107 protein-coding genes (1 of these 107 cut by a window edge) are annotated in these 114523 nt (G+C 59.3%); 54 read left to right on the top strand and 53 right to left on the bottom strand.

What is annotated here, in order from left to right; all coding sequences use genetic code 11:
• A protein-coding gene (locus B3229_RS01410; protein WP_286867935.1) for an esterase crosses the window boundary here: on the top strand, window positions 1–153 show its final stretch. Its footprint begins 1023 nt before the window's first position; only the last 153 of its 1176 coding nucleotides appear in the window; its start codon lies beyond the left edge, outside the window; it ends in the stop codon at window positions 151–153.
• On the opposite strand, the gene B3229_RS01405 is transcribed toward B3229_RS01410, so the two are convergent.
• From B3229_RS01405 to opgC, 5 genes are read right to left on the bottom strand one after another with little or no spacing between them, the layout of a single operon-like run.
• A complete protein-coding gene (locus B3229_RS01405; protein ID WP_286867933.1) occupies window positions 150–587 on the bottom strand; it encodes an ATP-binding protein in 438 nt (145 codons plus the stop codon). The genes B3229_RS01410 and B3229_RS01405 overlap by 4 nt on opposite strands.
• Before the next feature lie 3 nt (window positions 588–590).
• Window positions 591–935: an STAS domain-containing protein gene (locus B3229_RS01400; protein WP_286867932.1), complete on the bottom strand. Its 345-nt coding sequence runs from the start codon at window positions 933–935 to the stop codon at window positions 591–593.
• Complete coding sequence (locus tag B3229_RS01395; RefSeq protein ID WP_048782632.1) at window positions 925–2160, bottom strand: PP2C family protein-serine/threonine phosphatase; 1236 nt, start codon at window positions 2158–2160, stop codon at window positions 925–927. Before B3229_RS01395 ends, B3229_RS01400 begins: the two co-directional genes overlap by 11 nt.
• An 8-nt stretch (window positions 2161–2168) precedes the next feature.
• Window positions 2169–3086, bottom strand: coding sequence for a hypothetical protein (locus B3229_RS01390; RefSeq protein WP_286867930.1), 918 nt, complete (start codon window positions 3084–3086; stop codon window positions 2169–2171).
• Between the two features lie 14 nt (window positions 3087–3100).
• Window positions 3101–4315, bottom strand: a complete 1215-nt coding sequence (opgC, locus tag B3229_RS01385; RefSeq protein WP_033748759.1) for an OpgC domain-containing protein — start codon at window positions 4313–4315, stop codon at window positions 3101–3103.
• 323 nt (window positions 4316–4638) lie between these two features.
• On the opposite strand from opgC, the gene B3229_RS01380 reads away from it, so the two are divergent.
• The 6 genes from B3229_RS01380 to B3229_RS01355 are packed head-to-tail and all read left to right on the top strand — an operon-like array spanning window position 4639 to window position 15650.
• On the top strand, window positions 4639–6459 hold the full coding sequence (locus B3229_RS01380; protein ID WP_286867928.1) for a glycosyltransferase: 1821 nt from the start codon (window positions 4639–4641) through the stop codon (window positions 6457–6459).
• On the top strand, window positions 6456–7814 hold the full coding sequence (locus tag B3229_RS01375) for a DUF3131 domain-containing protein (protein WP_048782636.1): 1359 nt from the start codon (window positions 6456–6458) through the stop codon (window positions 7812–7814). Before B3229_RS01380 ends, B3229_RS01375 begins: the two co-directional genes overlap by 4 nt.
• Window positions 7815–7864: 50 nt before the next feature.
• Window positions 7865–9361 carry a DUF3131 domain-containing protein gene (locus B3229_RS01370; RefSeq protein ID WP_048782776.1) on the top strand — a complete coding sequence of 499 codons (1497 nt, stop codon included), beginning with the start codon at window positions 7865–7867 and terminating at the stop codon, window positions 9359–9361.
• Complete coding sequence (locus B3229_RS01365) at window positions 9346–10749, top strand: DUF3131 domain-containing protein (RefSeq protein WP_286867927.1); 1404 nt, start codon at window positions 9346–9348, stop codon at window positions 10747–10749. The genes B3229_RS01370 and B3229_RS01365 overlap by 16 nt, the downstream gene beginning before the upstream one ends.
• Before the next feature lie 9 nt (window positions 10750–10758).
• Entirely contained in the window at window positions 10759–13455 is a 2697-nt protein-coding gene (locus B3229_RS01360; RefSeq protein WP_286867926.1) for a PAS domain-containing hybrid sensor histidine kinase/response regulator, read from the top strand.
• The gene (locus tag B3229_RS01355; protein WP_286867924.1) at window positions 13452–15650 is read left to right on the top strand and encodes a glycoside hydrolase family 2 protein; all 2199 of its coding nucleotides are present in this window, start codon (window positions 13452–13454) and stop codon (window positions 15648–15650) included. The genes B3229_RS01360 and B3229_RS01355 overlap by 4 nt, the downstream gene beginning before the upstream one ends.
• On the opposite strand, the gene B3229_RS01350 is transcribed toward B3229_RS01355, so the two are convergent.
• Window positions 15623–16558, bottom strand: coding sequence for a LysR substrate-binding domain-containing protein (locus B3229_RS01350; protein WP_286867922.1), 936 nt, complete (start codon window positions 16556–16558; stop codon window positions 15623–15625). The genes B3229_RS01355 and B3229_RS01350 overlap by 28 nt on opposite strands.
• A 98-nt stretch (window positions 16559–16656) precedes the next feature.
• Here B3229_RS01350 and B3229_RS01345 point away from each other — a divergent pair, with 98 nt between their 5' ends.
• Window positions 16657–17424 carry a 2OG-Fe(II) oxygenase family protein gene (locus B3229_RS01345; RefSeq protein WP_286867920.1) on the top strand — a complete coding sequence of 256 codons (768 nt, stop codon included), beginning with the start codon at window positions 16657–16659 and terminating at the stop codon, window positions 17422–17424.
• On the opposite strand, the gene B3229_RS01340 is transcribed toward B3229_RS01345, so the two are convergent.
• Both B3229_RS01340 and B3229_RS01335 read right to left on the bottom strand, forming a co-directional pair.
• Window positions 17409–18497, bottom strand: a complete 1089-nt coding sequence (locus B3229_RS01340; protein ID WP_286867918.1) for a DUF2817 domain-containing protein — start codon at window positions 18495–18497, stop codon at window positions 17409–17411. The two genes, B3229_RS01345 and B3229_RS01340, sit on opposite strands and share 16 nt — an antisense overlap.
• 73 nt (window positions 18498–18570) lie before the next feature.
• The gene (locus tag B3229_RS01335; protein ID WP_048782649.1) at window positions 18571–19341 is read right to left on the bottom strand and encodes a transporter substrate-binding domain-containing protein; all 771 of its coding nucleotides are present in this window, start codon (window positions 19339–19341) and stop codon (window positions 18571–18573) included.
• A 406-nt stretch (window positions 19342–19747) separates the two neighbouring features.
• On the opposite strand from B3229_RS01335, the gene B3229_RS01330 reads away from it, so the two are divergent.
• Window positions 19748–20731 carry a DUF1852 domain-containing protein gene (locus B3229_RS01330; protein ID WP_286867914.1) on the top strand — a complete coding sequence of 328 codons (984 nt, stop codon included), beginning with the start codon at window positions 19748–19750 and terminating at the stop codon, window positions 20729–20731.
• 26 nt (window positions 20732–20757) lie between these two features.
• Entirely contained in the window at window positions 20758–21789 is a 1032-nt protein-coding gene (locus tag B3229_RS01325; protein ID WP_048782653.1) for a methionine synthase, read from the top strand.
• 238 nt (window positions 21790–22027) lie between these two features.
• Here B3229_RS01325 and B3229_RS01320 read toward each other — a convergent pair whose 3' ends face one another.
• Window positions 22028–23161: an MFS transporter gene (locus tag B3229_RS01320; protein WP_410477769.1), complete on the bottom strand. Its 1134-nt coding sequence runs from the start codon at window positions 23159–23161 to the stop codon at window positions 22028–22030.
• Window positions 23162–23362: 201 nt separating this feature from the next.
• Between B3229_RS01320 and B3229_RS01315 the strand changes: the two genes are divergently transcribed.
• Window positions 23363–23836, top strand: coding sequence for a winged helix-turn-helix transcriptional regulator (locus B3229_RS01315; RefSeq protein WP_286867910.1), 474 nt, complete (start codon window positions 23363–23365; stop codon window positions 23834–23836).
• A 20-nt stretch (window positions 23837–23856) separates the two neighbouring features.
• On the opposite strand, the gene B3229_RS01310 is transcribed toward B3229_RS01315, so the two are convergent.
• Window positions 23857–24156, bottom strand: coding sequence for a nitroreductase (locus B3229_RS01310; protein WP_286867908.1), 300 nt, complete (start codon window positions 24154–24156; stop codon window positions 23857–23859).
• A gap of 121 nt (window positions 24157–24277) precedes the next feature.
• On the opposite strand from B3229_RS01310, the gene yajD reads away from it, so the two are divergent.
• Window positions 24278–24625 carry an HNH nuclease YajD gene (gene yajD, locus B3229_RS01305; RefSeq protein WP_033790448.1) on the top strand — a complete coding sequence of 116 codons (348 nt, stop codon included), beginning with the start codon at window positions 24278–24280 and terminating at the stop codon, window positions 24623–24625.
• Window positions 24626–24689: 64 nt separating this feature from the next.
• On the opposite strand, the gene B3229_RS01300 is transcribed toward yajD, so the two are convergent.
• The gene (locus tag B3229_RS01300) at window positions 24690–24980 is read right to left on the bottom strand and encodes a hypothetical protein (protein ID WP_048782694.1); all 291 of its coding nucleotides are present in this window, start codon (window positions 24978–24980) and stop codon (window positions 24690–24692) included.
• 228 nt (window positions 24981–25208) lie between these two features.
• Window positions 25209–26861, bottom strand: a complete 1653-nt coding sequence (locus tag B3229_RS01295) for a methyl-accepting chemotaxis protein (RefSeq protein ID WP_286867904.1) — start codon at window positions 26859–26861, stop codon at window positions 25209–25211.
• A 229-nt stretch (window positions 26862–27090) separates the two neighbouring features.
• Here B3229_RS01295 and B3229_RS01290 point away from each other — a divergent pair, with 229 nt between their 5' ends.
• Window positions 27091–29670, top strand: a complete 2580-nt coding sequence (locus B3229_RS01290; RefSeq protein WP_286867903.1) for a bifunctional diguanylate cyclase/phosphodiesterase — start codon at window positions 27091–27093, stop codon at window positions 29668–29670.
• Between the two features lie 3 nt (window positions 29671–29673).
• Here B3229_RS01290 and B3229_RS01285 read toward each other — a convergent pair whose 3' ends face one another.
• A complete protein-coding gene (locus B3229_RS01285) occupies window positions 29674–31221 on the bottom strand; it encodes a sensor domain-containing diguanylate cyclase (RefSeq protein ID WP_286867902.1) in 1548 nt (515 codons plus the stop codon).
• 460 nt (window positions 31222–31681) lie between these two features.
• On the opposite strand from B3229_RS01285, the gene B3229_RS01280 reads away from it, so the two are divergent.
• Window positions 31682–32305 (top strand): transcriptional regulator, encoded by a 624-nt coding sequence (locus B3229_RS01280; RefSeq protein ID WP_286867901.1) that lies wholly within the window; start codon window positions 31682–31684, stop codon window positions 32303–32305.
• A 95-nt stretch (window positions 32306–32400) separates the two neighbouring features.
• Window positions 32401–33273 (top strand): oxidoreductase, encoded by an 873-nt coding sequence (locus tag B3229_RS01275; RefSeq protein ID WP_286867899.1) that lies wholly within the window; start codon window positions 32401–32403, stop codon window positions 33271–33273.
• A 28-nt stretch (window positions 33274–33301) separates the two neighbouring features.
• Here the strand turns inward: B3229_RS01275 and B3229_RS01270 are convergent, their stop codons facing one another.
• The 4 genes from B3229_RS01270 to B3229_RS01255 all read right to left on the bottom strand — a co-directional run bounded on the left by B3229_RS01270 (window position 33302) and on the right by B3229_RS01255 (window position 36953).
• Window positions 33302–35626 (bottom strand): FdhF/YdeP family oxidoreductase, encoded by a 2325-nt coding sequence (locus B3229_RS01270; protein WP_048782717.1) that lies wholly within the window; start codon window positions 35624–35626, stop codon window positions 33302–33304.
• Between the two features lie 93 nt (window positions 35627–35719).
• Window positions 35720–36244 (bottom strand): DUF4865 family protein, encoded by a 525-nt coding sequence (locus B3229_RS01265; RefSeq protein ID WP_286867897.1) that lies wholly within the window; start codon window positions 36242–36244, stop codon window positions 35720–35722.
• Complete coding sequence (locus B3229_RS01260; RefSeq protein ID WP_286867895.1) at window positions 36241–36630, bottom strand: tautomerase family protein; 390 nt, start codon at window positions 36628–36630, stop codon at window positions 36241–36243. The genes B3229_RS01265 and B3229_RS01260 overlap by 4 nt, the downstream gene beginning before the upstream one ends.
• A complete protein-coding gene (locus B3229_RS01255; RefSeq protein WP_286867893.1) occupies window positions 36621–36953 on the bottom strand; it encodes a carboxymuconolactone decarboxylase family protein in 333 nt (110 codons plus the stop codon). The genes B3229_RS01260 and B3229_RS01255 overlap by 10 nt, the downstream gene beginning before the upstream one ends.
• 103 nt (window positions 36954–37056) lie before the next feature.
• Between B3229_RS01255 and B3229_RS01250 the strand changes: the two genes are divergently transcribed.
• The 3 genes from B3229_RS01250 to B3229_RS01240 all read left to right on the top strand — a co-directional run bounded on the left by B3229_RS01250 (window position 37057) and on the right by B3229_RS01240 (window position 41251).
• Complete coding sequence (locus B3229_RS01250; RefSeq protein ID WP_286867891.1) at window positions 37057–37941, top strand: LysR substrate-binding domain-containing protein; 885 nt, start codon at window positions 37057–37059, stop codon at window positions 37939–37941.
• A gap of 442 nt (window positions 37942–38383) precedes the next feature.
• Window positions 38384–39766, top strand: coding sequence for a diaminobutyrate--2-oxoglutarate transaminase (locus B3229_RS01245; RefSeq protein ID WP_071997408.1), 1383 nt, complete (start codon window positions 38384–38386; stop codon window positions 39764–39766).
• A gap of 18 nt (window positions 39767–39784) precedes the next feature.
• Window positions 39785–41251, top strand: a complete 1467-nt coding sequence (locus B3229_RS01240; protein WP_048782723.1) for a pyridoxal phosphate-dependent decarboxylase family protein — start codon at window positions 39785–39787, stop codon at window positions 41249–41251.
• Between the two features lie 72 nt (window positions 41252–41323).
• On the opposite strand, the gene B3229_RS01235 is transcribed toward B3229_RS01240, so the two are convergent.
• The 7 genes from B3229_RS01235 to B3229_RS01205 all read right to left on the bottom strand — a co-directional run bounded on the left by B3229_RS01235 (window position 41324) and on the right by B3229_RS01205 (window position 51699).
• Window positions 41324–42067: a YoaK family protein gene (locus B3229_RS01235; RefSeq protein WP_048782725.1), complete on the bottom strand. Its 744-nt coding sequence runs from the start codon at window positions 42065–42067 to the stop codon at window positions 41324–41326.
• 223 nt (window positions 42068–42290) lie between these two features.
• Window positions 42291–42971 carry a respiratory nitrate reductase subunit gamma gene (narI, locus tag B3229_RS01230; RefSeq protein ID WP_096074331.1) on the bottom strand — a complete coding sequence of 227 codons (681 nt, stop codon included), beginning with the start codon at window positions 42969–42971 and terminating at the stop codon, window positions 42291–42293.
• Window positions 42968–43657, bottom strand: a complete 690-nt coding sequence (gene narJ / locus B3229_RS01225) for a nitrate reductase molybdenum cofactor assembly chaperone (RefSeq protein WP_286867887.1) — start codon at window positions 43655–43657, stop codon at window positions 42968–42970. Before narJ ends, narI begins: the two co-directional genes overlap by 4 nt.
• Window positions 43657–45192 (bottom strand): nitrate reductase subunit beta, encoded by a 1536-nt coding sequence (gene narH, locus B3229_RS01220; RefSeq protein WP_048782729.1) that lies wholly within the window; start codon window positions 45190–45192, stop codon window positions 43657–43659. The genes narJ and narH overlap by 1 nt, the downstream gene beginning before the upstream one ends.
• Window positions 45189–48923, bottom strand: a complete 3735-nt coding sequence (locus B3229_RS01215) for a nitrate reductase subunit alpha (RefSeq protein ID WP_286867884.1) — start codon at window positions 48921–48923, stop codon at window positions 45189–45191. Before B3229_RS01215 ends, narH begins: the two co-directional genes overlap by 4 nt.
• A 38-nt stretch (window positions 48924–48961) precedes the next feature.
• Complete coding sequence (locus tag B3229_RS01210) at window positions 48962–50335, bottom strand: NarK family nitrate/nitrite MFS transporter (RefSeq protein ID WP_286867882.1); 1374 nt, start codon at window positions 50333–50335, stop codon at window positions 48962–48964.
• Between the two features lie 818 nt (window positions 50336–51153).
• On the bottom strand, window positions 51154–51699 hold the full coding sequence (locus tag B3229_RS01205; protein ID WP_286867880.1) for a TetR/AcrR family transcriptional regulator: 546 nt from the start codon (window positions 51697–51699) through the stop codon (window positions 51154–51156).
• Between the two features lie 120 nt (window positions 51700–51819).
• Between B3229_RS01205 and B3229_RS01200 the strand changes: the two genes are divergently transcribed.
• A complete protein-coding gene (locus tag B3229_RS01200; protein ID WP_286867879.1) occupies window positions 51820–53022 on the top strand; it encodes an MFS transporter in 1203 nt (400 codons plus the stop codon).
• Between the two features lie 31 nt (window positions 53023–53053).
• On the opposite strand, the gene B3229_RS01195 is transcribed toward B3229_RS01200, so the two are convergent.
• Window positions 53054–53377 carry a hypothetical protein gene (locus B3229_RS01195; protein WP_033748700.1) on the bottom strand — a complete coding sequence of 108 codons (324 nt, stop codon included), beginning with the start codon at window positions 53375–53377 and terminating at the stop codon, window positions 53054–53056.
• A 188-nt stretch (window positions 53378–53565) separates the two neighbouring features.
• On the opposite strand from B3229_RS01195, the gene B3229_RS01190 reads away from it, so the two are divergent.
• The gene (locus B3229_RS01190; RefSeq protein WP_286867878.1) at window positions 53566–54261 is read left to right on the top strand and encodes a B3/B4 domain-containing protein; all 696 of its coding nucleotides are present in this window, start codon (window positions 53566–53568) and stop codon (window positions 54259–54261) included.
• 58 nt (window positions 54262–54319) lie between these two features.
• Here B3229_RS01190 and B3229_RS01185 read toward each other — a convergent pair whose 3' ends face one another.
• Window positions 54320–55045, bottom strand: coding sequence for a YoaK family protein (locus tag B3229_RS01185; RefSeq protein ID WP_286867877.1), 726 nt, complete (start codon window positions 55043–55045; stop codon window positions 54320–54322).
• A gap of 293 nt (window positions 55046–55338) precedes the next feature.
• Here B3229_RS01185 and B3229_RS01180 point away from each other — a divergent pair, with 293 nt between their 5' ends.
• Window positions 55339–56331, top strand: a complete 993-nt coding sequence (locus tag B3229_RS01180; RefSeq protein ID WP_286867876.1) for a sugar phosphate isomerase/epimerase family protein — start codon at window positions 55339–55341, stop codon at window positions 56329–56331.
• A 40-nt stretch (window positions 56332–56371) separates the two neighbouring features.
• On the opposite strand, the gene corA is transcribed toward B3229_RS01180, so the two are convergent.
• Window positions 56372–57337 (bottom strand): magnesium/cobalt transporter CorA, encoded by a 966-nt coding sequence (corA, locus tag B3229_RS01175; RefSeq protein ID WP_286867875.1) that lies wholly within the window; start codon window positions 57335–57337, stop codon window positions 56372–56374.
• 126 nt (window positions 57338–57463) lie between these two features.
• Complete coding sequence (locus tag B3229_RS01170; RefSeq protein ID WP_286867874.1) at window positions 57464–58591, bottom strand: acyltransferase family protein; 1128 nt, start codon at window positions 58589–58591, stop codon at window positions 57464–57466.
• 706 nt (window positions 58592–59297) lie between these two features.
• Between B3229_RS01170 and B3229_RS01165 the strand changes: the two genes are divergently transcribed.
• Window positions 59298–59999, top strand: a complete 702-nt coding sequence (locus B3229_RS01165; protein ID WP_286867873.1) for an SGNH/GDSL hydrolase family protein — start codon at window positions 59298–59300, stop codon at window positions 59997–59999.
• Here the strand turns inward: B3229_RS01165 and B3229_RS01160 are convergent.
• From B3229_RS01160 to B3229_RS01130, 7 genes are all read right to left on the bottom strand, one after another.
• Entirely contained in the window at window positions 59996–60673 is a 678-nt protein-coding gene (locus tag B3229_RS01160; RefSeq protein WP_286867871.1) for an SDR family NAD(P)-dependent oxidoreductase, read from the bottom strand. The genes B3229_RS01165 and B3229_RS01160 overlap by 4 nt on opposite strands.
• Window positions 60674–61144 carry a YhcH/YjgK/YiaL family protein gene (locus B3229_RS01155; RefSeq protein WP_286867870.1) on the bottom strand — a complete coding sequence of 157 codons (471 nt, stop codon included), beginning with the start codon at window positions 61142–61144 and terminating at the stop codon, window positions 60674–60676.
• A complete protein-coding gene (locus B3229_RS01150) occupies window positions 61141–62310 on the bottom strand; it encodes a sialidase family protein (protein ID WP_286867868.1) in 1170 nt (389 codons plus the stop codon). Before B3229_RS01150 ends, B3229_RS01155 begins: the two co-directional genes overlap by 4 nt.
• Entirely contained in the window at window positions 62294–63724 is a 1431-nt protein-coding gene (locus tag B3229_RS01145) for a sodium:solute symporter family protein (RefSeq protein WP_286867867.1), read from the bottom strand. The genes B3229_RS01150 and B3229_RS01145 overlap by 17 nt, the downstream gene beginning before the upstream one ends.
• A gap of 409 nt (window positions 63725–64133) precedes the next feature.
• Complete coding sequence (locus B3229_RS01140) at window positions 64134–64535, bottom strand: hypothetical protein (protein WP_286867866.1); 402 nt, start codon at window positions 64533–64535, stop codon at window positions 64134–64136.
• Between the two features lie 159 nt (window positions 64536–64694).
• On the bottom strand, window positions 64695–65714 hold the full coding sequence (locus B3229_RS01135; protein WP_286867865.1) for an ABC transporter substrate-binding protein: 1020 nt from the start codon (window positions 65712–65714) through the stop codon (window positions 64695–64697).
• Window positions 65715–65726: 12 nt separating this feature from the next.
• Window positions 65727–67805 (bottom strand): TonB-dependent receptor, encoded by a 2079-nt coding sequence (locus B3229_RS01130; protein ID WP_286867864.1) that lies wholly within the window; start codon window positions 67803–67805, stop codon window positions 65727–65729.
• A 228-nt stretch (window positions 67806–68033) separates the two neighbouring features.
• On the opposite strand from B3229_RS01130, the gene B3229_RS01125 reads away from it, so the two are divergent.
• Together B3229_RS01125 and B3229_RS01120 are read left to right on the top strand one after the other, a co-directional pair.
• Complete coding sequence (locus B3229_RS01125; protein WP_286867863.1) at window positions 68034–68411, top strand: RidA family protein; 378 nt, start codon at window positions 68034–68036, stop codon at window positions 68409–68411.
• Between the two features lie 376 nt (window positions 68412–68787).
• Entirely contained in the window at window positions 68788–70062 is a 1275-nt protein-coding gene (locus tag B3229_RS01120; protein WP_048782760.1) for a Glu/Leu/Phe/Val family dehydrogenase, read from the top strand.
• A 33-nt stretch (window positions 70063–70095) separates the two neighbouring features.
• Here the strand turns inward: B3229_RS01120 and B3229_RS01115 are convergent, their stop codons facing one another.
• On the bottom strand, window positions 70096–70836 hold the full coding sequence (locus tag B3229_RS01115) for an SDR family oxidoreductase (protein ID WP_286867861.1): 741 nt from the start codon (window positions 70834–70836) through the stop codon (window positions 70096–70098).
• A 517-nt stretch (window positions 70837–71353) separates the two neighbouring features.
• Between B3229_RS01115 and proP the strand changes: the two genes are divergently transcribed.
• Window positions 71354–72814, top strand: coding sequence for a glycine betaine/L-proline transporter ProP (proP, locus tag B3229_RS01110; protein WP_048782768.1), 1461 nt, complete (start codon window positions 71354–71356; stop codon window positions 72812–72814).
• Between the two features lie 162 nt (window positions 72815–72976).
• Entirely contained in the window at window positions 72977–73315 is a 339-nt protein-coding gene (locus B3229_RS01105; RefSeq protein WP_033748667.1) for a cupin domain-containing protein, read from the top strand.
• Between the two features lie 348 nt (window positions 73316–73663).
• On the opposite strand, the gene B3229_RS01100 is transcribed toward B3229_RS01105, so the two are convergent.
• The 4 genes from B3229_RS01100 to B3229_RS21255 all read right to left on the bottom strand — a co-directional run bounded on the left by B3229_RS01100 (window position 73664) and on the right by B3229_RS21255 (window position 75713).
• Entirely contained in the window at window positions 73664–74005 is a 342-nt protein-coding gene (locus B3229_RS01100; RefSeq protein WP_048784434.1) for a YebG family protein, read from the bottom strand.
• Window positions 74006–74110: 105 nt separating this feature from the next.
• Complete coding sequence (locus B3229_RS01095) at window positions 74111–74905, bottom strand: SIR2 family protein (protein ID WP_048784435.1); 795 nt, start codon at window positions 74903–74905, stop codon at window positions 74111–74113.
• Window positions 74902–75462, bottom strand: a complete 561-nt coding sequence (locus B3229_RS01090; RefSeq protein ID WP_286867859.1) for a non-canonical purine NTP pyrophosphatase — start codon at window positions 75460–75462, stop codon at window positions 74902–74904. The genes B3229_RS01095 and B3229_RS01090 overlap by 4 nt, the downstream gene beginning before the upstream one ends.
• Before the next feature lie 77 nt (window positions 75463–75539).
• Window positions 75540–75713: an ECs_2282 family putative zinc-binding protein gene (locus B3229_RS21255; protein ID WP_414692032.1), complete on the bottom strand. Its 174-nt coding sequence runs from the start codon at window positions 75711–75713 to the stop codon at window positions 75540–75542.
• Between the two features lie 237 nt (window positions 75714–75950).
• Here B3229_RS21255 and B3229_RS01085 point away from each other — a divergent pair, with 237 nt between their 5' ends.
• The gene (locus tag B3229_RS01085) at window positions 75951–76271 is read left to right on the top strand and encodes a four-helix bundle copper-binding protein (protein ID WP_286867858.1); all 321 of its coding nucleotides are present in this window, start codon (window positions 75951–75953) and stop codon (window positions 76269–76271) included.
• Between the two features lie 94 nt (window positions 76272–76365).
• Here the strand turns inward: B3229_RS01085 and iraP are convergent, their stop codons facing one another.
• The gene (iraP, locus tag B3229_RS01080; protein ID WP_048784438.1) at window positions 76366–76731 is read right to left on the bottom strand and encodes an anti-adapter protein IraP; all 366 of its coding nucleotides are present in this window, start codon (window positions 76729–76731) and stop codon (window positions 76366–76368) included.
• 447 nt (window positions 76732–77178) lie between these two features.
• On the opposite strand from iraP, the gene B3229_RS01075 reads away from it, so the two are divergent.
• On the top strand, window positions 77179–77511 hold the full coding sequence (locus B3229_RS01075) for a hypothetical protein (protein ID WP_048784439.1): 333 nt from the start codon (window positions 77179–77181) through the stop codon (window positions 77509–77511).
• 79 nt (window positions 77512–77590) lie between these two features.
• Here B3229_RS01075 and B3229_RS01070 read toward each other — a convergent pair whose 3' ends face one another.
• The 8 genes from B3229_RS01070 to B3229_RS01035 all read right to left on the bottom strand — a co-directional run bounded on the left by B3229_RS01070 (window position 77591) and on the right by B3229_RS01035 (window position 85256).
• The gene (locus B3229_RS01070; RefSeq protein ID WP_286868479.1) at window positions 77591–78487 is read right to left on the bottom strand and encodes an ABC transporter substrate-binding protein; all 897 of its coding nucleotides are present in this window, start codon (window positions 78485–78487) and stop codon (window positions 77591–77593) included.
• 10 nt (window positions 78488–78497) lie between these two features.
• Window positions 78498–79292, bottom strand: coding sequence for an amino acid ABC transporter ATP-binding protein (locus B3229_RS01065; RefSeq protein ID WP_286867855.1), 795 nt, complete (start codon window positions 79290–79292; stop codon window positions 78498–78500).
• On the bottom strand, window positions 79276–80205 hold the full coding sequence (locus B3229_RS01060; protein WP_286867853.1) for an amino acid ABC transporter permease: 930 nt from the start codon (window positions 80203–80205) through the stop codon (window positions 79276–79278). Before B3229_RS01060 ends, B3229_RS01065 begins: the two co-directional genes overlap by 17 nt.
• A 9-nt stretch (window positions 80206–80214) precedes the next feature.
• Window positions 80215–80727, bottom strand: a complete 513-nt coding sequence (locus B3229_RS01055; RefSeq protein WP_286867851.1) for a GNAT family N-acetyltransferase — start codon at window positions 80725–80727, stop codon at window positions 80215–80217.
• A 10-nt stretch (window positions 80728–80737) separates the two neighbouring features.
• Complete coding sequence (locus B3229_RS01050) at window positions 80738–81679, bottom strand: ABC transporter substrate-binding protein (RefSeq protein WP_048784444.1); 942 nt, start codon at window positions 81677–81679, stop codon at window positions 80738–80740.
• Between the two features lie 13 nt (window positions 81680–81692).
• On the bottom strand, window positions 81693–83006 hold the full coding sequence (locus tag B3229_RS01045) for an LLM class flavin-dependent oxidoreductase (RefSeq protein ID WP_286867848.1): 1314 nt from the start codon (window positions 83004–83006) through the stop codon (window positions 81693–81695).
• Window positions 83007–83085: 79 nt separating this feature from the next.
• Complete coding sequence (locus tag B3229_RS01040) at window positions 83086–84240, bottom strand: amidohydrolase (RefSeq protein ID WP_286867846.1); 1155 nt, start codon at window positions 84238–84240, stop codon at window positions 83086–83088.
• A 17-nt stretch (window positions 84241–84257) separates the two neighbouring features.
• The gene (locus B3229_RS01035) at window positions 84258–85256 is read right to left on the bottom strand and encodes an MsnO8 family LLM class oxidoreductase (protein WP_286867844.1); all 999 of its coding nucleotides are present in this window, start codon (window positions 85254–85256) and stop codon (window positions 84258–84260) included.
• A 379-nt stretch (window positions 85257–85635) separates the two neighbouring features.
• On the opposite strand from B3229_RS01035, the gene B3229_RS01030 reads away from it, so the two are divergent.
• The 14 genes from B3229_RS01030 to B3229_RS00965 all read left to right on the top strand — a co-directional run bounded on the left by B3229_RS01030 (window position 85636) and on the right by B3229_RS00965 (window position 98473).
• Window positions 85636–85956, top strand: a complete 321-nt coding sequence (locus tag B3229_RS01030) for a type II toxin-antitoxin system RelE/ParE family toxin (RefSeq protein WP_286867843.1) — start codon at window positions 85636–85638, stop codon at window positions 85954–85956.
• Window positions 85946–86227: a helix-turn-helix domain-containing protein gene (locus B3229_RS01025; RefSeq protein WP_048784448.1), complete on the top strand. Its 282-nt coding sequence runs from the start codon at window positions 85946–85948 to the stop codon at window positions 86225–86227. The genes B3229_RS01030 and B3229_RS01025 overlap by 11 nt, the downstream gene beginning before the upstream one ends.
• Before the next feature lie 192 nt (window positions 86228–86419).
• Window positions 86420–88051 carry a TIGR04028 family ABC transporter substrate-binding protein gene (locus B3229_RS01020; RefSeq protein WP_286867841.1) on the top strand — a complete coding sequence of 544 codons (1632 nt, stop codon included), beginning with the start codon at window positions 86420–86422 and terminating at the stop codon, window positions 88049–88051.
• 13 nt (window positions 88052–88064) lie between these two features.
• Window positions 88065–89009, top strand: a complete 945-nt coding sequence (locus tag B3229_RS01015) for an ABC transporter permease (protein WP_286868478.1) — start codon at window positions 88065–88067, stop codon at window positions 89007–89009.
• Entirely contained in the window at window positions 89006–89854 is an 849-nt protein-coding gene (locus B3229_RS01010) for an ABC transporter permease (RefSeq protein ID WP_048784451.1), read from the top strand. Before B3229_RS01015 ends, B3229_RS01010 begins: the two co-directional genes overlap by 4 nt.
• Window positions 89851–91464, top strand: a complete 1614-nt coding sequence (locus B3229_RS01005; protein WP_286867839.1) for a dipeptide ABC transporter ATP-binding protein — start codon at window positions 89851–89853, stop codon at window positions 91462–91464. The genes B3229_RS01010 and B3229_RS01005 overlap by 4 nt, the downstream gene beginning before the upstream one ends.
• Window positions 91461–92471 (top strand): putative FMN-dependent luciferase-like monooxygenase, encoded by a 1011-nt coding sequence (locus B3229_RS01000; protein ID WP_286867838.1) that lies wholly within the window; start codon window positions 91461–91463, stop codon window positions 92469–92471. The genes B3229_RS01005 and B3229_RS01000 overlap by 4 nt, the downstream gene beginning before the upstream one ends.
• Window positions 92468–93580, top strand: a complete 1113-nt coding sequence (locus tag B3229_RS00995; RefSeq protein WP_286867836.1) for an alkylhydroperoxidase domain protein — start codon at window positions 92468–92470, stop codon at window positions 93578–93580. The genes B3229_RS01000 and B3229_RS00995 overlap by 4 nt, the downstream gene beginning before the upstream one ends.
• 2 nt (window positions 93581–93582) lie before the next feature.
• Window positions 93583–94713, top strand: coding sequence for an amidohydrolase (locus B3229_RS00990; RefSeq protein ID WP_286867835.1), 1131 nt, complete (start codon window positions 93583–93585; stop codon window positions 94711–94713).
• Between the two features lie 20 nt (window positions 94714–94733).
• On the top strand, window positions 94734–95582 hold the full coding sequence (locus B3229_RS00985; protein ID WP_048784456.1) for a VOC family protein: 849 nt from the start codon (window positions 94734–94736) through the stop codon (window positions 95580–95582).
• A 330-nt stretch (window positions 95583–95912) separates the two neighbouring features.
• Complete coding sequence (locus B3229_RS00980; protein WP_286867833.1) at window positions 95913–96518, top strand: TetR/AcrR family transcriptional regulator; 606 nt, start codon at window positions 95913–95915, stop codon at window positions 96516–96518.
• A gap of 242 nt (window positions 96519–96760) precedes the next feature.
• The gene (locus tag B3229_RS00975; protein WP_286867832.1) at window positions 96761–97315 is read left to right on the top strand and encodes a hypothetical protein; all 555 of its coding nucleotides are present in this window, start codon (window positions 96761–96763) and stop codon (window positions 97313–97315) included.
• Between the two features lie 169 nt (window positions 97316–97484).
• A complete protein-coding gene (locus B3229_RS00970; RefSeq protein WP_286867830.1) occupies window positions 97485–98078 on the top strand; it encodes a DUF308 domain-containing protein in 594 nt (197 codons plus the stop codon).
• Window positions 98079–98182: 104 nt separating this feature from the next.
• Entirely contained in the window at window positions 98183–98473 is a 291-nt protein-coding gene (locus B3229_RS00965; protein WP_286867829.1) for a chorismate mutase, read from the top strand.
• Between the two features lie 12 nt (window positions 98474–98485).
• Here B3229_RS00965 and B3229_RS00960 read toward each other — a convergent pair whose 3' ends face one another.
• Window positions 98486–99346: a LysR family transcriptional regulator gene (locus B3229_RS00960; RefSeq protein WP_048784459.1), complete on the bottom strand. Its 861-nt coding sequence runs from the start codon at window positions 99344–99346 to the stop codon at window positions 98486–98488.
• 128 nt (window positions 99347–99474) lie between these two features.
• Here B3229_RS00960 and B3229_RS00955 point away from each other — a divergent pair, with 128 nt between their 5' ends.
• Together B3229_RS00955 and B3229_RS00950 are read left to right on the top strand one after the other, a co-directional pair.
• Window positions 99475–100221, top strand: a complete 747-nt coding sequence (locus B3229_RS00955; RefSeq protein ID WP_286867828.1) for an SDR family NAD(P)-dependent oxidoreductase — start codon at window positions 99475–99477, stop codon at window positions 100219–100221.
• 73 nt (window positions 100222–100294) lie between these two features.
• The gene (locus tag B3229_RS00950; RefSeq protein WP_286867827.1) at window positions 100295–101752 is read left to right on the top strand and encodes an MFS transporter; all 1458 of its coding nucleotides are present in this window, start codon (window positions 100295–100297) and stop codon (window positions 101750–101752) included.
• 70 nt (window positions 101753–101822) lie between these two features.
• Here the strand turns inward: B3229_RS00950 and B3229_RS00945 are convergent, their stop codons facing one another.
• On the bottom strand, window positions 101823–102692 hold the full coding sequence (locus tag B3229_RS00945) for a LysR family transcriptional regulator (protein WP_286867826.1): 870 nt from the start codon (window positions 102690–102692) through the stop codon (window positions 101823–101825).
• Between the two features lie 119 nt (window positions 102693–102811).
• Here B3229_RS00945 and B3229_RS00940 point away from each other — a divergent pair, with 119 nt between their 5' ends.
• The 6 genes from B3229_RS00940 (at window position 102812) to B3229_RS00915 (ending at window position 108501) form a co-directional block, all read left to right on the top strand.
• Complete coding sequence (locus B3229_RS00940; RefSeq protein ID WP_286867825.1) at window positions 102812–103489, top strand: nitroreductase; 678 nt, start codon at window positions 102812–102814, stop codon at window positions 103487–103489.
• Between the two features lie 275 nt (window positions 103490–103764).
• Entirely contained in the window at window positions 103765–104322 is a 558-nt protein-coding gene (locus B3229_RS00935) for a histidine phosphatase family protein (protein WP_286867824.1), read from the top strand.
• 217 nt (window positions 104323–104539) lie between these two features.
• Window positions 104540–105118, top strand: coding sequence for a DUF4142 domain-containing protein (locus B3229_RS00930; RefSeq protein ID WP_286867822.1), 579 nt, complete (start codon window positions 104540–104542; stop codon window positions 105116–105118).
• 409 nt (window positions 105119–105527) lie between these two features.
• Window positions 105528–106850 (top strand): glycoside hydrolase family 10 protein, encoded by a 1323-nt coding sequence (locus B3229_RS00925; protein ID WP_286868475.1) that lies wholly within the window; start codon window positions 105528–105530, stop codon window positions 106848–106850.
• Between the two features lie 107 nt (window positions 106851–106957).
• Window positions 106958–107194, top strand: coding sequence for a type II toxin-antitoxin system antitoxin HipB (gene hipB, locus B3229_RS00920; protein WP_033748518.1), 237 nt, complete (start codon window positions 106958–106960; stop codon window positions 107192–107194).
• Window positions 107194–108501 carry a type II toxin-antitoxin system HipA family toxin gene (locus B3229_RS00915; protein WP_286867820.1) on the top strand — a complete coding sequence of 436 codons (1308 nt, stop codon included), beginning with the start codon at window positions 107194–107196 and terminating at the stop codon, window positions 108499–108501. Before hipB ends, B3229_RS00915 begins: the two co-directional genes overlap by 1 nt.
• Window positions 108502–108511: 10 nt before the next feature.
• Here the strand turns inward: B3229_RS00915 and B3229_RS00910 are convergent, their stop codons facing one another.
• Window positions 108512–109288 (bottom strand): ABC transporter ATP-binding protein, encoded by a 777-nt coding sequence (locus B3229_RS00910; RefSeq protein WP_286867818.1) that lies wholly within the window; start codon window positions 109286–109288, stop codon window positions 108512–108514.
• Between the two features lie 191 nt (window positions 109289–109479).
• Between B3229_RS00910 and B3229_RS00905 the strand changes: the two genes are divergently transcribed.
• From B3229_RS00905 to B3229_RS00895, 3 genes are read left to right on the top strand one after another with little or no spacing between them, the layout of a single operon-like run.
• Window positions 109480–110529, top strand: coding sequence for an ABC transporter substrate-binding protein (locus tag B3229_RS00905; protein ID WP_082170580.1), 1050 nt, complete (start codon window positions 109480–109482; stop codon window positions 110527–110529).
• 10 nt (window positions 110530–110539) lie between these two features.
• Complete coding sequence (locus tag B3229_RS00900) at window positions 110540–111544, top strand: ABC transporter permease (protein ID WP_048784468.1); 1005 nt, start codon at window positions 110540–110542, stop codon at window positions 111542–111544.
• Between the two features lie 23 nt (window positions 111545–111567).
• A complete protein-coding gene (locus B3229_RS00895; RefSeq protein ID WP_286867813.1) occupies window positions 111568–112617 on the top strand; it encodes a PLP-dependent cysteine synthase family protein in 1050 nt (349 codons plus the stop codon).
• Window positions 112618–112660: 43 nt separating this feature from the next.
• Here B3229_RS00895 and B3229_RS00890 read toward each other — a convergent pair whose 3' ends face one another.
• Window positions 112661–113719, bottom strand: a complete 1059-nt coding sequence (locus tag B3229_RS00890; protein ID WP_286867812.1) for an ABC transporter substrate-binding protein — start codon at window positions 113717–113719, stop codon at window positions 112661–112663.
• A 204-nt stretch (window positions 113720–113923) separates the two neighbouring features.
• Between B3229_RS00890 and B3229_RS00885 the strand changes: the two genes are divergently transcribed.
• The coding region (locus B3229_RS00885) for an acyl-CoA dehydrogenase family protein (protein ID WP_286867810.1) at window positions 113924–114523 on the top strand (600 nt) is incomplete at its 3' end.

Below are 114523 nucleotides of genomic sequence, written 5' to 3'. Positions count from 1 at the left end.
ACCGGACGCGATATGACCGGACTGAAGGCGCAGCTCGATCAGCGCGGCATTCGCAGCGACTGGCATAGCTACCCTAAACTGGGGCATGAAATGGATGTCTGGCGCCCGGCCTATATTGATTTCGTGCAGAAGCTGTTTAAGACGGAAAACTAAGGCAGCATTTTCACCAGGGTCAGCTGGTTTTCCTTTTCCCCCTGATGGTAGCTGACCCGGTCCACGCCTGAAAATATAAGCTGCATGCCGCGGCCGCCCTCGCTCAGGCTCTCCAGCGTCAGCGGCGCGTTGGGATCAATCACCGGCGGCTGGCGCTTCTCCTCCGGCACCGGCACGCCGCTGTCAAAGAGTTTCACCGTGACCGCGCGGCCGTCGTGGCTAAAATTGACCCTGTAACACGCCGTGGCGTCGTCATGATAGCCGTGACGAATAATATTGCTCGCCGCCTCGCATAAGGCCAGGTCAAGCGGATAGATCCAGCTCTCGTTCACCGGCAGCGAGGCCAGGAACTGACGCAGCGCGACGCCGAGCGTGGTCAGGCTGTTAATGGTCGCGGGCAGCTGTAGCTCTTTTTCCTGGGCGTGTTCAGACATAGGTCAGCCTCCTTCGTTGATCGCGGAAATCGCCTCGCTGCGGTCGGCACAGATGGTAAACACCCGGTCCATGCGCGTCAGCGCAAACATCGCTTTGATATTGGCGTTGAGCGCGCAAAGCACCAGCTGCCCCTTGCCGCTCAGCGACTTCAGCAGCGAGATCAGGGCGCCCAGACAGCTACTGTCGATAAAATCCACGCGCGAAAAGTCGAGGATCAGCGCGGTTTCGCCCTGCTGGATCACCGCCGCCACCGCCTCTTTAAAACGCAGCGCGACAGAGGCGTCGAGACGGCGCACCACCGGCGTGAAGAGTAAAGCCTTGTCGATCTTTTCAGTTTCAAATTTCATGGGTTTCTCCCGTTGAGCCCTGCTGCCGTTCAATCACCAGCAGGGAAATATCATCCGCCGCAGACGCAGCTTCGTCCGTAGCCTTGCCGCGCCACTGATTAAGCGACTGCTCTACCGCCGCCAGCAGCGCCTCGATCGAGTGGTCATGCAGCGAGGCCAGCAAGGCTTCCAGTCGCGCGGCGCCGAACATCTGCTGTTCCGCGTTTTCGCACTCGCTGATGCCGTCGCTGTAGAGGCAGAGTCGTTCGCCCGGCGCGAGGTGAAAGGCGTACTCGTCCCAGTCGAGGTGCTCAAGCAGCCCGACCGGCGGGCCGCCCTCGCCGATTTCGCGCACCGCGCCGCTGTCGCTGACGATAAACGGCGTGGGATGGCCAGCCTGACAGAGCCGCCCTTCGCCGCTATGACGATCGATCACCCCGTACACCAGAGTGAAATAGCTGGTGACCTCGGGATGCTGCGCGCAAAAGCGCTCGTTCAAGATGCGCACTACCTGCGACGGCGGCGTAACGGCCTCGCCGTCGAACAGAAAGGGATCGACCGTGCGCCCGTGCAAAAACTGGCGCGCCACCGCCACCGACATCATCGCCGCCGTTACGCCGTGTCCGGCGACATCGACGCAGTAAAAACCTACGGCTTTGCCATCGAGAGGAAAGAGATGAAAGAGATCGCCGGACACCCAGGCGGAGGGCATAAACAGCCAGTCGGCGAAATAGTCGCCCTGGCGCAGATGGTGCGGCGGCAGAATACTGCGCTGCAGCGTGGCCGCCGCCTGCAAATCCTGCTGGATCTGCGTCAGCGCCTCGCTGAGTCGGCGATTTCTGCTGGCCAGCGTCCCCTCCAGCTGCAGAATGCGCTCGCCCGCGTGCAGCCTCGCCTGCAGCTCGACCTGGTTGACCGGCTTGCGTAAAAAGTCGTCCGCGCCCGCGGCGAAACCGACGCGCAGATCTTCTACGCTGTCGCGCGCGGTGAGCACGATAATGTAGATATAACGATCCTGCAGCTGCTGGCGGATCTCGCGGCACAGCGTCAGGCCATCCATCACCGGCATTTCCCAGTCGCTAATCACCAGGCTGACCGCTTCATGCGCCAGCAGCGTCAGCGCCTGCTCGCCGTTCTCCGCTTCGAAAACCTGATAGCCCCACTGCCGCAGCAGGCCAGCCAGCAGTCGCCGGTAGAGCAGCGCGTCGTCGACGATAAGCACGGATTGAGGCGGTAGCGCGTCCATAAAAAACCTCAGAAAGGAAGAAACCAGATAAGCGAGATCGTGCCCTCGCGAAATTTCGCGTTGGCGCTGCTGCGGCCGGGAAAGCGCGTGCCGCTGTAGTTGCTGTACTGGAGCGAAAATGAGCCGGGCGTATAGCCGGCATAGCCGAAGCTGTAGCTGTAGTCGCCGTTCCACGGCTGCTGCTGTTCAGAGTGCGGAAACCAGAAGGCGGTGGCGCGAATAAAGAAGTGCTGCTTAAAGGTGTAGCCGCAGCCGCCCAGCCCGACCTCTTTATTGGAGCGCAGATCGTTATCTGCCAGCGAATAGTAGCGCGGCACCCAGCTGACGCCGACCTGGCAGGTGAGCGCGTCCCCTTTATTGATGAGCAGATGCTTCTCCAGCGACTTCGGCAGCGAAAATTTATAGGCGAAGGTAAAGGCGCCCTGTTCAAAGTAGGTGCGGCGCGCGTTGCCCGAGGGAAACAGGTGGTTATCGCCATAGTTGCTATAGACCAGGCTGAAGGTATTGGGATGCCAGTCGTCATAGCCGAAGCTGTAGCGAAAATCGGTGGTGTATTTATCGAAATCGGTAATGGGGGCGCGCAGCGTGACGTTAGCGAACCAGAAGCTGTAGGGAGAATATTGCAGGCTGAGGTTCACCAGCTGATTGATCTTCTTTTTTTGCTGCGCTGATTGCTCGCCGTTAGGGATAGTGATCCACTGCTCTTTCAGCCCGCTTGAGAAGCTGAGCGCGCTGGAAAACTTATCTTTATTGCCGGAAAAGAGGCGACCCCAGCGGCTGGTGAAGACCCCCGCCTGAATCGGCTCTTCATGCGCCGAAACCGTTTCGTTGTCGGTTGCAACGGCGCAAGCGGGCGCCGCCGCGCCCGCGGCGAACGCGATAGTCAGCCATCCTGCTCCTCTGGCCGAAAGCCACGGGTAAACCATGCCGCACTCCTCGCTTAATTAGGGATAAAACGCCCGCCAATCTCTTTTTTCGCCATCCACCACAGCAGCCCAAGCGCGGCAAGATGAATCAGCGTGTTGCGTATCCACGCCTGGTGCCAGAGGTCGAAATCCACGAACTGACTGACCGCCATCACCACGAAAACGTGCAGGATAAAGGTATAGAGCGAGTGCTGTCCGAGCGGGATAAGAAACCAGCCGAGGGCGCGCTCGAGGGGGCGCCAGCAGAAGGTCAGCACCAGATAAACCAGCAGCATCAGGCTGAAATCGTTCAGCACGCGACAGGGACCAAGGGCGTTTTTGCTGGCGAGGTGGTAGTAAAACCAGTTGAAATCGGCGGGCGGAATAACGTGCAGCAGCAGGAATGAAGGCATAAAGGGGTTGGTATGGTTCTGCGCGACGAACATCATGACAAGCGCATAAATCACCATAATGCCCATCACGATATAGCCGCCCGGGGTGCGGGCCAGCGACATCAGTTCATCTTTGTACCAGCCGCAGCACATGCCCAACACATAGATAAACTGCCAGGCGAGCAGCGGAAAGGCGAACTCGAACTCCGCCACCGTCAGGCGCGTCGGCCAGAGATGATAGCTGACGTAGCCCGCCAGCGACGCCAGCAGCAGCCACCCTGCGCGTCGTCCCTTCAGCAGCGCCAGAAACAGCGGACTGAGCAGCAGCAGGCAGATATAGAGGCCAAGTATCTGCGTCTGATGCGGCCCGATTTGCAGGTAGAGGATGATATTAAACCAGGTCTCTTTGATTTGCGGCGTAGTGGGAAACAGCGACCAGACGGTGCCGGAGTAGCGGTCGACGAAGTGGGTGACTTCAAAGGTATTGACGTAAGGAATGCGCGACAGCAGCAGCATCAGGCCGATGATAGTCAGGTTGACCAGATAGATTTTCCCGGCCCGCCGCCACAGGGTCCAGCTTACCGTCAGCAGCACCTCTTTTTGCAGCCGCTGGCGGTTGAGCATGCCCAGCATAAAGCCTGACAAAATAACGAAGCCTTCGGCGCCGGTGGTGAGGCCGAACCGCTCCCAGGTAAAAATATTCACCAGCGACAGCAGCTCGGTGTGCGCCACCACCATCATCACCAGCGCGATGCCGCGCAGCATATCGACGCGCAGATCGCGCTTGCCAGGTACCGCATAGCGCCACGCGCGCCAGTCAAGGCTTACCGTTTTAGGCTCAACCGCCACATCCGCCATAAATGATTACCGTAAATGATGTAAGGATGTTTTTTAGTTAAATGAAATAGATCGTTACTCTGTAAGGAGAAGTTTAGCGCTGTTGCTGTTTAAGTCACGCTGAAATGAAAAAATTCTTAATCACCTTGTAAATACCTGTAATTTAATACTATATAAATTGTCAGAGAGCGCATTCCGATTGGTTAGTTAATCTTTAAGCACAGTCGCTCCGCTAAAAACATAAAAAGACCTTAATTATCACCATTTATCAAGCTAATGAATTGACTCTTGCCACCAGGTGAAAAGATAACCAACAGACGCTTCCGCCATTAAAACGAGACGCCATGGATTATTACTTTTCACGCTTTGAACATCGACGTCCGCCCGCCCCGCTCCATACGCCGCTGTGGGTAATGCGGCTCTGGCAGGTGCTGGCCGTAGCCGGCCTGATTCTGGGGGCGAATTACGTCCGCTGGCGCTGGATGGAGTCGCTCAATATGGATGCGCTCTGGTACGCCATTCCGCTGGCGCTGGCGGAAACGCTCGCCTGGGTCGGCACGCTGCTGTTCACCATCAATATCTGGCAGGTCAAGGATCCCGCCTGTCCGCCGCCGCCCGACGAGATTAACCAGTGTCTGCTGGAGCAGGACCGCGCCGACCCGCGCCCGCCGAAGGTCGATCTCTTTATCGCCACCTACTCCGAGGATCCCGAGCTGGTGCGTCTCTCTATTCGGGATGCGCTTAAGCTGACCTATCCCGCACCGCTCGATCTCGCCATCCACGTGCTGGACGACGGTCGGCGGCCTGAGATGCGCGCGGTGTGCGAACAGGAAGGGGTGAATTACATCACGCGTGAAAATAATATCGGCTTTAAGGCGGGCAACATCCGTAACGGCATGGAGCAGACCGACGGCGACTTTCTGGTGATTTGCGACGCGGACACTCGCGTCTTCCCTACGCTGCTGGCTAATACGCTGGGCTATTTTCGCGATCCCGACGTCGCCTGGGTGCAGACGCCACAGTGGTTTTACGATCTGCCGGAGGGCGAACGTTTTGCCGACTGGCTGCGCCGCCGCGCTGGCCTGCCGGGCTATCTGTTAGGCCGCGCCGCAGAGGGGCTGTTCGGGCGGCTGACGGTCGGCAGCGATCCCTTTTTCAACGACCCGCGCATGTTCTACGACGTGATCCTGCGCCGCCGCAACTGGGCGAACGCCGCGTTTTGCTGCGGCGCGGCGTCGGTGCATCGCCGCGAGGCGGTGATGCAGGCGGCCTTGCGCAGCTACGTATTCAGCGTTGAAGAGGAGATTTCGCGGCATACCCGCGACATTCGCGACGACGAGATGCGCGCCACGCTGAGTCTGGCGATGCGCCCGCATGTGATCGCCGATACCGAGCTGACGCCCTACAAATTTCACGTATCGGAAGATATCTACACCTCTATCGTGCTGCACGGCGACAGCGGGCGGCGCTGGCGTTCGGTCATGCATCCTGGTATCGAGTCGAAAATGCTGTCGCCGCAGGACCTGCTCACCTGGATGATCCAGCGCTTTAAATATGCGGCGGGTTCGCTGGATATTCTGTTCCACGACAAGATTTTCAGCCGTCGCCGCTTTAAGCTCAGCCTGGGCCAGACGTTAATGTACGGCACCACCTTCTGGTCCTATCTCGCCTGTATCTGGAACACCGTGTTTCTGATCTCGCCGCTGATCTATCTCTTTACCGGCATTCCGCCCGTGTCGGCCTACTCGACGCCCTTTTACCTGCACTTTCTGCCTTTTTTCATCGTGTCGGAACTGGCGTTTATGTTCGGCACCTGGGGCATATCCGCCTGGGACGGCCGCTCATCCTATCTCGCCTTTTTCTCCGTCAATCTGCGCGCCCTGAGCACCGTGCTGCGCGGCGAGAAGGTGAAGTTTCACGTCACGCCCAAAGAGCGGCAGTCGGGGCGTTTTCTCTATCTGGTGAAGCCGCAGCTGGCGATCGTGGCGCTGACGCTGCTTGGCCTGATCTGGGGCGGCATTCAGGTGGCGCGCGGCAACGTCGACGACCCGTCAGGCTACGTGATTAATATCTTCTGGGGCGCGGTCAATATCGCCGCCATGATGCCTATGATTATGGCGGCGATGTGGACGCCGCCTGCTACGCAGGAGGCGGAAGCGGAATGAGCCTGAAATCGGGCATTTACAGCGCGCGCAGCTATCTCACGATCCTGATCGGCTTTTTAATCGGCTTCGCCATCGTACTGTGGGTCGAGCGGCAGATGCCGACGCGCGTCGAAACCACAGACGGCATCGTGCTGAGCAAGTCGTTCCCGCCCTTGCCTGAGCAGCGCGAACTGACCTTCGATGAGGCGGTCTGGGCGCGTATCGCCTGGCAATATTTCGTCAATAACACCCAGACCAACGGGCTGGTGAACGCCGAGGCGGACAAGCCCTGGCTCAGCCTGTGGAGCACCGGCAGCTACCTGCTCGCGGCTATCGCGGCGAAACAGCTCGCCATCATTCCCGATGCGGAGTTCGACGATCGCATCGGTTCGGCGCTGGAGGCGCTGGGCGCGCTGCCGCTGAAGCCAGATGGTTTGCCCGCCGCCTTTTACCACGCCGACACGCTGGAGGCGCTGCCGTCGGCAGACGAGAATGCCGGTTCGGCCATCGATATGGGCCGCCTGCTGATGCCGCTGCAGATCCTGCTGTGGCGCTATCCGCAGCATGCGGCGGCGGTTAATCAGCTGCTGTCGCGCTGGCAGCTCGCGGGACTGCTGCAGAGCAGCGGGCCGCAGGGCGCCAGTTTGCCGGTCAACCGTTGGGTCATCCGCACCGACGATCCGCGCGGCAGCTACGGCTATCGCCTTTATGCAGGCAGCGTGCTGCGACTGATTAACGCCTCCGCCGGTCTGGCGGTCAGCCAGCCGCCGGACGGCCTGAAGCTGGTGGAGATCGACGGCCACGCGGTGCCTGACGAGGGCCTGCGCACGCCCTGGGGCAAGCAGCCGTCCCTGATCAGCATGCCCTATCTGCTGACCGGGCTGGAACAGGGTTTCGACGCGCGCAGCGGCGAAATCACCTGGCGCATTATGCAGATTGTCCAGAACCGCACCGGCACCCCGTCCGACGCGGGCGAGATCAACAGCGACTACGCCGAGCAGGCGCCCGATTTCGTCGGCGCGCTGCCGGGCAGCCAGCCGCTGCCCATCCAGAACATCAACGACAGCGCCAGCGAAACGCTCGCCAGCCGCGCCCTTACCTCAACCCGTTCCGCCTTCGCCTGGTATGCGCTGTTCCGCAACCGCTGGAGCGAGGCGCTGCGCAAAGGGATGCTACCGATGATTGAACCCGGCAAGGGCTGGAAAGCGGGCTTCAACGCCGACGGCTCGGTCAACGCCGCTATCGATGCGGATACCAACGCGATGGTGCTGGAGAGCCTCTCCTATATCGCCCACGGCCAGCTTCTTTGCCTGGGTTGTCTCGCCGCCCCTTTACCCGCTAAGCAGCCGCAGCAACAAGGAGTAACAACGAAATGAGATCTTTATGGCTTCGCCGTTCCGGCCTCGCTGCCCTGCTGGCTGCGCTGATGCTGCTGGCGCCTGCGATTCAGGCGGCGGTTAGCCTGCCTGCGTCCGATTACAAGGTGCGTCACGGCGAACTGACCGAACGCGAAATGGCGGTGGCGAAAAACGCCTGGGCCTATTTTGTGGCCAACACGCAGCCCACCACCGGCCTGGTGAACGCGGTTAACAAATATCCCTCCACTACCATGTGGGACAGTGCCTCTTATCTGGCGGCGCTGACGGCGGCGCGCGAGCTTGGCATTATCGATAAAGCGGAGTTCGACCGGCGCCTGCTGCAGTTTATGGCGACGCTGAACAAACTGGTGCTGTTCCAGAACCAGGTGCCCAACAAGGCGTACAACACCATTACCGGCCAGAAAGTGGACTACCTGAACAAACCCGGCGAGATTGGCTTCTCCGCCATTGATATCGGCCGCATGCTGCTCTGGCTGAAAATTATCAAAGAGCGCTATCCGGAGCACGGCAACAGCATCGACAACGTGGTGCTTGGCTGGGATTTCACCCACGTGGTGGATGACTGCGGCACGCTTTACGGCGCCTATCTTGACGGCAAAAAACAGCCGCAGTACGTGCAGGAGGGCCGACTCGGCTATGAGGAGTACGCCGCATCGGGCTACCAGCTGTGGGGCTTTACCACCTGCCAGGCAAGCCGGCCCGAGCCTTACGCGCTGGCGGATATCTACTGCGTACTGGTGCCCTACGACACGCGCGATCCGCGCATGACCAACCAGCATAACTACGTGGTGACCGAATCTTATCTGCTGCACGGCCTTGAGATGGGCTGGGACAACGCCGACGATCGCGATAACGATGCGCGCGACTTTAGCCATCCGTGGATGAAAAACTTCGCCGACCGCGTCTATCAGGCGCAGGAAAACCGCTACATGATCACCGGGACACTCACGGCGCGCTCGGAGCACCAGCTCGATAAATCTCCCTACTTCGTTTACGACACGGTATTTAGCGACGGCTACAACTGGAACACCATTACCGACAAAGGCCAGTACGTGCCCAACGTCGCGGCGGTTTCGCTTAAGGCCGCGCTCGGCATGTGGGTGCTGTGGGATTCGCCCTATACCGACCGCCTGTTCGACAGCATAGAAAATGCCGACGAACAAGGTAAGGGCTATTACGAAGGTCTGTATGAAAACGGCGACGGGCCGATTAAAGAGTTCACCGCCAATAACAACGGCATCATGATGGAGGCGCTGCTGTTCAAGAAAGAAGGCAAGCTGCTGCGCTTTAACAGCAACGATCCGCGTAAGGCCAGCTATGCGCCCTCTATGTGGGAGAAACGGCTGGTCGATATCTTCGAACCCAACAACACGCCGCGTAATCGCCCGTTCCTTAACGTCACGCCAGGCATAAAAAACTGGTGCGAGCAGAGCGGCACCGCCGTGCGCAGCGCCCCGTCGTGTCAGGCCTGCAAATGCGCGCGCTGTGACAGTCAGGCGCCCGTTAAGTTACCGCCGGTGGCGACGACATGCCTAAAACAGTAATTCGTCTCCTTCTCGCGCTGCTGCTGGCGATCGCGCTGGTTACTGGCCTGCTCACCTGGAATCAGGGGACAGGCTGGCGCTGGCTGGTCAACGGCGGCTGGCACACCACCGCGCGGCTGGGCGCGCTCAACGAGCAGGAGCGCCGCTGGGCAACCATCGCCTGGCGCTACTTCGAGAACAACGCGCAGCCGCAAACCGGGCTGGTGAACGGCAGCGATAAGCGGCCGGTAGTCAGCCTGTGGCAGATGGGCGATACCCTGATCGCCCTCACGGCGGCGCGCCAGCTCGATCTGATCGATGACGAAGCGTTCGATCGCCGCCTGACGCTGATTCTTGGCACCCTGAACCGGCTGCCGCTTACCTCGGCGAACGTGCCGAATCTGCTCTACAGCGCCACCAGCGTAGCAATGGTGGGCTACGGCAATACGCCGCAGGTCATCGGCTGGTCGGCGAAAGATATGGCGCGGCTGATGATGGCGCTGCGTATCGTGGCGGCGTTTCATCCCCAGTACAGCGAATATCTGGAGCGCGTGATTTTACGCTGGGACTTCTGCCGCGTGGTGGATGATAAAGGACAGCTTTATGCCGGGCAGATGCGCGATAACAGGCTGACGCCGCACGCGGAAGGCCGACTTGGCGACAGCGAATACAGCGCGGCAGGCTTCGGTCTCTGGGGCTTCGCCAACGACCAGTCGCTGCGCCCGCCGTCGCAGCATGTGATTATCGACGGGCTGGCGCTCGATATCGACGCGCGCGATCCGCGCACCACCTGGACACCCGCCGCGATTACCACCACGCCTTATGTGCTGAGCGGCATGGAGTATGCCTGGACGCTGCCCGGCGCCGATCGCGATATCGTGACGCTGCAGCGCCAGCGCGCCAGCAATGTCTATCGCGTGCAGGAGATGCGCTGGCAGCAGAAAAATATCCTGACCGCCCGCAGCGATTTCAATATCTCCGCGCCGCCCTGGCACGTTAACGACACCATTTTCGCCAACGGCTACGCCTGGAACACGCTGGCTGACGACGGCAAATGGGTGCCGCGTCTGGCGCAGGTGTCGACCCGCGCCGTTTTCGGGCTCTGGGCGCTGTGGCAAACGCCCTTTACCGACGCGCTGATGGCGATGACCCAGCGGCAGAACGATCCGCAGCGCGGCTGGTTCGAAGGCCGCGTCGAGGCGACCGGCGACTACAACCGCGCCATTACGCTCACCACCAACGCCATGGTGCTGGAGGCGCTGCTGTTTAAAGCCAATATGGGCGCGCTACTGCGCGACAGCGAACCTGGCGAGCAGAGCTATTTTCGTCGGCAGCTGGAGGATCCCTTCACCACGCCGAACCGCTGTTTTCCTGTTAACTACGCCGCCCAGCGCGGCAACGCCAGTTAAGGAGGCGTGATGCCTGAAAGCCAGCTTCCTAAAGCGCTCGATTCGCTGCGCGCGGCGGTACTGATGTATGACGACCAGGAGCGCCTGATCGCCTTCAACAATCAGGTGGTGCGCTTCTATCCCGGCATAGAAGCGCGTATTCGCCTGGGCATCACGCTGACGCAGCTGGCGGAGGATTTTATCGCCTCCGCCTATATGACGGAAAATCAGCAGAGCCGGCAGGCGATGATTGAGAATCTGGTCAGCCGCTGCCGCCTGGATAACCACAGCGAAATGCGCCGCATCGGCAACCGGCAGGTCTTTGTGCAGCACAACCGCACGCCGGAAGGCGGCATCGTCAGCCTGCATATCGATATCACGGGTTTCGAACCCATCAGCGAATCGCGCAACCAGCTGCATGCCGACTTCGTGCTGGCGGCGGAATCCACCCAGATCGGCATCTGGGACTGGCAGCAGCAAAAAGATCTGCTGCAGGTCAACGACGCGCTGCTCAATATGCTGGGCTACCCGCGCGAGACCTGGCACTACAGCGCCAGTTTTCTTGATACGCTGCTGCATCCCGACGACCGCGAGCCGCTGCAACAGCTCTTCTCCAGCGCCAGCAACCAGCAGCTGCCGGTGTTCGAAAGCGAGATTCGTCTGTTACACCGTAACGGAAACTACCGCTGGATGCTGCTTTCCGGCCAGGTGGCGAGCGTCACCGTCAGCGGCGAAACCGCGCGCGTTATCGGCACGCTACAGGACATCACCAAACGCAAAGAGGCGGAGCAGCTTTCGCTGCAGGCGCTGGCCGCCGCGCGGGCCGCGAACGAGGCGAAGAGTATTTTTCTTGCCAATATGAGCCACGAAATCCGCACGCCGATGAACGGCATTCTCGGCATGACCCAGCTCTGCCTGGATACTCAGCTCACCGCCGAGCAGCGCGAGTATATGACGCTGGTCTACCACTCGGCCCATACGCTGCTGCGCGTCATCAACGATATTCTCGACTACTCCAAGATCGAGGCGGGCAAGATTGAACTGGACGAAGAGGAGTTCCAGCTGCGCGGCTTTCTGCATGCGCTGATGCGGCCGCTGATGCCCACCGCCTCGGAAAAGAACGTCGAGCTGCTGGTCAACGTCGCGCCTGACGTGCCCGATCTGCTGACGGCGGACAGCGTGCGGCTGCGGCAGGTGCTGACCAACCTGGCCAGCAATGCGCTGAAGTTCACCCCTTCCGGCGAGGTCGAGCTCTCCGTGCGACGCGACGAGCAGACTAACAGGCTGCGCTTCCAGGTGCGCGACACCGGCATCGGCATACCCGCTGACAAGCAGCAGCTGATTTTTGAATCCTTCAGCCAGGCGGATACCTCAACGACGCGCAAATATGGCGGCACCGGACTGGGTCTGACCATTTCGGCGCGGCTGGTGGAGATCCTGGGCGGCGAGCTGAGCGTGCAGAGCGAACCGGGTAAAGGCAGCGTGTTCAGCTTTACCCTGCCCGCGCCGCACCAGCCCGTCAGCGACGCCCTGAAAACCTCGCCGCGCTTCGGCAGCGTGCCGGTGCTGGTGGTGGACGATAACGCCACCAACCGCCATATCATGAGCGATATGCTGCGCAATATGGGTCTGCTGCCGAGCCTGGCGGCCAGCGCCGACGAAGCGCTGGCGATTCTACAGGCGCATCCTGGCTTCTCGCTGATCCTGCTGGATGCGCAGATGCCGGATAAAGACGGCATGACGCTGGCGCAGGAGATCAAAGCGACGCCTGCGCTGGCCGACAGCCAGATCATTATGCTCAGTTCGATGAGCCGCGTGATGGACGCCGATCAGCTCGCCCGCATCGGCGTGAACTACTTTCTCGGCAAGCCTGTGGATCAGCGCGAGCTGTATGACGTCATCAGACAGGCGCTGGCGCTGCAGCCGACCAGCGCCGTCGCGCCCCTGCCGCCGCTGCGCGAACTTGCCGCCAGCGCGGAGCGGCCGCTGCGCATTCTGCTGGCTGAGGATAACCTGGTGAACCAGAAGCTGGCCGCGCACTTCCTGACGCGGCTCGGCCATCAGTTCGCCATTGTCGGCAACGGCCTCGAAGCGCTGGAGCAGCTGGATAAGGCGAACTGGGATCTGATCCTGATGGATTTGCAGATGCCTGAACTGGATGGCGAGCAGGCGACGCGCCTGATCCGCGAGCGCGAAGCGAGCCGTCCCGGGCGGGCGCACCAGCGCATTATCGCTATGACCGCGCACGCCATGAAGGGCGATAAAGAATTTTGCCTGCAGCACGGCTTCGACGGCTATCTGTCGAAGCCGGTCAGCCTGGAATCGCTGAACGACGAGATCCTGCGCGTGGTCACGCTGCCGACGCCCGCGCAGCCCGCCGCGCCCGCGCCGCCGCCCGATCGACAGACACTGGCGACGCGGCTTGGTCTGGACGACGCGCTGCTGAGCGAGCTGCTGGCGCTGTTCGCCGCCGGACTGCCGGAGATGATCGCCCAGCTGAAAAGCGCGCTCTGCGAGCAGGATATGACGCGTATACGCCGCCTGGCGCACAAGCTGCGCGGTGAAGCCTCGACCTTTGGCTTCGACGCCTTTACGCGCTATTTACAGGCGCTGGAGGAGTCGGCGCGCGACGAGGCGCAGCTGGAGAGCGCCGCACTAACGACCGAACTCGAGCAGCAATCGGATGCGCTCTTTACTCAACTTCGCCACCTGCAGGAGAAGCTATGATGCGTTATGCCCTGGCGCTGAGCGTCTTGATTTGCGCGCCGCTGTTCGCCGCGCCGCTTCCGCCGCCGGAGAGCTGGTCGCTGGCGGGAGAGTGGCGCGCCCATGACGGCAACGACGCCGATTTTGTCGGCTGGCGCGGCAGCGATCGGACATGGCGCAAGCTGCGCGTGCCGGCAAACTGGTACAGCGCCGGCTGGGATCATCAGGGCGCGCTCTGGTATCGCACCGAATTTTCCCTGCGCAAGCCGGACGCCGATCGGCTGGCGACGCTGGAGTTTGACGGCGTAGACTACTTTGCCGACGTCTGGCTCAACGGCAAGAAACTGGCGCGGCATGAAGGCTATTTTCAGCGCTTCGCCGTCGATATTACCGACAGCCTGACGCGCTATAACCGGCTGGCGGTGCGCGTCGACAGCCCGTTCGAAGATCCGCAAAAGAACTGGCCGCTGCGCAAAAACCTGATGAAAGGCATCCTGAATCAGCACGACTCCCGGCCCGGGGGCGCCTGGTCGCCGCAGGGGCAGGACGCCAACTCCGGCGGTATCTGGTCGCCGGTGAGATTACGCCTCAGCCGCAGTGTGGCGATCGATAACGTCATTCTCAGACCCGACTGGTCGCAGGGGCTGACGCAGCCGCGCCTGCGGGTCGAGTTCGTCTATCGCGCCCCGGCGGCGAAAGCGGCGACGCTGGATCTCACCGCGCGGCCCGATAATTTCAGCGGCGAGACCTATCGCCTCTCGCAGGCCGTGGCGCTGCAGCCGAGCGGCGACGCGACGCAGCGCATCGCCGTCACGCTGCCGATGCCGAAAGCGCAGCTCTGGTGGCCGAAAGGCTACGGCAAGCCCGCGCTCTATCAGGTCGAGGTGAAACTGCGCGACGACCAGGGCGTTCTCGACCAGCGCAGCAGCCGCACCGGACTTCGTCAGGTTGTCGAGCAGGCGCAAAATCAGGGCTGGCTGGTTAACGGCCAGCGGCTGTTTATTCGCGGCACCAACTACACCGGGTCACCCTGGCTCGGCACCATGAACAAGGCGCGCTACGCGCGCGATTTCAATATGGTGGAGCGGATGAACGCCAACGCCATCCGCGTGCATGGTCATGTGGCCAGCCGCGCGCTCTATCAGGCGGCGGACGAACGCGGGCTGATGATCTGGCAGGATGTGCCGCTGCAGTGGGGCTATAACGATACGGCTGCCTTCGCCGACAACGCGGTCAGGCAGACGCAGGAGATGGTAGAGCAGTTCGGCAACTCGCCTGCGGTGGTGGTCTGGGGTGGACAAAACGAACCGCCGTTCAACTCGCCGTGGATGGGCAAGCGCTTTCCCGACTGGCATAAGGATCTTAACCGCAACCTGACGCAACGCGTCGCCGATACGCTGGCGCAGGACACCAGCCGCATTGTGCATCCCTTCTCCGCCGTTGAAGAGCACTACTGGGCAGGCTGGTATTTTGGCTCGCTGGCGAATCTGCTGGAGCCGGCGAAAACCGCCACTATCACCGAGTTCGGCGCCCAGGCGCTGCCTCGGCTCGCCACGCTGCGCACCTTTATTCCGCGCAGCGAGCTCTGGCCTGCCACTACCCAGCCGGGCGATCCGAAGTGGGTGCGCTGGAAGTATCATAATTTTCAGCCTATCCAGACTTTTCAGAACGCGAAAATTTCCCGCGGAGACACTATTCAGAGCTTTATCGCCAATACCCAGCGCTATCAGGCGCAGCTGGTCGCTATCGCTGCGGAAAGCTACCGGCGTCAGCGTTTTCAGCCGGTCACCGCGCTGTTTCAGTTTATGTTTGTAGAAACCTGGCCCTCCGCAAACTGGGGCGTTGTCGACTATTTGCGCCAGCCGAAAGCGGGCTACTTCGCGATGCAGCGCGCCTATCAGCCGCTGCTGCCGTCGATAGAGCCCAACAGGCTCGACTGGAAAGCGGGCCAGCCGGGACAAATCAACCTGTGGACCATCAACGATCTGCCGGTCGCTTACCACGGCAGCCAGCTGGAGTGGCGCATCGTCCAGGGCGACAGCGTGCTGGCGCAGGGCAAGCAGCCGGTCGATATTGCCGCCGACAGCGGTAAAAAAGTGGTTGAGCTGCCGGTGACACCGTCACGACCGGGAACGCTGCGCGTCACGACGCGCATTGTTGATAGAGACAATAAAACCCTGGCGCGCAATCAGATGGCGTTCGGGGTGACGCCGTAAACCGCAGGTTCTGCCGCGAGCTGGGCGAGCCAGGCTATCACGGCTTCGCTGCCCGGCTGGCTGCGCGAGCGCTGCGGCCAGGCGAGATAATAGGCTTTGCTGAGCGGCAGGCTCAGCGTATCAATCGCTACCAGGTCGCCGCGCGCCAGTTCCGCGGCGATCAGCCGTTTCTGCCCTAACAGCAAACCCGCGCCGGCGACCGCGGCGTCAATCGCCAGCGAGGTCAGGTTAAAGCTGAGCGACGGCTGCGTCGCCGGCGTCGCCGCGCCTCTGGCCTGCAGCCAGCTACGCCAGTCCGGCAGAAACCGCCCCTCATTGCCCCAATCGAGATGAATCAACGGCGCCTGTTCCAGCGCGCGCGCCAGCGAATAGCGCTGAAGCAGCGACGGGCTGGCGACGGGCACCACCTCATCCATAAACAGGCGCTGTTTATCAAGCTGCGGATAGCGATCCTCGCCGAAACAGATCACGAAATCCGCTGGCGTGGCGCTGAAATCCACCTGCGCGTGGGTACCGTGCAGCGAGAGATCGATATCGGGACAGCGTTCGCGCCACTGCATAATGTTGGGCAACAGCCACTTTGAGGCCAGCGCCGGCAGCGCATAGAGCGTCAGCTTCGGCATAAGGGCGGCGTGCCGCAGGTTCTGCTGCCCGAGATGCAAAATATCGAAGGCTTCGGTCACGTAGCGCAGGTACTCTTTGCCGGTTTCGGTGAGCATGACGCCGCTCTGCGTGCGCACGAAAAGCGCGCTGCCGAGCTGCTCCTCTAACTGACGGATTTGCTGGCTTACCGCAGCGGGCGTCAGCGCCAGCTGGGCAGCCGCTTTCGCCAGGCTGCCCAGCTCTGCGGCGACCTTGAACGACTGAATAACGCTGATTTTAGGCAAACGCGGCGACTGAGCGGGCATTAATCTTTCCTTAACAGGTCGTTAAATAACTATCGTTATGCACCAACATATCAGCAGGTTACAGTTTTCACCCACCTGCTATGATGAGAACCGCTGCGATGGACTTGATCCGTTTCGATTTACACCCGCTCGCCGACGTCCGCTGGCGGCGCGATTGCCGCGAACAGCTCAACCAGCACGGCGCGCTGGTGCTGCGTCAGTTTTTACAGCCCGCCGCGCTGCAGGCGATCGTTGCCGAAGGCGAGGCACAGCGCCATCGGGCTTTCCACACCCTCAGCAAACACAACGTCTATCTGATGAAACCTGACGCCGCCTACAGCGCCGATCATCCGCGCAATCGCGATGTGAGCAGCACCAAAGGCTGTATTACCGACGATCTGATCGCCGCCGAGTCGCCGCTGCGCCAGCTCTACAACGACGCGCTGTTTAAACAGTTCCTGTGCGATGTGCTGGGAGAAAGCGCGCTCTATCCCTATGCCGATCCGCTCTCCTCCATCAACCTGCACTACGCGCCCGACGGCCAGGAGCTCGGCTGGCATTTTGACAACTCCTCTTTTGCTATCACCCTGCTGGTGCAGAAGCCGCGCGGCGGCGGCCTGTTCCAGTATGTGAAGGATCTGCGCGACGCCGATGCCGGCGAGATGAACTTCGACGGCGTGGCCGAGGTGCTGGATCAGCGCCGGCCGGTGGAGGCGCTGGAGATCGACCCCGGCGATCTGGTGCTGTTTCGCGGCCGCAATTCGCTGCACCGGGTAACGCCGACCGAAGGTGATATCACGCGTATGCTGGCCGTGCTGGCTTACAATACCGAGCCGGGCGTCGCGCTCTCCGAGACGGCGCGCATGACCTTTTACGGACGGCTGTGATCCAGACCGAGTAAACCGTTCCATCCCCGCGTGAAAATCTGCTGGGTGCGAAAGGCCACCAGATCGCGCCAGTCGCGGTCTGCTGGCCAGAACCCTTCTACCAGCTGTTGTTTGACGGCGCGCCCTGCCTCGCTGGCCGCATCGCCCTGCAAGTGCAGCCAGTGATCGTCGCGCACGCGGCGATGCATCTCTTCGCCGGGAAAGGTGCCGCACTCCACCACCAGCGGCAAAATATGCGTATCGGGCAAGGCGTCCAGCAGGAACTGCGAGAGATAGCCCGTGGCGGTGGCGGTTACGCCGGTCTCGCTCTCTCGTCCGGCGCCGGTAAACAGCAGGGTCAGCCATTCGCCATACAGCGTTTTCCCCCACTGATGTGCGGCGACGGGCCGTTCGGCGATCGAGAGCAGCATCGGATGTCCCCACGCGCCCGCGCCGGTATGCAAATCGAAGCTGAGAATGGTCGTCGCGCGCGCGAGATGATGTTCAACAATCGCTTGCAGAGTGCGATAAGACCAGCTGGGCTGCGACCCGCCATAAAACAGGCCGTCGGCAAAATGATACTGCCCCGCTTCCACTACCGGCTTTATCGCGGCCCAGCCCGCGCCGTCGAGGGCCGCCTGCAGCAGCCGATCGGCCTGAGCGCGTTCGCCGTGGTAAAAACGGTGATATTCGGCATAGGCTGCATTAGCGGGCGGGGTCTGGGCGAAGTCGATGAAATTTCGATTGAGATCGACGTTATCTTCATTGACGCGCCGCAGATGCGCGGCTCCCCAGGGATTGAGCAGATGCAGCAGCACGATCGCGGTGTCGTCGGGTAAGGCGGTCAGATGGAAACGATTGAGCCACGCAATCTGGCTATCGGAGCCGTAATAACCCTCTACGCCGTGCGTGCCGGAAATAATCAGCATCAGGTTAGCGGCCTGGGGATCGCCCAACACCGCGACATCGGTAAAAAGCGCTTCGCCTTGCGGGCCGGTCAGCGGATGCCGATAAGAGGTCAGAACGCCATTCTGGCGCTCGACGGCGGCGACAAAACGGGCGCGTTGGGAAGCGTAATGCGGCAAATCGAACATGGGATTTCCTGTGGCTGGCAGCGGCGGATCGCCCCTAAACCAGCCGGCGGCTGAGGGCGACCCGCATCGCTGCTTATGGGTAAACCTTAAAGGCGAAATATTTTTTCGCCAGCCGATCGTAGGTGCCGTTAGCATGCAGCTGCGCCAGCGCGTCGTTGATCAGCTTGAGATTCGCGACGTCGCCCTTACGCAGGCCGATGCCGACGCCGTTGCCGAGCAGGTCTTTATCGACCAGCGTCGCCTGGATCGCGTAATTTTTGCCTTCGGGCGTATTGAGAAAGCCCTGAGCCGCCGACACCGCGTTCGCCAGCGAAGCGTCAAGCCGGCCAGCCACCAGATCCGGATAGATCTCCATCTGGTTCGGGTAGGAGACGATATTGACACCCTGCGCCGCCCACTTCGCTTTGGCGTAGGTTTCCTGAATCGTGCCCTGCGCCACGCCGACAGACTTGCCGCGCAGCGTGCGGATATCGTCCGTCAGCGCGCTGTTTTTCGGCGTCAGCAGCGCGCTCGGGGTGTTGTAGATCATCGCGCTGAAGTCGACCTGCTCGCGGCGTTTTTCCGTCATCGACATCGCCGAAAGGATCGCATCGAACTTCCTGGCCTGCAGCGCGGGGATGCTGCTGTCGAAGCCGATCTGCACCCACTGGCACGTCACCTTCGCCTGCGCGCAGATGGCGTTGCCCAGCTCGATATCAAAACCCTGCAGCGAGCCATCGCTGGCTTTGGATTCAAACGGCGGGAAGGTAGGATCGACGCCAAAGCGCAGCGTCTGTTCGGCCAGCGAAAGCTGGCTAAACGCGCCAAGCGACAGCAGTAAAGCGAAGGACAGGCTCTTTTTCATTATTCTCTCCAGCGGGCGGACAAGGATAAAACGTCATCCAGAGTTAATACCATGACGGATGAACGGCCACCACCGAAAAAACGGCTTAATCGAGAGTTAATTCTTATATTTGTTAATACGTTAGCGAATTTATCCGCCCTGTTAAGTTTTGCTTAACGCCTGCTTTTTCATTTCGGGCTTGCTCTGCCCACCGCACGAAGGCAAAGGCGATCATGAAAATGGTTCATGTTCGTTGAATTTATATCACTTTTCGTTGATTCCCGACTCAGGCATAAAAGATACATGGATGTTAAGTATTGGTAACGCGAAAAGTTGTGAACGAGATAGCAGCTTAACAAATCGGGATATCCTGAAAAGAAAGAATTAACGCCAGATTGTCCATCACGAATTAGGATGCCAGATTAAAATGACGCAACCCTTCAACTTTACGATTAAAACCCTTCGTTTCGACGAAAATTATAATCCTTCGGAAAATACGCGCATCACCACCAACTTTGCCAATTTGGCCCGAGGCGACAAACGCCAGCAGAATCTGCGCAACGCGCTGGCAATGATTGACAACCGTTTCAATTCGCTGGCGCAGTGGGATAACCCGAACAGCGATCGCTATGCCGTCGAAGTCGATATTATTTCCGCTGAAATGATTATCGAGACGGAAGGCCGTCGCGCAACCTTTCCGGTGATTGAAATATTAAGACCGAATATCATCGACCGCAAAAACAGCCAGCGTATCGAAGGTATTCCAGGTAATAACTTCTCTTCTTACGTGCGCGATTACGATTTCAGCGTACGGCTCCATGAGCACAACAGGAATAAAGCGGAGTTCACCCTTCCTGAGGATTTCGGCGATCTGCATGGCGCCATCTTCAGAGGTTTCGTTGCGTCAGCGGCTTATAAAGAGTGCTTTCAAAAGTCGCCGGTTATCTGCCTGAGCGTTTCCAGCAAAAACGTTTACCACCGAACCAATAATCACCACCCGGTGCTGGGCGTCGAATATCAGCAAGATCAGCCCTCTTTAACCGACCGCTACTTTGCCAAAATGGGGCTGCAGGTTCGCTATTTTATGCCGCTCAATAGCGTCGCGCCGCTGGCCTTCTATTTTAGCGGCGACCTGCTGGCCGACTACACCAATCTTGAGCTGATCGGCACCATCAGCACCATGGAGACGTTCCAGAAGATTTACCGGCCTGAAATCTATAACGCCAACTCAGCGGCGGGAAAACGTTATCAGCCGGACCTGAATCATCAGGATTACTCTTTAACGCGCATTGTTTACGACCGCGAAGAACGTAGCCAGCTGGCCGTTGAGCAGGGTAAGTTCACCGAAGAGAACTTTATTAAACCCTACCAGCCGATGCTTGATAAATGGGCTGCGCATTTCGTTCTTTGATTATTTAACCGACAGGGTCACGCTTGATGAAAAAGTTACTACCAACCTCTACCGCCGGCAGTTTACCTAAACCTTCCTGGCTGGCACAGCCTGAGGTGCTCTGGTCGCCCTGGAAATTGCAGGATCGAGAATTAGTCGACGGCAAGCAAGACGCCCTGCGTTTATGTCTGGCGGATCAGCTGCAGGCCGGCATCGATATCGTCAGCGATGGCGAGCAAACGCGGCAGCATTTCGTCACCACCTTTATTGAACACCTGAGCGGCGTCGATTTTGAAAAGCGTGAGATTGTGAAAATTCGCGATCGCTACGACGCCAGCGTGCCGACCGTGGTCGGCGAAGTGAGCCGTCAAAAGCCGGTTTTCGTCGAGGATGCGAAATTCTTACGTCAGCAGACCAGTCAGCCGATTAAATGGGCGCTGCCTGGCCCAATGACGATGATCGATACGCTTTACGATAGCCACTATAAGAGCCGCGAAAAGCTGGCATGGAAGTTCGCCGAAATTCTCAATCAGGAAGCTAAAGAACTTGAGGCGGCCGGCGTAGATATTATCCAGTTCGACGAGCCTGCCTTTAACGTTTTCTTCGATGAAGTGAATGACTGGGGAATCGCGACGCTGGAGCGGGCCATTGAAGGCCTGAAGTGCGAAACGGCGGTGCATATTTGCTACGGCTACGGCATCAAAGCCAACACCGACTGGAAAAAGACGCTGGGAACGGAATGGCGTCAGTATGAAGAGATTTTCCCGAAGCTGCAGAAATCGAATATCGATATCGTGTCGCTGGAGTGCCAGAACTCGCGCGTGCCGATGGATCTGATTGAGCTGATTCGCGGCAAAAAAGTGATGGTGGGCGCCATCGACGTGGCGACCAACACCATCGAGACACCGGAAGAGGTGGCCAGCACCCTGCGCAAGGCGCTGCAGTTTGTCGACGCCGACAAGCTCTATCCCTGCACCAACTGCGGCATGATCCCGCTGCCTCGCCACGTGGCGAACGGCAAGCTCAATGCGCTGAGCGCAGGCGCGGAGATTGTCAGAAGAGAGCTGCTGGCGAAGTAACGTCGTGAGGCGGACGAGCGCTACGTGAAAATGCAGCCCGATCAGGCAGCGCCTGACTGGGCTGAAATCCCACCTCAATCCATGAGAGGTATTCAGGCGCAGCCACTCATCCCTCATCGCGCCATCATCAGCCACACATAGCTGAAAATAATTTTACCCCTCTGCATCCATTCGCCCTTCTCGCACGTATATCCCTTTGTGAGCAACCTTATTGCTCCTTAAACGAGGATATATACTTTCAGGACTCATGCAGCCTGGCCCACAAAATAAAGGCGCACAGGCTTACCAGCGCGCCAGCCAGGCAGACCGACTGCCATCCCCACAGCGCATAGAGCTGAGTGGCGACGAAGGCGCCAAGCGCGCTGCCTACCGAGTAAAAGCCCATATAAGCGCCGACGAGACGGCTGGCCTCGGCAGGCCGGGCGGCAATGATCGTGCTCTGATTAATCACATGAACCGTCTGCACGGCAAAATCGAGCGCGATAGTGCCCATAATCAGCCACAGCAGCGACATTTCGGCGCCAGCGACAGGCAACCATGAGAGCGTCAGCAACGCCAGCGCGGCGCCGGTTGCACGCCGCCCTCTGCCGCCGTCTGCCCATCTTCCGGCTCGCGACGCTGCCAGCGCGCCCGCTACGCCCGCGAAACCAAATAGTCCGATCTGCGTATGGGAAAGCGACATGGCGGTGAGCGGCATCACCATCGTGGTCCACAGCATGCTGAAAGCGGCAAAGATCAGCAGCGCGAAAATTCCGCGCGTCCTCAGCTGCGGCTCTGTGACATAGAGGCGGAAAAAAGCGCCCATCAGCGCAGCGTAGCGGGGCCGCTTCGCCGGTTTCGGGGTCGGGGGCATAAGCCTGGCCAGCACCAGGGCGATCGCCAGCATCAGGCAGGCGGAAAGCCAGTAGACAGCGCGCCAGCCGGCAAGGTCGGCGATCGCCCCGGAGAGAAAGCGAGCCAGCAGGATCCCTGACACGATGCCGCTGGTGACGGTGCCGATAACCTTGCCGCGCCGCTGGAAATCGGCCAGCACCGCAGCCCACGCCACGACTAGCTGCACCACCACCGCCAGCAGACCGACCAGCAGCATCGCCCCCAGCAGGATCGGCAGATTTAGCGCCAGCCCGGCCAGCGCTAAGGCCAGCGCCGAAAATAGCAGCAGCGCGATAACTAACCTTTTGCGGTTCACCCAGTCACCGAGCGGCACCAGAAAGAGCAAGCCGATCAGGTAGCCGGTTTGTGTCAGGGTGACGACGCTGCCGATAAGGCCGGGCGCCACATTGAGGCTGGCAGCCATGGATTCAAGCAGAGGTTGCGCGGCGTAGACGTTCGCCACCGCCAGGGCGCAGGTAAGCGAGAATAGCAAGGTCATCCAGGGCGAAAGCACCGGGCAAGTTTCTGCGGGTGCGATCGCAACCTCAGAATCGGTTTCTGCCTTAGCCTGCATAAGCACTCCTCTGGTTTCTTTTTGAAACTACCTTGCACCAGAATCTACAATGATGGTTTTTTTTTGCAACCTCTTTCGCGGCGGATTATGCTGGCGTTTTCAGAGACGAGCGGAGAGTGAACAGAGATGGCGAAACAGCAATCACTTATGACCAGCGAATGCCCTATTGCCAGGACGGTTGAGTCGATTGGCGAACGCTGGTCTCTGATGATTATCCGCGAGGCGTTTGACGACGTGCGCCGATTCAGTGAGTTTCAGAAAAATTTGGGGCTGGCGAAAAATATTCTGGCATCCCGGCTGAAACACCTGGTCGATATCGGTGTTTTTAACCTTTGCCCGGCTTCAGACGGCAGCGCCTATAAGGAATATGTTCTGACCGAAAAAGGCGAAACCCTTTTCCCCTTGGTAGTGGCGATACGTCAGTGGGGCGAGCGCTATCTGTTTGAACAAGGCGAAACGCACTCTGTTCTGGTAGATAACGCCCATGGCAAGCAGGTTGAGCCGCTAGAAGTGCGCTCCTGCGACGGGGCGCGGCTGACGCCGGCCGACTGTCATCGTCGGCGCGTTAGGGCTGGCGAAGAGGAGGATTCTCCTCGGTGATGCGCACCGCCGCCTGAAACTTACTCCACGTGCAGGCTAATGCCGAGCCGTTTCGCTTCCATCGTTAAAATCTTCTCTCCCATTGACAGATTGCCTTCGTGCAGATGGTCAAATAGCTTACCGAAGAGAAAGATGGTCAGGTAATCGGCGTTTGCCGGCGAGTGCTGAGTAAAGTTGATGCCGGCTGCGGCAAACTCCGCATTGGCGGCGGACTCCGTTTCGGCGATAACCTCGGCGACCCGTCTGATTAACCCCTCCTCGTGACGCGTCAGCGTCTCCATGATTATCCGCTGTTCTTCTTGCGTGAATGGCTGGTCCATCTTATTTTCCTCATTGAATGACGGCATAACAGTTATCATAAAATGAAATCGCTGACTCACGGCTTACATCAATTGCAGCTGGGTTTGCACAGGCAATAGTATTTAACAGGTAACAATCACCATGGCTCTGATCCCCAAAAACTACGCGCGGCTGGAAAGCGGCTACCGCGAGAAAGCGCTGAAAATCTATCCGTGGGTGTGCGGACGCTGCGCGCGCGAGTTTGTTTACTCTAACCTGCGCGAGCTTACCGTTCATCATATCGACCACGATCATACCAATAATCCCGAAGATGGCAGCAACTGGGAGCTTTTGTGCCTCTACTGTCATGACCATGAACATTCGAAGTACACCGAAGCGGATCAGTACGGCACCCGGGTGGTCGCGGGAGAAGATGCGCAAAAAGATATCGGCGCCGCCACCTATAATCCCTTCGCTGATTTGCAGGCGATGCTCAATAAGAAAAAATAACCCATGCCGGGCAGCAGTGCTGGCTGCCCTGCTCGCTCTCGCCCTGCGGCGGCGGGAGAGCGTTTTATTCCAGATGAACCACGCGCAGTCCTGACCAGCATCTCTCGTCCGAACGGGTTACCAGCACCGACGGATCCTTGCTGAATTTGCTAATCAACGTCACGATCCTGTTCATCAGAAGGGCGATCTTCTCCGACCCGACATAGATAAATTCGTTAGAGGGCAGCGCGTAGGTAAAGCCCCTTTCACATACTACGCTGCGTGAAAAACCATTATCCAGCATGGTGAAAAGCAGCTCGGTGCGCATTTTGTCGGTTTGATCTTTCAACTCGACCCGGATTGTATAGCTAGCCATAGTCATCCTCGATCGCTATATAATTTAAGATAACTTAAATTATAGTCGCTATTGTTTTAAAAAGGTCTGTTTGGGACATATCTTACCCAGGGGATAACGGCGGAGTGCAGACGCGTCGTGGTGCGGAAAGGTGGGATTGAAGATAAAAAAATCCGGAGGCGAGCTCACCTCCGGATGGATATGGCCTGTTAACGGGAATGACGGCATGCGTCATTCCCGCTTTTCGCATCAGAAACTCTGCCAGTCCGCTTCGTTGAGCACCGCGACGCGCTGCGGCGCGGGAGTACGCAGACGCGACGGCTGAGCCGCTGGCGCACGCGGCGCGAGAGCCTCGAAATCATTGCCTACACGGAACTTGCCGACCAGCGCGGTCAGCGTGCTGGCCTGCTCCTGCAGCGACTGCGCCGCCGCCGACGCTTCTTCCACCAGCGCGGCGTTCTGCTGCGTCACGTCGTCCATCTGGTTCACCGCCTGATGCACCTGCGCGATGCCCTGGCTCTGCTCGACCGCGGCGGCGGCGATTTCGCCGACCAGATCGCTCACCTGACGAATCGCGTCTTTCATCACGTCCATATTACGGCCTACGTCGCTCGCCTGCGCGGCGCCCGCTTCCGTCAGCTGATGCGAAGCTTCAATCAATGCCTTGATCTCATGGGCAGCGGCGGTAGAACGCTGCGACAGGTTTCTTACTTCGCCCGCCACGACCGCGAAGCCTTTGCCATGCTCGCCGGCGCGCGCCGCCTCTACCGCGGCGTTGAGCGCCAGGATATTGGTCTGGAATGCGATGCCTTCGATCAGCGAAACAATATCGTTCACCTTACGCGAGCTGCCGCGAATATTGTCCATCGTCGCCAGCATCGTGGTCAGCGATTCGCCGCTCTTCTCAGAGAGGCTGCTGGCGTTGGCCGCCAGTTGGCTCGCCTGACGGGTATTATCCGCCGTCTGGCGCACCGTCTCGCTCAGTTCGGTCATGCTGGCCGCCGTCTGTTCCAGCGACGCCGCCTGCTGCTCGGTGCGCGAAGAGAGATCTTCGTTGCCTGCGGTAATCTGCACCGATGCGCTGCTGACCGACTGCGACGCCTGATTAACCGAGGCGAGCGCCGAGGCGACGCGCTGCATCAGGTGGTTAAAGGCGCGCGCCATATTGCCAATTTCATCGCGGCGGCTTTCATCAGCGTTCAGCGTCAGGTCAAGATTGTCGCTGGCGCGCGCCATCACGTTGCCCATCGCCGACAGGCTGCGGCGAATGCGCAGAATGGTGAGGGTGGAGAAGAGACCGAACAGCACGACGGTGGCAATAACGCCGCCGATGGTGGCCCACAGCACGGTTGTGAACAGGCTGCGGTTGGTATCGCGCAGCTGGTTGCTGATATCGATATTCAGCGTCAGCTGTTTCTGGTAGTCGGCAATCATCTGGCGAATCGCCGCGCCGACACCCTCATTGCCCTCGATCAGCCCGAGCGTCAAAGTATCCTGGTGCGCATGGGAGGCGGCGAGAAACGCCGGCAGCCGATCGTTGATGGCGCGAAGATTTTCATAGGCGAGGTTGGTCAGGCGCTTATCTTCGTCGTTGGAGATATCGTTGGCCATGTAGTAGTCGATCTGCGATTTGATCTGCGCCAGGCTATCGCTGATAGTTTTTTCAACATCTACAAACTTCGCGTCTTCGGTCTGGCTCTGGTGCTTGTAGAGCGTGATCGCCAGCTGATTGCCTTCATTAATCATTTTTCCCAGATCTTTGATCGAGGGAATGGCGTTGGCCTGGACATATTCGAAGCGATCCTGAAATCCGGACAGCAGCGAAATAGCCAGCACGGCCTGTAAAATAATCGCGCCAAACAGCAGCGAAAATGCCAACAGCAGGCGTTGGGTAATGTTCATCCTGTTCTCCATAAGGTAAGCCTCCCTGTCCTTATGCGTTCAGGCAGGGTTTTGCCTCCTTATCATCGGCAACGTCTCACCTTTAATTAATTTTATTACCGCGCTTTGACACCTGCCTCAGATTATCGCCATTCCTCTCTACTCAGGCTGTAGTCCAGGGCCCTGCTGCCGATAACCGAGAGAGGTATTTGGAATACCCTTTATCGATTCTCTGGCGCGGCGACAAAACATGACGACTTACGCTTTTCATCCCTCATCTGACGGACGCGCGCGCGGCCTGGTCAGAAAACCGATGCTTATTATGCTGGTGCTGCTCGGCCTCTCTTTTTGCGCCGCGCTGACCGCGCTGTTCTGCGTGGCCGACGATCTGAATGATAAAGCGGATCTTCGCAGCGGGCTGCTGCTGGGAAAGGCGTTCGCCAGCAGCGAAGAGAGCATGCGCTTTCACCTTAGCGACAACGCTGAATGGGGCGAGGCCTATAACAACCTGCATCGCACGCTGAACCTCGACTGGGCCTGGCGCAACCAGAATCTGGGCGAATCGTTGTTCAAAACCTTCGGCTACGAGGGCGTATTCGTCATCGCGCCCAGTGGCGAAACGCGCTACAGCGTGCTCGACGGCGCGCTGCGCCGCGAGAGTTTTCAGGCGTGGATGGGGCAAGATGCGCTTAACGCCCTGAAGCAGCGGCTACAGCAGAGCGACGGCAAGGCGATAGCGCGGCTGGTGCGCGTCGGCGACCAGCTGGCGCTGCTCGGCGCCGCCTGGATTACCCCCGGCGGCGACCACAGCGTAAAAATGGTCGCGGGCCCGCCCTCGATCATGATTTTTGTCGATCGTCTGACCCCCGCCAAGCTGGAAAGCGCGGGCGCGGAGTATGGCATTAAAAAACTCAGCTACGCCGACGCGCCGCCCGAGGGCACCGGCGAGCATGACCGCTACTTCGCGTCGGCGCTGGGCGGCGTCGTGACGCTGAAGTGGCAGAGCGACGATCCCGGCGGCGCGCTGCTCACCTGGCTGCTGCCGCTGCTGGCGCTGCTGATGTGCGCCACCTTTTTCACTGCCACCATGCTGATGCGCAGCGCGCTGCGCAAAGCGCGCCATAGCGACGTCAGCACTTTTCTGCTGGAGCAGAGCCAGCAGGCGCTGGCCGCCAGCGAGCAGCGCTTTCGCGACGTGGCGGAGAGCACCACCGACTGGATCTGGGAAGCGGACGCGCAGCTGCGCTTTACCTGGATCTCCGGCCGTTTTCCCGCCGTCACCGGCTATCACAGCCAGGACTGGCTGCAGCAGCCGCTGCACGATTTTCTGCTCGACGACGCCGACCTGCCGCAGCGGCTGACGCAGCGGGAGCAGCCCGCCGAGCCGCTGACGCTGTTGCGCTGCCGCTACCGATCCGCGCAGCAGCATATTCGCTTCTGCAACCTCACGCTGCGTCCCGTTACCCTGGCGCAGGGGAAAAAGGGCTACCGCGGTACCGCCACCGACGTTACCCTCGAGGTCGAGGCCGAGGCGCGCGTCCGCTATCTCTCGCAGTTCGACGAACTGACCGGGTTACCCAATCGCGCGCAGATGAACGCCTGTCTGGCGGGCAAGCTCAGCGACGCGCTTCATAGCGATTGCCCACTGGCGGTCATTATGATCGACCTGGATAAGTTTAAGCCGGTGAACGATCTCTACGGCCACGCCGCCGGCGACAGCGTGCTGCACGAGGTCTCCCTGCGCTTCAACGCCTGCCTTAAGGATGCCGGGATGACCGCCCGCCTCGGCGGCGACGAGTTTGTCATGATCGTCTCCGATATCCACAGCGAGCAGGAGATCGGCGAGTTGTGCAGCCGTATCATCGCTCAGATCAATCTGCCCTTCGCTATCAACGGCGCCGACGTCTTTATCGGCGCCAGCATGGGGATCGCGCTGGCGCCGCAGGATGGCAACAACCCTGGCGATCTGCTGCGCTATGCGGATATTGCGCTCTATAAAGCGAAAAATGCCGGGCGCAATAACTGGGTGTTTTATCAGCGCGACATGGGAGAGAAGATCGTACAGCGGCGCGAAATGGAGCGCGAACTGCGTGAGGCGATCCACACTAATCAGCTGCGCCTCGCCTGGCAGCCGCGCTACGACGTGCGATCTGCGCGCGTCACCGCCGTGGAGGCGCTGGTGCGCTGGCACCACAGGCAGCACGGCGTACTGATGCCCGATCAGTTTATCCCGCTGGCGGAAGAGACCGGGCTGATCGGCGCGCTGAGCGACTGGGTGCTGCTGCGCGCCTGCGAAGATACGCACCGCGACCTGCCGGGCCTGGCGGTGTCGGTCAACCTTTCCGCGGTAGAGTTCAGCGATAAAGGCCTGCCGCGGCGTATTCGCGCCGCGCTGGACGCTACCGGTCTGCCGAGCAGCCGGCTGGAGATCGAGGTAACGGAAAACGCCATGCTGCAGGATCCGGAAACCACGCTTGAGGTGATGCTGGCGATCAAGGCGCTGGGGGTAAAGTTTTTAATCGACGACTTCGGCACCGGCTACGCCTCGCTGAACTATCTGCGCACCTTTCCGTTCGACGGCATCAAGATCGATAAATCCTTTATCTTTCCGCTGAACGACTCCTCGCAGGCGCGGCAGATTGTCGAGAATATGGTCGGACTCGGCAAGGCCTACTCGCTGAGCGTGACCGCAGAGGGGGTCGAAACCGCCTCGCAGATGGAGCAGCTCAAACTCATGGAGTGCGACGGTCTGCAGGGCTACTACCTCGGTAAACCTCAGCCGCTGGCGCAGATCGTCGAAACCTACTGCGCCGCGCCAACCTCGCTGTAGCGCTCAGGCGCCACGCCGTGCCTGGTTGCGACCGCTATGCTTCGCCAGATAGAGCGCCTCGTCCGCCTTCTCAATCAGCGTCTGAGGCTCTGGACGATCGCTTTCGGGCAGAAAGGTCGCGCATCCCGCGCTCAGCGTGACGTGCGCGGCTATCGAGGAGGAGTCATGGGGAATATTGCGCGCGCTCACCGCCTTCACCGCCGCGTTAGCGATGTTGAGCGCATCCGACCCTGTGGCGCCAGGTAGAATAATGGCGAACTCTTCACCGCCGTATCTCGCCACCTTGTCGCCGCTGCGCAGCGTTAGCCCTTTTAACGCGCTGGCAACCGTTTTCAGACAGGCGTCGCCGGCGACGTGGCCATAGGTATCGTTGTAGCGTTTGAAATAGTCGATATCCATCAGGATTAGCGACAGCTGCTGGCCATGCTCCGCCGCGTCGAGCAGGCTTTGCTGCAGGAAATGGTCGAACTGGCGACGGTTCGCCAGGCCGGTCAGGCCGTCGGCGTGCGCCAGGTTCTCCAGTGAGAGGTTCACCGCCGTCAGCTCGTCGCGCAGGCGGGTCAGCTCCTGCTGATAGCGCAGGCTGCGTCGGGCCTGGCTGAGGATATAGGCGCCAAGCAGCACAATTCCCGCCAGCAGCGCCAGATCGAGCAGCACATCTTCTACCTGCCCTTTGATCCAGTTTCTCAGCAGATTATGTTTATCGTAGCCTGCCGCCACCACCAGCCCGTAACGCTCGGAGCGGGCAAAGCCGAAAATGCGCGCCTGGCCGTCCAGCGCGGCGCGCCACTGGCCGCTTCCTTTGTCTGAGCTGGCGAGCATCGCCTGGAAAAGGTGGCTGGAGGAGAGGTTTTTGCCGATATAGCTGTCCGGCATCGGCCGTGCGTAGAGCACCGTGCTGTCCGCCAGCATCAGCACCAGCACATCCTGCGGGCCCAGCTCATAGTAGCTGTAGTAGTGACGAAAATAGTCGACGCGGATAGTCGCCAGCAGCACGCCGTTGAAGCCGCCGGAGGCGTCGTTGACCCGCAGCGACACCGGGATCACCAGATCGCCGGTGCTGCGGCTGCGTATTACCGGGCCGATATGCACGCTGTCGCGTGGATTCATTCGGTGGTAGTGGAAATATTCGCGATCGGAGTTGTTGATGCCTTTGGGGATGGTCTGTGTCGAGGTAGCGATCCACTTGCCCTGTGCGTCGTAATAAAACAGCCCATGCAGCTGCGGCAGCCGGCTCGCCAGCTCCTGCATGGTCTGGCCGAGAGCGGCGCCGTTGACGCCGGACGCCATTTCGCTCATCAGCTGATGCTGCACTTCACGCAGCGACAGCTCTGTCTGCAGCATGGTGTCGTCCGCCTGACGCGCCTGAGAAAGAGAGAGATTCACCGCCATCTGTTCAGACTGAATAAGGGTATCGCGCCAGGCTTCACGCATCGTCCAGAGGTTAAGTCCGGTTACCGCTACCGTCAGCAGCAGCCCGGCCATTGCGATGCTTCGGGGCAGCGAACGATTTAACGACGTTGCCCGATCGCTTCTCCTTTTTAGTTTCATGTCCCGCCTCTTAGAAATGCTTGTGATAAGTTAAGCACATGGAGGCATTCCAGCGCAGAGGGCGGAGCATAGCTTCGCCGGAAAAAGGCAAAATGTCGCCGCGTTTATCTTTTATGCAGCTAAATCACCTTTCTAAACAAAATATTCACATATCATTACGTTAACTGATAAGTTGCTAATTCCAAAGGACACTCTCTCCTGAATAAGCGAAACGGCAAGTAAAACAATATTTTATGCTGTATTAATTTCGCTGCGACAGGTTCAGACTGTATATTCATCCACTGCCGCAGGCGGTGGCTATTCGCTCTCCGTTCAAGGACAGCATATGACTTATTCGTCTGAAACCATCTGCGCGATATCGGGTGCCGCTCTTCATAATCTGAAGCGCTGGACTCGAAGCGGCTTTATCCATAAACATGCATCTGGTCATGACTGGACTGAAGCTCAGCTGCAGGAGGTGATGGATATGACGCGCCTGACCAGCCAGGGCGCAACGATCCGCGAGATCAAAACGGCGCAGGCCAGCGCGCATCCTGTCCGCACCGGCGGCTGGGCGGCGCGGCGCGGCGACATGCTCTGGCAGCTCGAGTTCGGCAGCGAGCAGTCGCTGGCGGTGCTGCTACGCAAGCTTGCCAGCAACTTTACCGGCGATGATTTCGTGTTACGGCTGCTGCTGCCGCTTCATCAGTGGCTGCGAGACGATACCCGTACCGGCGCCGGCCGCCGGATTGAGCGTTTTCACCATCTGATTGTCGCCTATGCGGGCAGCATGGCACGCCACGCCACGCGCGCCGCCGCCATTCCGCTGCTGCTGGAAAATGTCAGCGAGAAAAACCAGACTGAAATCTGGCTGGAGGCGATCAGGCTCGGCGGTCAGGGCTTCTGCGTCGAAGTGCGCGCCTTCAGCGCCATCTATCAACCAGCAACCGCGCATCAGCATCATCTTTACTGGTGCGGCGCCGGCCTGACGGAGATGATGCATCAGCACTATCTGACGCGTCTGAATGATGGCCACCCAGTGCTGCTCTGCGGCCCCGACCGCCGTGTTCATCATCTCTATCCGCAAATGCACGCGGTCGCCTGAGCGGCCGCCTTCCCTTCTGTTCTGCCCTACCCTTCCAGCGCGTAATCAGGCCACAGCGAGTACACTTACTGAGTCCCTTTCATCAGGAGGTTACTATGTCTCAGGTTTCACTTCGCTATCGTCTCGGCGACGATGAGGTCGGCCGCGTGGGTTACGGCGCGATGCAGCTTGCCGGCCCCGGCGTCTTTGGCCCGCCAAAAGATGAAGCGCGCGCGATCCAGGTGCTGCGCGACGCCATCGCCGCCGGCGTGCGTCATATCGACACCAGCGATTTTTACGGCCCGCACCTGACCAATCAGCTAATAAAAAAAGCGCTGCATCCCTACCCGGAAGATTTAATTATCGTCACCAAAGTCGGCGCGCGTCGTGATGAGAAAGGCGGCTGGCTGCCCGCTTTTTCGCCGGGCGAGCTGGTCAGCGCGGTGGAAGATAACCTGCGTAACCTCGATCTCGGCGTGCTGGAAGTGGTGAATCTGCGCAGCATGCTCAATCCGCAAAAACCCACGGAAGGTTCCCTTGAACCGCAGCTCAGGGCGCTAATGGACCTCAAAGAGCAAGGGGTGATCCGCCATATCGGGCTGAGCAACGTCACGGCGCGTCAGGTAGAGGAGGCGCAGCAGCTTACCGAAATCGCCTGCGTGCAGAACCTGTATAATCTCGCCAACCGCGAGGATGACGCGCTGATTGACCAGCTCGCCGCGCAGGGCATTCCCTACGTACCCTTCTTCCCGCTCGGCGGTTTTACGCCGCTGCAGTCTACGCAACTGACTCAGGTGGCGCAGCAGCTTAACGCCACGCCGATGCAGGTGGCGCTCGCCTGGCTGCTGCAGCGCTCACCCAATATTCTGTTGATCCCCGGCACCTCGTCGCCGGAACATCTGCGCGAAAACCTGGCGGCGGCGCAGCTGACGCTGCCGGATGAGGCGCTGGCGGTGCTGGACGATATCGGCAATAAAAAGGGCCGCTAGTGCGGCCCCTGAATTTACCTACTACCTTTCATCGCAGCGCGCCTGAGGTTTCTACGGGCGCCTCGCACAGCTCCAGCTCTACCGGGATACTTTTGTAGGCCGGAATGCCGCTTTCGGTATCGTGGCTGTCGAGCGGCACCATCACGTTGGCCTCGGGGTAATAAGCCGCTACCGAACCGGGCGCCATGTCATACACCACTACGGTCAGGTTATCGAGACGTCGTCCGGTGCGGTTCCCTTGCGGATCGAGCGCCACCATATTCACCTTATCGCCGACGCGGAACTGGCGTTTTTCCGCCTCGTCCGCCGCCATAAACAGCACGTCGCGCCGGCCGGTGACGCCGCGATAGCGGTCGTTCAGGCCATAGAGCGTGGTGTTGTACTGGTCATGGCTGCGCAGCGTCGTCAGCACCAGATCGTGACAGATCAGCGAGCGCGGATCCTCATTGATGCCCTGCATTACCTTGAACTGCGCCTTGCCGCTCGGCGTTAGCCATCTGCGCTGCGCGGCCGCCACCGGCAGCCGGAAGCCGCCCGGCGTCAGGATACGGTTGTTGAAATCCTCGAAGCCGGGAAAAACCGCCTCGATGGCGTCGCGAATAAAGCTGTAGTCGCCCACCATTTTGTCCCAGTCGACGCGCGAGTTGCGCAGCGTGGCTTTCGCCAGCCCGGCGACCAGCGCTGGCTCCGATTTCAGATGCGGCGAGGCGGGTTTCAGCGTGCCGCGCGAGGCGTGCACCATCGACATCGAATCCTCTACCGTCACGCTCTGCTCGCCCGACGCCTGGCGATCGATTTCGGTGCGGCCCAGCACCGGGAAGAGATAGTTATGCCTGCCGAGCAGCAGATGCGAGCGGTTAAGCTTGGTGGCCATGTGCACCACCAGATCGAGTTTGCGCATCGCCTCGAAAGTGACCTGCGGGTCGGAGATCGCCTCCGCCAGGTTGCCGCCGAGGCAGAGCAGCGCTTTGGCTTTGCCGTCGCGCATTGCCTGGATTGCCGCCACCGCGCCGTGGCCGTGCTTCTGCGGCGGCTTAAAGCCAAATACTTTTTCAATATTGTCCAGCATCCACTGCGGCGGGATTTCAGTAATGCCGACGGTGCGATCGCCCTGTACGTTGGAGTGACCGCGTAACGGACAGATGCCCGCGCCGCGCTTGCCGATGTTGCCGCGCATCAGCAGCAGGTTGGCGATCTGCTGTACGTTCTGGGTGCCGTACTGGTGCTGGGTGATGCCCATGCCGTAGCAGATAATGGTGCTTTCCGACGCGGCGTAGAGATGAGCGATATTCTGAATCTCTTCGAGCGTCATGCCGGAGACTTTCAGAATATGCGGCCATTCGGTCGCCTCAAGATCCGCCTTCAGCGCGGTGAACCCTTCGGTGTGTTCGTTGATAAAGCTGTCGTCGATCACGCCTGGCTCGCCCGCCGCCAGCGCTTTTTCATGCATCGACAGCAGACATTTCATCACGCCTTTCAGCATCGCCGCGTCGCCGCCGACGCGCACTTTGTAGTAGGTGGACGCCAGCTGCGTCGACCCCATCGACAGCATCTCAATCGGGCTTTGCGGCGAGGTAAAGCGCTCAAGGCCGCGCTCGCGCAGCGGATTAATCGCCACGATGGTTTTGCCGCGCTTTGAGACGTCGCGCAGCGTCGCCAGCATGCGTGGATGGTTGGTACCGGGATTGTGGCCGATGCAGAGCACCAGATCGCAGTGATCGAAGTCCTCCAGCTCTACCGTGCCCTTGCCTACGCCGATCGACTGCGGCAGACCGACGCTGGTCGGTTCGTGGCACATGTTGGAGCAGTCGGGAAAGTTATTGGTGCCGTATTCGCGCGCGAAGAGCTGCCAGAGAAAGGCGGCTTCGTTAGAGGCGCGGCCAGAGGTATAGAATTCGACGCTGTCGGGATCTTCATAGCTGCGCAGCAGCGCGCCGATTTCGTTGAGCGCCGTCTCCCATTCAATGGGCTGATAGGTGTCGCTCGCCGCGTCATATTTCATCGGGTGGGTCAGACGCCCTTCGCCTTCCAGCTCCAGAGCGTTGCGCTGCCAGAGTTCGCTCACGGTGTGCGCGGCGAAAAATTCCGGCGTGGTGCGCTTACTGGTGGCTTCCCACGAGACCGCTTTGGCGCCGTTTTCGCAAAATTCAAACGAGGAGCGGTGCTGCGGGTCAGGCCAGGCACAGCCTGGGCAGTCGAACCCTTCCGGCTGGTTCACTTTGAACAGCGCGATAACATCCTGCTTAACGGACATCTGGCCGCGAATCGCATCCGCTACCGCTTTGAGCGCGCCCCAACCGCCTGCCGAACCGCCATAAGGCGCAATACCAATACTACTGTTTTCTTTTTTCATACGACCTTGCTCTCCAGTACTTATCCTTTTTAGCGTAGGCGAGCAGATCCTGAGTGCGGCGGCGGCGGGACTAAAGATGTTAAATTTATTCTTTCAGGATGTTACCGCGTCTCGCATAGTCGGGTCGCCGAGAGCGAGATAGCCGATGCGGTAGCACTCTCCCGGCAATCTTTTATCAGCGGCGAAATCGACCTGAAGCAGCGACTGGGCCGAAATATCCCAGCCGACCAGCGCCGCCTCGAGGTTTAGCGCGGCGAGATCGCTATAGGGCGCAATTGGCCGGTGACGCAGCGCCGCAAAGCGCGCGTCGCGCAGCGTCGCCATCGGCGCCATTTTCACTCCCAGCCAGCTCTGAATCACTGGCCAGCCGAAATCTTCCGTAAGCCTGGCGAAGCCGGCGCTCTGCAAGAAGCGGATCATTCCGGCGCTGTCGCGCCAGAGATAGAGCGGCGCGTAGCTGTTCGCCTTCGCCCCCTCGTCGCGTCGCGCATAGAGATAAGCCTTGAATATCAGGTCGGGAAAGCCGTCGAGCTTTGCGCCGTTTTCCGCGATGCGCCGCTCGATAATCCTCATGTCGTAATCGGCGGGCAGCGTAAAGCGGTAGTGCATCAGAATCATAGCGTCTCCCCGGCGAACATTTCGCCCTTGCTGAAGCTCCAGTCGCCTGCGGTGTTGAACTGGATAACCACCATTACGTCGTCGGGCCGGACAGCGAGCTGCGCGGCCAGCCGCTGGGTCAGCGTGCGGCAGAACGCCGATTTTTGCGCCGCCGAGCGCGGCTTTCCGGCAAGCAGCGTAAAGAGAATGACATCGTCACTGCGCCTGCCGCTCAGATAGTGCGGGTCATAGATACGCTGCGCTGCGGGCAGTTTCTCCACTATCTGAAACCGGTCATGCGCCGGGACGTCGAAGGTCTCTACCAGCGTGCGTTGCAGGATGTCGGAAATCTGCGCGATGCGCGCCTCGCTGGTCTGATCATTCAGCGTGATGCGGGTCAGCGGCATGGGCTTTCCTCCTTTGGCAAATCGCTTTCAGGCAGATAGTGCAGCGCGGTCACGGCGGCAGGCCAGCCGGCATAGAACGCCAGGTGGGTAAATGCTTCGCTGAGTTCGCGGCGACTCAGGCCGTTTTCAGTGGCGAAGCGCATATGCCAGCCGAGCTGCTTTTCGCGTCCCAGCGCGGCCAGACAGGCCAGGGTGATCAGGCTGCGTTCACGCGGCGTCAGAATATCGCGCTGCCAGATATCGCCGAATAACAGGTTATGGGTGATCTCCGCCAGCTTTGGCGCGGCCTGCTGAAGATTTTCTTTATCGAGTGCGTGGCTCATGATGGCTCCTCTCTTTATTTATCGCTGACCCTCAGTCTCGCCCTCTGCTACTATCCTGAAAATCAAATTATTCAGCACGCTTAATCCCGAAAAGCAGGATGATATGAACAGGCTCCCGATTTCTCTCGATATGGATGCGCTGCGCAGTTTCGTGACGGGCATCGAATGCGACAGCTTTGCGCTCGCCGCCCAGCGGCTCTGCCGATCGACTTCCGCCGTCAGCGCTCAGCTCAAAAAGCTGGAAGCGCAGTGCGGCGCCGAACTGGTGGTGAAACAGGGTCGCAAGCTGGCGCTGACGCCCGCCGGCGAGAGGCTGCTGAGCTACGCGCGCCGCCTGCTGGCGCTCAACGACGAGGCGCAGCGCGCCGTGCGCGGCGAACTGCTGCAAGGCGAGCTGCGTATCGGCATGCAGGAAGATTTTGGCGAATCGCTGATGCCCGCGCTGCTCAGCCAGCTCGCTGCTCAGCATCCGGGTCTCAACATTACGGCGCGCATCGATCGCAACCGCGCCCTGCGTCAGGCGGCGATAGAGAAGCAGGTGGATATCGCGCTACTGTGGCAGCCCGAGCAGGCGCTCGACGAGAGTGCGTTCCTGGGGGAGTGTCCGCTGGTGTGGATCGCCTCGCCGCAGATAGAGATTGCGACGCTGCTGGCGAGCGGCGATCCTTTACCGCTGGTGATGTTTGACGCGCCCTGCCAGATGCGCTCCCGCGCCATCGCCGCGCTGGATCAGGCAGGGATTCCATGGCGCGTGGTCTTTACCAGCCCGAGCCTGAGCGGCATCTGGGCGGCCGTGCAGGCAGGCCTCGGCATTACGCTGCGTTCGCCCATCGGGCTGCCGCGCACCCTGCATATCGTCGACGGGGCGCTGCCTGCGGCGGGCCGTATCGGGATTACGCTGTGGCAGAACCGCAGCCTGGATGCGCGGGCGCAGCGCCTGCTGCATGATTCCGTTTCCGCTGCGCTGCTTCCTTCACTGCTGCGCTAAAGATTCCCGTTTTAAAGAATTTAGTTTAAATATGTTTCCCGCACGTAAGGTTAAGCCTTTTATATAACTTAACCTTCGCGCTGCGGATTAATTTACGAGGTGATAATTTTCACCGAGTCGTTTGTTTAATACGTCAACAAAAATGGCCTTTAATTGCCTGTTTCTTCTTCGGTTAGCGTTTTTCACCGCGCTTAAGCTCAGCGGCTGCGTCAAGCCGTCACACCCTCTTAACACAGGCGTCATCAGGCCCGCGCATGCTCTACGGTCAGGTCGTAAGGCAGGAAAAGTTAGTTATAAATAAACGCGAACAAATCTAAACAAAATAAAAGATTGAGCCCGAATCGCAAAAGCTCTATATTGGCCGCGCCTAAAATCAGGTAACCCGAATTTTTAACATTCATTCAACTGCGGCACAGTCGATTGCCCCGGTTGTAGGAGAGATATGATGACGGATAAAGTCCGTATTGATTCTTTAGATGCCACTTCAAACGCAAACAATGAAACCTATTTGGCCCGTCAGGCTGAGTTCGAATCAAACGTCAGAAGTTATCCCCGTAAGTTACCGTTAGCGATTACCCAGGCGAAAGGCGTATGGATCACCGACGCCGACAATAAAGAGTACCTCGACTGCCTGGCAGGCGCGGGCACGCTGGCGCTGGGTCATAATCATCCTGACGTGTTGCAGAGCATCCAAAATGTCATTACCAGCGGCTTGCCGTTACATACTCTCGATCTGACGACGCCTTTAAAAGATGCGTTCTCTGAATACCTGCTGTCGCTGCTGCCTGGTCAGGGCAAAGAGTACAAACTGCAGTTCACCGGTCCGTCCGGCGCGGACGCGGTTGAAGCGGCGATCAAGCTGGCGAAAAAAGCCACCGGCCGTTCAGGCGTTATCGCCTTCTCCGGCGGCTACCACGGCATGACCCACGGCGCGCTCTCCGTTACCGGCAACCTGTCGCCGAAAGAAGCGGTCAACGGCATGATGCCGGAAGTGCAGTTTATGCCTTACCCGCACCTCTACCGCTGCCCGCTGGGCATTGGCGGCGAAGCGGGCGTGAAAGCGCTGACCTACTACTTCGAAAATCTGATCAACGACGTGGAAAGCGGCGTGCGCAAACCTGCGGCGGTGATCCTGGAAGCGGTTCAGGGCGAAGGCGGCGTGAACCCGGCGCCGGCCGAGTGGCTGCAGCGCATCCGTAAAGTGACCGAAGAGCACGGCATTCTGCTGATCATTGACGAAGTGCAGGCGGGCTTCGCGCGTACCGGCAAATTCTTCGCCTTTGAGCACGCCGGCATTCAGCCAGACATTATCGTGATGTCGAAAGCTGTCGGCGGCGGCCTGCCGCTCGCCGTGCTGGGCATTAAAAAGCAGTTTGACGCCTGGGCACCGGGTCACCATACCGGCACCTTCCGCGGCAACCAGCTGGCAATGGCCACCGGCCTCACCACGCTGAAGATCCTTAAAGAGCAGAATATCGCCGACAAAGTGGCGCAGCAAGGCGAGTGGCTGAAAGGCAAACTGGCCGAGATGCAACAGCGCTTCCCGGTTATCGGTCACGTACGCGGCCTGGGCCTGATGATCGGCATTGAGATCGTGAAGCCGAACGAAGCCAAAGATCAGCTGGGCTGCTACCCGGCGGACGGCGATCTCTCTGCGCTGCTGCAGAAGAAGTGCTTTGAAGCGGGCCTGATCCTGGAGCGCGGCGGCCGTCACGGCTGCGTACTGCGTCTGCTGCCTTCCCTGCTGATCACCAACCAGGAGCTGGAAGTGTTCCTCGACAAGTTCGAGCAGGCGCTGCTGGCCGCTGGCGTGCAGCCGGTTTAAGTGGAGCGGAATGCGATCATGTCTGAATTAAATCCGATCCTGGCGGGCTCGGCGCAGAGCATCGAAGCCTACCAGCAGGTTATCGAGCAGAGCAGCAAAGCCGTCGTTGAGTGGCTGAAGCAGCCTGAAATGTATCAGGGCAAAACCGTCGCGGAACTGCGCGAGCGTATTGCGCTGGACTTCAATCCGACCGGCCTGGGCAACCAGGCCGCCATCGAGCGCGCGGTCGAGTTCTTCCTGAAAGACAGCCTGGCGGTGCATCATCCGCAGTGCGTGGCGCATCTTCACTGCCCGAGCCTGGTGGTAAGCCAGGCGGCGGAAGTGCTGATCAACGCCACCAACCAGAGCATGGACTCCTGGGATCAGAGCCCGTCGGCGACCATCATCGAGATGAAGCTGATCGAGTGGCTGCGCGCCCAGGTCGGCTATGAAGCGGGCGACGCAGGCGTGTTCACCAGCGGCGGCACTCAGAGCAACCTGATGGGCCTGATGCTGGCGCGCGACGCCTTCTTTGCGCGTCAGGGCCACTCTGTTCAGCAGGATGGCCTGGTGGGCGACCTGCGCAAGCTAAAGGTGTTCTGCTCCGAAAACGCCCACTTCTCCGTTCAGAAGAATATGGCGCTGCTCGGCCTGGGCTACCAGTGCGTAACCCAGGTGAAAACCGACGAATACGCCCGTATGGACGTAACCGATCTGGCGGAGAAGATCGCCCAGGCGAAAGCCAACGGCGATCAGATCCTGGCGATTGTCGCTACCGCAGGCACCACCGACGCCGGCGCTATCGATCCGCTGCGCGACATCGCCGCGCTGGCGTCCCAGAACAATATCTGGGTGCACGTCGATGCGGCATGGGGCGGCGCGCTGCTGCTGTCGGAGAAATATCGCGACTATCTGGACGGCCTCGAGCTGGTGGATTCCGTTACGCTGGACTTCCATAAGCAATATTTCCAGACCATCAGCTGCGGCGCGTTCCTGCTGAAAGACGCGGCGAACTACGAGCTGATGCGTTATCAGGCGGCTTACCTGAACTCTGAGTTCGACGAAGAGGCGGGCGTGCCGAACCTGGTGTCCAAATCGCTGCAGACCACGCGCCGTTTCGATGCGCTGAAACTGTGGATGGGTCTGGAAGCGCTGGGTCAGAAACAGTACGCGGCGATCATCGATCACGGCGTCACTCTCGCCCAGCAGGTCGCGAAATACATCAGCGCCCATCCGCTGCTGGAGCTGGTGATGAAACCGCAGCTGGCGAGCGTGCTGTTCCGCTTCCATCCGGAAAGCGGCTGTCACGATCTGGCTGAAACCGCGCTGCTGAACCAGCGCATCGGCGACGCGCTGCTGGAATCGGGCCGCGCTAACGTCGGCGTGACCGAGCACAACGGCGTGACCTGCCTGAAGCTGACGCTGCTTAACCCAACTGTGACGCTGGAGGATGTGAAAGTCCTGCTGGCGCTGGTTGAGAAAACCGCGAAGCCGCTGGTAGGCTAACGGCCTGAGACGCAAAAAAAGCCGGTAACGCAGTTACCGGCTTTTTTATTGCCCATTTTCCTTCAAATCCCTTTAGCGTCTTGCCGCCATAGCCGTTCCTCTCACCTTCATCAGCGTCAACGCCATCGACGTCACCGCCAGCAGAATCAGTACCGCGCTCAGCGCCGCCATGGCGTGAAAACCCGCCACGCGAAACAGCCAGAGTCCGGCGATGCCGCCGCCGAGAAAGGAGAAAATCGTTGTCAGGTGCGTTTTGAGCTGCTTCTTTTGCGCATGCGCGTTTTTCGACGGGTCGCGGCGCAGCATGGCGCTGATGACCGAGGCGAGCGAAATGCCGGCATCGGTCAGCGTGCCGGTGATATGCGTCGCGCGCACGCGCCCGTTAGATAGTTGCGTCGAGGTGGAGTTATGCACGCCCATCAGAAAACCGAGCAGCACCAGCACTTCGCGGTTATTGCCGGAAGAGTAGAAAAAGATTTCAAACAGCGACAGGCACAGCAGCGCCACCCCTTCCGCAACCAGTACCTGACAGAAAACGGTGCGCAGATTGTGTTTCAGACCGGCGATGACCGCCAGACGCGCGGTGACCGCGCCCGCGACGAAGGCCAGCAGCAGGCAGCCGAGAAAGGTGAGATCGCGCAGATCGCTGTTATTGACTTCGCTGGAAAGCTGCGACGTGTTACCCGACATATGAGAGGGAAAAAAACCAAACGCGCCTAATGCCATCGCATTCAGCAAACCGGCCGCCGTCGCCAGCCAGACAGCAAGATAACGGTCTTCCGTATGAGATCGCTCTCGCTTCATTTTTATCAACATGCACGCTTCACCTTTTTTATTATTACCTGAGCTTAAGCGTAGGGAGAAATGCGATCCTTGTCACAGCGTCTAATCTAAAAGAGTTAATAAAAATGTTAAGTAACTTAAACAAAGCGGTGTTGTTTCAGTTACTGTAAAGACGTGACAGTGTTACGGAAAAGTCAATCAGCGGCGGGAGCAATAGTGCGCCAGCCGCAGGCTGGGCTGGCGCGGAGAGCAAGGTTTAGCGACGGGCACGCACCACCTGGTAGCGACGGGTAAAATACTCTACCGGCGCGCTCCAGACGTGAACCAGACGCGTGAACGGAAACACCAAAAAGATGGTCATGCCGAGGATCAGGTGCACGCGATAGATCCACTCTACCCCATCCAGCCAGTGCGAAGCGTTGCCCTGGAAAGTCACGATCGCCTGCGCCCAGCCTACCAGCTTCATCATGCCCACCCCGTCGAGGTGATGCATGGAGAAGAGAATCGACGTCAGGCCCAGCGTACACTGCACCACCAGAATGCCGAGGATAACAATATCGGCGCGCGTCGAGGTGGCGCGAATGCGCGGGTTAAGCAGACGACGCTTCAGCAGCAGGAAACCGCCGACCAGCGTCATGATGCCGAACACGCCGCCCGCGCCCATAGCGATTTTCTGCTTGGTGGCGATAGCGAGGAACGGCTCATACATCCAGTGCGGCGTCAGCAGGCCGAACAGATGGCCGAAGAAGATGCCGAGAATGCCGATATGAAACACGTTCGAGGCGAAGCGCATGCCTTTTTTATCCAGCATCTGGCTGGATGAGGCGCGCCAGGTGTACTGGCCATAGTCGTAACGCAGCCAGCTCCCTATCAGGAACACGGTGCCGCACAGGTAGGGATAGATATCAAAGAACAACACGTTTAAATAGTGCATCAGGCTGTTCCTCCAGCGGAGAGATCGAGATATTGCGGCGCGGTGTCATTGCGGAAGCGCCGCTGATGTTGCTGTTGCGCCGAGCTGTCGCAGGCGCTGTCGTCGATAAACTTCACCTGCTCCTCCTCCCAGACCGCATCCATGGCGGCCGGGGTATCGTCGCGCGTCTCGCTGGCGACCTGCGCCGCCACGCTTTCGCTGCTCAGCGGACTGTTCGCTACCTTCAGCAGCGTATCGAACAGGGCGCTGAAGTCGCTGTCGCGTTCTTTCAGACGACCGCCAATCAGCGCCAGAATCGGCGCCACGTCCAGCAAACCCTGCTGCGCCTCCGCTTCCGGCTGCATGCTAAGGTATTCCAGGTAGAGCGGCAGATAGTCCGGCAGTTCGCGGCAGTTCAGCTCCAGTCCGGCGCGCTCATACTGCGCCATCAGATCGACCATCGCCTGACCGCGATCGCGCGACTCGGCGTGCACATGCTCGAACAGCAGCAGCGACGTGGCGCGGCCGCGTTCGAATAGCGCGCACCATTCCGCCTGCATATCGAGCGGCGTCGTGCCGAAGTAGCGGTCGATAAAAGGCAGCAGAGCGGGATGCTGCGCGCTGACCAGCTCGCGCAGCTCATCCTGATGCTCCCAGAGCGCCTCATCGGGATACTCCAGCAGCAGGGCAACTACTTTAATCAGCGCCATTATTCGCCTCCCGCGTTGTCGCCGATATTGATCGCGTCGATACGGCGGCTGTTGAACAGGTTGAATTTGGTGTCGCTGCCGTGACAGCCGTCGCCAAAGGTAAAGCCGCAGCCGTTGCGTTCCGGGAAGGCCTCGCGCGCCAGCTCGCGATGGCTGCTCGGGATCACGAAGCGGTCTTCGTAGTTGGCGATCGCCAGATAGCGATACATCTCTTCGACCTGCGCTTCGCTCAGGCCCACCTCGTCGATAGCGCGGGTATCGGTGACCCCGTCCACGTTCTGCGCGCGTTTATAGTGGCGCATCGCCATCATGCGCTTCAGCGCGCGCAGCACCGGCGCAGTGTCGCCAGCAGTCAGCAGGTTGGCCAGGTACTGCACCGGAATACGCAGGCTTTCTACGTCCGGCAGCACGCTGCTCTGCGACACCAGCCCGCCCGCGTCGACCACCGACTGAATCGGCGACAGCGGCGGCACATACCAGACCATCGGCAGCGTGCGGTATTCCGGATGCAGCGGCAGCGCCAGCTTCCAGTCCATCGCCAGCTTCCACACCGGCGACGCCTGCGCGGCGTCGATGACGCTTTGCGGAATGCCCTGCTTCAGCGCCTCTTCGATCACTTCCGGATCCCGGGGATCGAGGAAAACGTCGCACTGGCGCTGGTAGAGATCGGTTTCATGCTCGGTGCTGGCCGCTTCAGCGATTTTATCGGCGTCATAGAGCAGCACGCCAAGGTAACGGATACGGCCGACGCAGGTTTCCGAACAGACGGTCGGCATGCCCGATTCGATGCGCGGATAGCAGAAAATGCACTTCTCCGACTTGCCGCTTTTCCAGTTGAAGTAGATCTTTTTGTATGGACAGCCGCTGACGCACAGGCGCCAGCCGCGGCATTTGTCCTGATCGATCAGAACGATGCCGTCCTCTTCGCGCTTGTAGATGGCGCCGCTCGGACAGGTGGCCGCACAGGCGGGATTGAGGCAGTGCTCGCACAGACGCGGCAGATACATCATGAAGGTGTTTTCGAACTGGCCGTACATCTCCTTCTGCATCGCGTCGAAGTTTTTATCCGCCGAACGCTTGCTGAACTCGCCGCCGAGGATCTCTTCCCAGTTTGGACCGCCGTTGATTTTGTCCATGCGCTGGCCGCTGATCAGCGAGCGCGGACGCGCCGTCGGCTGGCTCTTACCCGCTTTAGCGGTGTGCAGATGCTGATAGTCGAAGGTAAAAGGCTCGTAGTAATCGTCGATGCCCGGCACCACCGGGTTGGCGAAGATTTTCATCAGCACCGAGGAGCGACTGCCGAGGCGCGGCACCAGGCGTCCCTTAATATTGCGGATCCAGCCGCCGCGCCATTTTTCCTGATCTTCCCAGGCGTGCGGATAGCCGACGCCCGGTTTGCTTTCTACGTTATTGAACCAGGCATACTCCATCCCCTCGCGGCTGGTCCAGACGTTTTTACAGGTGACGGAACAGGTATGACAGCCAATGCACTTATCGAGGTTCAACACCATGCCGACCTGAGAGCGGATTTTCATTTTGTCGCCTCCTGTACCTGATCGCGGCCTTCGTCATCCAGCCAGTTCACCTTGTTCATCTTGCGTACCATGATAAATTCGTCGCGGTTAGAGCCGACGGTGCCGTAGTAGTTGAAGCCGTACGCCAGCTGGGCGTAGCCGCCGATCATATGCGTCGGTTTCGGACAGGCGCGCGTGACCGAGTTATGGATACCGCCGCGCTGGCCGGTTATCTCTGAACCTGGAATGTTCATCAGACGCTCCTGCGCGTGATACATCATGGTCATGCCCGCCGGAACGCGCTGGCTGACCACCGCGCGCGCAGTCAGCGCGCCGTTGGCGTTAAACACTTCGATCCAGTCGTTATCCTCGATGCCCAGCTCCTGGGCGTCGGTTTCACTCATCCAGACGATAGGACCGCCGCGCGACAGGGTCAGCATCAGCAGGTTGTCGCTGTAGGTGGAGTGAATGCCCCATTTCTGGTGCGGCGTCAGGAAGTTGAGCGCCTTCTCCGGGAAACCGTTAGAGGGAATATGCTGCAGATTCTGCACGCTGCGCGTATCGACCGGCGGACGGTAGGCGCAGAACGCTTCGCCGAAGGCGCGCATCCACGGATGATCCTGATAAAGCTGCTGGCGGCCGGACAGCGTGCGCCACGGGATTAGCTCATGCACGTTGGTGTAGCCGGCATTATAGGAGACATGCTCGTCTTCCAGGCCTGACCATGTCGGGCTGGAGATAATTTTGCGCGGCTGCGCCTGGATATCGCGGAAGCGGATCTTCTCCTCTTCCTTCGGTCGCGCCAGATGCGTATGGTCGCGGCCGGTGAATTCGCCCAGCGCCTGCCAGGCTTTTACCGCCACCTGACCGTTGGTTTCCGGCGCCAGCGTCAGAATCACTTCGGCGGCGTCGATAGCGCTGTTGATCATCGGCTGACCTTTGGCGACGCCGTCTGCTTTGGTGTAGTTCAGACGGCGCAGCAGGTCGACCTCTTTATCGGTGTTCCAGCTGATGCCTTTGCCGCCGTTGCCCAGTTTCTCCAGCAGCGGTCCAACCGAGGTAAAGCGTTCATAGACGGCGGGATAGTCGCGCTGCACGCTGATAATCTGCGGCGCGGTCTGGCCAGGGATCAGATCGCATTCACCTTTTTTCCAGTCGCGCACCTCGCCTGCCGCCAGTTCGCCGGGAGAGTCGTGCTGCAGCGGCTGCAGCACCACGTCGGTTTCCTCGCCGAGATGGCCGACGCAGAGTTCGGAGAAGGTTTTGGCGATGCCTTTGTAAATTTCCCAGTCGCTTTTGGATTCCCAGGCGGGATCGACCGCGGCGGAAAGCGGATGAATAAACGGATGCATATCCGAGGTATTCATATCGTCTTTCTCATACCAGGTGGCGGTCGGCAGCACGATATCGGAGAAGAGACAGGTGCTGGACATGCGGAAATCGAGCGTTACCAGCAGGTCGAGCTTGCCTTCCAGCGCTTCGCCGCGCCACTCCAGCTCTTCGGGGCGATCCTGCTCATCGCTGATCGGTTCGCCCTGAATGCCGCTCTCGGTGCCGAGCAGATAGCGCAGCATATACTCGTGCCCTTTGCCCGAGGAGCCGAGCAGGTTCGAGCGCCAGATAAACATGTTGCGCGGATGGTTGCCGCCGTTATCGGGATCTTCGCACGCCATGCGCAGCTTGCCGGACTTCAGCGCCTCAACGGTCCACGCCTGCTCGGACTGGCCTGCGCGTTTCGCCTCTTCGGCGATGCGCAGCGGGTTGATGCCGAGCTGCGGCGATGAAGGCAGCCACCCCATGCGTTCGGCGCGCACGTTAAAGTCGATTAGCTGGCCGCTGAACTGGCTGGCGTCGGCGAGCGGCGACAGCAGTTCGCTGACCTGCAGCTTCTCGAAGCGCCACTGGCTGGCATGGTTATAGAAAAACGAGGTGCTGTTCATCTGGCGCGGCGGACGGTTCCAGTCCAACGCGAAGGCCAGCGGCGTCCAGCCGGTTTGCGGACGCAGCTTCTCCTGGCCGACATAGTGCGCCCAGCCGCCGCCGGTCTGCCCGACGCAGCCGCAGAACACCAGCATATTGATCAGCCCACGGTAGTTCATGTCCATGTGATACCAGTGGTTCATGCCCGCGCCGACGATAATCATCGAGCGGCCATGCGTTTTGTGCGCCGTTTCGCCGAATTCGCGCGCGATTTTTTCAATCTGACTGCGCGGTACGCCACAAATCTGCTCCGCCCAGGCGGGTGAATAGGCGCGCACTTCGCTGTAGTCGCGCGCGCAGTTGGCATCATCAAGACCGCGGACGAGCCCGTAGTGGGCCAGCGTCAAATCGTAAACCGAGGCGACCGGCAGCTCGCGGCCGTCGGCCAGCGTTAGCATTTTCACCGGCACTTTATGTAGCAGCACTTCGTCCTGCTTCACATGACGGAAATGCGGGTTCTCAATGCCGCCGAAGTAAGGAAAGGCGACATCCATCACCGCATCGCGCCGGTCGAGCAGCGAGAGCGTCAGCTGCGTCGGCGTGCCTGCCGCTTTCGGTTCGAGGTTCCATTTGCCCTTTTCGCCCCAGCGGAAGCCGATGGAACCGTTCGGCGCTACCAGTTCACCCTCCTGGTTGTAGGCGACGGTTTTCCACTGCGGATTGTTCTCTTCGCCCAGGTTGTCGGCCAGATCCGCCGCGCGCAGCTGGCGTCCGGGCACATAGCTGCCGTCTTCGCGCGGCTCCAGCAGCACCAGCATCGGCATATCGGTGTAGTGACGCGCGTAGTTAAGGAAGTAGTCGCTGGGGTTTTTCAGGTGAAACTCGTTGAGGATGACGTGGCCCATCGCCATCGCCAGCGCGCTGTCGGTGCCCTGCTTCGGCGCCAGCCACTGGTCGCACAGCTTGGCCACTTCTGAATAGTCCGGCGTGATGGCAACCGTTTTGGTGCCTTTGTAGCGCACTTCGGTAAAGAAGTGGGCGTCCGGGGTACGCGTCTGCGGCACGTTGGAGCCCCAGGCGATAATGTAGTTGGAGTTGTACCAGTCGGCGGATTCCGGCACGTCGGTCTGCTCGCCCCAGGTCATTGGCGAGGCGGGCGGCAGATCGCAATACCAGTCGTAGAAGCTCAGGCAGGTGCCGCCTATCAGCGACAGATAGCGCGTGCCGGCCGCATAGGAAACCATCGACATCGCCGGGATCGGCGAGAAGCCCGCAATACGGTCGGGGCCGTAGTTTTTGATGGTCCAGATGTTGGCGGCGGCGATCAGCGGGTTCAGCTCTTGCCAGCTGGCGCGCACGAAACCGCCGCGGCCGCGCTGCGATTTATAGGTCTTGCTCTTTTCGCTATCCGCCATAATGGCGTTCCAGGCGTCGACCGGATCGCTGTGCTGCGCCCGCGCCTCACGCCACATCTCCAGCAACACCTTGCGCACCAGCGGATATTTCAGCCGGTTGGCGCTGTAGAGATACCAGGAGTAGCTCGCGCCGCGCGGGCAGCCGCGCGGCTCGTGATTAGGCAGATCGGGACGCGTGCGCGGATAGTCGGTCTGCTGCGTCTCCCAGGTGACCAGGCCGTTTTTAACGTAGATCTTCCAGCTGCAGGAGCCGGTGCAGTTTACGCCGTGGGTGGAACGCACGATTTTGTCATATTGCCAGCGCTGCCGGTAACTCTCTTCCCAGTCGCGGTTGGTGTTATAGACCTGACCGTGCCCCTCTGCGAAGCTATCGCCTTTCTGTTTGAAATAGCGGAAGCGGTCAAGAAGTTTGCTCATTGCGCATCTCCAGTATGGTTAGTGCTCATATGCTCTGCTTAGTTGTTATTGGTTTTGCGACGGCCATACAGCAGCCAGGTCAACAGCAGACAGACGATGTAAAAGACCAGAAAAATTTTCATAGCGCCGACGGGCGAACCGGTGAGGGTCAGCGAGGTGCCGAACGCTTTCGGGATAAAGAAGCCGCCGACCGCGCCCAGCGCGGAAATAAAGCCCAGCGCGGCGGCGGTGTCGGTGACGGCGGCGTGCTGCGCCTCTTCCTTGCTGTGACCTTTGGCGGTCATGCGATCCATCGTGATCTGACGAAAGATCACCGCGATCATCTGGAAGGTCGAGCCGCTGCCGAGGCCGGCAGTCAGGAACAGACCCATAAACACCACGTAGAAGCTCAGGAAAGAGCCGGCGACGCTGCCAGGCAGGGTCAGGAACAGCAATGCGGAGAAGAGCGTCATCAGCATGAAGTTGATTGCCGTAACGCGCACGCCGCCGAATTTATCAGAGAGAAAACCGCCCGCGGACCGCGCCAGCGCGCCGAGGAAGGGGCCAAAAAAGGCGAGATGGATAATGTCTACCTGCGGGTACTGCGTTTTCGCCAGCATGGCGAAGCCCGCCGAGAAGCCGATAAACGAGCCGAAAGTGGCGAGATAGAGCAGTCCAAGCGTCCAGAGGTGACCCTGCTTCAGCACCGGCAGCTGTTCGCGCAGCGAGGCGCGCATGCCGGCGATATCGTTCATGCCACCCCAGGCGGCGATCGAAGCCAGCGCCAGCAGCGGCACCCAGATCCACGCGGCATTGGCGAGCCAAATCTGGCTGCCATCTTCCAGCGTCGCGCCGCCCACGAAGAACGGCACCACGATAATCAGCGGTGCGACCAGCTGCATTACGCTGACGCCGAGATTGCCGAGGCCGCCGTTGATACCGAGCGCCGAACCTTGTTTACTTTTAGGAAAGAAAAGGCTGATGTTGCCCATGCTTGAGGCGAAGTTAGCGCCCGCCAGACCACAGAACAGCGAAATAATGATAAATACGCCGTAGGGGGTTGCCGGATTCTGCACCGCGAAGCCGAGCCAGACGCAGGGAATGATCAGCACGGCGGTGCTGATTACCGTCCAGAGACGGCCGCCGACCACCGGCACGACAAAAGAGTAAGGCACGCGGAACAGCGCGCCGGAGAGCGAAGGCAATGCGGTCAGCAAGAACAGCTGATCGACGGTGAAGTTAAATCCTACCCGATTCAGGTTGACGGCGACGGTGCTAAACAGCATCCAGACGCAGAAGGCGAGCAGCAGCGCGCAGACGGAGATGATAAGGTTACGCCGGGCGATATGTTTGCCGCGACTTTCCCAAAATTGTTGATTTTCAGGCGCCCAGTTTTCAAGCGCGCCATGCCCGGAATGAGGTTTTACGCTCACATATCCTCCCAATAAGCAGCAGACGGATCGCTCCCGCTGTCTGCGAGTAGTAATTAAAAAGTAATAAATGAGAAACCGAATAAATCCGTATTAATACGAATCTGAATGTAATCAGATGACGACACTGAATCAGCTCTGCCCTTTTTAAATAAATGCGGATGCTATTCAGGTGCCGTTATTTGGCGAACTCTTCCGTCCTGTAGAATGGTTAATAAGCCTATCTTAGCAAGCCAGAAAAACAAGAGGATTTGTAGGGGCTTTCATGACGCAGCGCAAAGCAACGCTGGAATGAGGAATAGCGCATGCCGGGTTAACTACCTAATTATAGGTATATTTTATCTTTATTAAAATAGATGGACAGCTTAGCTGCAAGTCAGGTTGATATAAATCAAAGAACGTTCGAATAAAGGTTAATATTCATCAGAAGATGCCCTTCACGCTTGTTTTTATATTAGTGCGAATTCATATCAATTACGATTTTAGTAACTATAAAAAACCTGTCCGGACGCCATTCGTTATTAATTGAATTATATAGCGACTGTTTCAATCTTTTTTGTTTGCCTGGTTTATTATTGGTCTGGCGCGATGCGATGCGCTGGCGTGATTTGAACAAGCCTGGCAGGTCATTAGTTGTCAGCGATTAGGGTCAATTAAACGCTAACGTCCTTTCTGTGCTGACTTTTTTAAGCTGCATTTGGCACGTTGCTGAGTGCTTTTACTAAAAATACATTTGGATGTTGTAACTATAAACGGATGCTTTGATACTGCGCTGCCGCTTTTGCACAGCATCCTTTTCGTCGCAGCCGCCGTTAGCTGTTCTAAAACAGCCGCGCCACCCGTTCGCGGCAGTAGTCTGGCGTTGGCTCGCGGTCTTCAAACAGAATGTGATAGATCACCGGCGCCACTACCGTATCCACCGCCTCATCAATTGAGAAGCCCGCTTCGCCGCGCGCAATGGCGCGCTTGCGCAGCGTCTCAAGATGAAGCGCGGTAAAACCGCAGCACTTCACCGTCGCGCCACTACTCCCGCTGCCGATGACGTCAGCGAGCATTTGCCGCCCGGGTTTCGACGACATCTCCTCTGCATACTGCAAAATGAAGGCTTCCATATCGCCCCGCATATCGCCGGTATCGTCAGGCTCGCTTATCGGGCGCATACGCGCTACCGCCACGTCGGCGAGCAGCTGCGTCAGATCGCCCCAGCGCCGATAGAGTGTGGATGGCGTCACGCCAGCCGTCTCTGCCACCATTGGCACCGTCAACTCGCTGCGGTCGCGGGTTTTCAGCAGCGTATTGACCGCCTTATGCACCTCTTCCTGAATGCGCGCGCTGCGTCCGCCCTGCCGGATCATCTCCCTGGCCATCTTTCCTCTCTCTGCAAAGAATAAGCATGTCTATAATTGTTTAATGCAAAGATATTGCGTTAACCCAAAAATGCAAGTATACCTGCCTTAAAGCTAATATTTTGCATTAAGGTGATAACCATGTCTTCTGCAATGTCTACGCTCTCGGCCGCTGCGGCGGCGCGCATAACGCTTTATGCCTTTATCTGCGCCATGCTGTTCTCCGCAACCAGCAGCGCCCCGACGCCGCTCTACCCGCTCTATCGCGCGCTTTACCATCTGTCGCCATTGGCGGTGACGCTGATTTTCGCCAGCTATGCGTTCGCCCTGCTTTTTGCCCTGCTGACGCTGGGCCGCCTTTCCGATTTTATTGGTCGGCGCGTGATGATGCTGGCGGCCCTGCTGTGCAACACGCTGGCGCTAATAATGTTTATGCTGGCGGACTCGGCGCACACGCTGATCGCTGCGCGAATGGTTCAGGGCATTGCGACGGGTATTGCGCTGCCGACCTTCGGCGCGGCGATCCTTGACGGCGATAAGGCGCGCGGCCCGCTGCTTAATTCGGTGACGGCGTTTCTCGGTCTGCTGGCAGGCAGCCTGACGGGCGCGCTGCTGATCACTTTTGCGCCATTCCCTACCGTTTCCATCTATGCGCTGCTGTTCGCGCTGATGCTGCTGGCGCTGGCGCTGCTGCCGCTGATGCCTGAAACGGTGGCGCGGACGCCCGGCGCGCGGCGCGCCTTAAAGCCGCAAATCGCTATTCCGCCGCGTGCGCTGGGCGCGCTGCTGCGGCTGGCGCCGGTCAACGTGGCGGCCTGGGCGCTAGGCGGTTTCTACCTGTCGCTGATGCCGACGCTGGCGATTGACGTGACGGGGCTTCGCTCGCCGTTCGTCGGCGGCGCCGTAGTGGCGACGCTGATGCTGAGCGCAACGGCGTCGGTGTTTCTCTTCCGTCGCTGGCAGCCGCAGCGCGCGCTGTTTATCGGCACCCTGGCGCTGATGGCGGGTATTGGCGTGACCCTGATCGGCATTAATCATCACCAGACGGCGCTGCTATTTCTCGGCACCGCGGTCGCCGGGCAGGGATTCGGTTCGATCTTTTCGACCATTATCAGCATCGTGATGCCGCTGGCGGAGAGTCACGAGCGCGCCGGGCTATTCGCCGCCTTTCTGATAAAAAGCTATCTCGCTTTTGCGCTGCCGGCGTTGCTGGCGGGCTGCGCGGTGCCGACGATAGGCCTGGTAGCGACGGCTAACGCCTACTGCTGGGGAATTTTTTCAATGGCGGCGGTATCGCTGCTGGCGGGACGGCGCGCGGGACGCCTGAAGCCGGAGAGAGGATAAAAAAATGGCCGGTTTAACCGGCCATTTTCTGTTAGTTCGTTGCTTTGTTTTTCAGGTCTTCAGCGCCCTGCTTGGTTTTATCCCAGGCTTTTTCGCTGCCCTGCTTGGTGCTGTGCCAGGCTTTCTGCGAACCTTCGCTCACTTTACTGGTGGTCGCATGGCTTTTGCCTTCTGCGGCGTGTTCCGCTTTCAGCTTCTGTTCAGCGCCCGCGTCCTGCGCCTGGTGCAGTTTCTCTTTGGCCGTATCGGCGCCTTTATGCGCTTCAGCCACGGTTTCATCGGTAGCGTGTGTGGTAGCCGCAAAAACCGGAGTCGCCAGCATCAGAGCAGAAAGTGCAATAATTGTCTTTTTCATGATTCCCTCACTAGTTATTAAGTCCAGTTTCAGTATAGACAAATAACGCAACCGCACAGCAAAATGCGGGTAATTTACTGTGGATTCGGCATATTCCTGGATTTTTATCTGGTCTGCGTCGCGCCAGGCGAGCAGCCAACGCCATCCGTCGCTACACTTGATGCCGTAACCCTCTACAAGGAATAGCGATGTTTTCTTTCTCTCCTGTGGTCGAGCTGACCGTACTCGCGCTGGCGCCGGGCTTTCGCGCTATCAGCATTCTGGTCGAAGCGACCGAGGTGCAGCACCCGCAGGTGGCGCGCACGGCGCTGGATGGCGCCTGCCGCGCCGTCGCTACTGAGGATGTGCCCTATGCCGAGGCGCATATCGCCGCCTGGCGCGACGTGTTTAAAACCTTCGGCGCGAAACCGGCCCGCACGCCCAGCTCGGTCGAAGCGCTGCGCAAGCGGGTCGCTCGCGACGGCGCGCTGCCCGCTATCGATCCGATCGTCGATCTCTATAACGCTATCAGCATTAAGTACGCCCTGCCGATCGGTGGCGAAAATGTTGCCGCCTATGTCGGCGACGCACGGCTGGTGTGCGCCGACGGCAGCGAACGCTTCGACACGCTGAAAGCGGGCGAACCCTGCGAAGAGTCGCCCGAGCCAGGTGAAGTGATCTGGCGCGACGACCTTGGCGTCACCTGCCGTCGCTGGAACTGGCGCCAGGGCGTGCGAACGCGCCTCGACGCCAGCGCGCAGCAGATGTGGTTTATTCTTGAGAGCCTGCCGGAAATGCCGCTAGATGCGCTGCATCACGCCAGCGACGAGCTGATCGCCGGGCTGGAGGCGATGATGCCCGGCTGCCGCATCGATAAACAGCTGCTGGGCGCAGGCTTTAGCTGATCGCCCCCTGCCGCAGGCGCGGTTTAGCGAGCCGCGCCTGCCGCTTGCAGCAAGCGCTTTACTGATTAGCCGGACTGGCATGCCTGCCCAGCATGGTATGCAGCGCGAGAGCGATAAGCAGCAGGCCGATCAACATAATGAACGGATAGCCCAACGCACGATAGAGCCAGATCCCGGCCACGCCCCCAGCCAGAAACGAGAGCAGGGTTAAGGCATGGAGTTTCAAACGTTCAATATAGAGCGGCGCCTCTTTCGGCGACTCTTTGCGCCTCAGCACGTCAAACAGCATCGCCAGCTCAATACCGATATCCGTCGAGGTACCCGATACATGGGTGGTTCTCACGCGCGCGTTGGATATTCGGGTGACGACGGCATTCTGCAGCCCCATTAAAAAGCTCAGGCACAAAATCAGCATCACGCCGGGCGACTGCGGCGTCAGCCAGGTTTCAACCCCGCCGAGCCCAACCAGACCGACGCCCTCCACCAGAATATTGAAGGCATAGACTTTGCGCATGTTATTGCGCCGTCCGGCATTGATCAGCAGAGTGGAAAAAGCGGAGCCGGTGATAAAGATGGCGACAATCGACACAAAGAAGATAGCCGGCGCCAGGCTTGCCTTGGCCAGATGATCCGAAAGCGAAGAGACATTGCCTGTCATATTGGCGGAGAAAAAGCCGACAACCTCAAACGCCGCGGTATTTAGCGCGCCCGCGACAGCCGCAAGCGTACAGGCGAGCTGCGTATCGGCCGTGTAGCTGCGAAAGTTTTCAGTACTGATGAGCATAGCGCCTACGATGTGGACCCAGACTGGCCAGATCATCCCTCTAATGACGCCGTTTAACAAGCCGAACGGCACTGCTCTCTGTTTCCCTACGCGCTGACATTCGCTTTCTCTTTCCTGGGAGCGCTGAGATTTTTTGTGACCCACCTTACAGTTATCGCGCGCTGCGCTGGCAACCAGGCCGATTCCGCCCGCACAATGGAATATATAATCTCTACTGAATATATATTCAAATGTGGATTGCCGTCGCAATCCGACCACCTTTCTGTCTGCATCCTGAACGGAGAATATCGGCAATGAGTGACTATAACTATCCGAAGTTTGGCGCTGGCCTGTGGCATTTCGCGAACTACATCGATCGCTACGCGGTTGACGGCTATGGCCCGGCGCTCAGCACGCTGGATCAGATCAAGCTGGCGGCCGAAGTCGAGGATCTCGCCTATGTCGATATCCCCTATCCCTTTACCCCTGGCGTCACGGTCGCCGAGGTGAAGCAGGCGCTGCAGGAGGCGGGACTGAAAGCGATCGGCGTGACGCCGGAGATCTATCTGCGCAAATTCTCGCGCGGCGCTTTTACCCATCCCGACGCGGCGGTGCGTGCCGAGGCGCTGGCGCTGATGAACGACGCGGCCGACGTGGTGCGCGAGCTGGGCGCGAACTACGTTAAGGTCTGGCCCGGTCAGGATGGCTGGGATTACCCTTTCCAGGTCGATCACAAAAACCTGTGGAAGCTGGCGGTCGACGGCATGCGCGAACTGGCGGGCGCGAACCCGGACGTGAAATTCGCCATCGAATACAAGCCGCGCGAGCCGCGCGTCAAAATGACCTGGGATTCTGCGGCGAAGTCGCTGCTGGGCATTGAGGAGATCGGGCTGGATAACGTGGGGATCCTGCTGGATTTCGGTCACGCGCTGTTCGCGGGCGAATCGCCGGCCGGCTCCGCGCAGCTGATTATCGATCGCGGCCGCCTGTTCGGCATGGACGTGAACGACAACCTGCGCGGCTGGGATGACGACCTGGTGGTCGGCACCGTGCATATGACCGAAATTTTCGAGTTTTTCTACGTGCTGAAGTGCAACAACTGGGACGGCGTCTGGCAGCTCGATCAGTTCCCGTTCCGCGAAGATCATGTAGAAGCCGCCAACCTTTCGATCCGCTTCCTCAAGCATATCTATCGCGCGCTCGACAAGCTGGATATGGCGGCGCTGCAGGCGGCGCAGCTGGAGCAGAATCCGCTGAATGCGCAGCGCATTATTCAAAATGCGCTGCTGACCTCTATCGAAGAGTAAAGCGTCAGGCCGCGACGCGCAGAGCGTCGCGGCGCAGCCGCTACAGCCAGCCCGACTTGCGCAGCCGCAGCCAGAGCAGGAAGCAGCCGACGATGGTGCCGCCCAGCGCCAGCGGATAGCCCAGCGGCGAGTTTAGCTCCGGCATCTCCTTGAAGTTCATGCCGTACATGCTGAAGATCACCGTCGGCACCACCAGAATCGCACCCCAGCCCGCCAGTTTTTTCGTTACCTCGTTCTGCTGCACCGCCACCATCGCCAGATTGACGTGCATGGCGCTGGTGAGCATTTCCCGCATATCTTCCGCGTCGGTGACGACGTGGCGTGCATGATCCTGCACGTCGCGCAGATAGGCGCGCAGCTCTTTCGGCACGATCTCTTCATGCAGCCGCACCAACTGCTGGCAAATCTCTTCCAGCGGCTGCGCCGCGTTGCGCAGGCTCAGCAGCTCGCGGCGCAGGCGATAAACCTTTTTCACTGCGAGATTATCAAACTCGGAGCGGAACAGCGCCGCCTCCATCTCATTGATTTTATCGCCGAGCGAGGCGGTATATTCGCCATAGCGATCGACGATAAAATCGAGAATACAGTAGAGCGGATAGCCTGGCCCGTGATCGAGCAGCGCGCTGTTTTGCGCTACGCGCTCCCGAATGGGCGCATAGCTGTCGGAAGCGCCGTGACGCAGGGTGATCAGAAAGTTTTTACCGATAAAGAAATGGGTTTCACCCAGGTGGAGATGTTCGTTTTCCGAACTGACGGTCTTCACCACGATAAACATCGACTCGCCATACTGTTCGATCTTGGGACGCTGGTGCGCGCATAGCGCGTCCTCTACCGCCAGTTCATGCAGCCCGAACTCGTTCTGGATTTTATGCATGAACGCCGCTTCGGGCTGATAAAGCCCCATCCAGATAAAGGCATCCGGCTCACTTAGCACATCGCTGATTTTTTCTACGTCTAATTCCTGCCCGGTCTGGCCTGGGCGATATACCATGCAATTTACAATCATGATCCTTTCGCTACACGGTTGTCTGAAGTAGTAAGAGCATAACCGCTTTTGCAGCGCCTAAATAAAGAGGTTTGTAACAGAATGCCCGCCGGACAAGGTCCGGCGGGCAGAGGCAAAGCGAGGCGATTAGCTGCGAGGATGGGTGGCTGGCATGTTCTGCACGCGGGCCGGTTTCAGCCCGAACAGCAGCGACATCAGCGGCAGCTGCTTAATCAGTAAATAGAGCGCGGCGCTGCAGATCAGGCCGAGCGTGGTCACCACCGCGACATAGGTTATCGGCAGCGCGTCGGGCAGATAGCCATCCAGCAGCCAGGCGAAGGTGATCACCAGCGGATAGTGCATGATGTAGATCACCAGCGCAGAATCCACCACGCCCTTCACCAAACGGCTCTCTTTCATACGCAATTTCTCGAAGGTGAAGACTACCCAGTAGGAGAAAATCACCGAGAACACGCTGGAGCAGAGCACCGGCAGATACTTCAGGCTACTGGTGATGTTGTAGTGGAAAATGGCATAGAACACCAGCCAGCAGGCCAGCCCCAGCGCCGCCACCACTTTGGTATTAACCAGGATGCTGCGCGCCTGTTGAGGAATCTGATCGCTGTTAAGGTAGAGCGCATAGCCTGCCGCGTAGAACACCATAAAGCGGGCGGTAACGGGGATAAGATTGACCCACTCGCCGAAGTCTTTCACGAAGAACTTCACCACAAAGAAGGCGTTTGCCGCGACGATCAGCGCTGCGACCAGCAGCGGAAAAGGCAGACGGCGCATCATCATCGCCGCGCGCTGATAGAGACTACCCGGGATCAGGAACGACATCGCGGTCAGCGAGACCAGGAACCAGAGGTGGTGCAGCGAAGTATAGGCGCCCAGCGCGTTATGGGTGGTGAGGGCTTCGCCGTCGATTTGCGCGTTAATGAGATACATCAGCCCGGGAATAAACAGGAAGGCGGAGATCAGCGGCACCACGACGCGCTTCTTGCGGTTACTGTAGAAAAAGTCGGAGCCCTTACGCAGGATGACCATTGCCGAGAACATGCCCGACAGGAAGAAAAAGGCTTCCATTCGAAAGGTATGCATAAACTCGATCAGCGCGGTAAAGGCGTCCGCCTCATTTTTCCCGGAAATATAGTACCAGTTATTACCCCCGGGAAGACTTCGCGCGGCATGATATAAAACCCCTTCCAGAATTAACAGCGCGCGCAGGAAATCCAGGCCGATATTTCGGCTTGAGAGAAACGCTTTATTTTCCACGTTGTACCCTTCTCGATAATTCGTCAGAACGTCGCCGCTCTCCTGCCGCATTTTTAACAGCGAGACGCGAAAGGGATATAATCCTGACCTGGTGAAGTCGGCCGCGCAGAAATCAGAATAACCCTGTCTGGCCTGTGTGGGTAAAGCCTATCATCACTTAACGATAAAAAGCATTGCGCGGACAGGACATTAGGAATATGCCTGGAGCTTCGCGACTTAATTAGGAAAAAGGCCAAGTGACGCGAATAAGTGAGGCCAGCCGCATTAGCGCTGCTATCGTCCTTTTAACCAGTTAAAACAACCACATGATAATACCACCCTCCCGAATGTCGCTTATGTCCGCCCTGTTGCGGGCTGCGCCGCGCTAAACGAGACGGCTGATAAGGCCGGTTAATAGAAGAAATATCGCTAACGAATGCGATTTTGCTTATTTTACTTTGCTGGCGCGAAAAAAACGTCCTGTTCGCCGCGATCCGCTTAAAAAAGTGTCGCCTTACAAAAACAAAGCATCGATATAATTTTGCTGGTAACTATCGAGACTTTTCGGGTTGTTGGCGGCTAATTAATTTTGCTACCGTGATCGCAGCCGTGGTTTAACCGCGATATTCACTGCAGGCAACAAGCCGAGAGCGATATGCTTCGAAAAAAAATTCATTTTAAAATGGCGCTATCCATTGCGCTTACCCTCGCCGCTTCAGCATCAGTCATGGCGCAGTCCGCATCGCCCGACACCTTTATTATTGAAGCCTGGGGAGGATCCAGCACCAAAGGAGTGCTGGCGGTGCTTGAAGCGGGTCGGCTGCGCAATATCGTCAGCGAGCACAATGAAATCGCCGTGCTTAATCAGCTGCTGCAGGCGAAATATGGCAGCGGCGTGCAGGTGATCAATCGCGGCGCGCCGTCGGCACAGGCGATAGAACTCCTGAACGGCCGTTATAAATATGAGCATAATCCGCCGTGGCAGGAAGCGATGAAACAGTCCCGCGCGCGTCTGATCCTGCTTAACTTTGCCACCAACGACGCGCGTCACTATCACTTTCACGATATTGAAAAACCGTATCAGGTGAGCCCGCAGCGCTACGGCGAAGTGATGACGGCGCTGATCGACAGCGCCAGAGCGAACGGCAAAGAGGTGGTGTTGCAGGAGCCGCATCCGCTGTGCGGCCGGGCGGAGAAATGGGATGTCGCGCCTTATGCCGCGCGGCTCGACGCCGTCGCCCGCACGGAAAAGGTGCCGCTGGTCAGTCAGTACCAACGTATTCAGCAAATACCCGACTGGCGCGCCATGATGTCGCCCGACTGCATTCATCCTTCAGAGCAGCTCTACCGCGTCAAGGCGCTGGAAACCTTTAAGGTGATCGAGCAGCATTTCGGCGCGCAGCTGGCAAAGCTAAATCCCCGCGCCTAGCACAGCGAGGCGCCGCCGCAAATCACCATCTCCTGACCGGTAATAGCCGCGGCCTGCGGCGAGAGCAAGAAAGCGGTCAGCGCGGCGACCTCCTGCGGCTGGATAAGCCGACCTATCGGCGGCACGACCGGCCTGGAGGCCTCGCGGCCCGGCTGCGACAGCATCGGCGTTTCCGTCGCGCCCGGCGCCACCACGTTGACCGTAATGCCGCGCGGCGCCAGTTCCATCGCCCAGCTGCGCGCCATCCCCACCATAGCGGCTTTGGTGGCGACATACTGGGAGCGGTTAGCCGCCCCGCGCGAGGTGCGGCTGCCGATCACCACAATGCGGCCGCCCGGCTTCATCTCTGGTACAAAGCGGCTGGCGAGGATCTCCGCGGCGCGCACGTGCAGCGACCAGAGGCGCGAGCTGACGCCGAGGTTGATCTCGCCCACCGGCGCGGCGGCCATCATGCCAGCGGCATGCACTAACGCATCCGGCACGGGAAGATCGGCCAGCGTGCGGATAAGCGCAGGCTCATCGGTCATATCTACCTGAACGCTGCGGAAAAGCGCACTGTCGCGCGTCACCGCGCTGCGGCTTAGTCCGGTCACCTGCCAGCCCTGATCGAGCAGCGCGGCGACAATCGCTTCGCCAATGCCGGAGCTGGCGCCGGTTACTATCGCATGCGGCATCTATGCCTCCAGAAGTGAACGCGGAATCTTAAACACCGCCTTGCGCACCCTTTCCGGCTGCGAGGCGGCACAGAGCGCCTGATGCGGTTCGCCCGGCAAAAACACGGCGAAATCGCCCACGCTTAAGCGTAGCGAGACCGGCAGTACCGGCGCGGCGGCGATAAAAAGATCCGCTTTGCGCTCTTCATCGTCCGGCTGCGCCAGAGGCTGCTGGCTGGCGTTAATCACCTCATTGCCTGCCAGCACCACCTGGATATCGGCCCACTGGCGGTGATATTCGGTATGGCGCTGCGCCGCCGGCTCGGTCTGCGCCGGGCCGATATGGCAAAACCATTGCGCATCCGCGGGCTGAAACCGGCCATCCTCGCGCTGTTGCAGCGCCTCAAGCCGACACTCTTCGCGCTCAAGAATGGCGCGAAGCGCGGCGGGCAGCCCCGCCATCGCCAGCGTCTGCAAATTACCGATAATCATGACGCCTCCTTTACCCAGGCCGGCGACAGGCGCACATATTTAATGGCCTGCCGATAGAAGGTATAGGCGATATGCAGAGTACCGTCGGCGCTCTGCTTGATGGTGGGATAGGAGAACTCGCGGTTGAGTTTCTGCTGGGAGTTATTGGTCATGCAGTAGCCGTCGCCTTCGTCAAGATTGCGCTGCCACGGCCAGCTTTTGCCGCCGTCGGGCGACAGCGCCACCGTCATCGGCGCGCGCGGCGCGCCCCAGAATGCGCTGCGCCCTTCACACGCCTGCGGCTCCTTGCGGCTGTCGTCGCCGTCGTCAATTTCGTCATAGAGCGAGGCGCGTCGCTCCGTCGCGCCCACCGCGCTCATATTGTTGAACACCAGCGCCAGCGTGCCGTCCTGCAGCGTGGTGACCTGAACAGAGGAGTTATTGTTGGGCAGCGTGGTCGGCTCCGGCTGTGACCAGCTTTCGCCGCCATCTTCTGACTGGCTGTAATAAATGTGATCCGCCCAGCGGCTGCGATAAAGCGCCACCAGCGTGCCGTTCGGCAGCGCGGTGATGTTCATATGCACGCAGCCCAGACTGCCGGGCACCGCGACGTCGCGCCAGCTTTTGCCGCCGTCGCTGGAGATCTTCACCGCGCTGACGTCATCATTGCCCACCCACTTCTCGCCTGGCTGGGTGCGGCAGTAGAACACCGGTAGCAGCCAGTTGCCGTTCTCCAGCACGGTAATCGGCTGGCGGATAAAGGTGCCGGGCTGATCGAGCAGCGTCTCGATCGGCCCCCAGCTGGCGCCCAGGTCGCGCGACTGGCGCATCCGCACGATAGCGGTATCCTGATTGCCGGCAAGCTGCGCCGTCCAGAGCAGCCACAGTACGCCGTCAGGCGCCAGAAACAACACCGGGTTCTGTTCCGACCGCGCGGGATCGTCGGAGAGTTTTACCGCCTCGCTCCAGCGATCGGCACCGGGTGCCAGGCGCGAGCTGTAGACGGAGATATCCGCCACGCCTTCCTGCGTGCCGCCGAACCAGACGCACAGCAGCGAACCATCCGGCAGCGGCAAAAGGTTGGCCGCATGGTTTTGCGGGCATGGCGATGGCAGCATCGCCGTCATAAGGCGCGCATCCTGCTCTGCTGGGCGCAGCACCCCATCGCGGTTAACGGTTACGGACATATCGGACTCCCCTCTGTTCAACGCTCTGGCGCGTTTCATCGACTTGTTGGTTTGGGATCAGGTAATCGATCGCCATAATGATGGCCGGCGTGACCAGCGCAATATACATATTGTTGATGCCGAACGGGTCGCCCAGCAGGTACCAGACTGATGTCGCGACGCAGGCGCCGATCAAACCGGCGTTCGCGCCGCGCGCGCTTTTAAAGAACGGCGCGTAGAAGGCGATCACTGCCACCACCGAAATCGAGAGGCGAATGGCGCGGGTAAAGAACGAGAGTTTCAGCACCTCAGGCACCAGCAGCACAAAGATCAGCGGCAGGAAGCCGATAATCAGCGACAGCCAGCGCGTCGCCTTAAATTCCTGCTCCGGCGTCGGCTTGCGATACGGCACGTAGAAATCCTTCACCACCAGCGAAGCGATGGCCAGCGCCACGGTGCTCACGCTGACAAATATCGACGCTACCAGTGACGTTGTCACCACGCCCGCCATCCAGGGATTCATATCCTGGAGGAAAATCGGCATAGCGTAGAGGCTGTTAATCTCTGGATGCAGATATTTCGCCGCCACTCCGATAACCGCAATCGCCAGGCCAATCGGCAAACAAAAGAAGAAGGCGACCCAGGTGGCGCGCTTCGCCGAGCGCACGTCTTTCGTCGAGGAGATCGCCTGAATCACGAATTGCGTACAGAAGATGGAGCCGATGGTGCCGATTAGCCAGGCGACGATGGTGCTGGCGCCGATATGGCCATCCCATGTCCAGTAGTAGCTGGGCATCTGCTCGATCATCGGCGTAAAGCCGCCGGTTTTATAGAGCGCAAACCCCATAATGGCGAGAATGCCGAAGTACTTCAGCGCACTGTGCAGCATCGTGACCCAGGCAAGCCCTTTCATGCCGCCATAACAAAAGTAAAAGGTGCTGACCACGGCGGTGATAAAGGCCGCAACCGGCAGATTAACTTTCAGGATGGTCGAGATCGCCGCCGCGCCGCTCACATAGTTGCCCACGTTCACCAGCAGCAGCGCGTAAATCATAATGACGGAGATGATGTTCTTGGTGGCATTGCCGTACTTTTCCGCTATCGCGCCGGAGATGGTGATTTTGCCGGTGCTGTAGATGCGTTTGACCAGCAGGAAGCCAAACAGCGGAAAGCCGATCGCCGCGCCGATCACCGACCAGGACGCGGCGAAGCCATCTTCAAAGGCGGCCTGCGCGGTGCCGACGGTCGATTTGGCGCCGATATATTCCGACATCAGCAAAATACCGACCACCAGCGCGGGCATGGCGCGGGATCCTTCCATAAAATCGCCGCTGCTTTTGCTGCGCAGCCGCCAGGTCAACCAGGTGGTGAAAAGAATATAAGCCACCACGATGCCGACGATAATCAGGGTGTCTTCAGCATTGAACGTATTCATCTGAGCCTCTCTTGAGGACGAGCGAAACCATGAGGGCCATAACCCTCGTCTGTTTTTCAGTAAGTCATTGCGCGTGCTGACGGGCTAGCGCATCGCCGTGATGACACCTGAAGGCGGCGCGGAGGTTGAATCAGGGCAGCGCGTGCTGCAGTAGAGATAGGCCACATTGATCTCCTGTAGGGATACAGATTGATTAAATTTAATCAGCGCACTTTCTTTTGAAGGCGTCACAGGAGCATTTATAGGGGAATCTACAGATGAATAAATTGATCATGCTCACATATGGTCAATTATGATTACATATAATCACAACCAGCCGTAAAGCGGTAAGCGACTGATGCACGAAATAGCTACAGGGGAAAAGTGTGAGCAAAACCGGTCAGGCGCTGACCGGTTTGGGAGAAGAGGATTAGCCTTCGGCAGGCGGCGGTGTCCATTCGGTAAAGGTAGGCTTGTCACTTTTTACTTCATAGGCGACATGCTTCACTTCGCCTTTAGCCGTATTTACTTCGACTGGATTAATGGTGACGCGACCCAGACCAAACAGCGTAGCGACGTAGCCGCCGATTTTATGCTTGCCTGGCGTCAGGAAGAGATCTTTACTCTGCCCGCCGTTCAGCGTGCCCGCATCTTTGCCGTCGACGGTAACGAACACAGATGAGCCGTCATCGGTGCGCGTCATCACGTGGGAAACGCTGACCTGCGCCGGACCGGCCGTAAATGAGGGATCGTCCTGGTAAGAGTGCTTTTTCGCGCATCCGGCGAGCGCGACGACGGCGAAAAGGGCTATCGGGGAAAAACGTAAAATCATTATTTTTGTCAGACCTCAGCTGCGACTAAGCCTCTATTTTAGCGCTACGTCACACTTTCTCCCACCAGACAATGCGTCAGCATGTTCCGAATTCGCCCCCTTCGCTGCTTTTTACGCCAGTCACCGCACACATTGTTCAGTCAGGCAAAGCTGGCGATTTCAGCCTGAAATCGGCGGCAAACCAGCCAGTATCCTTTCCGCTTCATCCACCCGCAGCGGATAATCATAAAAGCGCTGATAAAAGCCGCGGGTGGCGGCGATAAGGTCGAGCCGCGCAAAGCGCTGCGGGTGCAATTGCTTTGCCGCCCAGAGGATCTGCAACGCCACTTCCGTGCCGTAGCGGTCCCAGGGAAACACGCCCGACGGATTTTGCAGCACGCGATGCTGTTTTACCGCCTTCAGGCCGCTAAACAGCGCGGCATAAGGCGATGCCTCAAGGCTGCCTGCGCCTGCCCCGATAATGATTACGTCGGGATCCCAGACGATGACCTGCTCAGGCGACACCTCTTTCATATTGCCCGTCACCTCCGCCGCCGCGTTTCTGCCGCCGGCAAGCCGGATCCAGCTGTCAATCAGCGTCTGGCTGCCGTCAATCTTCAGCGGCCGCAGCGACTGAATATGCAGCACCCGCGGCCGCTGCGCCTCGCTCAGCGAGGCGGTTTGCGCGCTGACGGCGGCGATCTGCGTATCCAGATAGCGGTTGTACGCCAGCGCCCGACGCTGCGCCTGCGGCGTATCCACCACCTGCGCGGTGGTGAGCAGCGAACGTTTCAGCGACGCCACGTCGTCAAAACGCATACTCAGCGTCGGGATAGCCGCCTGGCGATAGCTTATCGCATCAGGATCCTGCGCGGGAACGAAGATGGCGTCGACGCCGCGCGCCACCAGCGCCTCGCTGAAAAATGTTTTTCCGCGCGCCTGCAGCGCCTGATTCAGCGAAGGCTGCACCTTAAACATCCACGGCCGGTCTGCGGGATGATTGACGGTCGCGACAATAAGATCGCCCGCGCCCAGCGTCATCAGCAGAGAATGGTGCGCATACCAGGCGTCGGCGATGCGTCGCGCCGGATGCGACAGCTCGACCTGCTGCCCCAGATCGTCGGTTAGCGTGGCGGCAGCGGCGACGCCCGCCGTCAGGCTCAGCGCCAGCGCCAGACTGGCCCGCAGTAACGTTTTCATTATTCAGATTCCTTAAAAATCGAGCTGCATCGAGAGCTGCACCTGACGCGGCGCGCCGAGCGAGGCGCTGGCATACCCCGCGCCGCTGTAACCATTGAGGCCGCCCGGCACGATATTGGTCCAGTAGTGACGATTGGTCAGGTTAGTCACATCGAGGCGAAACGTGGTTGCGGTGTTCATCAGGCGGGTTTGATAAGCCGCCCCCGCGTCGAAGGTGGTATAGCCGCTTACCCAGCCGCTGTTGGCGTTGTCGGTGGCGCGCCGTCCGACATAGCGCGCGCCGCCGTGCAGATCGGCTCCGGCGATCTCGGGCAGATCCCAGGCGGCGAAGAAACTGGCGGTATAGCGCGCCAGCCCCACCACCTGTTTGCCCTGCGTCGCGCGGCTGGCGGTATTGAACAGGCGCGGATCGAGCCAGGTCATGCCGCCGTAGAGATGCACCCTTTGCGTGACGTCCCCGTCCGCCATCAGCTCTACGCCGCGGTTGCGCTGTTCGCCGTCCACTGCGTAGTCGCCGCTGCCGTTGGTATAGGCAAAGGGGCGTTTGATCTCAAACAGCGCCGCCGTCAGCAGCAGCCGATCCACCGCCAGCTTCGCGCCGAATTCTGTCTGCTTGCTGCGATAAGGCGCCAGGATCGCGCCGGCGTTGCTGGCGCCCGACGGGGCGGCGTCGCCCTGCTGCAGGCTATCCGCCCAGGTGAGGTAGAGCGTCAGCGGATCCACCGGCTTATAGACCAGGCTGGCGGATCCGGAGAAGCCGCTGTCAGACGATTCGCTGCTGCGTGCGCCGGTTTTCGCGTAGCTGGCGGAGCTGAGCAGGCTTTCGCTGCCCGCCAGCAGCAGGCTCCACTGCGGTGAAAACTGCAGGTTGTCGCTCAGCAGAAAGGCGTGCTGCGTCGCGGTGGCGGAGTGATAGCGATTACTGAAGTCGGGGTAGTCCGGCCGCTCGAAGCGCGCAGGCCGATCCAGCGAGGCGCTGCCCAGCGTCGAGGTCGCGCCGTGCAGCGGATTCATATTCTTCCAGACAAAACCGCGGATGCCGGTGGCGATCTGATGATGGAGGCTGCCGGTATCGACTTCGCCGTTAAGATTCGCCATATAGCTGTTGATGGTGAAGCGACTGGCGGTCGAGGAGGAGGTCGTGGTGGTGTAGCGCCCCATCCGATCGGTAAAAGTATTGGTGACGCCGGTCGACTCGCGATCGGCGATCTGACGCAGTACGCCTGCTTCGCCCTGCCAGTTGCCGTCAAAGTCATGCCGGAGGCGCAGCCCTGCGGTCAGGGTATGGTTGTCATCGCCCGCCCAGGATTGTCCCAGCCCAGCCTTTTTCGGGTCGGGCGCCGCCGGGAAGGTGAGTCCGCTGCCAAGCGCGAATTTGCCCGGCTGGCCCTTATCGTAATAGTGGTAATAGCTGAAGTTGCTCTCCAGCACGGTGCTGTCGCTGAGGTTAGCGTCCAGCGCCAGGCTAACCAGCTGGCGGCGCACCTTGCTGCCGCTGCCATAGCCGCCGCCCTCATCATCCAGCAGGTTCAGGCGATAGCGCAGGCGATCGTTTTGATCGAGCGGGCCGCTGAAATCCGCCGCGACGTTGTGATTGCCGCCGCTGCCGCCGCCAATACGCAGGTGACGCTGTGGTAAATCGGCGCCGCGCTTCGCCACAAAATTAAACAGCCCCGCCGGGTTTGCCGGGCCGTAGAGCGAACCGGCCAGGCCGTTCAGCACCTCGATATGGTCGAACTGCTCTGCCGCGTAATCGGTCGTCGAGACGACGTTCAGGCCGTCGATCATGCTGTTCTGCACCACGCTGCCCTGCATGCCGCGCGTCTGGGGTCGCGCGCCGTCGCCCTGTACCGACGGCATATAGCGATAGAGTTCGCTGACGCTTTTTAACTGCTGCTGTTTCATCATCTCGCGTGATAGCGACTGAACGGAGAACGGCGTGTTGCGTAGCGCCTGCTGGCCGGCATTGCCCAGCATGGCGCTTTTTTGCGTGGCGTCCTCATGATGGGAGGAGGAGTCCGGCGCAGCTGAGACCACCAGCGTATCCTTTGTGGACGCCAGCGCGCCCTGTGTTTTCAGGGCAGCTAACATTAACAGGCTAAGCAAGTGGGGTTGAAAACGCGGGCGGGAAATTAATGTCATTTTATTAGTCAATTCTGCAGGTGATATTAACGGCGAGAAAGCGTAACCTTTATTTACTACTTTCGTTGTATTTACAATTATATAGCGAAAAGATAATTCAGCGACAGCGACAATCGGTTATGGCGCGATTAGTTTGATCAATGGCGCCGTAGGGTAAATAAAACGAAGGAGGTATAGATGTCAGCCATCGAAAGAATTAATTATCCCGCGCTGGGCGATGTTAAAGCCCCCTATGTCCATGCGGTAAAACAGGGAAAGACGCTTTATATTTCCGGCCTGACCGCGTTCGGCAGCGCCGCGCAAGCCGGTTCCCTCGCCGAGCAGGCTGAGGCGATATTTAAACAGTTTCAGCTGATTGCCCAGGCAGAAAACAAGACGCTCAGCGCATTGCTAAAAGTCACAATATTCATCACCTCTTTTGAGGATATCGACGCCCTGCGCCAGGTGCTGTTTCATTATTACGGCGACCATTTGCCAGCCAGTTCATTAGTGCAGGTCAGCGCCCTGTTTTCGCCCGATCTTAAAATTGAGATAGAGGGAATAATGGCCCTCTAATTCAGCGCCCCGCTATTCGCCATTACGAAAAGTAATCCATCCATTAATCTGGCTCATGCGGCTAATTTCCGCTGGCAAGTCAATACGTAGCGGGCGTATTTTGTTCAATTTATGAGATGACTCAAGGAACTGAAAAGTGACGACAAATCTCATTTATGCAACAACCATGCAACATAAGCACATCTTTATTCAGTGCCACGCGGCCAGCCACATTATTTATGCACTGCGCTGCACCAAAATGTAGCAAAAACGCTTTTTTCAGCGGCGTAAGAAAAATTATCTTTCTTCAGTAAGTGGTAAATTAACGGGGTGCGGTTAGATCCGCTATTCATCCACGGCAACACATAATAAACGACTTTAAAAAAGAAAGGTCTTTATGGAAAAGTTATCCTACGCGTCTGAAAACAGTACATCTGCCTGGTCCACCTATCTTCAGCAAATCGACCGCGTCGCGCCCTATCTGGGCGAACTGGGACGCTGGATCGATACGCTGCGCCATCCGAAACGCGCGCTGATCGTCGATATTCCGCTGCAGATGGACGACGGCACCATCCGCCATTTTGAAGGCTATCGCGTGCAGCACAACCTGTCGCGCGGGCCGGGTAAAGGCGGCGTGCGCTACCATCCTAATGTCGATCTGAATGAAGTCATGGCGCTCTCCGCCTGGATGACCATCAAGTGCGCCGCGGTCAACCTGCCCTACGGCGGCGCCAAAGGCGGCATCCGCTGCGATCCCTTCGCGCTGTCGGAAGGCGAACTGGAGCGCCTGACGCGCCGCTACACCAGCGAGATCGGCATTATCATCGGGCCGCAGAAAGATATTCCGGCGCCGGATGTCGGCACCAACAGCAAGGTGATGGCGTGGATGATGGACACCTACTCCATGAATAGCGGCACCACCGTGACCGGCGTGGTCACCGGCAAGCCGGTCCACCTGGGCGGCTCGCTGGGACGCGAGAAAGCGACCGGACGCGGCGTGTTTATCACCGGCCGCGAAGTGGCGCGCCGCGCAGGCATTCCCGTTGAGGGCGCGCGCGTAGCGGTGCAGGGCTTCGGCAACGTCGGCAGCGAGGCGGCGCGTCTCTTCAGCGAAGCGGGCGCCTTTGTGGTGGCGATTCAGGATCACAGCGCGACCATCGCCAACGCCGACGGCATCGATATGGCGGAGCTGTCGCGCTGGCAGCAGGAGCACAAGCAGATCCTCGGCTTCCCTGGCGCGGAGAAGATCGATGAAGCGGCGTTCTGGCGCACCGAAATGGATATCTTTATCCCGGCGGCGCTGGAAGGTCAGATCACCCGTGAGCGCGCGGAACGACTGAGCTGCAAGCTGGTGCTGGAAGGCGCGAACGGCCCGACCTATCCGGAAGCGGACGACGTGCTGGCCGAGCGCGGCATTATCGTGGTGCCCGACGTCATCTGTAACGCAGGCGGCGTAACGGTCAGTTACTTCGAATGGGTGCAGGATATGGCGAGCTTCTTCTGGAGCGAAGATGAGATCAACGCGCGCATGGATAAGATCATGACCGACGCGATGGTGCACGTCTGGAATAAAGCCAAAGAGAAAGAGTGCTCGCTGCGCACCGCTGCCTATATCGTTGCCTGCGAACGCATTCTGATGGCGCGCAAAGAGCGCGGCATCTATCCGGGCTAATCGCTTAACGGGCAGCGCAGGCTGCCCAGAATATCAGTAACGCACCAGTCCGCCATCGACCGCGTACTGGCTGCCCGTCACAAAAGAGGCGTCGCTGGAGAGCAGAAACAGCGCGACCGCCGCCGCCTCTTCCGCCTTCCCGGCCCGCTTTAGCGGCACCTGGCTAACGATAAAATCCTCGAACTGCTGACGCGCCGTTTCCGGCATGAAATCGCGGAAGTGCGTTTCGATCGGCCCTGGCACCACCACGTTAACGCGAATGCCGCGCGGCGCCAGCGCAGTGGCCCAACTGCGCGCCATCGCCACAATCGCCCCTTTAGTGGCGGCATAGAGACTGGTGCTTGCCGCGCCTTCATAGCTCGACGACGATGAGGTGACCACCACCGACGCGCCGGGATTCAGCAGAGGCGAGAGTCGGGCGAGCTGCAGCATAGAGCCGCGCACGTTGGCGTTCATCATGGCGTTAAAAGACTCCGCGGTGATTGACTCCAGCTCGCCCAGTTCGGCGTAACCGGCATTCAGCCAGAGCCCGTCCAGCTTGCCCCATTTTTCCACCGCTTCGCCCAACGCCTCGATATCCGCCTCCAGCGAGGCGTCGTTGCGCAGCAGCAGCGCATTGTCGTGCAGCACGCTGTTGGCATACTGCAGTCGACTGGGATTGCGGCCGGTGACCGCAACGCGGCCGCCTTCCGCCTGAATGCGCTGCGCGCCGGCCAGCCCCATGCCGCTGGTGCCGCCGGTAATCAGGATACGCTTATCACTAAATCGGGCCATAACCCCTCCAGAAAGGCCGCCCTGGACCAGGGCGGCGCGTGCCAGTCATTACTCTCTCTGAATGTTAGCTGGCGACAGCGATAACGCGTCATTAACTCAGTGACCGATTGATGACATTTTGCATCGGCTTATAACCGTATTTATACCAGGGTTACTTTTTCTTAAGCCAAATAAGGCATTCGCGCGCCGGTTATTAATCCCTGCGTTAAGTCAGATTATTTCCACGCAATGCGCCTTTTAACCGCATCTTTAAGGTTTCTTTACAGGATAAGCCTCTGAGACAAAGCCATTTAAACCATGTTGATGAATCAAAGCGGCATCAATTGCGTGTTTAATCGGCCATGACAGTCTAAAAATCTGCTAATTTGAAAGCGAGGCCGTTTTTATAGTAAGGTAAATTGTTGTAAACAAGCTGCCGTAATTTATTTTAACAGGCTGCTTATAGCTTTCTTTCCCAGAGTTTGTTGGCCGTTCGGCGACGAAAGCTATAAGAGCCTCATTCGTTAATGAGGATATTATGAGCACCGGGAATCAACCTACAGATAAAAGCAAAAAGCATTTCTGGCAGAAAAAACAGAAAGAGCTGACGGTCGACGATATCACCATCGTCGATAACGATATGCTGAAGCGTGCGGTCGGCGCAGCGGCGCTGGGTAACGCGATGGAGTGGTTCGACTTCGGCGTCTACAGCTACCTCGCCGTGACCATCGGTAAGGTCTTTTTCGCCAACGCCAGCAACACCGCTCAGCTGATCGCGGCCTTCGGTACCTTCGCCGCGGCCTTCCTGGTGCGCCCCATTGGCGGACTGGTGTTCGGCCCGCTCGGCGATCGCATCGGCCGACAGAAAGTGCTGGCGATGACCATGATAATGATGTCGATCGGCACCTTCTGCATCGGCCTGATCCCCTCCTACGCCAGCATAGGCATTCTTGCGCCGATATTGCTGCTGGTCGCGCGACTGGTGCAGGGATTTTCAACCGGCGGCGAATATGGCGGCGCGGCGACCTTTATCGCCGAATACTCCACCGATAACCGTCGCGGCTTTATGGGCAGCTTTCTCGAATTCGGCACACTGGGCGGCTATCTGCTGGGCGCAGGCTTCGTCACCGCGCTGACCTCGGTGCTACCGGAGCAGACCATGCTCGACTGGGGCTGGCGCGTTCCCTTCTTCGTCGCCGCGCCGCTTGGCCTGTTCGGTCTCTATGTGCGGCTCAAGCTGGAAGAGACCCCGGCGTTCCAGCAGCATATGGAGAAGCAGGAGGCGCTTGAGCACAGCAAACCGGCGATGACGGTGGTGCAGATGCTGAAGAAGTATCACAAGCCGATGCTTAAATGTATTGGTCTGGTGCTGCTGTTCAACGTCTCCAACTACATGCTGACCTCCTATATGCCGAGCTATCTGACCGGCATCCTCGGCATGGGCGAGCTGAGCAGCCTGCTGCTGATTATGGTGGTGATGTTCGTGATGATGCCGCTGACGCTGTTCTGGGGACACTGGGCGGATCGCCTTGGCCGTCGTCCGGTCATCGGCAGCGGCGCGATTGGCCTGATCCTGCTGGCGATCCCCTGCATGATGCTGGTGACGTCGGGCAATATGTGGCTGGTGTTCGCCGGACTGATCGTGCTGGGCGCGCTGCATACCTGCTTCAGCGGCTCCATGCCCGCCACCCTGCCGGCGCTGTTTGTTACCGACATCCGCTACAGCGCGCTGGCGATCGGCTTTAACCTCTCCGTCTCGCTGTTCGGCGGCACCACGCCGCTGATTACCGCCTGGCTGGTGGATACCACGCATAACCTGATGATGCCCGCCTACTACCTGATGGGCGCCGGCGTGATTGGCCTGATCACCGTGCTGACGCTGCACGAATCGGCGCGTAAACCGCTGCGCGGCTCTTCGCCTGCGGTAGCCAGCGAGGCCGAAGCGCACCGTCTGGTTAAAAAGCTGCGTTCACGTAATAAAGCGCGTCCGGCGCAGTAACCAGGTCATCGTATCACCATAAAAAAACCCGCCAGCGGCGGGTTTTCTTTTATCCACGGTATGAAAAGCGCGCATCAGAAACAAGATGATTGAAAAGGCATATTTTTTTGCCAGCAGAATCGTTATGGTATCGGTTCCATCAAGCGGATAAGGAAAATCAACATGGTGTCCAAAGAGAACGCCGAACACTATTTTTGGGGCGACAAATGCGACGGCTGGACACTGCTGCAGCGGCAAGATCTCACTATCATCCACGAGCGGATGCCAGCCGGCACAGCGGAGATTCGCCACTATCACGCCCAGAGTCGGCAGTTCTTTTTTGTACTGCGCGGCACGCTCTGTATGGAGCTTGAAGGCGAGCGTCACCTGCTCAACGCGCATGAGGGTCTGGAAATTCCTCCCGAAGCGAAACATCAGGCCCGCAACGACAGCGACAGCGACGTCGAATTTCTGGTGATCTCGCACCCTACCACGCGCGGCGATCGTACCGACCTGCTCTAGGGCTTTTTGATCCACGCCGAGGTAGCGCTTAACCGCTGTATGCAGGTTTCTTGATCCAGAACAATTCACACCCCGCAGCCTTCTGTCAATTTGTGTCAACGGTTCCTGTAACCGCACATCTAATGGAGGCAGGCTGATGACGGGTAAATTGGCTTTAACGGCAGGTTTGATGGTGTGGCTGGTCTATGTGGCATGGATGGCAAGCTACTATTTCGGCACATTCTCTCTGTTCGCTCACTGACGCATAAAAGCCTGCAGGTCAGGTGCGCCTGACCGCAGAGGCTTCCCGCATACGAAAACGCGCCGCAGGCAAAAGCGCTGCGGCGCGTCTTTACTATCAAGCTGAACTTAAGCGGCCTTAACGGCGCGCACCTTCTTCGTTTGAGCGACGTCGCCTTCGGCGCTTTCATCCGCGCTCTCTGCAGCGCGAACGCTTTTCGTCGCGTCAGCCGCATCAGGAAGTTTGCTGGTGCGCAGGATATGCTGAATCGCGTCTTTCTGCTCTGCGAGCAGCAGGCCGAGCGTTTCCGCCTGAGACTCATCCATATCGGGCTGATGCTGCGCTAACCAGTCGGTAAAGGCCTCCGCCATGTCGAGCATCTTGTCGTAGGCATCCGCCTCTTTTTTGCTGGCAAACGTCATTTTCTCTTCACCCTTCTTGACGACTACGTATTTAATTTCGACAGCCATTTTTGCCTCTCCGATACTGTTAATATATACAGTATATCCCTCATGCAGCCGGATTGCATCCTTTTTTCAACGCTATCGCTACGCCAGGTGAAGGCGGAATTTTCCTTATGAAATCAGATCAGTAAGGAAGTCAGCCAGCGCTTTGCGCGGGTCATCCTCTTCTGAGACGATCATTTCGATTCCCCACTGCCCCAGCACTTCGCGCGCCACCGGATTATTGCGGTTGGTGAAGAGATAAGACTTCGGCCGCGCGGTCGCCAGGCCGGTTCTGCCCCACATTTTCGTCAGGCGATAGAACAGCAGACGGATATTGAAATCGCTGATGCTGTAGCCGACGAACAGCACCGAATTGCCCATCACGTCATGGGTAAGTTTGATATCGAGCGGCGAGTCGAAATAGAGACGCTCAAAATAGCTGCTCTCATCCAGCACGATTGAGGTATCGTCGTCGAAATCGCCGTGCAGTTTGATGATGTGCCGCTTGTCCTCGGTGAGCGCCACCAAATCCGCCGCGTTGGCGACTTTGCTGTAGGGCACGCCGTGCGCCTCGTGCGCCGCTTCCAGCCAGCGATCGTAATTGGTGGTGTAGATGCGGCTAAAGTTGCCCTGCGTAATCATGGTATGAATTTCTGACGATCGGACATCAATGTCCGGGCGATGCCACTCGCGATCCATCCAGCTGCGCAGCGGCCCCAGCGACCCTTTCTTCTGTTTGTAGTACTCCGCCAGCGAAAGATGGGTGCCATAGGTGTTGAAGATTTTCGGATCGTAGCCCAGCTCGTTCGCCAGATGGGCGATCAGCTCATGCCACTCCGGCAATCCCAGATTGCGCGAAATGCCCGCGCCAGCAAAGAGGATGAGCTTGCCGGAGTCATAGGCGCGTTTCAGTTCAGGTTTCATGCCACTCCTCGAGCGGTTTTCAGAAATTCGGCAAAGCGATCGAGCGCCAGCTTACGCATGGAGATCTCATTTTTCAGCTCGCCCATCTCGGCGAAAGTCTGGCTATGGCCTTCCGGGATAAAAACGCAGTCCCATTGGAACTCGCGCGGTCCGGCAGGCCTGGCGGCGATGGTGCCGCGCACTTCACCATGGAACTGGTACATTTTGCGTCCGTCGCAGTAGCCCAGCACGGTTTTCGCCGTCACCGCCTGGCTGTCGAGCCCCTGCACCAGCTTGGCGAAACGCTCCGCCTCCAGCCGGTTCCAGAAGATGCGAGTCAGCCCGGCAGGCAGGCCATTTAGCCCGTCGAGATAGAGACCGGTATGTTCGACAAACAGCGGGCGGCCGATAATGGAAAACGCCTTGGTCAGCTTATCGCGTACCAGCGCAATTTCGTTTTCCGTCTGGATTTCGTCGATGCGGCGCGAGATAGGCAGGACGTCGACGCCTACCGGTTCGAGGATTTTGCGTACCTCGGTCAGCTTGTGCTCATTGGCTGACAGAAAGCGGATTTTCATTGCAAGCCTATAAACTTATTATGTTTTTAGAAAGAAATCTTACCTGCTTGTTATCATAGTTGAATATGCTTCATGCATTATCGAAAAATGCGTGGAGGAACCAGACAAAGTTGAAAAAGGCTGTCGCTTTTCACTGGTCTGCCGCAGCGCAGACAGACGGCGCCATGAGGCGTCTTCTTTGCATCGTTTTTAAGGGTGAACTGAAAGCGGCGCTCTCCACAAGCTGGGCACCGAATCTTAACTCGGCCCATTGGGAGACTCCATCAAGTTTGATTTAGCATGGGCTAAGCCTGGCACTTTTACCAGCATCGGCCAGTCGTCAGGCGGTGTGCGGCTGTATCAAGGGTCTCTATGCTGGCTCACGCTTCTGGCGCTAACTGCCAGAACAGCCGCAAAGTCAGCGATGAAAAAGTGATTAACTTATTTCCGCTTTGCATAATCAGATTTCTTTTCCAGGCTTAATAAACACGTTCTGTTAAGGAGGAAATATGTTAAATCCCTGGCAAAAGTGCATTGAAGCCTGTTATCTGTGCGCAGCCGCCTGCGATCACTGCGCAGCGTCCTGTCTTGAAGAAGAAAACCTGGATATGATGCGAAACTGCATCAGGATGGATATGCAATGCGCCAGTATTTGTCGTGCGGCTGCGCAATTTATGGCGCTCAACAGCGAATCAGCCAAAACGCTGTGCAAGCTCTGTGCAGATATTTGCCAGCAGTGCGGCGACGAATGCGGCAAGCACGATCATTGCCAGGCGTGCGCCAAATCGTGCCGACACTGTGCCGAGCAGTGCCGCAAAATGGCGGCCTGATAAAAGGTATCCGCTCCCTCAGGTAATTTGTTCACGTTAATATCGTCTGAGCCAGTAGCATGCGGCCCGTTGATCACGGGCCGTTAGAGAAGCGCTAAAGTTTATCCGACAGCTTTTTTTCTACCGCGGGCGCTACGCCTGTGAGCTCATTAAGCCCTTCATGATCGATTTCTTCGCTTGCGCTATCCACTGCCCGGGAAATAGTGAGCAGATCCTGTAATTCGCTTAAAAGCAGTGCGGCATCCGATTTGAGCATCTCATTTGAGTCAGCAGAGGCGATGACGGTATTGATAGCCTTATTTGCGCCCTCAATCATCTCAGTTACTCCGCCCTGTTTGCTGACGGCAAGAACAAGCGCGCTGATCAGTAGAGACTGCGCCTCAACGCGTGCTGTGAGCTGTTTTGTGCTTGCATCAATCTGAGAAATTTTAGCAAGCATACTCAGTACGACATTCTTCATCGCTTATCTCCCTGTCAAAAGAGCATCCTATGATCTGAAGCAGACAATGCACATAACATTATTCTGAAAGCCTGCTACTGAGGCGCATAAAAAGCAGGCGTGCGGATCAAGCGCCGATGATGTTTAACGAGGCAGAGGAGCGCATGTATCGGCAAACGATCTCCGCCTTAAGGCCGCGAAAACTTTAACCATACTAATAATAAATTTAGCATCAGGGTTTTCTGAAGCGCTTATTAAGCAGATGAGGAAGGTGCTATAAAGTAGCGAAAAAACAGGATATAAAACCCAATTTCCGCGCATATGCCAGAATATTGCATCAATATCGAGCGATAATTAACGTACAAACACCAGTCGATTTATACCTCCGCCGCCTGTTATTCATACCGTATCGGGATTACACTAAGCTGCTTTTTAATTAAAAACCTCTAATCAAAAAGGATGTTTAATATGGCTTCGAATGCTTCAGAGTCAGCACAGCTGGATGCCTGTAACAAACAGGTCGAGGATCTTAAAAAAGAGTTAGATAAGCAGAAAACGCTCTGCGAACTTTATCGGAACGAGATCCTCACCGACAGTGAGTTCCTGGGGTTTGCTATAGAAATTTTCGATAAAATTCAGGCGTCCATCAACAGCGAGGTCATTAATACCATGCCGGTCGAAGAGCAACGGCAGTTGCAGGAAACCCTGGTATACGTTAAAGAGCGCCAGGCCGCCGATAACCTGTATCGTAAAGAAGGCGATCCCGCACCGCGGACCTACGAAGAATATCGTAATCCCTGAATGATAAGCACTTTTATGATAAGCCGCCTGTCAGGCGGCTTTTTCCCCGGCAGAGGCTCAGGGCAGCGCCGCTCCTGTTTCAGTAAACGATCCCCGGCGGATTCACCGCCGATGCCGCAATCGCCTCATTCTGCTCGCCCCAGCGATTCAGCACCTGCTGATACTCTCCGCCCGCGATAGTGCCGTTTACCGCGCTCTGCAACGCCTCCGCCAGACCGTTGCCTTTCTTCGTGGTGACCGCCACCCAGGATCGCACCGGGCCGTAGCCGACAATCTTCGTATCGCCGCGCGACGCCACCTTCCAGGCCGCCATCGACTGCGGGCCGAACAGCGCGTCGGCGCGTCCCGAGAGCAGCGTCAGCGTCGCCGCCGCCTCGTCGGTGAGATAGACCGGCGTCACCGGCTTTAATCCTTTCGCGCGGTTCTGCTCGTCCCAGCCGAGCAGGATGCGCTCCTGATTAGTGCCGGAGCCGACGATAATGCGCAGCCCCGCAATATCCTCCGCCTTAGTGACACTGTTAATGGGACTGCTCGCCTTCACCAGAAACGCATGGCCGTCGGCGCGGTAGGTAGCGAAGTCGAACTTCTTCTTGCGCTCTTCCGTCACCGCGATATTGAACATCGCCACATCATAGCGTCCGGCGGTCACGCCGAGAGGCCAGTCCTCCCAGGAGGCGGGCACCAGATGCAGCTTCAGCCCGAGGCTATCCGCCAGCAGCCGCGCAAAATCGGCGTCGCTGCCGATACGCGTTTTATTATCGGACGCCAGCAGCCCCAGCGGCGGCGAGTTGGTATTGGCGGTGGCCACCGTCAGATAGCCTGGCTCGACAAAATGGAAACCCGGCGGGATCTTGCCGATCGCCTGCGGATTGGCCGGAGCCGCTATCGGCGTCTCATTCTGCGTAACGTCGAGGGTGGCCGCCAGCGCAGGCGGCAGCGCGCCGGCCAGCAGCAGGACAAGTAACGAGGCTCTCATCATCTTTTTCCTACAGCACGCGCGCAAGGAAGCGACACGTGCGTTCATGGCGCGGATTGCTCAGCACCTGGGTCGCGCTGCCCTGCTCGACAATTTTGCCATCCACCATAAACACCACGTTATCCGCCACTTCACGCGCGAAGCCGATCTCGTGCGTCACAATCACCAGCGTGGTGCCCGAACGCGCCAGCTTTTTAATCACGTCGAGCACTTCGCCCACCAGCTCCGGATCGAGCGCCGAGGTAGGCTCGTCGAACAGCATCACGCGCGGGTTCAGCATCAGGGCGCGCGCAATGGCGATGCGCTGCTGCTGGCCGCCAGATAAATGACGCGGCCAGGCGTCAGCCTTATGGCGCAGCCCGACAATATCGAGCAGCTCCCCGGCGCGCGCAACCGCGTCGCGCTTCGACAGCTGGCGATGAGCGATGGGCGCCTCGATCAGATTTTCCAGCACGGTGAGATGCGGAAAGAGATTGAAGTTCTGGAACACGTAGCCGACGTTGACGCGCTGGCGCAAAATCGCCTTCTCTTTCAGCTCATAGAGCTTGTCGCCGCGCCGCTGGTAGCCGATATAGTCGCCGTCGATCTGAATAAAGCCCTCATCGACGCGCTCCAGATGATTCAGCGTGCGCAGCAGGGTCGACTTGCCGGAGCCGGACGGCCCGACAATCACCGTCACCGAGCCGGGATCCAGCTCCAGCGAGACGTCGTCCAGCGCTTTATGGCGGCCGTAGCTTTTGCTGACGCCGGTTATGCTGATGGCGCCGGTGGCGTGCGCCTGCCGGTAATCAATGGCTTCGGACATGGCTAATCTCCTCATTTGCGGCAACGGGATTCAGGCGGCTGCGCCACTGGCGCCAGCGCGAAGGTTGTGCATCGCGGGTGACGCTGCGCGCCAGCCAGCGTTCGACGCCGTGCTGAATCGCCGACAGCACCGTGGTGATAATCAGATACCAGGCCGCGCCCACCATCAGCAGCGGAATCACCTCCTGGTTGCGGTTGTAGATCATCTGGATGGTGTAAAACAGCTCCGGCATCGCCAGCACGTAAACCACCGACGTGCCTTTGGCGAGGCTGATGACCTCGTTAAAAGCGGTGGGAATAATGGCGCGCAGCGCCTGCGGCAGAATAATGCGAAAGGTCCGGCGCGTCGCGGAGAGGCCGAGCGCCGACGCCGCCTCCATCTGCCCGTGATCGACGCCGAGGAAGCCGCCGCGAATTATCTCCGCGCTGTAGGCCGCCTGCACCAGCGTCAGGCCGATCACCGCCGCCGGAAACTGCCCCAGCACGTTGATGGTCTGGAAATGGCCCCAGGCGAGCGCGGTAAAGGGTACGCCAAACGAGAGCGTGTCGTAGAGATAAGAGAAGTTATAGAGAATAATCAGCACCACAATCAGCGGCAGCGAGCGGAACAGCCAGATATAGCCCCAGGCGAGACTGCTGAGCAGCCACGACGACGAGAGGCGCGCCAGCGCCAGCAGGCCGCCGAAAATCAGGCTGAAAACGGTGCCGAGCAGCGTCAGCAGCAGCGTCTGCCCCAGGCCGTGCAGGATCACCGGATCGAAAAACCAGCGGGCGAAGACGCCCCACTCCCAGCGCGGGTTCAGCGCCACCGACTCCACCACGCCCGCCAGAATAAACAGGGCGCCGATCGCCCCGATAGTGCGGGCCGGATAGCGCGCCGGCACGACTTTCAACTGTTGATGTTCCCTGCTCATTTTGCCTCCTTAACTCGCCTGCGCGACGCGGTTAACGTCGATCACTTTGGTAAAACGCAGACGGCCGTCATGGGGCGGCTGCCCGTAGCGTTCCAGATCGCCGCTCAGGTCGAACTGCGGCTGATAGCCGAAGCTGCTGTAGAGACGCACCGCTTCCGGCTGGCGAAAACCGGTGGTGAGATAGAGTCGCCGGTAGCCAGCGCGCAGCGCGCGCCGCTCCAGCTCCTGCACCACTAACAGCGCCAGCCCCTGACGCCGCAGATCGCCGCGCGTCCAGATGCGCTTCAGCTCGGCGGTCTCCTCGTCAAAAGGCTTATAGGCGCCCATGGCGATAATCTCGCCGTCGCGCTCCAGCACGATAAACAGGCCGCGCGGCGGCAGATACCATTCGGTCTTTTCGACTTCCTGGTTGTTGCGGAAGAAGTCGCCGTAGCGCGAGGCGTAAAAGGCGAAGAGTCCGCTCAGGATCGGCTGCAGCTCAGGCGCTTCCGGCGACACGTCGCGAAAATGTTGCTGGCTCATGGTTCACCTCTCAGTCGCCCAAGCCCGGCGGGTTAATTTCGGAACGATCGATCTTCTCTACGCCTTCGCCCCAGCGGTTCAGCACCTTAAGGTAGTCGCCGTTCTGGATCACGCCGTTCAGCGCGGTATTGATCGGCTCGGCCAGCCCGCTGCCTTTTTTCACCGTCACCGCGATGTGCGCTACTTTCGGCCAGCCGCCGTCGAAGCTCCCCACCAGGCGGGTTTTGCCGGTCAGCGCCGCTTTCCACGCGCCGATCACGTTCGGCCCGAAGTAGGCGTCGGCGCGGCCCGACTGCAGCGCCAGCGTCTGGGTAGCGTCATCTTTGGTATAGATCGGCGTGAACGGCTTCAGCCCCTTCGCCTGATTGGCTTTATCCCAGGCGAGCAGCACCGCCTCCTGATTGGTGCCGGAGCCGACGATAATGCGCAGTCCGGCGATATCCTCCGGCTTCGCGATCGCTTTAATCTTGCTGTCGGCCTTCACGTAGAAGCCGAGCGTGTCGCGGCGATAGGTGGCGAAATCGAACTTCTCTTTACGCTCTCGGGTGACGGTAACGTTGGAGATAGCCGCATCATATTTACCCGAGGCGACGCCGAGCGGCCAGTCTTCCCACGAGGTCGGCACCACGTTGAGCTTCAGGCCGAGGCTGTCGGCCACCAGCCGGGCGATATCTACTTCGCTGCCGAGCAGGGTCTTGTTGTCGTCGGAGAAGACCGTCAGCGGCGGCGAGTTCTGCGCGGCGACCGCCACGGTAAACGCGCCCGGCACCACAAAGTGATGGCCGGCCGGCAGCTGCGCTACCGCCTGGTCATTCTTCGCGGTATTAATCGGCGCTTTATTGGCTTCAAGGCTGACGCGCTGGCCGTTGTAATCGACGTTAGTGCCTTCGGCATACACGCCGCCGGACGTGGCCAGCAACAGCAGGGCGATAAGGGTTTTATTATTCTGCATAGCGAAGGTGCTCTTATTGTTGTGAGAACTGGTTAGCCGGTTCCTTCAGGCCAAAGCTGGCGCGCAGGGTGGTGCCGGGGTAGTCGCGTCGCGTCAGGCCGCGCGCCTGCAACACCGGCACCACGCGATCGACGAAGCGCTCGAAGGTGTCGGGCGTGCCGCCCTGAATGATAAAGCCGTCGGTGGCGAAGTTTTCGAACCACTGCTGCAGGCCGTCCGCCACCTGTTCCGGTGTGCCGTGAAACAGCGGACGCGGCGTTGCGGCTTCCAGCGCCGCCTGGCGCAGCGTATGGCCGTGCTCGCGCGCCTTGCGTTTGATTTCGTCGGTGGTGCTGCGGAAGCTGTTCTGGCCGATATCACCCAGCTCGGGGAAAGGCGCATCCAGCGGATACTGCGAGAAGTCGTGGTGATCGAAGAAGCGGCCCAGATAGTTCAGCGCGTCCTGGATCGACACCAGCGCGGCGGTGGTTTGATACTGCTGCTCGACATCCTCGGCGCTGTCGCCGACGATCACGCTGACGCCCTGGAAGATATGCAGATCTTCCGGCTGGCGGCCGTTTTCCACCAGCTGGCGCTTCACGTCGCGGTAAAACGCCTGCGCCTCTTCCAGCGTCGGCTGATGGGTGAAAATCGCATCGGCATGGCGCGCCGCCAGCTTTTTGCCATCTTCGGAGGCGCCCGCCTGGAAGAGGATGGGACGGCCCTGCGGCGTGCGCTGAATATTCAGCGGCCCGGCCACCTGAAAAAAATCGCCATGGTGGTCGATGGCGTGCAGCTTGCCCGGCTCGAAAAACTTTCCGCTCGCCTTATCGCGCACGAAGGCGCCCTCTTCCCATGAATCCCACAGCCCCTTCACCACGGTGAGATACTCGTCGGCGATGCGGTAGCGCAGCGCATGTTCCGGATGCTGCCTGCGGGAAAAGTTTTTTGCCGAGCCTTCCAGCGGCGAGGTCACCACGTTCCAGCCGGCGCGGCCGCCGCTCAGGTGATCGAGGCTGGCGAACTGGCGCGCGGTAATAAACGGCTCGCTGTAGGAGGTGGATACCGTGCCCACCAGCCCAAGATGTTCGGTAACGCCCGCCAGCGCCGACAGCAGCGTCAGCGGCTCGAAGCGGTTGAGAAAGTGGGGAATCGATTTTTCATTGATATAAAGGCCGTCGGCGACAAACAGGAAATCGAGTTTGCCCTCTTCCGCTTTGCGCGCGATGCGTTTCGCATAGTCGAAGCTGATGCTGGCGTCCGCCTGCGCGGCGGGATGACGCCATGCGGACATATTGCCGGAGGCGCCATGCAGGATGGTGCCCAGTCGAAGCTCTCTCGTGGTCATGATGTTCTCTCTGTTTTTGATGCAGCGATGCAGCTCGCGCGGCGCATCGGCACGCGCGAACGCCGTTCAGTTCAGGGGATCAGGTCAGAATGGCGTCGCAACATCGCGCGCTGAGCCGCTGCAGCGCGTGCTGCGCCAGCTGCGCGAAGTAGCGGGCGGCGGGCGCGATCAGCGCCTCGTCGGGATTAAAAGCGGAGTGATGCAGACCGAACGGGCTGGCGCTGCCGATGCTGACGAAGGCGCCGGGCGTCTGCTGGAGATAAAAAGCGAAATCTTCGCCGCCGAGGTGCAAATCGGCCGTCTGCACGCGGTAGCCCGCCTGCTCGGCAATCTCACTGGAAAAGCGCGCCCATTCAGGATCGTTGACCAGCACCGGCGGACCAGCATGCCAGCTCAGCGTCGCCTGCGCGCCCGCCGCCTCGGCGAAATGAGTCACCAGCGCCCGCACGCGCGCCTCCAGTCCGGCGCGCACCTCGAGGTCGTGAGTGCGCGCGGTGCCGCCGAATTCCACGCTGCCGGGCAGCACGTTCCAGGTTTTGCCCGCGTCGATGCGCGTGACGCTCAGCACCAGGCTGTCGAGGGTATTGAAGCTGCGGCTGGTCAGGCTTTGCAGCCCCTGAATAATCTGGCTGGCGGCGACTATCGCGTCGACGCCCTCTTCGGGATGCGCCGCGTGCGCCCCTTTGCCGCTGACGCGGATAATAAACTTGTCGGCGTTGGCGTAGAACGCGCCGCCGCGCGTGGCGAACGCACCGGTCGGCAGTCCCGGCTCGTTGTGCATGCCGAAGATCGCCTGCACCCCTTCCAGCACCCCGGCGTCGATAAACTGCCGCGCGCCGGCGGCAATCTCTTCTGCGGGCTGAAACAGAATACGCACGCGACCCTTGAGCTGCGCTTCATGCTGCTTCAGCAGCAGCGCCGCGCCCAGCATCACCGCGCTGTGCACGTCGTGACCGCAGGCGTGCATCACGCCGGGATGGCGCGAATGAAAGGCCAGGCCGCTCGCTTCATGCACCGGCAGCGCGTCAATATCAGCGCGCAGGGCGATCAGCGATTCGCCCTGACCGATCTCCGCCACCAGCCCGGTTTTTAGCGGATAGTCCAGCAGCGCAATATCCGCCGCCTGCAACCATGCGCGCAGCCGCGCGGTGGTCGCCTCTTCATGGCCGGACAGCTCCGGCCAGGTATGCAGCTCGCGACGCCACGCAAGCAGCTGGGAATCGAATGTGCTCATGGTTCTCTCCGCCAGGGTCAGGCCGCGACCAGATGGTGCGTCGCCAGCAGTTCCAGCGAGCGGACGCGCGCTTTCGGTTCGGCAATCGGCGTGTCGATAATAAATTCGTCGACGGCGTAGTGCTGCTGCAGCGCATCCAGCTGGGCATGCACCTGCGCGGCGGTGCCTTTCAGCAGCGACGGCGTGCGCGGCTCGATAACGTAGTCGCTAAAGCCGCCCTGACGCACGTATCGCTCCGCCTGCTCAAGACTGGCGACATTGACGCCCTGGCCGCCGTTGACCCTGACGTGAAAGTGGCGCAGGCCGTTGACCAGCAGATCCGCCTCTGCCGGCGAGTCGGCCACCACCACCTGTACCGCGACAAGCGCGCGCTGGCCGCTAAGACGATGATAGGTGCCAAGGGTGTTCTCCATCAGCTGGCGGTCGCCGTTGAGATGAGCGGCGAACACCAGCTGCCAGCCCTGCTGCGCGGCGAGGGTGGCGCTCTCTTCGCTGGCGCCCAGCAGAAAACGGTTAGCCGGACGCGGCGGCAGCGGCGTGGCGTGCAGCGCCTCTTCGTCGTCAGCCTCGCGCTGCGGCGCGTCGAGCCACTGACCCAGCTGCTTCAGCTGCTCGGCGAAGCTGCCTTTTGCCTGCCCGTCCACGCCCGCCTGCAGCGCGCGGGTCGACAGCGGCAGCCCGCCCGGCGCTTTGCCGACGCCAAGGTCGATACGGCCCGGCGCCAGCGACGCCAGCAGGTTAAAGTTTTCCGCCACTTTATAAGGGCTGTAGTGCTGCAGCATCACGCCGCCGGAGCCGACGCGAATATGCTGCGTCTGGGCGATAATCCAGGCGATCAGCACCTCCGGCGACGGACTCGCCAGCTGCGCGGTATTATGATGCTCGGCCAGCCAGAAACGGTGATAGCCCCAGCGCTCCGCCTGTTGAGCCAGCTGCAAGGTGCGCTGTAACGCGCTGCTGGCCGGCTCATCCGCGAGCACCGGCGATTTATCTAACAGACTCAGACGATATGACATTCACCCTTCCTCACTTATATCCCGTTGCGGCCCAGTGTGGAGCGAGGCTAATAATTCGTAAAACATCATATTGTCCTATGCATTTTTACATTCTGCATATCAATGGAATAGCGCACCCCGTAATATTAATAAAACTGACAGCCTCCGTTTTTATATCAATATAATTTCTCATTTTTTGCGCTTCGTTCCGGAAATAACATCCTGAAAAGAAGAAAATAAAAACGTATCGGCAGAAATCGTATTTGAGGTGTTATATCGCGAACTATTACACCATCAGCATCTGCGTGACCCGCAGTTGGATGGGTGCAATCAGGAAGGTAAAGTTAGCATTTGAGCTAAGTTAGCTTATTAGCTATCATTTTCACTGCAAGGAGCGAGCGTGTTTAGCGTAGAATTACACGGCGAAGCCGCAACTGAGCTGGAAGCGTTACCCGGCGTCATAGCGGCTAAAATGGTGCGTCTGCTGGAAAAACTGGAAGCTAATCCGCTTTCTCTTAGAGAACCGCACTGCAAGCCTCTGGGCAACGGCCTGTTTGAAATCCGTACCATGGGCGGTGAAATTGCCAGAGGGTTATGGGTTTATCAGACCGGTCAAAAAATCTTTGTTTTACGAATATTTATAAAGAAAACGGCTAAAACGCCGCTGGCGGAAATGGAACTTGCCTGGCGCAGACTTGAGGAGATGATCAATGGCGCATAAAACTCTGGCTGAAATGAAAGCCAACCTGATGCAAAGCGACGAGTTCCGTCTGGCCTATGAGGCTGAACTACGTAAAGAACGTTTGCAAGAGCTGCTGGCCGAGTGGCGTCGTCATGCGGGACTCAACAGCGCAGATGTAGCGGCCAGAATGGGAATTGCTCCATCAACCCTTTCCCGAATGGAAAAAAACATTACTTCCGCCAGCTTTGAAAACCTGTCGAAATATGCGAGAGCCTGCGGCGTTGAAATGGCCACGCTTTTTTTCAAATAAGGCAGCAGCATTTTTCACTTATTATAAAGCGTTAACTAAACACGCATCAATTTAAGGGCTTCCTGCTTAACAGACAAAGCCCTTATTTGTTATTTTCAGATAAGCTTTGCGCAATTCGTTGGTTCATTTGGCCTGCGCCGCGTCCGATGATGAATTCCGCCTTTTAAGGCAGTTGATAACAAAGGAATTCACATGACGCGTTTCACTTTTTCGCCACTGCCGCGCGCGCTGGCATTTGCTCTGCTTGCAGGGAGTATCACCGTTCACGCGGCGGAGACGCCGGTAAAAGGCGGCACGCTGATCTATCTTGAGCAGCAGGCGCACACCAATCTTTATCCGCCTGCGGGCGGCTTCTATCCCAACGGCGGCATCCTTAATCAAATCACCGATAAACTCACCTGGCAGAACCCGGAAACATTGCAGGTCGAACCCTGGATTGCCGAGAGCTGGAGCAGCAATACGGATAAGACCGAATATACCTTTAAGCTGCGGCCCGGCGTCACCTTCTCCGACGGCACGCCGCTGGACGCCAACGCGGTCGCGAAAAACTTCGATACCTACGGTCTGGGCAATAAAGCGCAGCGCCTGCCGGTCTCTGAAGTGATTAATAACTACGATCACAGCGAAGTGATCGATCCCCTGACGGTGAAGTTCTATTTCAAAAAGCCCTCGCCCGGCTTTTTACAGGGCACCGCCACCATCGGCTCTGGTCTGGTGTCGCTCAGTACGCTGGCGCGTAATTTCGACCAGCTCGGCGACGCGCGCCATATTATCGGCTCCGGTCCCTTCGTGGTCAGCGACGAGAAGCTGGGCCGCGAGGTCGACCTGATCGCGCGTAAAGGCTATCAGTGGGGGCCGAAAAACGGCCAGCAGCAGGGACCGGCCAATCTTGACGGCATCAAAATCATCGTCACGCCGGAAGACAGCGTGCGCATCGGCGCGCTGCTGGCGGGCCAGGCGGACGTGATCCGCCAGGTTCAGGCCTATGACGAGAAGCAGGCGAAAGATCAGAACTTCCCGCTCTATGCGGCGCCGACGCGCGGCGTCAACGACAGCATCAGCTTCCGTCCCGACAACCCGCTGGTAAGCGACGTGCGCGTGCGTCAGGCGCTGCTGCACGCCACCAACGCGAAACAGGTAGTCGATACCCTCTTCTCGCCCAACTACCCGCAGGCTAAATCGGTCATCGCCGCCAGCGCAGCGGGCTTTGTCGATCTCAGCGACAGGCTGACATTCAACCCGGAACAGGCGAAAAAGCTGCTGGACGAAGCGGGCTGGCAGGCCGGCGCCGACGGCATCCGCGCCAAAGCAGGCAAGCCGCTGGCGCTGACCATCTATGAATCGCTGCCGCAGCCGCAGAACAAAGAGGTGCTGCAGCTGATTGCCCAACAGTGGCGTCAGGTCGGCGTGGCGCTGACGGTGAAAGCGGGCGACGCGGGCAGTAAAACCCTCGACAGCCTCGATCCGCTGAAAACCCCGCTGACCGTCTCGGAAGTGGGCCGCGCCGATCCCGACGTCATCAAAAGCCAGTTCTATCCCAGCAACCGCGACGCGCTGCTGCAAAAAGGCGGCTCCAGCGACAAGGTGCAGAGCTTCCGCGACGACAAGCTCAACGCGCTGCTGCTGGCGATCTCCGCCGAGGTCGATCCGGCGAAGCGCCTGCAGCTAGCGGGCGACGCGCAGCGCTACCTGCTGGATAACGCCTACGTCATTCCGATCTTCGAGGAGCCGCAGGTGTTTGCTGGCGCGCCCTGGCTGAAAGGGGTGCGCTTTGAAGCGGTTGGCCGCCCGGCGTTCTACGGCGCCTGGCTGGAAAAACATTAAGGCGAGGTAAATGATGCAACACTATTTGCTGCGACGGCTGGGTAGCGGGCTGCTGGTGCTATGGGCGGCCTTTACTCTCTCCTTTGTGCTGCTGCAGGTGCTGCCCGGCGACGCGGTGCTGATTAAATTTCAGAACCCGGATTTGGGGCTGAGCCCGCAGCAAATAGCGGAGATGCGCCTCGCCTACGGCGCGGACAGCCCGCTGTGGCAACAGTATCTGCATACGCTGTTTGCCATGCTGCGCGGCGACTTCGGCTTTTCAGTGCAGGCGGGCGTGCCGGTGAGCGCGCAGATCGCCGATAATCTGCCGGGCACGCTGCGCCTGGCGCTGTGCGGATTTCTGCTGGCGACGCTGCTCGCCTTTGCGCTGGCGGCGCTGTCGCGTCAGCCCGCGCTGCGCGGCCTGCGTTCGCTGCTGCAGTCGGTCCCCGCGCTGCTTATCTCTATTCCGACCTTCTGGCTCGGCATTGCGCTGATCCAGATCTTCTCTTTTCAGCTGCGCTGGATACCGGTGATCAATCCCTCGCCGTGGCAGGGGCTGCTACTGCCCATCGTCACGGTGGCAGTGCCGATCTCCGCGCCGCTGGCGCAGATCCTGCTGCGCAGCATTGATGAGGTTTCAACGCAGCCCTTTGTGGCGGTGGCACGCGCCAAAGGCGCGAGCGAAAGCCGCGTGCTGTGGCGTCACGTCTTGCGTAACGCCATGCTGCCGGTGCTGACCATCGCCGGGCTGCTGCTGGGCGAGCTGATCGCCGGCGCGCTGATCACCGAAACGGTGTTCGGCCTCGGCGGTCTCGGCCAGCTGACGCAGCAGGCGGTAAATAATCAGGATGTCGCGGTGCTGCAGGCGGTAGTGATGATCTCGGCGCTCGGCTTCGTGGCGATCAACCTGCTGGTGGATCTGCTGATGCCGCAGTTCGATCCGCGCCTGCAGCGCGTGGCGGGAGGTGCCCTGTGAGCCTTGTCGACTACGCCGCCGCGCGTCGCGCCTTAAGCGGACGCCGGGCGCTGCGCGTGCAGCCAGGGTTATGGCTGGCGTGGCTGGTGATCCTGCTGGCTATAGGCGCCGCACTCGCGCCCGCGCTCTTTACCGCCTGGAGCGCCACCGACGGCATTGCCGGGGCGCAGCGTCTGGCGCCGCAGGCGGAGCACTGGCTCGGCACCGATCAGCTGGGACGCGATCTCTGGGCGCGTATGGTGTACGGCGCCTCGGCGTCGCTCTCCGCCGCGCTGATCGCCGTGGCGATGGGGCTGACGGCGGGCACCGCGCTCGGCGTGCTGGCGGGCGCCAGCGGCGGCAAAACCGAGATGCTAATGATGCGCGCCGTCGACGTGCTGCTCGCCATCCCTTCTCTGCTGCTGTCGCTGAGCGTATTGATCCTGCTCGGCTTCGGCACGCTGCACGCCGCGCTGGCGGTAGGCGTGGCGTCAATCGCCAGCTTTGCCCGGCTGGCGCGCGGCGAAGTGGTGCGCATTCGCCACAGCGACTACGTCGAGGCGGCCTTCGGCAGCGGCGGCACCTTTTTCGCCGTGCTGCGCCGCCATATTTTGCCCAACGCGCTGACGCCGGTGATCGCCTTCGCCGCGCTGCAGTTCGGCCAGGCGATCCTCGCGCTCTCGACGCTCAGCTTTCTCGGCTACGGCACGCCGCCGCCCGCGCCCGAATGGGGGCTGCTGATCGCCGAAGGCCGCAACTATCTCTCTACCGCATGGTGGCTTACCACTTTCCCCGGTCTGCTGGTGATCGCCGTGGTGCTGTCCGCCAATCGCATTAGCATTCAGATTGCAGGAGGTCGCCGATGAGCGCATCCGCGCCGCTGCTGGCGGTGAAACATCTCAGCCTGAGCTATCGCAGCGGGCATCAGTGGCGTCAGGTGGTGCATGACGTCAGCTTTGAACTCCGGGCTGGGGAAATGGTGGCGCTGGTGGGCGAATCGGGCTCCGGCAAAACCACCACCGCACAGGCCATTATCGGGCTGATGGCGGAGAACGGCCGCCGCGACGGTGGCGAGATCCGCCTCAACGGCGAAGATATCGCCGACTGGTCGCAGAAGCGGCTCGATCGGCTGCGCGGCGTGCGCATCAGCCTGGTGCCGCAGGATCCGGGCAATTCGCTCAATCCGGTGCAAACCGTCGGCGCGCAGGTTGAGGAGATCCTGCGCCTGCATAGCGACCTCAGTGGCGATGCGCGCCGCCGCCGCGTGGTGGAGCTGCTGACGCGCGTCGGCCTGAGCCATCCGCAGCAGCGCGTCGATCAATATCCGCACCAGCTGTCGGGCGGCATGAAGCAGCGCGTGCTGATCGCTATCGCGCTGGCGCTCAGCCCGGATCTGATTATCGCCGACGAACCCACCAGCGCGCTCGACGTGACGGTGCAGAAGCGCATCCTCGATCTGCTCGACGCGCTGCGCCGCGAGTCCGGCACCGCCGTGCTGTTCGTTACCCACGATCTGGCGCTGGCGGCCGAGCGCGCGGATCGCATTATGGTATTTCGCCACGGCGAGATTCAGGAGTCGGGGCCGGCCGCGCAGCTGGTCGGCGCGCCGCAGCATCCTTATACCCGCCAGCTGTTGCGGGATGCGGCGCCGCATCGCGTCGCACGGCGCGCGCCCGACCGGCTGGCGACGCCTGCGATTAGCGCCACCGCCATCGGCAAGAGCTTCGCGCTGGGCAAAAACAGGCGGCTGCAGGCGCTGCATAACGTCAGTTTTCAGGTGGCGAGCGCCTCGACCCACGCGCTGGTGGGCGAATCTGGCTCCGGTAAAACTACGCTGGCGCGCATTCTGCTCGGCTTCGAACGGGCGGACAGCGGCAGCGTGACGCTGGACGGCGCGCCCGTCGGCGACCTGCACGGCGAAGCGCTGCGCCAGCTGCGACGTAAGATCCAGTTCGTTTATCAGAACCCGTTCGCCTCGCTCGATCCGCGCCAGACGCTGTTGCAGATCATTGAGGAGCCGCTGCGCAATTTCGAACGGCTCGGCGCCGCTAAGCGTCGGCGGCGGGTTGAAGCGGTCGCCGAGCGCGTGGCGCTGCCTGCGGAGATGCTGTCGCGCGGCGCGCGCGAGCTTTCCGGCGGCCAGCGTCAGCGCGTCGCACTTGCTCGCGCGCTGATCCTCAACCCCGACATTCTGGTGCTGGACGAGGCGACCTCGGCGCTCGATGTGACCGTTCAGGCGCAGATCCTGCTGCTGCTGCAACAGCTGCAAAACGAGTTAGGACTCACCTATCTGTTTATCACCCACGATCTGGCGACGGTGCGCCATATGGCCGACAGCGTCACGGTATTGCGCGCAGGCGAAGTGGTGGAAAGCGGTGACGTTGTCACCTTGTTCGCCTCCCCGCAGCACCCCTATACCCGCGAACTGATCGCCGCCATTCCCCAATTTACTCCGCGAATGAGGGCTTCCGCATGAGGCGACGCATTGGCTTTTTCACCCGACTGCTGGACAAGATGCCTGCGCAGCAGCGCTACCGTCTGGCGACCGAGCAGATCCAGCATGCTGAACGGCTCGGCTTTGACAGCGCCTGGATCGCCCAGCACCATTTTCACGAGGCGGAAGGCGGCCTGCCGGCACCGCTGGTGTTTCTGGCGCACGTCGCCGCGCACACCCGCACCATTCGCCTCGGCACGGCGATTATCACCCTGCCGATGGAGAACGCCCTGCGCGTAGCGGAGGATGCGGCGGTGCTGGATCTGCTGGCTGAAGGACGGCTGGAGATCGGTCTGGGTTCCGGCGGCACGCCAGACTCCTTTTTGCCGTTCGGCCTGACCTTCGACCAGCGCGCCGCCGCCTTCGCCGATAACCTGCATCAGCTGCTCGGCGCCTGGCGTGGCGATTCGCTGGCGCATCCCGACAATCATCTCTATCCCGCCGCGCCGCAGCTGGCGCAGCGCGTCTGGATCGCCACCTTTTCCGCCGAAGGCGCGGCGCGCGCCGGGGCGGCCGGACACGGGCTGATGCTGTCGCGCACCCAGCCGCGCCCGGCCAGGGATCCCGCGCTGCCGCTGGATGCGATACAGAACCCGATTATCGACGCCTACCTCGACGCGCTGCCCGCCGGCGTGGCCCCGCGCATTCTCGCTTCGCGCACCGCCTTTATCGCCGATTCAGACAGCTATGCGCGCCGCGTCGCAGAGCCGGGCATCCGTCAGCAGGCGCAGCAGTACCGCGCCGCCGGCCACACGCTGCGCGGCGATTCGCTGGACGACCTTTTCGCCCAGTTCGACGCCCACGTCGGTGACGCCGTCACGGTGCGCGCCTCGCTGGCGCAGGACAGCGTGCTGCCGCGCGTTACCGATATCTCTTTTCAGGTGCACTCGGTCGAGCCGTCGCCCGCCGATACGCTGCGCTCCATTGAACTTATCGCCGAACAGCTTGCGCCCTGGCTGCGCACGCTCACCTCTCAGGAGACCCTATGACTCACTCTCACGATCTACTGGCGCAACTGGCCGATATCGATCCCGCCAGCGCGCTGGCGCAGGCGCGGGCTACGCGCGATGCCGCTACCCGCCACGCGCAGGGCAGCTACGAGGTGCTGTTTAGCCAGCAGGAGAGCGATTTTCCGCTGGCCGAGCGCCTTGCGCTGGCGGCGCAGGTGGCCGAATGGCACGGCGCTGAACGGCTGCGCGCCCACTACGCCGCCCATCCGACGTATCAGCCGCTGAGCGACAACGCGCGCCATCAGCAGGCGCGCGATTTTGCTCAGCGCCTGACCGTTGAGCCGATCGCCGCCGCGCCGTCGCACATTGACGCCTTGCGCGATGCAGGCTGGAGCGAGCGCGGCGTGGTGACGCTGGCGCAGCTGGTCGGCTTTATCAGCTTTCAGAGCCGACTGCTGGCCGGTTTGCGCCTGCTGCAGGGCGAAGAGAGCGGCAGTCCAGCGCACGCCGCCGTCGCGGGCCGCTGGCACAGCGCCGCGCAGACCGCCAGCGGCCAGACGGCGCTGACCGCCTTTACCCAGGCAGAACTTGGCTGGGAACCCTGGCTGGCGGCGAAGCCGCTGGCGGAGTTCAGCGCCGACGAGCAGGCGATTCTGGCGCGCTTCGGCCACAGCGACTCCGACTATTTCCGCCTGCTGGCGCGCAACCAGCCGGTGCTGGAGCAGCGCACCCTGACCGATAAAGGCATTTTCTACACCTCCGGCGGGCTGCCGCGCGCCGAACGGGAACTGGCTGCGACGGTGGCGAGCAAGATCAACGGCTGCATCTACTGCGCCTCGGTGCACGCGCGCAAGGCGTCGCAGCTCTCGAAAGATAACGATGCGGTACAGAAACTGCTTAACGTCGCGCCCGGCGCGGTGCTGTCGCACGGCCAGTCGCCGCGCTGGGCCGCCGAGATCGACTTCGCCGCCTCGCTCTCCGACACGCCGCCCGCCCTGCGTCTGAATCAGCTTCAGGCGCTGCGCGACCAGGGGCTGGATACGCTGGCGCTGCTCGACCTGATCCAGTCAACCGCCTTCTTCGCCTGGGCGAACCGCCTGATGCTGACGCTCGGCGAGCCTTTTTTGCCCTCTGACGCACAAGGATAAGCATGTCTTCTACTGACCAACTGATCGCCTGGCGGCGCGAGCTGCATCAGCATCCTGAGCTGTCGAATCATGAATTTCAGACCACCGAGCGCATCACGCGCTGGCTACAGCAGGGCGATATTCGTCTGCTGCCGCTGCCGCTGAAAACCGGCGTGGTGGCGGAGATCGGCCACGGCGACCCCGTAATTGCGCTGCGCGCCGATATCGACGCGCTGCCGATTGATGAGGCTGTCGACCATCCCTGGACGTCGCAGCAGCCCGGCGTGATGCACGCCTGCGGGCACGACCTGCATACATCGGTAATGCTTGGCGTCGCGCACCGCCTGCGCCAGCAGGAGCAGCAGTTGCCCGGCCGGGTGCGCATTCTGTTCCAGCCGGCGGAAGAGACCTTTAACGGCGCGCAGCAGCTGATCGACGCCGGCGCGCTGGAGGGCGTGCAGGCGATTTTCGGCATGCATAACGCGCCGGATCTGCCGCTCGGCACGCTGCGCACGCGCGGCGGCGCCTTTTACGCCAACGTTGACCGCTTCACCATCCGCATCCGCGGCAAGGGCGCGCACGCCGCGCGTCCGCATGAAGGCATCGATTCCATTGTGATCGGCAGCCATATCGTTACTGCGCTGCAGACTCTGCCGAGCCGCGTCTTCAGCGCGCTGGAGGCGGTGGTGCTGAGCGTGACGCGCTTTACCGCCGGCAACAGCTGGAACGTGCTGCCGCAAAGCGTCGAGCTGGAAGGCACGGTGCGCACTCATAACGACGCGATTCGCGAGGCGATCCCACACCGCATGCGCCAGCTGATCGACAGCATCGCCGCAGGTTTCGGCGCGGAAGCGGAGCTGGAGTGGATCGCCGGGCCGCCCGCGCTGGTCAATACGCCCGCCTGGGCCGACTTTGCGCTGGATCTGGCGCAGGCGCGCGGCTTCGCCACCGAGCGCGGCACGCCGCAGATGGGCGGCGAAGACTTCGCGTTCTATCTGCACCATGTGCCGGGCGCCTTTGTCAGCATCGGCAGCGCCAGCCCATTCGGGCTGCATCATCCGGGTTTCGATCCCGATGAGGGCATGCTCGAAGCGGCGGTGGACTATTTTACGCAGCTTGCGCCGCGCGCCCTGGATATCGTGGCCAGCGCATGACAAAAAAGAGGAGAAAGGAGATGGCGATTCCCGTTCCCGTACCGGTGCTGGATCATGTGGTCATTAACGTGGCGGACAGGCTGGACGAGGCGAGCGCGCTCTACCGGCGGCTCGGCTTTCAGCTCAGTGAACGCGGCCACCATACGCTCGGCTCCAGCAACCACCTGGCGATTTTTGGCGAGAACTACCTGGAGCTGCTGGGCTACGAGCCAGGCCGCGGCGAACAGCGCAAAGATTTATGGCAGGCGCCGCCTGGCCTGACCGGACTGGTATGGAAAACGCAAGATGCGGAGAGCGCCTGGCTGCATCTGCAGCGTCAGGATCTGGACGGCGACGCGCCCGCCGCCTTTCACCGGCCGGTGACGCTGCCGGACGGCGAAGCGAGCGAGGCGCACTTCCGCACCGTGCGGCTGCGCCCGGCGCTGATCCCCAACGGCCGCAGCTTTTTCTGCCAGCACGATACGCCGCACGCGGTGTGGCAGGCTGCCTGGCAGACGCATCCTAACGGCGCGCGCAATATCAGCGAGTTTGTCATCGTGGCGCAGGATCCGGCGCTCTCCGCTCAGGTTTACAGCCACCTGTTCGGCGCGGATCGCATCCTCGCCTGTCAGGATGGCGCCTTCGTGCTGAAGGCGGGCGAAGCGAAGGTGCGTTTCGCCTCCGCCGCCTATGCGCAGACGCGCTTCGGCTCGCTGCCGGCGGATTATGACGGCTCGGCGCGTATGTCCGCGCTCAGCTTCCGCAGCGACGATCTGGCGAAAGTAAAAGCGAGCCTGCTGCTGGGCGATATTCCCTTTCGCGAGGAGCCGGATGCGATTGTCGTGGCGGCGGAACAGGGGTTTAACGTGGCGCTACGCTTTCATTTGTGAGGTAAGGGATAGTACAGCCATTACGTCCTTCTCCAGGCTGTTGCGGTGCATCTGCGGCAGCGGCCTGAGAGATCATGGCTTTTGCAACGGCGCGTTCTCTGTGACAACTGTCAGCAATCCTGGCTTCAGAGCAAAAGTGCGGTGGATGATGTTTAGATGAATATCGGTTGACACCCCAGCCTACCTACTAGTAGATTCATGAACGACGATGTGGCCTGTTGTGTAGACGCACACGTAAGAAGCCCTGTGCCTGACATGTTAGCTGTCAGTTAACAGGTTCAGGCCCCTTCTCTGTTTTGCCGTTACTTTATCTTCATTATCGGAGTGTGCATGAATACCGAACGTTCACCGAAAGCCGCAGAAATCATGCATCACGCCAGGATGCTGCTCACCTCAGGCGGCTATAAAAGCTTTAGCTACGCCGATATAGCCGAACGTGTACAGATTCGCAAAGCCAGTATTCATCATCACTTCCCAAACAAAGCTGATTTAGTACAGGCGGTAGTCAGTGATTATCGTCAGCAGGCGCAGGCAGGAATGGCGGCAACCAGCCAGCACTTTGCCGGGGATGCACTGGGCGAAATTAATGGCTATGTGAATTACTGGGCAACCTGCATTAAAAACAACGATTCGCCCTTCTGCATTTGCGTCATGCTGGCGGTGGAATTACCGGTTTTACCTGAAGAGGTGGCGAAGGAGGTCAGCGGGCATTTTACTGACCTTACCGAATGGCTGACTGCCGTGCTGGACAGGGGCGAAAAGAGCGGCGTATTTACCCTGCGCGAAAGTGCAGCGACGGAAGCAAAATCTTTTATGGCAACGGTACACGGTGCGATGGTCGCAGCGCGCGCCTTTGATAACGTTGACCTGTTCCTGCACATTGTCGAACCGGCAATCAATAAGCTGATCAAAACCAACGCATTACTGCCTGCTTAAAAGCGGCGTCTGCGGCTCTTTGTTTTTGCTCTCGTTTCACTCTGCTCTGCCTCTCGCTGGCAGACAGAAAAAATAAAGCTGCTCTGAACATTTAATCCCATTGTACAGGGGTGTAAGCAGCTGGATTTGTCGTTGTTGTTTAGCCTACCTTCTAGTAGGTAGCAGGACTAAGATTTAAACCAACAGGCATAATGCTGGTGAAATTATGCTTATACGCGCTTGCCATTATGGGGAAGTTATTTATGACCAGTATTGGTGCTCTGCCTGCAGCGGTAAATTTAATATTGTCGAACGTTGACAGCATAAAAAACCGCTCTCCCGATTCTGTTGCATCTGGCTTCCAGACCCTCTTGCAGAACCAGGTGAAAGCTTCACAACGCCATGCGTTAAATATTGAAACTTTGCAGCTAAAACAGTCAGAAAATATCTCATCGCATCGGTTAGACACCGATACCCTGCTTGCACAGCTGCTTGCCAGTAGAAAAATGCTCTTACCTCCCAGAACTGCCGAGTGTCACTCAGCAACGACCCACAAGAGAGCGTTGGCAGAGTGTCGTCGGGATAATCACTCTGATAGTGAAGCCTGTGAAATACATTCTTCTGCGCATATTCAAAATACCCATTCTCACGCATGTCCTGGCCGCATCAATGATTCAGATGCACTGAACCTGGCGTGTAATACGCCTGTTGCAGGCATTCAGGTTGCGGCTCAGCCGCATTTTCCTGCCATGGCGATGCTGCCGCTTGCCTACCTGTTTATTTGGGTATCGCCCGAGTTTGTCCGGTTGCCTGTGTGATTTTCTAACGGCCATTCCTTGCGCATACGCAGAGTTCGTCTTTTAGGCCGCTCAGGTCGTCGCCAGACTGGTCATAGCCTTAATGAAGAGGATTAATTTCGTCATTCTTTTATGCACCAAACAACGTTTATTTTGTCTGTAACAGCCCCTGTCTATCTGGAGAATCATTATGCAAAGCAAAGAATTAACATCCGATCACTCGCAAAACCATTGGCTTCAGTCTTACTATTATATGCGCGCTGCGGTATCTGTTATCTGGATTACGCTTGCGGTACTTCTCGGGAAAGAGAATTCCGTTATCGGTGCCGTTCTGCTGGTTCTCTATCCTGCCTGGGACGCACTCGCTAATTATATCGATGCTCAAAAATCAGGAGGTTTAGCGGTAAACCCGCCGCAGAAATTCAACCTTATTGTCAGTATGATTGTCGCACTGGCTATTGTCTGGGCGCTCTCCATAAGTATAAACGCCACCATCAAAGTCTTTGGTTTATGGGCAATATTTTCTGGCGTGCTGCAGCTTTCCGCTTCCCTCCGTCGCTGGAAAACCTCTAACGGGCAGTGGGCAATGATTTTAAGCGGCGCGCAATCTGCATTAGCGGGCATATTTATGTTTAAGCAGGCCAGCAGTGACCAGCTTTTAGATGTCACGACTGTTGCACCCTATGCGGCTTTCGGCGTCTTCTATTTCCTGATCTCAGCCGTCACCCTGACGATAAAAAACAGCCGCAAAAGTAAAATCATTGCCAAACGACAAGTGGATTAACGGGGAATAGTCCTGTCTAAAAATACGCCTGACCCTCTTTGCTGAGTGAACAAGCGAGGCGTTCGCCCTTTCCTTTATTCAAACTTATGGCGAGAGATAAATATATGTCTACTGATAATTATCAGGCAGCGCTATTATCGCATCGACAAACGATCGATAATCTTGATGCCGCACTCATTTATATTCTGGCAGAGCGATTTCGGTGCACGCATAAAGTCGGCGAGCTTAAGGCAGCGCATAATATGCCGGAAAGCGATAAAAACAGGGAAGCGGTGCAGCTAGCCAGATTGAAAGCGCTCGCGGAAAGTTCAGGTCTCGATGTGACTTTTATGGAAGAAGTGATGCGTAAAATTATTGACGAGGTCGTACGCAGGCATGAAAAATTAAAAGCGTAACGCTGTAGCAAATTAACTTTCTTTAAAAGCCAGCATACTGTCGGCGATATCGAGCATGGCGCGCAGGCGATCCATATGCCGGAGGTCTTGATGGTAGCCTACCCAGATATCCCTTGATGGCGGCAGATCGGGAGTGGCAATACGCTGCAGTCCGGGAGTGGCATCGCCCAGAGGTTGCGGCAATACGGCAACGCCCATGCCGCACCGGCACATTTGCGCCTGAATCGCCCGGCTGGTGCTTTTAAAGGCGGGTCTTGACTGTGGAAAACGCTCGAGAAGCCAGGCGACATCGGGAAAGTGCGATTGCTCGGTGTTCATCAGGATTAGCCCCACCGACGCGGGATCGACGACCATTTTTTGCGCATTTTCAGGCGTGCCATAGAGAGCGTACGGCATACTCATCAGGCGACGCTGGACAATATCGGGATCGGTAAAGGGTACGATGCGGAACGCGATGTCGGCGTCGCGGCGCGACAGATTGAGCAGGCGGAAACTTGCGATGACTTCCGGCACAATCGCCGGATGACGACGCGTCAGTTCGCCGAGAACCGGCGCCAGAACATAGTTAGCAAACCACTCTGCTGACGATATGCGCAATATTCCTTCAAGTCGGTCATGATTCCCGGCCAGGCGACGTTCCAGCGCCAGCGCGGAGTTCTCCATCGCTTCCGCCAGCTTCATCACGCCGTCACCGGCGTCAGTGAGGACCAGCCCCTCCTTTGTCCGACGAAATAGCGCCTGCTGCGCCTCATCCTCAAGCGCCTTTATGCGGCGTCCGATCGTTGGGTGGCTCACGCCCAGACTCTGGGCCGCTTTGCCGAAAGAACCGTTGCGCATCACTGCAAGAAATACCTGAACGTCACCCCACTCCATGCCGCCGCCTCGCCGTTCAAAAATGAACGTTGAATATACAAAATTGTCAGTTCTCAAACAAGTTTGTAGGTATCACCATAGCTTCCATCACTCAATAGCCCTATGCGGCCTGTCAGGAAGCTGAAAACATGCACAAATTAAAAGATAAAGTTGCCCTTGTTACCGGTGGCTCCAAAGGTATCGGAGCAGCGATTGCCCGTCAGCTCGCGGCTGACGGTGCGCAGGTCATCGTCAATTACGCCTCAGACAGAATCGGGGCCAATAAGGTCGTGGCCGATATTGAAGCCGCCGGTGGACGGGCCGTGGCGGTAGCGGCGGATGTCACCCGCCAGACAGCGGTCCAGACGCTGGTCAACGCAGCCATCGACCATTTCGGCCGCCTGGACATTGTGGTGAACAACGCTGGCATTTATCAGTTCGCCAGCATTGAAGAGAGCACCGAGGCGCTCTATCGAAGACAGTTCGACATCAATGTTCTGGGACCGCTGTTAGTGACCGCCGCCGCCGCGCCGCACCTCGGCAATGGCAGCAGCATCATTAACATCAGTTCCTTCGTCACCCGCGTTTTTATTGCCGAGAGCGCCATCTACAGCGGCGCCAAAGGCGCTATCGACGCCATCACCGGCGTTCTTTCTAAGGAACTTGGTCCACGCGGCATCCGCGTCAACGCGGTAAACCCTGGCCTGATTGAAACGGAAGGCAGCCATAGCGTCGGCGCGATGAACTCGGACTTTCAGACGTGGAATGAAGAGCAGACGCCGCTCGGCCGCATTGGCCAGGTGCAGGATGTTGCGCCGATCGTCTCTTTTCTCGCATCGGACGAGGCGCGGTGGATCACCGGCGAGGTGATCCTGTCCTCCGGCGGTATGCGCTGAGCCCTGACGGCGTAACGCCCTATTCTGCCATCACCCTACCTCCCTTACCGGGACCGTTCCAAAGGAGTGTTCTATGTCGGCACATAGCCTCACGCAAGCCGAGCCGCGTCGCTGGGCGATGTTTATCATTCTGCTGGTCGGAGCCTTTTTGCCGCCGCTCGATTTTTTTATCGTTAACGTGGCGCTGCCTGCTATTCAGAGCAACCTGGGCACCTCTTCCTCGGCTGAACAGCTGGTCATTTCCTCCTATGCGGCCGTATATGCGGTAACGCTCATTACCGGCGGCCGCCTGGGCGATATTTACGGTCGAGGAAAGATGTTTTTCCTGGGGTTTATCGGTTTTGCCGCCGCATCGCTGCTGTGCGGCTTAGCCTGGTCGCCGTGGGTGCTGATTACCGGACGCATATTGCAGGGCGCGACAGCCGCCATTATGGCGCCCCAGGCGCTGGCGTCCGTGCAGGCCATTTTCCCGGAGGCGGAGAAGCCCTTAGCGCTGAGTATTTATGGCGCCGTCTTTGGTCTGGCCTCCGTAATCGGACAGGTGTTGGGCGGCATCCTGATTTCAGCGGACCTGTTTCACCTGGGGTGGCGAGCAATTTTCCTCGTTAACCTGCCGGTGGCGCTGCTGGTCATGCTTTTTGGCCTGCCGTTGCTTAAAGAAACGCGGGCGCCATCGGCACAGCGGCTCGACCCCGTCGGTATGCTGCTGGCAACCCTGACGCTGAGCGCGCTGATTGTGCCGTTGATTGAAGGCCGTGAGGCGGGATGGCCCTGGTGGACCTGGCTGTTATTCATTGCTTTCCCGCTGCTGGCTGCGTGGTTATGGCGTTATGAACGGCGCCTTAGCCAGAATGGCGGTTCGCCGCTGCTTGATCCCGCCGTGTTACGCGCGCCTGGTCTGGGCCAGGGACTGGCGATCGTGCTGCTGTTTTACTCTATCGGCGCGTTCTTTCTGCTGTTTTCTGTTTATCTGCAGGGCGCGCTGCACTTAAACGCCCTGACCGCGGGTACGCTTTTTCTGCCCTTTGGCCTCGGCTTTCTGATTGGTCCATTACTGACGCCGTACCTGAGGCGTTTTGTCGGGAATTACCTTAGCGCCATCGGGATGGGATTCGAGACCTCAGGATTAGCGGGCCTGGCATGGTTGATCGCCCATACGCTGACGGGCACGCCTCCTGCCATGCTGCCGCTCGCGCTACTCCTTTTTGCCACCGGTCTGGGCCAGGGGCTGGCGATGCCAACGCTGGTGCGGATGGTGACAGGTCAGGTTGCGCCAGCGTTTTCAGGTATGATTGCCGGCGTAACCAGCTCGGCGCTACAGATCAGCACGGCGCTGAGCGTCGCCGTGATCGGCGGCATTTTTTACAGCCTATTGGGCACCAGCAATAGCGGAGCGGATATCGCCCATGCCTTTATCGTCGCTCTTCTGGCAATGGCCGTCTGCCTCGCGACGGGCGCAGGGCTGAGTATCCGGCTAATTCGACGCGCCTCTGCGCCCTCTGCCGCCCGGCCCCGCTTTCGCCTCAAGTAAGAGAATAAGCGTTAGCTGGCTGAGCGAATTCCCGTTTGATTCGCCAGCCAGCAGAGGGGGTGTCATCGGTCTACCTGAGCTTTTCCACCCACTCTATGCAAAACTCCAGATAGGCGCGCACCAGCGCGGAAGGATGTTTATGGCGGACGTAGACAAGATGTAGCGGAAGCTTCTGCGTGGCTATACCAGGTAAAAGCTGCACCAGTTCCCCCTTCTCCAGCCAGGGTCTGGCTGAAAAATCCAGCAGCTGAGCAATGCCCTTGCCGCTCAGCGCGTAATGCATTAAGCCCTGTGAATTATTAGTAGAGAATACCGGCTCATATTTCACTTTTTCGCTACCAGATTCCCATTCAAAAAAGCCATGACTCAGGCTCTCCCAGGCGGCAACTGGCAGACGGGCCATTTCAGCCAGCGTTTTGGGGGTACCGTAACGTGCTAATAATTCGGGACTGGCGACAAACAACGTTTCCATGGTCATCAGTGGTTTTGCAATGACATCATCCGTATTCAGGTTGCCCATTCTGAGCGCGACGTCGACGCCATCCTCAAACAAGTCCACCAACCTTTCGCTGGCGTGACAAAATACGGTGATATCAGGATAACGCTGCTGGAATTCGATGATGAGATCCCACCATAGCGTGAAATCAGGCGGGACGGAGAGACGCAGTTTGCCCTGAAGCCTGTGGACCGAGGTTACGCACTTTTGCGCATCTTCCAGCAGCTCAACGCCCAGTCGGGCCTGTTCAAAGAACTGTTGCCCTTTATACGTGGGTTTAACCCCCTGCCGTGAACGCTCCAGCAGCTGCACCTTTAATGCCTGCTCAAGCTCATTGATTTTTCGACTTAGCGTGGAGATGGGCACGCCTGTTCTTTCGCTCGCCGCAGAGAAGCTGCCAGCACTCACCACCGCAATAAACAATTTCGTCGCGTTAAAATCCATATTTACTTTCCATATATGGAAAACAAGTATCTATTTTTGGCGATTCCATTCCACTTTTCCAGACGTAAAATTTTGCCTGTGTGATTTTTCCAGGATTAGCACTTTTAAGGAGACACCCTATGTCTGCATTAATGCTTTTTAAAGATGTGGTGCGTGAGCGCCATTCTGTCCGCCATTTTCTTCCTCATCCGGTTCCGGAAGAGATTCTCCGCTCGGTGTTAGAGGATGCGCAGCGCTCACCTTCTAACTGCAATACTCAGCCCTGGCAAACGCATATTGTCTCAGGCTCAAAACGGGATGCGCTGAGCAACGCCATTCTCGCGGCGGATGACGCAGGAGAGTTAACGCCAGACTTCAGTTTTGACACCCGTGATTTTCATGGCGTCTACCATGAACGATCTAAAGCGCAGGGGGCGGCTTATTATCAGGCTATTGGCGTTAAACGTGAGGACTTCAATCAGCGTCGCGATGCCTCGCGTCGAAACCTCGAATTCTTTGGCGCACCCCATGTAGCGCTGCTTTTTATGCCGGAAGTAGGCGATAACGTTCGTGTCGCTGGCGACATAGGCATGTATGCGCAGACGCTTCTGCTCTCTCTTACTGCTCACGGTTTAGGCGGCATTCCGCAGACCATGCTGGGCTTTTATGCTGAAACCATCCGTAAAGAGCTGGGCATCGATCCGTCGCTGAAGTTACTGTTCGGTATCTCGCTGGGCTATCCGGACAGAGATCATCCTGCAAATCAGTACAGAATTAATAAAGCGCCTCTCGGCGAAAGCGTCACTTTTCATCGGTGAGTGAGGCGTTTGATAAGCTTTACAGAGTGGATTTCTGTATGGAGAGACAGGACTGAGGTGTAGCTATAAGCGAATGTCCGCTTTGGGCGAAAAGCGGACGTCAAAACGGTGAGAAGTGTGAAGACTCTATTAACGTATTTACTTATTCACACATTGATTCTCACCTGACATATCATCTCAGCAATCATTGTCAACCCTGAATATGGTAGTGGTGCATCCTGTCTTTATCGCGTTAGTCTATCTACCTGAAAAATATCACAAACAAGAAGCTCTGTATGGAAATTATTTTAATGCGTCATGGAAAGCCTGCTTTTACAGGATCTGCGAAAGTAACCAGCCGTGAAATGTCCAACTGGATTGCAGAATATGATCTTTCTGATACAGGAGAAGATTTACCGCCTGAGTCCAGTAAATCTTTAGCATTCAGCGCATCGCGAATCATAAGTAGTCCTCTTCCCAGAGCACTTTCTTCTCTGAAAGCATTAGGGCATGAACCGGACGTGATTGATGAGGCTTTCAGGGAAGCAGGTCTGCCGGTATTTCACATGCCCGGTTTCAGGTTATCCCCCACCGTGTGGGCTGCTTTTTTCCGCGTCATGTGGTTATGCGGCATATCCCGTAATGTGGAACGCGTGGGAGTAGCAAAGAAACGCGCTATTCAGGCTGCGGATATTCTTCTGGCGTTTGCAAAAGCATCCGACGGCCCTGTGCTTCTTATGGGACACGAAGTGATGAATCGGCTAATTGCAAGAGAGCTGAGGTCGCTGGGTTTCAAAGAATATTGTTCTCAGGGGAGTGGTTACTGGAACGCGAGTATCTACAGGCTTCAGTAAGTAAATATATTGAGTGCATATCCGGCGTCTCCAGACATTGAAAGATTGATCACAGCAATTAACTCTGGGTCGCGCTCCTCAACCTCTCACTTCCCTGCTCCCTGCTGCCTCAAATGATTAATCCACTATACTGACCAATGCACTTCTGATTTCTCTACAAGGCTGCTCAGGGTTAATAGCCTGACGCCAGCCACCCTATAAGCATCTGGAGAACAACATGCAAAAGAATAAAACCCTGAAATCACTGCTGACCGCATCGGCAGTAGTCGCAATGTTTAGCACGGCTGGCGTGTATGCCCAGACGCCAACCAGCCCCGCGCAGAACGGCGCCGCAGGCCAGACCGCATCAGGCGGCAAGCTCAGCGCTGGCGACGAAAAAGCGCTGAAGGATATGGCGCAGGCCAATATCAATGAAGTCGCCGCCGCCAAAATTGCGCTGAGCAAAGCGCAAAGTAGCGAAGTGAAAGCCTACGCGCAGAAGATGGTCGACGATCACGGTGCTGCCTTGACCAAAGTCCAGACGGTCGCCGAGCAAAAAGGCGTGACGCTGCCGACGGAGCCGGACGCCAAACACAAAACCATGGCAGCGAAACTGGAAAAAGAGAGCGGCGCCGCCTTTGACAAGATGTATATGACCAATGCCGGCACCATGGACCACAAGATGGTGCTGTCAAAACTGCAGAGTGACGCCAAAAAGATTAAGAATCCCGATGTGAAGACCCTGGCTGACGCGCACACGCCGGTGGTAGAAGAGCATCTGAAGGCCGCCCAGCAGATGACGCAGGCAGGCAAGTAAACAGCTTGCTCGGTAGTAACAATGTCCTGTGACCCGGGTCGAAAGGGTTGCAGGAAAACAGATCGCGAGTATCAGCGTTGAGGAAGCGGGACGGCCCCTCTATTAAGGTGCCGATTGATGTTTGCCTGTATGCCCTCGTAAGCTGACACTCACTCCTGGTGTTGATCGCCAGTACGCGCCCACAGCGGCCTTTGCAGGCTTGATAACGCAAAGAAGACGAAGCACCGCGTCTGACACAGAACAGACATCCTTCACCTCGTATGCAACCTTCCCCTCTTATCCGCTCCTCTGCAGGTTGCTGTTCCCCTTTTTCCTCAAGGCAACGCATTCCGATAAGCGGTTGACTTACGCCGTGATAACCAGAGAATGATGCTCTCCGGATAGTTAGCGATATGAAAGGGAGTTTACCATTAGTTATTCCACCGTCTCCTTCTGCGCGGCGCGCAAAAAACTGCTAATCGCCGTCGCGCTGCTGCTGGCTGGCTGCGCCTCCGAGCCGCCCAAATCGCTGGTCACGCCCTTTCCCGCCGCGCAACCGCAGCCGCAAAAAACCACGCCGGCAGCCGCGCAGCAGCCGGTACGTGGCGTCTGGCTGGCCACCGTTTCTCGTCTCGACTGGCCGCCGGTCAATTCGGTCAACGTCAGCAGCGCGACGCAGCGCATTCAGCTACAGCAGCAGGCGCTGACGGCCAAACTCGACAGGCTGAAAAGCCTCGGCATCAACACGGTCTTTTTTCAGGTCAAACCGGACGGCACCGCGCTCTGGCGCTCCGATATTCTACCCTGGTCCGATATGCTGACCGGCACTATCGGCGCCGATCCCGGCTACGATCCGCTGATGTTTATGCTGGATGAGGCGCACAAGCGCGGCATGAAAGTGCACGCCTGGTTCAATCCCTACCGGGTGGCCGTTAATACTAAACCCGCCACCCTCGCGGCGCTTAACCGCACCCTGTCGCTGCATCCCGCCAGCGTCTACGTGCTGCACCGCGACTGGATCCGCACCGCAGGCGATCGGCTGGTGCTGGATCCCGGCATCCCGGACGCGCGTGACTGGATCACCAGCATCGTAGCGGAAGTGGTCAGACGCTATCCCGTCGACGGCGTGCAGTTCGACGATTATTTTTATGCGGAAACGGCGGACTCGCCGCTAAACGATGCGCAGACCTGGCGTACATACGGCCAGGGATTCGCCTCGAAAGCGGACTGGCGGCGGCACAACACCCAGCTGCTGATTGAGCAGGTGTCGCGCACCATCAAGCAGATTAAACCGCAGGTCGAATTCGGCGTCAGTCCGGCGGGCGTCTGGCGTAATCTGTCGCACGATGCGGCGGGCTCTGACACGCGCGGCGCGGCCGCCTACGACGAAGCCTTTGCCGATACCCGACGCTGGGTGCAGCAGGGGCTGCTGGACTATATCGCGCCGCAGCTCTACTGGCCCTTCGCGCGACAGGCGGCGCGCTACGACGTGCTGGCGCACTGGTGGGCGCAGGTGGTGAAGCCGACCCATACGCGCCTTTATATCGGCGTCGCGCTCTATAAAGTCGGCGAGCCGTCGCGTACCGAGCCGGACTGGACGGTAGAAGGCGGCGTGCCGGAGCTGAAGAAGCAGCTCGATCTGAACGAAAGCACGCCGGGCATCGACGGCACCATTCTGTTCCGGGAAAACTACCTTAATCAGCCGCAGACGCAGCCCGCCGTTCGCTATCTGCAGCAGCGCTGGGGCGGCTGATTTATCCCCAGCTAAGGATACGCTTTACTTTATCCTTTAGTGGGTATATTTTCTGGTTTACCCCCAGGCGGGGATAGCTGCATCCCCGCCTTTTATCAGGAGCGGCGATGATATACAGCCCCAAACAGCTGGCCCAGCTGATCCGGCTTGAACGGCAGAAGCGCGGCTGGACGCAGAGCGATCTGGCGCGCCGGGTCGGCATCAAGCAGGCCACGGTGTCGAACTTTGAAAACAATCCTGACAAAACCACGCTGACGACGCTGTTTAAGATCCTGCAGTCGCTGGAGCAGGAGCTGGTAATTCAGGGCAAATCAGCGCAGAACGGCAAGGAGCTTGACTGGTAATGGATCGGCTTATCGCCTGGATGAACGGCGAGCGCGTTGGCACCCTGACGCGACAAAAAAACGGCGCGCATCTTTTTCAGTATGAGCCGAGCTGGCTGAGCAATCCGCTGGCGCGGCCGCTGTCGCTCTCGCTGCCGCTGCAGTACCCCGCTATCGCCTCGGTCAGCGTGATTAACTTTTTCGACAACCTGCTGCCGGACAATCCGCGCGTCAGGGAGCGCATCCTCAACCGCTATCGGGCGAAATCGATGCAGCCGTTTGATCTGCTGCGGGAAGTGGGCCGCGACAGCGTCGGCGCGGTGATGCTGCTGCCCGAAGAGGCCGCCGCGCCCGATCTTGCGGTGCGTTATGAAACGCTCGACGCTGCGCGGCTGGAAAAAATCCTCTCGGCCTACCAGAGCGATATTCCGCTGGGCATGATCCCGGAAGAGCGCGACTTCCGCATCTCCGTGGCGGGCGCGCAGGAGAAAACCGCGCTGCTGCATACCACCGACGGCTGGGCGATCCCCCACGGCCCGACGCCGACCTCGCATATCATTAAGCTGCCGATCGGCGAAATTAAACAGCCCTTCGCCACCCTCGATATGCGCGACAGCGTGGAAAATGAGTATGTCTGCCTGTCGCTGGCGCGCGAGCTGGGCTTCCGCGTGCCCGACGCCAGCATTATCACGGCAGGCAGACTGCGCGCGCTGGCGGTCAGACGATTCGATCGCCGCTGGAGCGCCGACGGCACCCGGCTGCTGCGTCTGCCGCAGGAGGATATCTGCCAGAGCCTCGGCCTGGCCTCCGCAACCAAATATGAGTCTGACGGCGGCCCAGGCATCGCGGCGATTATGTCGCTGCTGATGGGATCCAGCAATGCGCTTGAGGATCGCGACGAGTTTATGAAGTTTCAGGTGTTCCAGTGGCTGATCGGTGCCACAGATGGACATGCGAAAAACTTTTCCCTCTATATCGAGCGCGGCGGCAGCTACCGGCTGACGCCTTTCTACGACATTCTTTCCGCTTATCCGGTGCTGGGCGGCGCGGGTCTCAATATCCGCGAGCTGAAGCTGGCGATGGGGCTGACCGCATCGAAAGGCAAAAAAAGCGAAATCGATAAAATCTTTCCGCGCCATTTCCTCGCCACGGCAGAAAGCGTGCGCTTCTCCAGGGAACGGATGGCGCAGATCCTCGCCTTTTTCGCCGAGGCGCTGCCCGCCGCCGTGGCGCGCGTCAGGGCGCAACTGCCTGCGGCTATTCCGCCGGCGATCGCCGACGCCATTTTTGACAACGCGCTGAAAATGGCGGCGCGCCTGACGAAATAAGCGGCATTTGTCAGGCGGCGGCCTGCTCCGCGCCCAGCAGCGCCAGCACCCGGCTGCGCAGCGCCACCAGCGCCGGATCGTCGCGGCGGCGCGGATAGGCCTGCTCGACTTCGATCACGTCCAGCACCCGCGCCGGACGCGAGCTAAAGACCACCACGCGATTCGCCATCACCAGCGCCTCCTCCACATCGTGCGTCACCATCAGCGTGGTGAAGTTCTGCTCCTGCCAGAGATCGACAATCTCCTGCTGCATACGCAGGCGCGTCAGCGAGTCGAGCTTGCCGAGCGGCTCGTCGAGGATCAGCAGGCGCGGATGGTTGACCAGCGCCCGCGCCAGCGCGGCGCGCTGCGCCATGCCGCCGGAGAGCTGATGCGGCCAGGCACGCGCGAACTCTTGCAGCCCGACGCGACGCAGCATAGCGTCGATGCGGGTCTGCGCCGCCTGTTTGCTCTCGCCGCGGATCTGCAGCCCCAGCCCGACGTTGTCGTACACCGTACGCCACGGATAGAGCGTCGGATCCTGAAACACCACCACGCGCGACGGATGCGGCGCGGTGATGGCGCGCCCCTCTTCCGCCAGCACGCCGCTGACGGGCTGCTCAAGCCCGGCCAGCAGGCGCAGCAGCGTCGATTTGCCGCAGCCGGACGGCCCGAGCAGCGCCACAAATTCCCCGGGCCGCACCTGCAGGCTGATATTTTCCAGCACCGGCAAATCGCTGCCTTCCAGCGTAAAATGGTGGCTGACATTTTCAATATCGATATTTACGCCTGCCGCTTGCGTCGTCATAACATATTCTCCGAAGTCCGCTTAATAGCTCATAAATAGCACGCGCCTCGCGAATGAAATATGCCGATAGCGGTAATAGGTTTGCCCGATTTTCATAATGAAATATCGCATGAGCACATGCGGGATTGTTATTTGGTGACGTCTGGCGCATGCGTTAGTTTCCAGGTAATTCACTAAAAGGGACAGGCGCTATGGCATTACATTCACTCTCGCTGAGCCGACGCACCGTACTGCGCGGCCTCGCCACGCTGGGTGCGGGAATCGGCTTAAGTCCGGTATTCACCGGTTCCGTGCTGGCGGAGGATCCGCCGCTGAAAACCATCAAACTCGCCTGGGGACAAACCGCGGTCTGCCAGTCGCCCATCTCGGTGGCGCTGAAGCAGGGATTCTTTAAAAAATATGGCCTCAACGTCGAGCCGGTAAACTTCAGCGGCCCGACCGACGCGCTGCTGCAGGCAATCGCCACCGGTCAGGCGGATGGCGGCATCGGCATGGCGCTGCGCTGGCTCAAGCCGCTGGAGCAGGGATTCGACGTCGATCTCACCGTCGGCACCCACGGCGGCTGCATGCGTCTGCTGACGCCGGAAAACAGCAACATCCGCAGCGTAAAAGATCTGGTGGGCAAATCGGTGGCGGTGACCGACCAGGCGAGCCCAATCCGCAACTTCTTTGCGATTCAGCTGGCGAAACAGGGCATCGATCCCGATAAAGCGGTGAACTGGCTGCAGTATCCCGCCGATCTCTTCGGCGAGGCGCTGCGTAAAGGCGAAGTGCAGGCGCTGGCAACCGACGATCCGCAGGGCTGGCTGCTCAAGCAGCAGCACGGACTGGTAGAAGTAGACAACAACCTGAACGGCGAATATGCCCATCTTACCTGCTGCGTGCTGGGACTGCGCGGCTCGCTGGTGCGCGACGATCCCAAAACCGCGCAGGCGATCACCCAGGCGATCGTCGACGCGCAGCAGTGGACCGCCGACCATCCGGACGAGACGGCGAAGATCTTTCAGCCATTCGTGCCCGGCTCGGTGCCGGTTGAGTCCATCGCCGCGATGCTGAAAGAGCATACCCACAGCCACCACTCCACCGGGGCGCAGCTGCGCGGCGAAGTGGCGACCTACGTCAACGAGCTGAAAAAAATCAACGTGATCCGCCCGGACACCGACGCGCAGCAGTTTGCCGATCACTATGTGCCCGATCTGCTGCCGGATAACGGCCAGCATCACCATATGAAGATGAGTTAGGGAGAGCAGCATGGCCACAGATATTCTGACGTTGCGCCGCCGCGCCGAGTCGCGGCGCCTCGAACCGGCGCTGTGGGGCGCGCTGCTTGCGTGGTGGGCGCTGGTGGCGCTGATGGTCGCGCTGCCGGATAAGCCGCAGGGCTTCGCGGCGCCGCGCTTCGTCAACGAGACGCATGAACTGTTTATCGCGCTGGCGACGCTGCTCAGCGCGCTGGTGCTCGGCTCCAGCGCCGCGCCCACGCTGAAGGCCTGGCAGCCGCTGAAGCGCAGCGGCCGCTGGCTGATTGCGCTGGCGCTGCTGATTGGCCTGTGGGAATACGTCACCGCCAAGCTGGCGCTGCTGCCCGCGCCCTTCTTCGCCCCGCCGCGCGCGCTGATCGAGGCCTACGCCACCGACTGGCCGCGCCTGCTCGACAGCGTGCTCAACTCGCTGCGCCTGCTGGCGTTCGGCTTTCTCTACGGCAGCGTTGTCGGCTTCGTCACCGGCGTCGCCATCGGCTGGTCGCGCGGGCTGGGCTACTGGGTGCATCCGATCCTGCGCTTTCTCGGCCCGGTGCCTTCGACGGCGCTGCTGCCCTTGTCGCTCTACTTTTTCCCCTCCAGCTTCGCCGCCGCCGTGTTCCTGATTGCGCTGGCGACCTGGTTCCCGGTCACGGTGCTCACCTGGTCGGGCGTCGCCAGCGTCGATAGCCGCTATTACGACGTGGCGCGCACCTTGGGCGCGAAGTCACTGTTTCTGGTGCTGCGCGTCGCAGTTCCCGCCTCGCTGCCGCATCTGTTCGTCGGGCTGTTTATGGGGTTAGGCGCCTCTTTTTCGGTGCTGGTGGCAGCGGAAATGATGGGCGTCAAATCGGGTCTGGGCTGGTATTTGCAGTGGGCGCAGGGCTGGGCGGCCTACGCCAATATGTATGCCGCGCTGATCGTGATGGCGGTGCTTTTCTCATCGCTGATCACCCTGCTGTTTCTGGTTCGCGACCGCACGCTCGCCTGGCAGCGCAACGCGGTGAAATGGTAACGCTTTCTCAAGAGGAGTCGCCTGTGGCTGCATCTATCTATAACTCCGTAATTGAACTGATTGGACAAACGCCGCTGCTGCGCCTGTCGCGCTTTAGCGAGCGCCACGGCGTGCGCGCCGAACTGCTCGGCAAGCTGGAGCTTTTTAACCCTAACCACAGCGTCAAGGATCGCATCGCGCTGGCGATGATTGAACAGGCGGAGCGCGACGGCCTTATCAAGCCGGGTGACATCATCGCCGAAACCACCAGCGGCAACACCGGCATCGGCGTTGCCTCAATCGCGGCGGCTAAAGGCTATCGCTTTCGCGTCTATATCAACGATTTCGTCAGTATCGAGCGCAGCAAGATTATTCAGGCCTACGGCGCAGAGGTAGTGCCCTTTAGCACCGTGCCGGGCTTCGCCGACTACTATGAGGCCAGCGACGGCGACTTTGTCGCCGCCACGCGCTGGCTGGTGGCGCAGGTAGCCGAAGCCGAGCCGGACGTGCATTTTCTTCAGCAGCTACAGAACCCGGCGAACCCGCGCGTGCATGAGCTGACCACCGGCCCGGAAATCTGGCGCGATACCCAGGGCAAACTCGATATTTTCGTCGCCTCGGTAGGCACCGGCGGCACGCTTTCCGGCATCGGGCGCTATCTGAAAGCGCAGGATCCCGCCATTCAGGTGGTCGCCGTGGAACCAGGCATCGGCTCGCAGCCGAGCCCGCAGCATCCGGAACCGCTGGAGATTACCGGCGTCCACGCCTTCAGCGGCCAGCCGCCGGAGCGGATCCCGCCGAATCTGGATCCTCAGGTTTATGACGACGCGATCGCGGTGGAAACCTGGCAGGCGTATCAGGCTGCGCGCCAGTTCGCGCTGGCGGAAGGCATACTGGTCGGGGATTCGTCAGGCGCGGTGCTGTTTGCCGCGCAGCAGCTGGCGGCGCGGCCGGAAAATCAGGGCAAGCGCATCGTTCTGCTGCTGGCCGACGGCGGGGTCAACTACCTCAGCACGCGGCTGTTCAGCCACGAGCACCCCGCGGAAAGCCTGAAAGAGGCGACGGCGGTGCAGACCTCGCAGCAGCTGCTGTAAGAGAGACGAAGGAATAAAACGGCAGCCTCGGGCTGCCGTTTTTTTACGCCAGCACGTTCGCGGTGATGCCTTTGGCGAACAGCAGCGGATCGGTTTCCGGGCGCAGCACGTTGATGGCCTTCAGATCGCGCGCGTAGATATCGATCTCTTTCACAAAGGCGTCCCCTGACGAATAGTGGCCGTGGGTATGGGTTTTCAGCACGCTGGCGATCTCGTCAGGACTGGTATTCAACGCCTTGCTGTTGAAGGCCTGTGCGATGACTTCGGGATGCTGCGCGGCATAGGCGTGGGCCTGCAAAATCGCGTGGGTAATCGCCGCGGCCACTTCAGGGCGATCGCGGATCAGGCTGCCGCGCGTGCCGATCACGCAGCAGCTTAGATTGGCATAGTCGTCGCTGAGGTTGGTGGCGACCTCCCGATAGCCCGGCTGCTGCGTCAGACGCCACATCACCGGGTCGGAGCCGCTCGCCGCCTGAATCTCCCCTTTTTGCAGCACCATCGGCAGTAAGTCCTGCGGAAAAACGCGCCAGTCCACGTCACTATTGGGATCGACGCCGTGCCGCTTGAGCAGCAGCGAGAAAAAGTTTTTATCCGCCCCCGCCATATCGGTGACGCCGATGGTTTTGCCTTTCAGCGCCTGCAGCGAGGTCGGCCCGTCGTCGCGCGTCAGCAGCCGCATACAGCCGCCGTGGGTGCCTGCCGTCAGCTTAACGTCAAAGCCCTGCTCCAGCGCCTTGAGCCAGCGCAGCGCCATGCCGACCGCCGCTTCCGCCTTGCCGGTGGCGATCGACTCCAGCAGCAGCTCGGTGGAGTTGCCGAAGTTAACGAACTCGACCTCCAGGTTGTGCGCTTTAAAGAACTGATGCTGATCCGCCACCACGACCGGCGCCAGACAGATGGCGTTGAGGTTGACCGCCAGACGCACCGGCGTCGGCTGCGCCAGCGCCCATTTGCCCGCGCCGCCCTGCAGCAGATTGTGCGGCATCGACATGCCGGACATGGCGTTATCCGCCCAGAGCGACGGCGAAAAGGCGCTGGCGGCAAACGCCGCGGCGGAATAATGCAAAAATTGCCGACGAGATAAAACGCTATTTACTGGCATGCTCTTTCCCCCGAATGAAATAACCTTTCCCGGAAATGAAATATCAAAGAAATAAGACGACAGGGGCAGAGTAATGGGAAACAGAGAGGGCAACCAGCCTGTAAATTATGCCGATTCCGCATGTGGTTATCCGCTTTAATGCTTTTACTTCGCCAGGAGAAAAATAAAGAATCGACAATCCCCCTGAATAACTGAGGCAAGATAATGGCGCTTAGCGAATATCTCCACGAGCTGCTGCCGGTGATTAGCCAGACGCTGGCGAGCAGCGCGGCGGAGGTGGACAGACTCGGCGAATTTCCCACGGCCAATTTCGCGCTGCTGCGCCAGCACGGCCTGCTCAGTTTCGCGCTGCCTGCGTCAGCGGGCGGCGGCGGCGCGGATCTGGCGGCGTGCCGCGCGGCGATCGCCGCGGTGGCGCAGGGCGAACCGTCTACCGCGCTTATCCTGATTATGCAGTACCTGAACGCCCGTCGGCTCGGCGTCGACGCCAGCTGGCCCGCCGACGTGCGCCGGCAGGTGGCGCAGAGCATCGCGCAAGATGGCGCGCTAATTAACGCGCTGCGCGTCGAGCCGGAGCTGGGCACGCCCGCACGCGGCGGCCTGCCCGCCACCACCGCGCGACGCGCCGCCGACGGCTGGCGCATCAGCGGGGAAAAAATTTACTCCACCGGCAGCGTCGGACTGAGCTGGTTTCTGGTCTGGGGCCGCAGCGACTACGCGGATCCGCTGGTCGGCGCCTGGCTGGTGCCCGCTTCTGCGGCCGGCATCCGCATTGAAGCGGAGTGGGATCATCTGGGCATGCGC

This window comes from Pantoea sp. UBA5035 (assembly GCF_002415245.1).
GTDB classification, from domain to species: domain Bacteria; phylum Pseudomonadota; class Gammaproteobacteria; order Enterobacterales; family Enterobacteriaceae; genus Pantoea; species Pantoea septica.
The sequence above is the reverse complement of the archived record's forward strand: the minus strand, read 5'-3'. Positions and strand labels throughout refer to the sequence as shown.

Coding starts and splice junctions, on each gene's coding strand:
- B3229_RS01120 (WP_048782760.1), top strand. CDS start 68,788: ATGGAAAAGTTATCCTACGCGTCTGAAAACAGTACATCTGCCTGGTCC.
- B3229_RS01345 (WP_286867920.1), top strand. CDS start 16,657: ATGGACTTGATCCGTTTCGATTTACACCCGCTCGCCGACGTCCGCTGG.
- B3229_RS01350 (WP_286867922.1), bottom strand. CDS start 16,558: ATGCCCGCTCAGTCGCCGCGTTTGCCTAAAATCAGCGTTATTCAGTCG.
- B3229_RS00930 (WP_286867822.1), top strand. CDS start 104,540: ATGCAAAAGAATAAAACCCTGAAATCACTGCTGACCGCATCGGCAGTA.
- B3229_RS01195 (WP_033748700.1), bottom strand. CDS start 53,377: ATGAAAAAGACAATTATTGCACTTTCTGCTCTGATGCTGGCGACTCCG.
- B3229_RS01190 (WP_286867878.1), top strand. CDS start 53,566: ATGTTTTCTTTCTCTCCTGTGGTCGAGCTGACCGTACTCGCGCTGGCG.
- B3229_RS01380 (WP_286867928.1), top strand. CDS start 4,639: ATGGATTATTACTTTTCACGCTTTGAACATCGACGTCCGCCCGCCCCG.
- opgC (WP_033748759.1), bottom strand. CDS start 4,315: ATGGCGGATGTGGCGGTTGAGCCTAAAACGGTAAGCCTTGACTGGCGC.
- B3229_RS01405 (WP_286867933.1), bottom strand. CDS start 587: ATGTCTGAACACGCCCAGGAAAAAGAGCTACAGCTGCCCGCGACCATT.
- B3229_RS01245 (WP_071997408.1), top strand. CDS start 38,384: ATGATGACGGATAAAGTCCGTATTGATTCTTTAGATGCCACTTCAAAC.
- iraP (WP_048784438.1), bottom strand. CDS start 76,731: ATGAAGAATGTCGTACTGAGTATGCTTGCTAAAATTTCTCAGATTGAT.
- B3229_RS01265 (WP_286867897.1), bottom strand. CDS start 36,244: ATGATTCTGATGCACTACCGCTTTACGCTGCCCGCCGATTACGACATG.
- corA (WP_286867875.1), bottom strand. CDS start 57,337: ATGATTGTAAATTGCATGGTATATCGCCCAGGCCAGACCGGGCAGGAA.
- hipB (WP_033748518.1), top strand. CDS start 106,958: ATGATATACAGCCCCAAACAGCTGGCCCAGCTGATCCGGCTTGAACGG.
- B3229_RS01235 (WP_048782725.1), bottom strand. CDS start 42,067: ATGTTGATAAAAATGAAGCGAGAGCGATCTCATACGGAAGACCGTTAT.
- B3229_RS01275 (WP_286867899.1), top strand. CDS start 32,401: ATGTCTCAGGTTTCACTTCGCTATCGTCTCGGCGACGATGAGGTCGGC.
- B3229_RS00915 (WP_286867820.1), top strand. CDS start 107,194: ATGGATCGGCTTATCGCCTGGATGAACGGCGAGCGCGTTGGCACCCTG.
- B3229_RS01355 (WP_286867924.1), top strand. CDS start 13,452: ATGATGCGTTATGCCCTGGCGCTGAGCGTCTTGATTTGCGCGCCGCTG.
- B3229_RS01295 (WP_286867904.1), bottom strand. CDS start 26,861: ATGAACATTACCCAACGCCTGCTGTTGGCATTTTCGCTGCTGTTTGGC.
- B3229_RS01370 (WP_048782776.1), top strand. CDS start 7,865: ATGCTGCTGGCGCCTGCGATTCAGGCGGCGGTTAGCCTGCCTGCGTCC.
- B3229_RS01250 (WP_286867891.1), top strand. CDS start 37,057: ATGAACAGGCTCCCGATTTCTCTCGATATGGATGCGCTGCGCAGTTTC.
- B3229_RS01155 (WP_286867870.1), bottom strand. CDS start 61,144: ATGATTATCGGTAATTTGCAGACGCTGGCGATGGCGGGGCTGCCCGCC.
- B3229_RS01140 (WP_286867866.1), bottom strand. CDS start 64,535: ATGATTTTACGTTTTTCCCCGATAGCCCTTTTCGCCGTCGTCGCGCTC.
- B3229_RS01360 (WP_286867926.1), top strand. CDS start 10,759: ATGCCTGAAAGCCAGCTTCCTAAAGCGCTCGATTCGCTGCGCGCGGCG.
- B3229_RS00955 (WP_286867828.1), top strand. CDS start 99,475: ATGCACAAATTAAAAGATAAAGTTGCCCTTGTTACCGGTGGCTCCAAA.
- B3229_RS01320 (WP_410477769.1), bottom strand. CDS start 23,161: ATGACCTTGCTATTCTCGCTTACCTGCGCCCTGGCGGTGGCGAACGTC.
- B3229_RS01375 (WP_048782636.1), top strand. CDS start 6,456: ATGAGCCTGAAATCGGGCATTTACAGCGCGCGCAGCTATCTCACGATC.
- B3229_RS01215 (WP_286867884.1), bottom strand. CDS start 48,923: ATGAGCAAACTTCTTGACCGCTTCCGCTATTTCAAACAGAAAGGCGAT.
- B3229_RS01185 (WP_286867877.1), bottom strand. CDS start 55,045: ATGCTCATCAGTACTGAAAACTTTCGCAGCTACACGGCCGATACGCAG.
- B3229_RS01130 (WP_286867864.1), bottom strand. CDS start 67,805: ATGTTAGCTGCCCTGAAAACACAGGGCGCGCTGGCGTCCACAAAGGAT.
- B3229_RS00935 (WP_286867824.1), top strand. CDS start 103,765: ATGGAAATTATTTTAATGCGTCATGGAAAGCCTGCTTTTACAGGATCT.
- B3229_RS01365 (WP_286867927.1), top strand. CDS start 9,346: ATGCCTAAAACAGTAATTCGTCTCCTTCTCGCGCTGCTGCTGGCGATC.
- B3229_RS01400 (WP_286867932.1), bottom strand. CDS start 935: ATGAAATTTGAAACTGAAAAGATCGACAAGGCTTTACTCTTCACGCCG.
- B3229_RS01205 (WP_286867880.1), bottom strand. CDS start 51,699: ATGGCCAGGGAGATGATCCGGCAGGGCGGACGCAGCGCGCGCATTCAG.
- B3229_RS01065 (WP_286867855.1), bottom strand. CDS start 79,292: ATGTCCGAAGCCATTGATTACCGGCAGGCGCACGCCACCGGCGCCATC.
- B3229_RS01260 (WP_286867895.1), bottom strand. CDS start 36,630: ATGCCGCTGACCCGCATCACGCTGAATGATCAGACCAGCGAGGCGCGC.
- B3229_RS01135 (WP_286867865.1), bottom strand. CDS start 65,714: ATGAAAACGTTACTGCGGGCCAGTCTGGCGCTGGCGCTGAGCCTGACG.
- B3229_RS01050 (WP_048784444.1), bottom strand. CDS start 81,679: ATGCAGAATAATAAAACCCTTATCGCCCTGCTGTTGCTGGCCACGTCC.
- B3229_RS00910 (WP_286867818.1), bottom strand. CDS start 109,288: ATGACGACGCAAGCGGCAGGCGTAAATATCGATATTGAAAATGTCAGC.
- B3229_RS01300 (WP_048782694.1), bottom strand. CDS start 24,980: ATGGCTAGCTATACAATCCGGGTCGAGTTGAAAGATCAAACCGACAAA.
- B3229_RS01165 (WP_286867873.1), top strand. CDS start 59,298: ATGGCGCAGTCCGCATCGCCCGACACCTTTATTATTGAAGCCTGGGGA.
- B3229_RS01270 (WP_048782717.1), bottom strand. CDS start 35,626: ATGAAAAAAGAAAACAGTAGTATTGGTATTGCGCCTTATGGCGGTTCG.
- B3229_RS01310 (WP_286867908.1), bottom strand. CDS start 24,156: ATGGACCAGCCATTCACGCAAGAAGAACAGCGGATAATCATGGAGACG.
- B3229_RS01240 (WP_048782723.1), top strand. CDS start 39,785: ATGTCTGAATTAAATCCGATCCTGGCGGGCTCGGCGCAGAGCATCGAA.
- B3229_RS01040 (WP_286867846.1), bottom strand. CDS start 84,240: ATGAGCACATTCGATTCCCAGCTGCTTGCGTGGCGTCGCGAGCTGCAT.
- B3229_RS01290 (WP_286867903.1), top strand. CDS start 27,091: ATGACGACTTACGCTTTTCATCCCTCATCTGACGGACGCGCGCGCGGC.
- B3229_RS00890 (WP_286867812.1), bottom strand. CDS start 113,719: ATGCCAGTAAATAGCGTTTTATCTCGTCGGCAATTTTTGCATTATTCC.
- B3229_RS01090 (WP_286867859.1), bottom strand. CDS start 75,462: ATGAAAATCCGCTTTCTGTCAGCCAATGAGCACAAGCTGACCGAGGTA.
- B3229_RS01070 (WP_286868479.1), bottom strand. CDS start 78,487: ATGAGAGCCTCGTTACTTGTCCTGCTGCTGGCCGGCGCGCTGCCGCCT.
- B3229_RS01025 (WP_048784448.1), top strand. CDS start 85,946: ATGGCGCATAAAACTCTGGCTGAAATGAAAGCCAACCTGATGCAAAGC.
- B3229_RS00945 (WP_286867826.1), bottom strand. CDS start 102,692: ATGGATTTTAACGCGACGAAATTGTTTATTGCGGTGGTGAGTGCTGGC.
- B3229_RS01335 (WP_048782649.1), bottom strand. CDS start 19,341: ATGAAAAAGAGCCTGTCCTTCGCTTTACTGCTGTCGCTTGGCGCGTTT.
- B3229_RS01125 (WP_286867863.1), top strand. CDS start 68,034: ATGTCAGCCATCGAAAGAATTAATTATCCCGCGCTGGGCGATGTTAAA.
- B3229_RS01035 (WP_286867844.1), bottom strand. CDS start 85,256: ATGTCATATCGTCTGAGTCTGTTAGATAAATCGCCGGTGCTCGCGGAT.
- B3229_RS01285 (WP_286867902.1), bottom strand. CDS start 31,221: ATGAAACTAAAAAGGAGAAGCGATCGGGCAACGTCGTTAAATCGTTCG.
- B3229_RS01150 (WP_286867868.1), bottom strand. CDS start 62,310: ATGTCCGTAACCGTTAACCGCGATGGGGTGCTGCGCCCAGCAGAGCAG.
- narJ (WP_286867887.1), bottom strand. CDS start 43,657: ATGGCGCTGATTAAAGTAGTTGCCCTGCTGCTGGAGTATCCCGATGAG.
- B3229_RS01325 (WP_048782653.1), top strand. CDS start 20,758: ATGAAAAAGTTACTACCAACCTCTACCGCCGGCAGTTTACCTAAACCT.
- B3229_RS01160 (WP_286867871.1), bottom strand. CDS start 60,673: ATGCCGCATGCGATAGTAACCGGCGCCAGCTCCGGCATTGGCGAAGCG.
- B3229_RS00970 (WP_286867830.1), top strand. CDS start 97,485: ATGCAAAGCAAAGAATTAACATCCGATCACTCGCAAAACCATTGGCTT.
- B3229_RS01315 (WP_286867910.1), top strand. CDS start 23,363: ATGGCGAAACAGCAATCACTTATGACCAGCGAATGCCCTATTGCCAGG.
- B3229_RS00900 (WP_048784468.1), top strand. CDS start 110,540: ATGGCCACAGATATTCTGACGTTGCGCCGCCGCGCCGAGTCGCGGCGC.
- B3229_RS00985 (WP_048784456.1), top strand. CDS start 94,734: ATGGCGATTCCCGTTCCCGTACCGGTGCTGGATCATGTGGTCATTAAC.
- B3229_RS01180 (WP_286867876.1), top strand. CDS start 55,339: ATGAGTGACTATAACTATCCGAAGTTTGGCGCTGGCCTGTGGCATTTC.
- B3229_RS01255 (WP_286867893.1), bottom strand. CDS start 36,953: ATGAGCCACGCACTCGATAAAGAAAATCTTCAGCAGGCCGCGCCAAAG.
- B3229_RS00965 (WP_286867829.1), top strand. CDS start 98,183: ATGTCTACTGATAATTATCAGGCAGCGCTATTATCGCATCGACAAACG.
- B3229_RS01015 (WP_286868478.1), top strand. CDS start 88,065: ATGCAACACTATTTGCTGCGACGGCTGGGTAGCGGGCTGCTGGTGCTA.
- B3229_RS01075 (WP_048784439.1), top strand. CDS start 77,179: ATGGCTTCGAATGCTTCAGAGTCAGCACAGCTGGATGCCTGTAACAAA.
- yajD (WP_033790448.1), top strand. CDS start 24,278: ATGGCTCTGATCCCCAAAAACTACGCGCGGCTGGAAAGCGGCTACCGC.
- B3229_RS00940 (WP_286867825.1), top strand. CDS start 102,812: ATGTCTGCATTAATGCTTTTTAAAGATGTGGTGCGTGAGCGCCATTCT.
- B3229_RS00995 (WP_286867836.1), top strand. CDS start 92,468: ATGACTCACTCTCACGATCTACTGGCGCAACTGGCCGATATCGATCCC.
- B3229_RS01115 (WP_286867861.1), bottom strand. CDS start 70,836: ATGGCCCGATTTAGTGATAAGCGTATCCTGATTACCGGCGGCACCAGC.
- B3229_RS01390 (WP_286867930.1), bottom strand. CDS start 3,086: ATGGTTTACCCGTGGCTTTCGGCCAGAGGAGCAGGATGGCTGACTATC.
- B3229_RS00950 (WP_286867827.1), top strand. CDS start 100,295: ATGTCGGCACATAGCCTCACGCAAGCCGAGCCGCGTCGCTGGGCGATG.
- B3229_RS01005 (WP_286867839.1), top strand. CDS start 89,851: ATGAGCGCATCCGCGCCGCTGCTGGCGGTGAAACATCTCAGCCTGAGC.
- narH (WP_048782729.1), bottom strand. CDS start 45,192: ATGAAAATCCGCTCTCAGGTCGGCATGGTGTTGAACCTCGATAAGTGC.
- B3229_RS01395 (WP_048782632.1), bottom strand. CDS start 2,160: ATGGACGCGCTACCGCCTCAATCCGTGCTTATCGTCGACGACGCGCTG.
- B3229_RS01105 (WP_033748667.1), top strand. CDS start 72,977: ATGGTGTCCAAAGAGAACGCCGAACACTATTTTTGGGGCGACAAATGC.
- B3229_RS00980 (WP_286867833.1), top strand. CDS start 95,913: ATGAATACCGAACGTTCACCGAAAGCCGCAGAAATCATGCATCACGCC.
- B3229_RS01330 (WP_286867914.1), top strand. CDS start 19,748: ATGACGCAACCCTTCAACTTTACGATTAAAACCCTTCGTTTCGACGAA.
- B3229_RS00975 (WP_286867832.1), top strand. CDS start 96,761: ATGACCAGTATTGGTGCTCTGCCTGCAGCGGTAAATTTAATATTGTCG.
- B3229_RS01000 (WP_286867838.1), top strand. CDS start 91,461: ATGAGGCGACGCATTGGCTTTTTCACCCGACTGCTGGACAAGATGCCT.
- B3229_RS01340 (WP_286867918.1), bottom strand. CDS start 18,497: ATGTTCGATTTGCCGCATTACGCTTCCCAACGCGCCCGTTTTGTCGCC.
- B3229_RS01145 (WP_286867867.1), bottom strand. CDS start 63,724: ATGAATACGTTCAATGCTGAAGACACCCTGATTATCGTCGGCATCGTG.
- B3229_RS00990 (WP_286867835.1), top strand. CDS start 93,583: ATGTCTTCTACTGACCAACTGATCGCCTGGCGGCGCGAGCTGCATCAG.
- B3229_RS00905 (WP_082170580.1), top strand. CDS start 109,480: ATGGCATTACATTCACTCTCGCTGAGCCGACGCACCGTACTGCGCGGC.
- B3229_RS01060 (WP_286867853.1), bottom strand. CDS start 80,205: ATGAGCAGGGAACATCAACAGTTGAAAGTCGTGCCGGCGCGCTATCCG.
- B3229_RS01045 (WP_286867848.1), bottom strand. CDS start 83,006: ATGACCACGAGAGAGCTTCGACTGGGCACCATCCTGCATGGCGCCTCC.
- proP (WP_048782768.1), top strand. CDS start 71,354: ATGAGCACCGGGAATCAACCTACAGATAAAAGCAAAAAGCATTTCTGG.
- B3229_RS01020 (WP_286867841.1), top strand. CDS start 86,420: ATGACGCGTTTCACTTTTTCGCCACTGCCGCGCGCGCTGGCATTTGCT.
- B3229_RS01200 (WP_286867879.1), top strand. CDS start 51,820: ATGTCTTCTGCAATGTCTACGCTCTCGGCCGCTGCGGCGGCGCGCATA.
- B3229_RS21255 (WP_414692032.1), bottom strand. CDS start 75,713: ATGGGCCGAGTTAAGATTCGGTGCCCAGCTTGTGGAGAGCGCCGCTTT.
- B3229_RS01280 (WP_286867901.1), top strand. CDS start 31,682: ATGGATATGACGCGCCTGACCAGCCAGGGCGCAACGATCCGCGAGATC.
- B3229_RS01085 (WP_286867858.1), top strand. CDS start 75,951: ATGTTAAATCCCTGGCAAAAGTGCATTGAAGCCTGTTATCTGTGCGCA.
- B3229_RS01100 (WP_048784434.1), bottom strand. CDS start 74,005: ATGGCTGTCGAAATTAAATACGTAGTCGTCAAGAAGGGTGAAGAGAAA.
- B3229_RS01055 (WP_286867851.1), bottom strand. CDS start 80,727: ATGAGCCAGCAACATTTTCGCGACGTGTCGCCGGAAGCGCCTGAGCTG.
- B3229_RS01095 (WP_048784435.1), bottom strand. CDS start 74,905: ATGAAACCTGAACTGAAACGCGCCTATGACTCCGGCAAGCTCATCCTC.
- B3229_RS00960 (WP_048784459.1), bottom strand. CDS start 99,346: ATGGAGTGGGGTGACGTTCAGGTATTTCTTGCAGTGATGCGCAACGGT.